This is a genomic window from Variovorax paradoxus EPS, from assembly GCF_000184745.1.
In the GTDB taxonomy this organism is placed as follows: domain Bacteria; phylum Pseudomonadota; class Gammaproteobacteria; order Burkholderiales; family Burkholderiaceae_C; genus Variovorax; species Variovorax paradoxus_C.
Window position 1 is genome coordinate 1920426 of record NC_014931.1, and the last position, 111574, is coordinate 2031999.

The window sequence follows — 111574 nt, forward strand, 5'->3', positions numbered from 1 at the left end:
CTTTTCCTCGGTGTAGTCGATGGTGGTCAGCTTGCGGCCGAGCACCTTGCAGATCTTCGCCAGGCGCTGGCAGTACGCGCCGTTGCTCGGCACCAGCACATGCCCGTTGCGCGGCACGATGGTGCCGATGGCCGCTTCCACCGAGAAGGTGCCGCTGCCCTGCAGCGGCACGCATTCGTGCGTGCCGCTGCCGTGCACGATGTTCAGCACTTCCTTGCGGATGCGCGCGGTGATCTGGTTGAAGTCGGCGTCCCATGATCCCCAGTCGCGCAGCATCGCGTTGCGTGTGCGGTCCGAGGTGGTCAGGGGGCCGGGCGTGAGCAGGATGGGGTAGGGCGTTTGACTCATGGTGTCTCCAGGCGGGGAAAGGAATGAGAGAGATGCGTTGTGTGTTCAGCCGCGGGCGAGGTTGCGCCAGGCCTGCGTGCGCGCGAGCAGCACGCGGGTCAGCAGCGAGTAGGCGATGCACACGAGCGTGGAAGTGACCACGATCAGGCTCGCGAGCGCCGATGCCGGGCCGATGTCGCCGGCGTCGTCCAGATGCATGATCGCGACCGAGGCGAGGATGGTCTCGGGCGTGTAGAGAAAGATGGCGCACGAGAGGCTGGCCATCGACACCACGAAGAAGTAGCGCCCGATATCGAGGATGGCCGGCAGGCACACCGGCACCGTCACCCGCAGGAAGGTCTTGAAGAACGGCACCTTGAGCGAGGCCGAGACGGCCTCGAACTCGTTGTCGATCTGCTTGAGCGCCGTCACCGCCGTGAGGTGGCTCGAGGTGTAGTAGTGCACCACCATCGAGATGATGAGGATCGCCATCGTCTGGTACAGAAAGTTCAGCGGGTTGGCCGGATGGTTGAAGAACATCACGTAGCCGAGACCCAGCACCAGGCCTGGCACCGCCATCGACAGCACCGCCATCAGGTGCATGCCCTTGCGCATGAGGCCGAGGTTGCGCGTCTTCTCGATGAGGTAGGCGCCCACGAAGACGATGAGCGAACCGGCCACCGCGGTGACCATGGCCACCAGCAGGCTGTTGCCATAGGCCGCGGCCATGTCGCTCTCGACCAGCACGAAGTGGTAGTGCTTGAGCGTGAACGACAGGTCGTAGGGCCAGAGCGAAATCAGCGAGGTGTAGATCGCCATGCCGATGGTGGCCAGCAAGAGGCCGCACACGACAGTGCAGAAGAGCGTGAGCAGCGTGTCGGCCACCTTGCGGCGCTTGGGGCTGTAGGGCACCGAGCGCGCGGTGAGCTGCGCCTTGAGCTTGCGCCGCACCACGTAGTCGATCACGAACGAGACGATCGAGGGCAGCAGCAGCAGCATGCCCACCACCGCGCCGATGGAGAAGTTGTGCTGCCCGACCACCTGCTTGAACACATCGACCGACAGCACGTTGAAATTGCCGCCGATCACCTTGGGCGCGCCGAAGTCGCTCACCACGTAGGTGAAGACCACGGTCGCCGCGCTGATGAGGCCGTACTTGCAGGAGGGCAGGGTGATCGTCATGAACTGGCGGAACGGCCGCGTGCGCAGCGCGGCCGCTGCTTCGTACAACCGGCCGTCGGCCAGCGACAGTGCGGTGACCAGGATCATCAGCGCATGCGGAAAGGTGTTGTAGACCTCGGCCAGGATGATCCCCGGCGCGCCGTAGATCGACATGCCGCCCAAGAGGAACTTGAGCGCGCCTTGGTTGCCGAACCACTGCACGAACGAGATGGCCGACAGCAGCGAGGGCGCGAGCAGCGGGATCAGCGCGATGAGGCGGAACACCGCCTTCAGCGGCGCCGGCATTCGGCTGCGTGTGAGCGCGTAGGCGAAGACGAAGGCGATGGGCACCGAGATCATCACCACCGCCGCCGACACCCAGACCGAGTTCCAGGCCGCGCGCAGCAGGCTCGGCGTCTGGAAGTAGGTGATGAAGTGCGCAAGGCCGACGAAGCGGCCGTCCTTGTCCTGCACCGCGTGCGCGAGGATGGTGACCAGCGGTGCGATGAGAAACACGAACAGCATCGCCATCACCACGAACAGGATGGCGCGCGCGATGGTTTCGTCTCGGCTCCAGCGCATCGTGGGCCGCGCGGCGAACGACGAAGCCTTCACGGCGGAAGGGTGGGCCAGCGTGTTCATGGCTTGGGCGTGCGTGCGGCCGAGAAAGCGCGGATGCGGTTGGCGCGCAGCGCGATGTCGATGGTGTTGCCTTCGCGGATGTCCAGGTCGTGCAGCTGGTTGAGCGAGAAGTGCAGGCCCAGCACCTGTCCGTGCAGCGCATCGGCCGTCACCTCGGCGATGCAGAGGCCGCCGAGGAATTCGACCTTGGTGACCCTGGCCTGCAGCCGGTTGGGCGTGTCGTCACCCAGGTGCTCGACCGCGCGGTCTTCGGGTCGCAGGTAGAGGTTGACGGCTTCGCCGGGATCGAAAGCGCCATCGCAGGCATCGCATTCGAGTTCCATGTCGCCCACCTGGAAGCGGTGGTTGCCCAGCGCCACCGAGCGCAGCACGTTGACCTTGCCCACGAAGTCCGCCACGAAGGGTGTGGCAGGTTGTTCGTAGACCTCCATGGGGGTGCCGACCTGCTCGATCACGCCGTGGTTCATGACCACGATGCGGTCGGCCATCGACAGCGCTTCTTCCTGGTCGTGCGTGACCATGATGGTGGTGATGCCGACCTGCTTTTGCAGCCGGCGGATCTCACCGCGCAGGCGAATGCGCTCCAGCGCGTCGAGCGCCGAGAGCGGCTCGTCGAGCAGCAGGAGGCCGGGGCGCGTGGCGAGCGCGCGGGCCAATGCAACGCGCTGCTGCTGGCCGCCGGAGAGTTGGCTCGGGTACTTGTTGCCCGAGGTCGGCAGGCCGACGAGCTTGAGCAACTCCTCGACACGCGCCTTGATCTCGCCGCGTTTGGCGCGGCTGTTGACGAGGCCATAGCCGATGTTCTCGGCAATCGAGAGGTTGGGAAAAAGCGCGTACGACTGGAACACGATGCCGTAGTCGCGCTTGTCCGGCGAGAGCCACGAGACGTCCTTGCCGTTCTGTAGGATCTGGCCGGCGGTCTGCGTCTCCAGGCCCGCGATGATGCGCAAGAGCGTGGTCTTGCCGCAGCCCGAGGGGCCGAGAAAACACAGCATCTCGCCGGGGTTCACGCGCAGGTGCACATCGCGCAATGCGCTGAAGGTCTCGAAGTCCTTGCGGACGCCAATGATCTCCAGCGCCGCGGGGGCGGCTGTGGACACGGGGCTGGTGATGAATCGGGTGTCGGTCATGTCCATTTTTCGCACTCGTCGTTGGGGCGCCGCAGGGCTCGGCGTCGCGGATTTGAAAAAGGCCGTGGACGTATCGGGTTGCTTCGTGGGACACCGCGGAACCGGCTTCGCCGGGCCGCAGGTGTCGCCCCCGGTAGGGGGTTGGAGAAGCGACACGAAGTGCGCGCAGCCTGGGGGCGAGCAAGCCTTATTTCGGTTCGGCCTTGCCTTCGTAGCGCTTGCTCCACTCGGCCAGGATGCGTTCGCGGTTCTTTGCGGCCCAGTTGATGTCGTTCTTGGCGAGCAGCTTTTCGTAGTTGTCGGGAATGCCTTCGAGCTTCGACACGACACCCGGATAGGCAACGACGGCCCACCAGCGCGCGCTGATCTGGTTGGCTTCCTTGCTGGCCATCCAGTCGGCGAAGCGCTTGCCTTGCTCCAGCTTCGTGCTGGTCTTCATGAGGCTGGTGGCCTCGATGTCCCAGCCGAGGCCCTCCTTCGGAAAGATCAGGTCGACCGGCGCGCCCGACTTCTTCACCTGGTGCGCGCGGAACTCGAAGGAGATGCCGATCGGGAACTCGCCCGCGCCCGCCTGCTTGCAAGGCTTGGAGCCCGAATGCACGTACTGCGCGATGTTCTGGTGCAGCGCATCCATGTACTTCCAGCCCTCCGCGTCACCCATGTTCTGCAGCCAGGAAGACACGTCGAGGTAGCCGGTGCCGCTGGAGGCCGGATGCGGCATCGAGATCGTGCCCTTGTAGACGGGCTTGGCCAGGTCCTTCCAGCTCTCGGGCTTGGGCAGGCCCAGCTTCTGCGCCTCGATGCGGTTGAAGCAGATGGTCGCGGCCCACACGTCCATGCCGACCCAGGCAGGTGGACGGGCGCTGTCGGAGTACGCGGGGTTCAGCTCTTTGAAGCCCTTGGGTTCGTACGGAAGGAGCATGCCTTCCTGCTGCAGCAGCGCGAGGCTGCTGGCGGCCAGGCCCGCCACCACGTCGGCCTGCGGGTTGGCTTTTTCGGCCAGCAGCTTGGCGGTGACGATGCCGGTGGAGTCGCGCACCCACTTCACTTCGATGTCGGGGTTGGCTTTCTCGAAGGCGTCCTTGTAGAGCTTCATGGCGTCGGTCTCGAGCGCCGTATAGACCAGGAGCGGGGTCTTCTGCGCCCACGCCGTGCCGGCCATGAGGCCGAGCGCCGCAACACACAGGGCGGCCGTGAGACGGCGCGTGCTTTGTTTCATCGTCATCTGTTTCTCCTGAGAGGGCTTGCTGTCACTGAGAGGGTGAGGGGCTGGCTTGACGCAAGAGGGCGAGCGCCGTCCGGTCAACGCAATGTAGATTGACGATTGATGACTGTCAATAAAAGATTGTTGACAGTTTTCAATTCTTCGGGAAAATACGCCCCATGGTCACCAGCAATCACTCCGCCGCCCTCGCGTTTCTCCAATCCAGCTCGCTGCCGATGCTGATGCAGGAAGAAATCGAGCGTTTGATCATGACCGGCGAGCTCCCCGTGGGCAGCCGCATCAACGAAAGCGAGCTCTCGCAGCGCTTCAACACCAGCCGCGGCCCGATTCGCGAGGCGCTGCGCGCGCTCGAGGAAGCCGGCCTCGTGCGCAACGAAAAGAACCGCGGCGTCTTCGTGCGCGAAATCGCTTTCGAAGAAGCCGACGAAATCTACGAACTGCGCGAGGCGCTCGAAGAAATCATCGGCCGCCGCGTAGCGCTGGCCATCGCGCCCGACGCGATCGAGCGGCTGCGCGCCATGGTCGATGCCATGCGTTCCGCGGCCCAGGCGCAGGACGTGGAGCAATACGCGCAACTCAACCTGCAGTTCCACGAGATCCTGCTTGACACCGCGGGCAGCAAGAAGCTCACCGAGACCTACAAGCGCCTCGTGAAGGAGCTGCACCTTTTCAGAATGCGCGCGCTCGACAGCGGCGGGGGCCTCCGGGTCTCGGCCGACGAACACAGTCACATCGTCGAGGCCATTGCCAGCGGCAACCCCGAGACGGCGGGGCGCGCGCTGCGCGAACACGTCGCGGGCAGCCGCTCGCGCATGCACAAGGCCTTCGGCCGCGCCGATTCCGGCACGACCGCGGCATCGAACAACCCACCCCAGAAGGAAGTCTGAAATGACACCGGAGACACTCGAAGTCAATGCCCGAAGCTATCGCTGGATGGCACGCCCCGTCGTGGTCGTGTGCGTGGACGGCAGCGAGCCGGCCTACCTCGATGCGGCCATCGCGGCCGGCGTCGCGCCGTACTTCGATCGCATGATCAAGTCCGGCGCCAACCTGCTGGGCGATTGCGTCGTGCCCTCGTTCACCAACCCCAACAACCTGTCGATCGTGACCGGCGTGCCGCCCGCGGTGCATGGCATCTGCGGCAACTACTTCTTCGACCGCGAGCTCGGCCAGGAAGTGATGATGAACGACCCCAAGTACCTGCGTGCCGGCACCGTGCTGGCCGCGTTCGCCGATGCAGGCGCCAAGGTCGCCGTGGTCACGGCCAAGGACAAGCTGCGCAAGCTCTTGGGCCACAAGATGAAGGGCATCTGCTTCTCGTCGGAGAAGTCGGACCAGGTGACGATGGAAGAAAACGGCATCGACGACGTGCTCGGCATGGTCGGCATGCCGGTGCCCTCGGTCTACAGCGCGGAGCTGTCGGAGTTCGTGTTCGCGGCGGGCGTGAAGCTGATGGAATCGCGCCGCCCGGACCTGATGTACCTCTCGACCACCGACTACGTGCAGCACAAGGCCGCGCCGGGCAGCCCCGCGGCCAATGCCTTCTACGCGATGATGGACGGCTACCTCGCGCAGCTCGATGCGCTGGGCGCCACCATCGTCGTCACTGCCGACCACGGCATGAACGACAAGCACGGCGCCGACGGCTCGCCCAACGTCATCTACCTGCAGGACGTGCTCGATGAGTGGTACGGCGCCGGCGTGGCCCGCGTGATCCTGCCGATCACCGACCCGTATGTGGTGCACCACGGCGCCCTCGGTTCGTTCGCGACCGTGTACGCACCCGACGAGGCGCGCGTGGCGGGCTGGATCGACCGCATCCAGCGCGTGCCGGGCATGGAACTCGTGCTCTCCCGCAAGGACGCCGCGCAGCGCTTCGAGCTGCCGCCCGACCGCATCGGCGACATCGTGGTGGTGAGCGAGCGCAACACCGTCATCGGCACCGCGGCGAGCCGCCACGACCTGTCGGCGCTCGAAGTGCCGCTGCGCTCGCACGGCGGCGTGTCGGAACAGCGCGTGCCGCTCATCTGCAATCGCCCCGTGACGGGCATCGCTGCCAGCCGGCGTCTGCGCAACTTCGATGCGCTCGACATTGCGCTGAACCACGCCCAGTAACCCGAACAGACACGTCCCCGGAGCACTCCATGAGCCAAGCCATCCTGAAGCCAGGCACCATCCACCGCGAAGCCCTGCGCATCGCCGGTGAACGCGTCCACCGCGACCGCACCATCGAGGTCACCTATCCCTACACCGGCGAAGTGATCGCCACCGTGCCCAAGGCCACGCTGGACGACGTGCGCAATGCGCTGCGCATCGCCCGCGACTACAAGCCCACGCTCACACGCTACGAGCGCTACAAGATCCTGATGCGCGCGGGCGAGATCATCGCCTCGCGCCTCGATGAAATGTCGCGCGTGATCACGATGGAGTCGGGCCTGTGCCGCAAGGACTCGCTGTACGAAGTGGGCCGTGCGTCCGATGTGCTGCTGTTCGCCGCCAACCAGGCATTGGTGGACGACGGCCAGGTGTTCTCGTGCGACCTCACGCACCATGGCAAGAGCCGCAAGGTCTACACGATGCGCGAGCCGCTGCTGGGCGCCATCACCGCGATCACGCCGTTCAACCATCCGCTGAACCAGGTGATCCACAAGGTGGCGCCGGCCATTGCGACGAACAACCGCATCGTGTTGAAGCCCAGCGAGAAGACGCCGCTCACGGCGTTCCTGCTGGCCGACATCCTGTACGAAGCGGGCCTGCCGCCGCAGATGCTGTCGGTGCTCACCGGCGACCCGAAGGAGATCGCCGACGAGCTGCTCACGAATGCCGATGTCGATCTCGTCACCTTCACCGGCGGCGTGCCCATCGGCAAGTACATCGCGGGCAAGGCCGTCTACAAGCGCCAGATCCTGGAGCTGGGCGGCAACGACCCGATCATCGTGATGGAAGACGCCGACGTGGAAGAAGCCGCCACGCTCGCCGCCAACGGTTCGTACAAGAACTCGGGCCAGCGCTGCACGGCAGTCAAGCGCATGCTGGTGCATGAGTCGGTGGCCGACCAGTTCGTCGAACTGCTGGTCGCCAAGACCCGCGCGCTGAAGTACGGCGACCCGATGGACCCCGACACCGACATGGGCACCGTGATCGACGAAGCCGCGGCCAAGCAGTTCGAGGCGGTGGTCAACGAAGCCATTGCCGCCGGTGCCAAGCTGCGTTACGGCAACGAGCGCCGCGGCGCGCTCTATTCGCCGACGGTGCTCGACCACGTCGACCCCGAGATGACCGTGGCCAAGCACGAAACCTTCGGGCCCGTGTCGCCGGTGATCCGCTTCAAGAACATCGACGAGGCGATCCGCATTTCCAACGGCACGGCCTACGGCCTCTCGTCGGCGGTCTGCACCAATCGCCTCGACTACATCACGCGCTTCATCCGCGAACTGAACGTGGGCAGCGTCAACGTGCGCGAAGTGCCGGGCTACCGGCTGGAGCTCACGCCCTTCGGCGGCATCAAGGACTCGGGCCTGGGCTACAAGGAAGGCGTGCTCGAGGCGATGAAGAGCTTCACCAACACCAAGACCTATTCGCTGCCCTGGTAATCGCAAGCATCATGAGCCTGAGCCTTGACGACATCGTCGGCCTCTTCGAGACGAAGGGCCATGCGCAATACGACGGCGAGCCCGTCACGCAACTGGAGCACGCCCTGCAGTCGGCCCACCTGGCCGAGCAGGAGGGCGCGGGCAGCGCGCTGATCGCGGCCTCGCTGCTGCACGACCTGGGCCACCTGCTGCACGATTTCGGCGGCACGCCGACGCAGCAGGGGCTCGACGACCTGCACCAGTACCGCTGCCTGCCGTTCCTGCGCGCGCTGTTCGGTCCGGCCACGCTGGAACCGATCAGGTTGCACGTGGACGCCAAGCGCTTCCTGTGCGCGCGCGTGCCAGGCTATCTGGAGGCGCTGTCGCCCGACTCGAAGCGAAGCCTGCAATTGCAGGGCGGCGTCTTCGACGAGGCGCAGGCGAAAGCCTTCGAGGCGCTGCCTTATGCAATGGACGCGGTGCGCCTGCGGCAATGGGACGACACGGCCAAGCTGGCCGATGCCGACATGCCCGATCTTGCGCACTTCTTGCGCCATCTCGAAATCAGCACCGCCGAGCACCGGCAGGCTCGCAACGTTTAAGGCACACGGATGCGCCCCTTCTGGATCGAACAGGCGCTCTTCAACGACGGCGACCTGGCCCCTGCATTGCAAGGCGAACAGAGCGCCGATGTCTGCATCGTCGGCGGCGGCTTCACCGGCCTCTGGACCGCGATCCAGGCCAAGCTGCAGGCGCCTGCGCTGGACATCGTCATCATCGAAAGCGACCTCTGCGGCGCCGGCGCGAGCGGCCGCAACGGCGGTTGCCTGCTCACTTGGTCGGCCAAGTTCCTGACGCTGCGGCGGCTGTTCGGCGAAGACGAAGCGGTGCGGCTGGTGAAGACGTCCGAGGCCGCGGTGCAGCACATCGCCGACTTCTGCGCCGCGCACGGCATCGATGCCGAACTGCGAAAGGACGGCACGCTCTACACCGCGACCTCGCAGGCGCAGATCGGTACGCTCGATCCGATGATGCGGGCGCTGGAGGCGCGCGGCATTCACTCCTATCGCACGCTGCCGCCCGAAGAGGTCACACGGCGCTCGGGCTCCGCGCGCAACCTGGCGGGCGTGTATTCGCCCATCGCCGCCACAGTGCACCCGGGCAAGCTGGTGCGCGGCCTGCGGCGCGTGGCGCTGGCCATGGGCATCCGCATTCACGAGCGCACGCCGATGCTCGACTTCAGCACCGACCATCCGGTCGTGGTGCGCACACCTGCGGGCAGCGTGCGTGCGAAGAAGCTGGTGCTCGCGATGAATGCATGGATGGCGAGCAAGTTCCCGCAGTTCGAGCGGACCATCGCCATCGTGTCGAGCGACATGATCATCACCGAGCGGTGCCCCGAATTGCTGCGGCAAATCGGCCTGGCCGATGGCGTGTCGGTGCTCGATTCGCGCACCTTCGTCTATTACTACCGCAGCACGGTCGACGGCCGCGTCATGCTGGGCAAGGGCGGCAACACCTTCGCCTGGGGCGGCCGCATGGCCAAGGTGTTCGACGAGCGCTCGCCGTACGAGGCCGAGCTCACAGAGGCCCTGCATTCCTTCTTTCCCGCACTGCGCGAAACGCCGATCACCGCAAGCTGGAACGGTCCGTCGGACCGGTCAGTCACAGGCTTTCCGTTCTTCGGCAAGCTCGATGGCGCGCCGCACATCTACTACGGCTTCGGCTATTCGGGCAACGGCGTCGGGCCGACCTACATGGGCGGACAGATCCTCTCGTCGCTGGTGCTCGACCAGGACAACGCGTGGACGCGCAGCCCGATCACGAACGGGCCGCTCGGCCACTTTCCGCCGGAACCGATGCGCTATGTGGGCTCGATCGTCGTGCGCAACGCGATCCGCCGGAAGGAACTTGCCGAGGACCAGGATCGCCAGCCGTGGCTGATGGACCGCATGCTCAGCAAGCTCGCCAACGCCGCGGGCAAGGCCGACAAGGCTTGAGAAGGTGTGAACGAACCCGCCGTGCCCGCTCATCCCGCGCAGGCGCGCGCCCTCGGCGTTGCAAATGCTCGCCGTAGCCCAAGCTACGGCTGCGCTTTGCGCCTTGATGGCGCGCGCCTGCGCGGGCTGCTCGGACACGGCGAATTCATTCCCACCTTCTGACCCGCAGCGACCGCATCAGCGGCTCGACGGAAACGCGAACACCGCGCCTTCGCGCACGCCGGCCGAGGGCCAGCGCTGCGTGATGGTCTTGCGCTTGGTATAGAAACGCACGGCATCCGGGCCGTAGGCGTGCAGGTCGCCGAAGAGGGAGCGCTTCCAGCCGCCGAACGAGTGGTACGCCACGGGCACCGGCAGCGGCACGTTGATGCCTACCATGCCGACCTGGATGTTGTCGCTGAACCAGCGCGCGGCCTCGCCGTCGCGCGTGAAGAGGCAGGTGCCGTTGCCGTACTCGTGCGCATCGATCATCGCCATGGCTTCGGCGAGCGTCTTCACGCGCACCACGCCCAGCACCGGGCCGAAGATTTCTTCCTGGTAGATCGTCATGCCGGGCTTCACGCCGTCGAACAGGCACGGGCCGAGGTAGTAGCCGCCGTCGTGGCCTTCGACTTTCACGCCGCGGCCGTCGACCACGAGCTTGGCGCCCGCTTCCACGCCCGCATCGACGAAGGCCTTGACCTTCTCGAAGTGCGGCTTGGTGACCAGCGGGCCCATGTCGTTGCCGTTGTCGTTGCCGGGGCCGACCTTCATCTTGGCGATCTCGGCCGAAAGGCCAGCCACCACGGCATCGCCCGTGTCGTCGCCAATGGCCACGACCAGCGGAATCGCCATGCAGCGCTCGCCGCACGAGCCGTAGGCCGCACCCATCAGCGCGCTCACGGCGTTGCCGATGTCGGCGTCGGGCATGACGACCGCGAAGTTCTTCGCACCGCCCAGGGCCTGCACGCGCTTGCCGTGCGCGCAGCCGGTGGTGTAGATGTATTCGGCGATGGCGGTGGAGCCGACGAAGCTCACGGCCTTCACGCGCGGATCGGTCAGGAGCGTGTCGACGGCTTCCTTGTCACCGTTCACCACGTTCAGCACGCCGGGCGGCAGGCCCGCTTCGAGCGCGAGCTCGGCCACCAGCAGCGTGGAGGAGGGCGTGCGCTCCGAAGGCTTCAGCACGAAGGTGTTGCCGCAGGCCACGGCCATCGGCCACATCCACAACGGCACCATCACCGGGAAGTTGAACGGCGTGATGCCGGCCGTGACGCCCATCGCCTGGAACTCGCTCCACGAGTCGATGGCGGGGCCGACGTTCTTGCTGTGCTCTCCCTTGAGGAGTTCGGGCGCGTAGCTCGCGTATTCGACGTTCTCGATGCCGCGCTGCAGCTCGCCGTGCGCGTCCGACAGCACCTTGCCGTGCTCGGCGGTGATGAGCGCGGCGATGCGGTCGGCGTTGGCTTCGAGCAGCGTCTTGAGCTTGCTCATCACGCGGGCGCGCTTCAGGGGCGGCGTGTTGCGCCATGCCGGGAAGGCCGCCTGCGCCGAGGCGATGGCCTGCTCGACGGTGAGCTTGTCGGCGAGCGCGACGCTCTTGTCCGAGAAGCCGGTAGCTGGGTCGAACACCGGCTGCACGCGGGTGCCACCATCGACGCGCTTGCCGTCGATGAAGTGGCCGATGGTGGCGGTGACGTTCTTGTCGTGTTGCATGGTTAGGGTCTTGATAGGGATGGAATTACCCACCACCCGTTCGGGCTGGAACACCACCCGTTCGGGTTGGAACACCACCCGTTCGGGCTGGAACACCACCCGTTCGGGTTGGAACACCACCCGTTCGGGCTGAGCTTGTCGAAGCCTTGCGCCCGTGTCGAACAGCCCTTCGACAAGCTCAGGGCGAACGGGGGGCAAGGGCTCAGGCGAACGGGGGCAAGGGCTCAGGCGAACGAGGGGAACGGACTCAGGGCGAACGGGAGGAAAGGACTCAGGGCTAAGGGGGTGAGGTTGATCAGTTGGTTTCTGCGAGCGCGTCGGCGAGGGCGTTGACCATGCGGTCGATCTCGGCCTTCTCAGAAATGAAGGGCGGCGCGAGCTGGATCGTGTCGCCGCCGTAGCGCACGTAGAAGCCCTTCTTCCAGCAGTTCATCGCGATCTCGTAGGGGCGGCGTGCGGGCTCGCCCGGCAGCGCGGCGATCGTGAGGCCAGCGGCGAGGCCGTAGTTGCGGATGTCGGTGATGTGCTTGCTGCCCTTGAGGCTGTGCACCGCGTTCTCGAAGTGCGGCGCCAGCGTTTGCACGCGGCCGATCATGTCTTCCTTCTGCAGCACGTCGAGCGCGGCGATGCCCGCGGCGCAGGCCACCGGGTGCGCGCCGTAGGTGTAGCCGTGCGGGAACTCGAGCATGTAGTCGGCACCGCCTGCCGCCATGAAGGTGTCGTAGATCTCCTTGCTCGCGACCACCGCACCCATCGGCTGCGCGCCGTTGGTCACCTGCTTGGCGATGTTCATGATGTCGGGCGTCACGCCGAAGGCTTCCGCGCCGGTGAGCGCGCCGCAGCGGCCGAAGCCGGTGATGACCTCGTCGAAGATCAGGAGGATGTTGTTTGCGGTGCAGATGTCGCGCAGGCGTTTCAGGTAGCCCTTGGGCGGAATCACCACGCCGGCCGAGCCCGCGAACGGCTCGACGATCACGGCCGCGATGTTCGATGCGTCGTGCAGCGCGATCAGGTCGAGCAGGCGGTCGGCCAGCTCGGCGCCGTGCTCGGCCATGCCGCGGGTGAAGGCGTTTGCGGCAATCTGCGTGTGCGGCAGGTGGTCGGCCTCGACGCCCTGGCCGAAGAGCTTGCGGTTGGCCGCGATGCCGCCGACCGAGATGCCGCCGTAGTTGACGCCGTGGTAGCCCTTCTCGCGGCCGATCAGGCGCGTCTTGCTCGCCTGGCCCTTGGTGCGCCAGTAGGCGCGCGCCATCTTGAGCGAGGTGTCGGCGGCCTCGGAGCCCGAGCCGGTGAAGAACACGTAGTCCAGGCCCGCGGGCGTCAATTCCTTGATCTTGTTGGCCAGCTCGAACGAGAGCGGATGGCCGAACTGGAAGGCCGGCGAGTAGTCGAGCTTGGCGATCTGGCGGCTCACCGCCTCGGTGATCTCTGGGCGGCCGTGGCCCAGGCCCGAGCACCACAGGCCCGAGAGGCCGTCGAAGATCTTGCGGCCGTCGTTGTCGGTGAAGTAGGCGCCCTTGGCCTCCACGATGATCCGCGGATCGGCCTTGAAGTTGCGGTTGCCGGTGTAGGGCATCCAGTGCGCGTCGAGCCAGGCGGCGTCGGTGCGCGCGGTGGGGGTCGGTTCGATGGCGGGCGTTGCGAGGGTCATGGCGCTTCCCGCACGCAGGCGGGCTCCGGGGGTGATGGGATGTGCCCGATTATTCGCAGAGCCTTCAGTGTGGAGAATGGCGCAATATCAATGTTCACTTGATGATCCATGCAAGTAAAGGTTGAAGCCCAAAACAGTGCTCAAAGCACACGAAACCGCGCCGTTCTGGGGCAGCTCAGCGACATGGACCTGCGCTTGCTCAAGGTGTTCAAGAGCGTGGTCGATTGCGGCGGCATGGCGGCGGCCGAGCTGGAACTGAACATCGGCACGTCGACCGTGAGCCGGCATGTGAAGGACCTGGAGACGCGTCTCGGCCTCGTGCTCTGCCGGCGCGGGCGGGCAGGCTTCGCGCTCACGGCCGAGGGGCAGCGGGTGTACGACGAGACACTGCGCCTGCTGGCCTCGGTTGACGCCTTCCGCGGCAGCATCGACGACATCCACAACCGCATGGGCGGGCAGTTGGAGGTGGCGCTGTTCGACAAGACCGCGACCAATCCGAAGGCGCGCATCGGCGAGGCCATCGCGCGCTTCACCGAGATCGCGCCGGAAGTGAACCTCGCGGTGCACGTGGGCTCGATCAACGCGATCGAGCAGGGCGTGCTGGAGGGCAACTTCCAGATCGGCATCATCCCGGCGCACCGCAGTTCCAAGAGCCTCGTGTATGCGGACCTGTTCGACGAGACGATGCTGCTGTATTGCGGCAAAGGGCATCCGCTGTTCGACAGCCCGCACGCGAAGCTCACATGGTCGAAGCTGGGCGAGCACCACTTCGCGGGTCTCGGCTATCACTCGCCGAACATGGAACTGAGCCACCGCGCGCGGCTATCGCGCAAGGCGACGGGCTTCGACCAGGAGGCGATCGCGACGCTGATTCTGTCGGGGCGCTTCCTGGGCTTTTTGCCCGATCACTACGCGCAGGTGTTCGAGCAGCGCGGGCTGATGAAGGCGGTGCTGCCGGCGCGCTTCAACTACGCGTGCCGGTTCGTGAGTTTGCTGCGGCGGTCGCCGAAGCCGTCACGGGCGGTGCTGGCGTTTCAGGCGTGCCTGGAGAAGGCGCACGCGCGCTAGTTAGTCAGGTGGTTAGCGCTGCCCGCTCGGCAGCAGCAGGTGCTTGGCGCCGATGTGCGCCTCCATCTCGTGCATGTGCACCTCCGCATCGACCATGTGCTCGGCCATCAGCCGGCGCACTTCCTCCGCATCTTCCTTGCGATAGGCCGCGAGCAACTGCGTGTGGTAATCGACGTTGGCCTCGCCGAAGTGGTGATGGTCCAGCGCCTTCTTGTAGACCACGAGGTCACGCAGCAGGTCGTTGAGAAAGCGGCACATGAAGGACAGCACCGGGTTGGGGCAGGCCTCGGCCAACATGATGTGGAACCCCAGTTCGGCCTCGCGCTGCTTGCGCAGTTCGTCCTCGTTGGTCGGCTCGATGGTGCAGAGGCGCACGTTGTCTTCGAGCCGTTCGAACTGCTCTGGCGTGAGCCGGCCGACCACGCTCACGGCCAGTTCGGGCTCGAGGACCTTGCGCAACTGGTAGATGTGATGCCCGTCCAGGTGATGGAAGTGCAGGAAGTTGCGCAGCGGCTCGGACGCGTGATCGACCGACACCTGCTGCAGGTACGCCCCACCGCCCGGGCCGGTGCGGATCGAGATGAGGCCGCGCACCTCCAGCGCCTTCAATGCCTCGCGAACCGTGCTCTTCGAATAGCCGAAGAGCTCGATCAGTTCCTTCTCGTTCGGCAGGCGGTCGCCGGGCTGCTTTCGCTCGGCAACGATCCATCGCTTGACGTCTTCGACGATGACGTCCGAGAGCTTTTGCCGCTTGGGGCGGTTCTCTCCGACTTTCATTGAAACGCTCCATGCGGCAGCCATGGCGCTCCGGCGTTCATTTCACGATCGGGTGGAGACGAATTCATGCGGTCAGAGCAGTGGAGAAAGTAGATGGCGGCCTGTATGCAGGTATTGGACCGTGGAACGTGCGCCGGATTTTGGCACGGTGATTGCTAGCGGGTTTTTACCAGCATATTAATCCTATTTATCCGCTTAAATTCGCCGGCATTCGCAGGCACCCGTTTCACTTACTTCACACCACGACCGGAGAAACTTCCATGCAACGCAGACACCTTCTTCAGCTGGCCGCCCTGTCGGCCGCCCCGGCTTCGCTCCTGGCGAGCCGCTCGGTCTTCGCGCAATCGGCGGAGGCCATCCGCTTCGGCTGCCCGGTCCCGATGTCGGGCGCCTTCGCGGCCAACGGCAAGTTCGCCGATCTGGGCATGAAGCTGGCGATCGAGCAGTACGGCAGCGTCCTGAAGCGCCCGCTGGCCTACACGGTGCTCGACACCGAGGGCAAGCCCGCCACCGCCGTGCGCAAGGTGCAGGAAGCCTCGCAGCAGCAAGGCGCCAAGTTCTTCGCGGGCGGCATCCTGTCGTCCGAAGCGCTCGCCATGGGCAAGGAAGCCGAGAAGGCCGGCGGCCTCTTCATCACCACCGCCGGCGCCGACGAGATCACCGGCAAGGACTGCAATCCCGCCACCTTCCGCTGGTCGGTGCCCACCTTCGGCGCCATCGAGCAGACGGTGCGCCCGTTGATCGCCTCGATGCCCAAGGCCAAGCGCTGGTACACCATCACGCCGCAGTACGTGTTCGGTGACGGCCTCTTGAGTGCGGCCAAGAACATCTTCCAGGAGAAGGGCATCGAGCACGTGGGCAACAGCTACCACTCGCTCAACGAGAAGGAGTTCAGCGGCTACCTCACCAACGCGATGGCCGCCAAGCCCGATGTGCTGCTGCTGCTGAACTTCGGCGCGCAATCGTCGGCCGCGCTGCGCCAGGCGGTGAGTTTCGGCATGCACAAGAACATGACGATCCTCATGGCGTGGGCTTCGGGCCTCGAGCAGTTCGATGAGCTTGGTGCGGACCTGTGCGACGGGGTCTACTTCGGGGCGCAGTATTGGCACACAGCAGACACCACGCTCAACAAGGACCTGGTCAAGCGCACCGCCGACAAGCTCAAGATCGTGCCCAACTACAGCCTCGCGGGCTCGTACATCTGCACCAAGATCCTGATCGACGGCATCGTGAAAGCCGGCACGGTCGACCAGAAGGCGGTCATCGCCGCGCTCGAAGGCATGAAGTACGACGGCCTCACGGGCACCGAGGAAATCCGCAAGGCCGATCACCAGGTCATCAAGGACTACTACCTGCTCAAGGGCAAGGCGAAGTCGAAGATGAAGGATGCGGCTGATTACGTGGACGTGGTGAGCTCCGGCAAGTCGTTCCTTCCCATCGACAAGACCGGCTGCAAGCTGGCCTGAACCCAAGTGCATCCCACCCCGCCTGGGCAGCCTTGGCAGTGCCCGCCCACCGTTCGGGCTGAGCTTGTCGAAGCCTTTCACGCCGCGCCCAGCCCTTCGACAGGCTCAGGGCGAACGGGGTGGGGGAGGCGCCTGCCTGCATTCCGATCCTTTGCGGTCCACGAATCCACTGAATCTCCATGACCGTCTACCTGCTTCAGACCATCAACGGAATCGGCATCGGCATGCTGTATTTCCTGCTGGCCGTTGGCTTGTCCATCGTGTTCGGCCTGCTGCGATTCGTGAATTTCGCGCACGGCGCCTTCTATCTGCTGGGCGCCTATCTGTGCTTCCAGGCGATGCAGTGGGGCCTCAACTTCTGGGCCGCGCTGGTGCTGGTGCCGCTGTTCGTGGGCGCGCTCGGCTGGCTCGCTGAAAAGCTGCTGCTGCGCCGCGTGTACGCCAAGCCGCACGAGTTCCACATCCTCGTGACGGTGGGCCTTGCGCTCGCGGTGCAGGAGATCGTCATCGTGTTCTGGGGGCCGCTGGGCAACAGCGTGGCGACGCCCGACCTGCTGCAGGGCGTGGTGATGTGGGGCGACTTCGTCTATCCCAAGTACCGGCTCTTCGTGATCGGCTTCACCGCCGTGCTCGCGGTGCTCCTCTGGTGGGTGCTCGAAGGCACGCGCCTGGGCAGTGCGGTGCGCGCGGGCAGCGAATCGACCGAAATGGTGTCGCTGCTCGGCATCAACGTGTTCCGCGTGTTCAGCCTGGTGTTCGCATTGGGTGCGGCCACGGCGGCGTTGGCCGGCGTGCTGGCCGCGCCGATCCGCGGCGCCGAACCTTTCATGGGCGTCGAGGCGCTCGGCGTCGCCTTCGTGGTAGTGGTGATCGGCGGGCTCGGCAGCTTCGGCGGCGCGCTCGTCGGCGGCGTGCTGATCGGCATCGTGCAGAGCCTCATGAGCACCATCTGGCCGCCGGGGGCGAGCCTGATGATCTACATCGCGATGGGTGCAGTGCTGCTGCTGCGCCCGCATGGCCTGCTCGGCCGCAGAGGGTGAACAACGTATGCCAAGAAAAATCACTTTCCTGCTGGCGCTGATCGTCACGCTCGCGCTGCCGCTGTTCATGCGCTCGGGTTCGCTCGCGAGCGAGGTGCTGATCTATGCGCTTGCCGCATTGGGCTGCAACCTGCTGCTGGGCTACACGGGGCTCTTGTCGTTCGGACAGGGCATCTTCTTCGGCCTCGGCAGCTACACCATCGCGATCCTGCTCACGCGGCTGCAACTGCCGATGCCGCTCGCGCTGCTCGCCGCCATCGCCATGGGCGCGCTGGGCGCGGCAGTGGTCGGCTGGGTCGCCATCCGCCAACGCGGCACCTACTTCGTGATGCTCACGCTGGCGTTTGCGCAGATGTTCTATTTCGTGGCGTACACCGCGTCGGGCCTCACGGGCGGCGACAACGGCCTCCTCGACGTGCCGCGCCCCGCGTTCATGGACACGCCCTGGAAGTACTACGCCTTCGTCGCCGTGATGTTCCTCATTGCCTTCGCACTGCTGCTGCGCGTGACCGATTCGATCTTCGGCCGCACGCTGCTCGCGATCCGCGACAACGAGGACCGCGCCGCCGCGGTGGGCTACAACCTCAAGCGCTTCAAGCTGCTGGCCTTCGTGATCTCTGGCGCCGTCACCGGCCTCGCGGGCGGGCTGCACGCGATGATGACCGGCATCGCGCCGCTGTCGAACGCCGAGTACCACACGAGCGAGATGATCCTGGTCATCACCGTGATCGGCGGCACCGGCAACCTCTTCGCCTCGGTGCTGGGCTCGGCCTTCTATGTGCTGCTGGCCGACTGGCTCTCCACGCTGTGGCCGCGATGGCTGCTGCTGCTGGGCCTGTTGCTGATCGGCGTGAGCATCGGCATGCAGCGCGGCCTCTGGGGCCTGGGCGAGAGCGTGTGGCGGCGCGTGTTCCGAAAGACGCCTTCCACCCCGGCCGCCACTGAAGCGCAGGGAGAAAAAGCATGACGCAACCCGTCCTCATCGAAGCCATCGGCGTCACCAAGCACTACGGCAAGTTCGCGGCGCTCGGCGGCGTGGACCTGAAGATCAAGCCCAACACCGTGCACTCGGTGATCGGCCCGAACGGCGCGGGCAAGACCACGCTGTTCCACATGCTCACGGGCACCGGCACCACCACGGGTGGGCGCATCCTGTTCGACGGCCACGACGTGACGCACGAGCCCGACCACAAGCGCGTGCAGCGCGGCATGGCGCGCTCGTTCCAGGTCACGAGCCTGTTCCCCAGCCTCTCGGTGCGCGAGAACCTGCGTGTCGCGGCGCAGGGCATCGCGCCGCGCCAGGCCATGAATTGCTGGCGCGCGCCGGTCGGCGAACGCGCCTGTGCCGAGACGGTGGCCGAAGTGCTTGCGCGCGTCGGGCTCGAGCGGCTGGCCGACACGCCCGCCAGCGTGCTCTCGCACGGCCAGCAGCGCCGGCTCGAAGTGGGCATGGCGCTTGCAGCGAAGCCCAAGGCGATCTTTCTCGACGAGCCGACCTCCGGCATGGGCATCGACGACCTCGACGAGATGAAGCACCTCATCCGCAGCCTGCGCGAGGCGCACACCGTCGTGCTGATCGAACACAACATGAACATCGTGATGGACATCTCCGACACCGTGACCGTGATGCAGCTGGGCCGCGTGCTGGCCGAAGGGCTGCCGGGCGACATCCGTTCCGATGCGCGCGTGCGTTCGGCTTACCTCGGCAACATGATCACCGGGGGCAAGGCATGAGCGCTGCCAACATCCTCGAAGTCGAAGGCCTGCATGCGCACTACGGCAAGAGCCATGTGCTGCAGGGCGTGTCGATGACCGTGGGCGAAGCCGAACTCGTCACGCTGCTGGGCCGCAACGGCGCGGGCAAGTCGACCACGCTCAAGAGCATTGCCGGTGCCGTCACGCCGACGAAGGGCCGCGTGCGCTTCCAGGGCGTGGACATCGCCGGACTGCCGCCGCATCGCATCGCCACGCGCGGCGTGTGCCTCGTGCCCGAGCACCGCGGCATCTTCAAGCTGCTCACGGTCGAGGAGAACCTGCTGCTCGGCCAGCGGCGCGATTCGCCCTGGCAGCTCGACGACATCTACCGCATCTTTCCGCGCCTGAAGGAGCGGCGCCGCAACGGCGGCGGCCAGCTCTCGGGCGGAGAGCAGCAGATGCTGGCCATCGGCCGCGCGCTCATGAATCACCCGCGCCTCCTGATCCTGGACGAGCCCGTCGAAGGCCTCGCGCCGGTGATCGTGGAGGAAATCGTCGCGCAGCTGAAAACCATCAAGGCCGCGGGCGTCGCCATCCTGCTCGTCGAGCAGAACCTCGAGGTGTGCGTGCAGCTCGCGGACCGCCACTACATCGTGGAGCAGGGCGTGATCGTGCATGAAGCCGGCAACGCCGCCTTCATGGCCGACCACGACGTGAAAGACCGCTACCTCGGCGTCGGCCTTGCGTGATGGGCAGTCGCGTTTGCCGGCTATCCGTTCACGCTGAGCTTGTCGAAGCGCCGCGCAAGGCTTCGACAGGCTCAGCCCGAACGGCTCTTGTCTTGCTGACCAATCACACATTTGCATGAGCGTTTCGTTCCTCAGATTTTTTTCGCAAAGCCATGAACACCACCACTGAACTTTCTTCCGCACCCGATGTGCGCGCCCTCCGCATCGACGGCCAGCGCCTCTGGGACTCGCTGATGCAACTGGCCCAGGTCGGCGCTACCGAAAAAGGCGGCGTGTGCCGCCTCGCGCTCACCGACCTCGACCGCCAGGGCCGCGACCTCTTCACGCGCTGGGCGCGCGAAGCGGGCTGCGAAGTGCGCGTGGACGCCATCGGCAACATCTTTGCGCGCCGTGCCGGCCGCAACAACGCGCTGCCGCCCGTCACCACCGGCAGCCACATCGACACACAACCGACCGGCGGCAAGTTCGACGGCAACTACGGCGTGCTCGCGGGGCTGGAAGTGATCCGCGCGCTCAACGATGCGAAGGTCGTGACCGAGGCACCGCTTGAAGTGGCGGTGTGGACCAACGAAGAAGGCTCGCGTTTCGTGCCCGTGATGATGGGCTCGGGCGTGTTCGTCGATGCCTTCACGCTGGAACACGCACTCGCGCAGCGCGACACCGAGGGCGTGAGCGTGGCGGAGGCGCTCGATGCAATCGGCTACGCAGGCAAGGTGCCCGCCTCGGCGTCAGCATCGCCCGTGGGCGCGTATTTCGAGGCGCACATCGAACAAGGCCCGGTGCTCGAAGCCAACGCGCGCGTGATCGGCGTGGTCGAAGGCGCGCTCGGCCAGCGCTGGTACGACGTGGTGGTGCTAGGCATGGAAGCGCATGCCGGTCCCACGCCGATGGAGTTGCGCAAGGATGCGCTGCTCGCCGCCGCCGAGCTCGTGATCGAGGTCAACCGCATCGCCCTCGCGCACGCACCGCATGCGCGCGGCACGGTCGGCTGGATCGACAACTACCCGAACTCGCGCAACGTGATTCCGGGCCGCGTGAAGCTCAGCGTGGACCTGCGCGCTGCCGACGACGTGGTGCTGTCCGCCATGGACGCGGCGCTGAAGGAAGCCGTGCAGCGCATCGCCGTCGCCGGCAAGGTCGAGGCGACGGTGGAGCAGGTCGTGTACTTCCCGCCCCAGCCTTTCACGCCGAAGCTCGTGTCCGCGGTGCGCGACGCCGCGGAGGCGCAGGGTCTCACCTGGATGAACGTGATCAGCGGCGCTGGCCACGATGCGGTGTACCTCGCCCGCGTGTGCCCGACCGCGATGATCTTCGTGCCCTGCCTGGACGGCATCAGCCACAACGAGATCGAAGACGCCGAGCCCGCGCACCTCGAAGCCGGCTGCAACGTGCTGCTGCAGGCGATGCTGCAGAGCGCGGGAGTCGCCGCGTGAAGGCGGCGCTTCGCCGCTTCCTGGCGATGGGCATGGTCGCGGCATCGACGGCTGCCCTGGCCGCCGGAGAGCCGATCCTGGTCGGCCAGTCCGCCGTACTCACCGGCCCGTTCACGCCGAACAGCCTTGCGTTCATGGAAGGCCAGACGCTGTTCTTCGACCAGTTGAACAAGGCGGGCGGCGTCGGCGGCCGACCCGTCAAGATGATCACCTACGACGATGCCTACATCCCCGAGAAGGCGGCCGTCAATGCCGAGAAGCTGCTTGCCACCGACCGCGTGGTCTGCCTGTTCGGAACCATGGGCACCGGCATCGGCGCGGCCATAGTGCCTGTGGCGGCGAAGTACGACAGCTTCATTTTCGGCGGGCTGACCGGCGCGGCCGTGCTGCGCGGGCCGAAGGTGCCGATCTACCACGTGCGGGAGTCGTATGCCGACGAGGTCGCGCGCGTGATGAACCACCTGACGACCGTGGGCCTGACCCGCATCGCGATCGTCTCCAGCGACGACGCGTACGGCAAGGGCATCGAGAAGGATGCATTGGCCGCGCTCGAGAAAAGCAAGCAGCCGGCGCTGCTGTCGCTGCGCTTCGACCCGAAGGAAAAGGACCATCCCGCCATCGCGCAGCAGGTGATTGCGAGCGGCGCGCAGGCGGTGTACGTCATTGCGGCGGGTACGCCGGCCATCAACATCATCCGCTCGCTGGTGGCCGCGCCCTTCCATCCGCAGATCTACACGAACTCGGTGGCGAGCTCGTTCCTTCTGTACAAGGAGCTGGGCGACAAGAGCCGCGGCATCGTGCTGTCTCAGGTGATGCCGCCGTTCTGGAAAACGCGCTTTCCCATCGTCGACGAATACCAGCGCGCACGAAAGGCCGCGGGCAGCGAAGGCGAGGGCTCCTACCTGGGGCTGGAGGGCTACGTCACGGCCAAGGCCTTTGCGGAATCGCTGCAACGCGTGAAGGGGCCGATCAGCACCGAATCGCTCCGACGCAGCATCGAGAACTCGCCGCCCATGACCCTGAATGGTTTCCAGGTCGCGTTCCGCCCCGACAACCGCAACGGCTCCAGCTTCGGCGATATCACGATGCTGGGAAGCGCCGGAAAGTTTGCCCAATGAAAGTATTGATCGCACGTCTCAACCACGAGACCAACACCTTCTCGCCCGTGCCCACGCCGCTCGCGGCCTTCGGGCCCGATGGCCCGACCTTCGGCGACGAGGCCTACAGGGACAACAAGGGCATGCGCACCGCGATGTCGGCGTTCATCGAACTGGCCGAGCAGGCGGGTGCGACGCTGGTCACGCCGGTATCGGCCTCGGCCAATCCGAGCGGGCCGGTCGATGCGGGCGCCTACACCACCCTCACGCAATGCATCGTCGATGCGGCGCCGGGCTGCGATGCCATCCTTCTCGACCTGCACGGCGCGATGGTGGCCGAGAACAGCGTCGATGGCGAAGGCGACCTGCTGGTGCGGCTGCGCGCCGCGGCGCCGGGTGTGCCCATCGGCGTGGCGCTCGACCTGCATGCGAACGTGACGCCCGCGATGGTCGGCAACGCGGACGTGATCGTCGGCTTCAAGACCTACCCGCACATCGACATGTACGAGACCGGCGAGCATGCGGGCCGCCTGCTGTTCGACCTGCTCGAAGGGCGCAGCAAGCCCGCGCTGCGCTGGCATCCGCTGCCGCTGATGGCGCACACGCTGCGCAGCGCTTCGTTCACCGGCGCGATGCAGCGGGCCATCGAGGCGGCGCGCGAGGCCGAGAAGTCGGAATCTCTCGCGGTCTCGATCTTCGCGGGCTTCTCGCTGTCGGACATCGAGGCGCCCTGCATGAGCGTGGTGGTGGTCGATGCCACGTCGCCCGAACGCGCACAGGCCACGGCCGACCGCATCGCCGCGCAGATGTGGGCCGAGCGCGAAGCCTTCATCTACCGCAGCGAGCCGCTGGCCGAATCGGTCGGGCGCGCCAAGCTCATCGCCGACGGCGCCACGCGTCCGGTGCTGCTGCTCGACCATGGCGACAACTGCATGTCGGGCGGAAGCTGCGACACGATGGATGTGCTGCAGGAAGCGCTCGCGCAAGGGCTGCACGGCATCGGCGTCGGGCCGCTGTGCGACCCCGAGGCGGTGTCCGAGTTGATCGCGGCGGGCGAGGGCGCCGAGGTGACGGTCGCGCTCGGCAACAAGGTGTCGCTCGAAGGCATCGGCCTCCAGAAAACGCCCGTGCGATTGACTGGCACCGTGCGCACCATCGGCAATGGCGAGTACGTGATCACCGGCCCCACCTACACCGGCCAGCGCAGCAGCATGGGCCGCACGGTGCTGTTCGACATCGGCGCGGCGCGCATCGTGGTGACCGAGCGCACGCAGGAACCGTGGGACATCGGCGTTTTCGAATGCGCGGGGCTCGATCCGCGCAATGAACGCTTTCTTCTTCTCAAGTCGCGCATGTACTGCCGGCCGGTGTTCGAGCCGCTCTCTGCGGCGCTGGTGGAGTGCGACAGCCCCGGTGTCACCAGTTCGGATTACAGCCTGTTCCCGTTCAGCAAGGTACGCCGGCCGGTGTTCCCGCTGGATGCGGAACTCGCTGCATAACCTCCCACGTCATCGACGCTGCGCGCGTGCGGCGCGACCGTTCATTCACCCCGCGATGTTGCGGGTCGAACCCTCGAAAGGAATGGTCATCATGAACACCGCCGCACACGACGCCACCACGATTGCCCAACGCTACATCGCCGTCTGGAACGAGACCGATGCCGGGCGCCGCGCTTCGCTGATCGAGGCCGGCTGGACTGCCGACGCGCACTACGTAGATCCCATCGCACAGGCCAGCGGCCGCGAGCAGATCAGTGCGCTGGTCGGCGCGGTGCACCAGCGCTACCCGGGCTTTCGCTTCAACCTGTTCGGCAAGGCCGAGGCGCATGGCGACAACCTGCGCTTCTCGTGGACGCTCGGCCCGAGCGGGGCGGAAGACTTGATCCAGGGCACCGATTTCGCGCAGCTCGATGCGGGGAAGCTGCGGTCGGTGACCGGTTTTCTCGACAAGGTGCCGGTCGGCGCCTGAAAGAGAGCTGAGCGCGCCGGTCGTTCAGTCCGGCGCGCCGGCCGGCCGGCCGCGCCAGAGCTTGCGATACACCGTCGCGCGGCTGATGCCCAGCGCGCGTGCGGCCTCTGCCACATTGCCGCGCGCATCGGCCACGGCCTTGCGAATCAATGCGGTTTCCACATCGCGCAGCCTTGGCCGCGCATCGGGCACTGTCCCGCCCGCGCCGCTGCCGCCGCGCTGGGGCCGCACCTGCACCCGCAGGCCCGACCACAGCGGCACCTCGAGCGCCGCATCGCCACGGCGGGCGGCATCGAACATCATGTGCAGCGGGAGCGCGAACAGGTCGTTGAAATGCAGGGCGTGCTGGCCGCGCGCCAGGGGCTGGTGCAGCATCTGCCGCGCGGCGGCGTTGGCGCCGGTGACGTTGCCGCTGGCGTCGATGCAGACCAGGCCCTCGGTGGCCTCGTTGCCCGGATGGCCCGGCCAAGCCAGGTGCAGCCGCAGCTCGCACGGGTCCTGCATGACCAGCATGTTCTCGATGCTGCGCGCCGAGAGGGTGGCCAGGTGCCGCAACTCGGGCCGCTCCACCGTCTGGACCCCGCTCAGGTCGAGCATGCCGATGCAGTCGCCCCGGGGGCCGAAGAGCGGCGCGCCGGCGCAGCTGTAGACGCTGGTGTCGTCGAAAAAGTGCTCGCCGCGGTGCAGCCACACCGATTCCTGCTCGGCCAGCGCGGTGCTGATGGCCGAAGTGCCGATCGCGCATTCCGAAAGATCGACCCCGATCCGGCCGATGTCCCGCGCGTAGCGGCTGGCGGTGTCGGTGCCGTCGGGCAGCGCGCCCACGTCGATCACGATGCCGTCGGCGTCGGTCAGGATCGCGAAATAGCGGGTGTCGGCAATGGCGCGGGAGAGGCGTTCGATCACCGGCCGGGCGGCCGTGACCAGCGCCCGGTTGCGCTCGGTTGCCTCGCGGCTGGCCGACCGGCTCACCGGATCGAAGCTCACCCGCTGCTGCGGGCGGCGTCCGGCCTCGATGCAGCGCTGCCATGAACGGGTGATCCAGGGATCGATGCGCACCGTGCTCCGGGCGTGCGGCGCATCGCCGTGGAGCAGCTCGCGCCGGGCTTGGGCAATGGCCAGGGAGCGCTCGGGGGGAGGCGAAACGATCGTGGTATTCATCGTGTGGGTTCGCGCGGGTGGCCCCGCTTTTCCTGGCTCACCGAAAGGCAAGCTGTTTCATTTTGAGAATTTCGCGGGCACTGCGCAAGTGTCGAGGGTTTTGCCTAGGATAGTGCGAAAGGTGGGCATCCAAGATGCCTTTCGCTGAACCAGCCATCACCTTTCACGGAGACAGCCACATGCAGGTAGCTTTCAAGGTCAACGGCCGCGCAGTCACGGTCGACGCACCGCCAAACACCTTCCTTGTGCACGCGATCCGCGAGCACCTTCACCTCACCGGAACCCACGTCGGCTGCGACACCGCCCAGTGCGGCGCCTGCACCGTCCACGTCAACGGCCGGGCCATCAAGTCTTGCAACGTGCTGGTCGCCCAGGCGGCCGGCGCCGACATCACCACCATCGAGGGCATCGCCGAAGCCGACGGCACCATGCACCCCATGCAGGCGGCCTTCAAGGAATGCCATGGCCTTCAGTGCGGTTTCTGCACCCCCGGCATGGTCATGAGCGCCATCGACCTCTGCACCCACCACCCCAAATCGAGCGAATCGGAAATTCGCGAGCTGCTCGACGGCAACCTGTGCCGCTGCACCGGCTATCAGAACATCGTGAAGGCCGTGAAGATGGGCGGCGAGGCGATGGCCTCGGGCACTCCGGTCAAGACCACCGCCACGGCGTGAAGGGAGCAACATCATGGGTGCTTCCGACTTCTCGAACCTGCCCCATATCGGTGAGGCCCTGCGGCGCAAGGAAGACTATCGCTTCCTGACCGGCGCCGGCAACTACACCGACGACATCACGCTGGCCAACCAGAGCCATGCGGTCTTCGTGCGCTCGCCGCACGCCCACGCGGTCATCAAGTCGATCGATATCGCCGAGGCCTCGAAGATGCCCGGCGTGGTCGGCATCTTCAGCGGCAAGGACATCGAGGGAAAGATGGGCGGCCTGCCCTGCGGCTGGCTCATCAACAACCCCGACGGCACCCCCATGAAGGAGCCGATGCACCCGATCCTCGCGATCAAGAAGGTGCGTTATGTGGGCGACCACGTGGCCATGGTGGTGGCCGAGACGGTCGAGCAGGCCAAGAACGCCGCCGAAGCCGTGGTGGTCGACTACGAGGTGCTGCCCGCGCTGGTGAGCGTGGCCGATGCCGCGAAGAAGACCGGCAGCACCACGCTGCACGACGAAGCGCCCGACAACCAGTGCTACAAGTGGGTGCTCGGCGACAAGGCGGCGGTCGACAACGTGTTCACCACGGCCGCGCACATCACCAAGCTCGACCTCGTCAACAACCGGCTCATTCCCAACCCGATCGAGCCGCGCGTTGCCATCGGCAGCTACAGCCGCGGCACCGACGACTACACGCTGTACGTGTCGAACCAGAATCCGCACGTCGAACGCCTCCTGATGACGGCCTTCGTGCTGGGCCTGCCAGAGCACAAGGTGCGCGTGATCGCGCCCGACGTGGGCGGCGGCTTCGGCTCCAAGATCTTCCTGTACGCCGAAGACGTGTGCCTCACCTGGGCCGCCAAGCAGCTCAACCGCAACATCAAGTGGACGGCCGAGCGCTCGGAGTGCTTCCTGTCCGATGCGCACGGCCGCGACCATGTGAGCCACGCCGAGATGGCGATGGACAAGGACGGCAAGTTCCTCGCGATGCGCGTGCACACCGACGCCAACCTCGGCGCATACCTCTCGACCTTTTCGACCGCGGTACCGACCATCCTCTACGCCACGCTGCTCGCGGGCCAGTACACGACGCCGCAGATCTACGTCGAGGTCGATGCGTGGTTCACCAACACCGCGCCGGTCGATGCCTACCGCGGCGCGGGGCGGCCCGAAGCCACCTACCTGCTGGAGCGACTGGTGTCGCGCTGCGCCTGGGAAATGAACCTGGGCCAGGACGAGATCCGCAAGCGCAACTTCATCACGACCTTCCCGTACCAGACGCCCGTGGCGCTGCAGTACGACACCGGCGACTTCCATGCGTGCATGGACAAGGCGCGGGTGCTGGCAGACGTCGAAGGCTATGCGCAGCGCAAGTCGGCGACCGAGGCCAAGGGCAAGCTGCGCGGCATCGGGTACTCCAGCTACATCGAGGCCTGCGGTATCGCGCCCTCGAACATCGCGGGTGCACTCGGTGCACGGGCGGGTCTCTTCGAATGCGGCGAGATCCGCGTGCACCCGACCGGCAGCGTGACGGTGTTCACCGGCTCGCACAGCCACGGCCAGGGCCACGAGACCACCTTCGCGCAGGTTGTAGCCGCGCGGCTGGGCATTCCGGTCGAGAACGTCGACGTGGTGCACGGCGACACCGGCCGCGTGCCCTTCGGCATGGGCACCTACGGTTCGCGCTCCATTTCGGTGGGCGGCGCGGCCATCATGAAGGCGCTCGACAAGATCGAGACCAAGGCCAAGAAGATCGCCGCGCACCTGATGGAGGCGAGCGATGCCGACATCGAGTTCGCCAACGGCGAGTTCACCGTCAAGGGCACCGACAAGAAGATCCCCTTCGGCCAGGTGGCGCTCACGGCCTACGTGCCGCACAACTACCCGCTCGACAAGCTGGAGCCCGGCCTGAACGAAACAGCCTTCTACGACCCGACCAACTTCACCTTCCCGGGCGGCACCTACATCTGCGAGGTCGAGATCGACAAGCAGACCGGCGAAGTGAAGGTCGACCGTTTCACCGCGGTGGACGACTTCGGCACCATCATCAATCCGATGATCGTGGAGGGCCAGGTGCACGGCGGGCTGGTGCAGGGCATAGGCCAGGCGCTGCTGGAAAACTGCGTCTACGACAACGAGACCGGCCAGCTCCTCACCGGCAGCTTCATGGACTACGCGATGCCGCGCGCTGGCGACTTTCCGCAGTTCAAGCTCGATACCGTGTGCACCCCGTGCACGCACAACCCGCTGGGCACCAAGGGCTGCGGCGAGGCGGGGGCCATCGGCTCGCCGCCCGCCGTGATCAACGCGGTGCTCGACGCACTGGCGCCGCTCGGCGTCAAGGATTTCGACATGCCTGCATCTTCCAGCCGCGTCTGGGAAGCCATGCAGAAGGGCGGCACGCCGCAGGACGCGCAAGCGCCCTCGCTCGCCGCCAGCACCCAAGGCCGTCCCGCTCCCTGAACAACAACACAGAAGGAATCACACCCCATGTACGCCTTCACACTCGAACGGCCAGCCACCGTGGCCGATGCGGCCAAACTCATTGCCGGTGGCGCCAAGCCGCTCGCCGGCGGCCAGACGCTCCTTGCCTCCATGAAGCTCAGGCTCTCCGCACCCGAGCAGCTGGTGGACCTGGGCGGTATCAAGGAACTCACCGGCATCAAGAAAGATGGCGGCACCATCACCATCGGTGCGATGTCGCGTCACCTCGACGTGGCGAACAACGCCGACGTGAAAGCCGCCTACCCGGCACTGGCCGACCTGGCCTCGCGCATCGGCGACCGGCAGGTGCGCGCGATGGGCACCATCGGCGGCTCGGTGGCCAACAACGACCCGGCCGCGTGCTATCCGAGCGCGGTGCTGGGCTCCGGCGCCACGGTCATCACCTCGAAGCGCGAAATTGCAGCCGACGATTTCTTCCAGGGCCTGTTCACCACCGCGCTGGAAGAGGACGAGCTGATCACCGCGATCCGCTTTCCTGTCCCGAAGCGCGCCGTGTACGAGAAGCTGCGCCAGAAGGCCTCGCACTTCCCGCTCGTCGGCATCTTTCTCGCGCAGTACGACAGCGGCGTGCGCGTGGCCATCACCGGCGCGGGCAACGGCGTGTTCCGCCATGCGGGGCTCGAGGATGCGCTCAACAAGAACTTCACCGCGGCAGCCGCTGCGGCCGTGAAGATCGATGCGAGCGATCTCAACAGCGACCTGCACGCTTCGGCTGCTTATCGCGCGAACCTGATCAGCGTGCTTACGCAACGCGCCGTCACCAAGGCGCTCGGCTGAAGCAGCAAGCCGATCACCGGAAGGCGCGATGCGCTCGCGTCTTCCGCTACCCTTTGCCATGATCTTCCCGACCATCGACTCCCTCTCCGAAGGCTTGATGCAGGCCGGCTATTTCGCCGACCGGCGCCTGGCGACCGCCGTGTTCCTCGCGCTCAAGCTGCAGCGTCCGCTGCTGCTCGAGGGCGAGCCCGGCGTCGGCAAGACCGAGCTGGCCAAGGCGCTGTCGAAGGCGCTCAACCGCGAGCTGCTGCGGTTGCAGTGCTACGACGGGCTGGAGCAGCGCGAGGCGCTCTACGAATGGAACTACGCGGCGCAGCTGCTGCACATGCGCGCGGCAGAAGCCACAGGTGCGGCACGTGACGTGGAAGCCGAGGTCTATCAGCCGCACTACCTGATCCGCCGTCCGCTGCTGCAGGCGCTGCAGACGCCCGCGCCCGGTGCCGTGCTGCTGATCGACGAAGTCGATCGGGCCGACGAGCCCTTCGAGGCCTTCCTCCTCGAGTACCTCGGCGAATACCAGGTGAGCATTCCCGAACTCGGCACGGTGCGCGCGGTCGTGCCGCCGGTCACCATCCTCACGAGCAACCGCACGCGCGAACTCAACGATGCAGTGAAGCGGCGCTGTCTCTATCACTGGCTCGACTACCCCGAGCGCGAGCGCGAACTGGCGATCGTGCGGGCCCAGGTGCCGCAGGCCGGCGAGAAGCTCTCGGCGCAGGTCGCCGCCTTCGTCGCACGGCTGCGCGATGCGCCGTTCATCAACGCCTTCCAGCGCGCGCCCGGCATCGCCGAGAGCGTCGAATGGGCGAGGGCGCTGATTGCGCTCGATACCGTCGAGCTCGATCCCGAGGTGGTGGTCGACACCGCCGGCATCCTCTTCAAGCAGCGCGACGACGTGGCGGCGCTCACCCGCGAGCTGGCGTCGGACCTCCTGAAACCCGAGGAGCCGGTCGCGCCCTGAGCGCGGCCGCAGACCGAGGCCGTTGCGCATGGCCGGCATCCAGCAACTCGGCGACGTCCGCAGCGGCAAGCTCGCCAGCAACATCACCGCCTTTGGCCGCGCGCTGCGCCGTGCCGGTGTGCGCACCGATGCCATGCGCATCGCGCTCGCCGCCGAAGCGGTCACCCTGGTTGGCGTGGAAGACAAGCTCGACCTGAGCGCCGCGATGGAAGCCGTGATGGTCAGCCGCGAGCAGGACCGCATGGTGTTCCGCGAACTCTTCGATGCTTGGTTCCGCGATCCCGAGTTGGCGAACAAGCTGCTTGCCCAGATGCTGCCGAGCGCCGAGGGAAAGGCCGAACCCTCCAAGCGCCGGCCGCGCGTGCGCGAGGCCCTGACGGCGCCGCGCGATCCCACGAAGCCGGCCGTGGCCGCCAAGCCCGACAAGGAAATCGAGTTCGATGCCGCCATGACATCGAGCGACCGCCAGAGTCTGCAGCATGCGGATTTCAACGCGCTCGGCGCCTCCGAATACCGTTTGGTCGAGCGGCTCGCGCGCGACGTGACGCTGCCGATTCCTTCGCTGCCTTCGCGCCGTTTGCGCGCGGCGGGCGATGCCGGCCGGCAGCATGCGCGCATGCACTGGCCCGGCGTGCTGCACGAGGCCGCGCGCACCGGCGGCGAGATCCTGCGCCTGCCGCGACTCTCTCGGCGGGAGCAACCCCTGCCGTTGCTGGTGCTGGTCGACGTGTCGGGCTCGATGGAGCGCTATGCGCGCCTGCTGCTCGCGTTTCTGCATGCGTCCACGCGAAGAGCCGGGCGGCGCGACGTGTTCGCCTTCGGCACCCGGTTGACCGACCTGACGCCTGCGTTCCGGCTCGCCGATACCGACGCCATGCTCGGTGCGGCCAGCCTCGCCATCGACGATTTCGCGGGCGGCACGCGGCTGGGCAGTTCGCTGGCCGAACTCCGGCGTGCGCATGCGCGTCGCCTCACCGGCCGCCGCACGCTCGTGCTGGTGATCAGCGACGGACTGGACACCGGCGAGCCCGCCGTGCTGGAGAACGAATTGCTGTGGCTCAAGCGCCATTCGCGCCGGCTGCTGTGGCTCAACCCGCTGTTGCGCTTCGAGGGCTACGCCCCTCTGGCGCGTGGGGCCACCGTGCTGCACCGCCACGCGGACGCGATGCTCGCGGTTCACAATCTCAGTGCCCTCGAACAACTCGCCGCCAGCCTCGCCGCGCTGATGCGGTCCGGTCGCTAGACCCCCAAATAAAACAAGGAAGAACCACCATGGAAATGCTCGGAAACCGCCGCCTCGGCGTCACCCAACAACAGGCCTGGGAAGCGCTCAACGACCCCGAGACGCTCAAGAAGTGCATTCCCGGCTGCGACAAGTTCGAGCTCACCGGCGACAACCAGTACAGCGTGGGGCTCGCACTGAAGATCGGTCCGGTGTCGGCCAAGTTCAGCGGCAAGGTGGTGCTGTCGGACATCGTGGCGCCCGATGGCTACAAGCTCACCTTCGAAGGGCAGGGCGGCGTGGCGGGGTTTGCGAAGGGCTCTTCGAGCGTGACGCTCAAGCCGGTGGCCGGTGCAGCCGAGACGCCTGTCGCCGCAGATGCCGCCCCCGCTGACAGCGCCCCTGCCGAGGCCGCCCCGGCTCCGGCCGGCTGCGAACTCGACTACACCGTGCAGGCGCAGGTCGGCGGCAAGATCGCCCAACTGGGCCAGCGCCTGATCGACGGCGCCGCCAAGTCGACCGCCGACGATTTCTTCAAGCGCTTCGAGGCCGAAATGCAAAGCCGCTACGGCCCGCCGCCGTCCGCCGCCGGGGACGCGGCCGAGGCGCCAGCCGAGAAGGCCGGCATGATGTCCGGCCTCATGAAGAAGATGGGTCTGGGCAAGAAGGATGGCGATCCCGCATCGGACGACGCGAACTGAAGGCAACGACGCCATGGAAAACCTCGACGTCATGGTCCTGCGCACGCTACGCGACTGGCGGCAGGCCGGCAAGCGCGCGCTGCTGACCACCGTGGTGCGCACCTGGGGCTCGTCGCCCCGGCCGGTCGGCTCGATCATGGCGCTGGCGGACGATGGCGCGGTGGTCGGTTCGGTCTCGGGCGGCTGCATCGAGGACGACTTGATCGCGCGCTACAGCCGCGCGCACGGCAACGGCGAGAGCGTGCCCTTGGGCACGCCGCCCGCACTCGTGAAGTACGGCATCACCGCCGACGAGGCGCACCGCTTCGGCTTGCCCTGCGGCGGCACGCTGGAGCTGCTGCTCGAATACGACCCCGATGCCGCCGCGCTCGACACGCTCGTGGCCCAGCTCGAAAAAGGCCGGCTCATGCAGCGCACCGTGACGCTCGCGACCGGCGCGGTGAAGCTCACCGAAGCCACCGCACCCGACGAGCTCAAGGTGGACGACACCGAGCTCACCAACACCTTCGGCCCCGAGTACCGCATGTTGCTCATCGGTGCCGGCCAGCTCGCCGAGTACCTCGCGACGATGGCCAAGTTCAGCGGCTTCGCGGTCACGTTGTGCGATCCGCGCGCCGAGTACCGCACCGCGTGGTCGCTGCCCGGCGTGACGATCACGACCGAGATGCCTGACGACGCGGTGCTGGCCTTCCGGCCCGACCGCCGCAGCTGCGTGGTCGCGCTCACGCACGATCCGAAGCTCGACGACCTTGCGCTGCTCGAGGCCTTGCAGAGCGATGCGTTCTACGTGGGCGCCATCGGCTCGCGCCGCAATGCCGAGGCGCGGCGCGACCGCATGATCGAGCACTTCGACCAGACCGACGAGTCGCTCGCGCGCCTTCGCGGCCCCATCGGCATCTACATCGGCAGCAAGACGCCGCCGGAGATCGCGGTGAGCGTGATGGCCGAGATTCTTGCGGTGAAGAACACGGTGCCGCTGCCGCGCGAGATGGAAGTGGCACGCGCCAAGGAGCGCTTGGCCGCTTGAGACGGCGTTGGCCGCAGGCCCGCCAGCCCTTCCTTCTTTTTCTTCTTCTACTCTTCCTCGGCCATCCGCTTGGGGATCGGCGCCTGGTCCGACTGCGCAGAAGGAGGGACGTCGCCGCTCTTTTGCCGCTCGCGGAACAGCGCCGCGCGCATCAGGAAGATGGTGGTGACCGGCGTGGTGAGCGCCACGAACAGCACGATCAGCACCGCGTGCAGGAAGATGCCGTGGCTCTGCACCGAGAAATAGACGATGGTGGCGACCGTCATCGACCACACGCCGCCGGTGGCGCCCAGCGTGGGCGCGTGGATGCGGCGAAAGAAGGTCGGCAGCCGTACCAGGCCGAAGGAGCCGATGGCCGCGAAGGCCGCGCCCAAGACCACGAACACCGCGGTGACGATTTCGGCCCAAAGCGGCAGCGGGCCCAGCACTGGATCGGTCATTCGATCACCTCCCCGCGCAGCAGGAACTTGGCCATCACCGTCGAGCCCACGAAGCCGAACAGCGCGATCAGCATGGCGGCACCGAAGTACACGTCGCTCGCGTAGACGATGCCCAGCACCAGCATCATCAGCATGCCGTTGATGTAGAGGCAGTCCAGCGCCATCACACGGTCTTGCGCGGAGGGTCCGATCAGGAGGCGGGTGAGGGCGCACAGCATCGCCACCGCCAGCAGGAACAGCGCGAACTTGAGCGACCAGAAGAGGATGGGCGTCATGATTCGAAGATCTCCATCAGCGGGCGTTCGTAGCGGGTCTTGATCTGCGCGATGAAGGCGGCTTCGTCCTCCAGGTCGAACACGTGGATCAGCAGCACGCTGCGGTCGAAGGCGACCTCGCCCCAGGCGGTGCCGGGCGTGAGGCACATGATCATCGCGAGCACCGCGAGGCCGTTGGGGTCGCGCATGTCCAGCGGGATGAGGACAAACTTCGACTGGATCTGTTCGCTGCGCCGGCTCAGCAGCGCGCGCGTGACCGCGAACACGGAATGCGACATGTCGTAGAGCACGACCAGCCAGAGCTTCAGCGCCACGCCGGGGCGGCGCATGCGCACCGTGGCGGGCCGCAGGCCCTTGGTCAGCAGCGGCACCACGATGGCCAGCAGCACGCCGGACAGCAGCGTGCTGGCCTCGACCGACTGGTTGAGCAGCAGCCAGACGATGAAGAGCGCGAACGACAGCGGCGGCGAAGGAATCAGGCGTTTCATGGCGTGGCGCCCTTCGCGTCGGCCTTCGGCGGATTCGGCACCTGTCGCGCGCTCATCACCGCCGCGCGGTAGGCGCCGGCCGTGCGCAGACCTTCGGCGGTGGCCATTGCATGGCGCATCACCGGCTCGGCCCAGACAGTGAGCGCGATGCAGGCGGCGATGAGGCCGGCCACGGGCAGCACTTCAACTGCGGGCAGCGAGGGCAGGTTCCCGTGCGGCTGGGTCCAGAAGTGGCGGATGCCGGTGCGCGTGAGCGCGATCAGCGCGAGGAAGCCGGAGGCGATCAGCAGCACGAGGAAGGTCCAGCCCGCGACGGTGATCGCCGCACTGCCGCCCATGAGCCCCGAGAGCATCGCGAACTTGCCGACGAAGCCCGACAGCGGCGGCAAGCCGGTGAGCAGCAGCGTGCAGATCATGAAGCTCAGGCCGAGGAAGGCAACGCCGGCCGGGATGGCGCGGCCGTAGAGCGCCTGCGCGTTGTCGTCGAGGTTCACGTCGTCGAGCGCGCGCAGGTCTTCCGCAAGGAACGGCGCGTTGCCCGCGGCCTCGTGCGGCGCCACGCTCATGCCGGCGTTGCGCCAGCGCTCGATCATGTCGGTGAGCAGGAAGAAGGCGCTCACTGCCAGCGTCGAGCTCAGGAGGTAGAACAGCGCGCCGGCCCACACCGCCGGTTGGCCGAGGCCCACCGCCGCGAGCAGCGTGCCGGCCGAGATCAGCACGCTGAAGCCCGCGAGGTTCGACAGGCGCTGCGTGCCGACGATGCCGATGGCGGCAACGAAGAGCGTGGCGATGCCCGCGCCGATCAGCACCACCTGGCCGAACGCCGCCGAGTCGCCGGTGTCGGGCGCGAAGAGCACGGTCCACAGGCGCAGCACGGTGTAGACCCCCAGCTTGGTGAGCAGCGCGAACACCGCGCCCACCGGCGACACCGCCGCGCTGTAGGCCGGCACCAGCCAGAAGTTGAGCGGCCACGCGCCGGCCTTGGCGAAGAAGGCGGTGAAGAGGATGGCCGCGGCCGCATGCACCAGGCCGCGGTCGGCCGGCGCGATCTGGGCGATGCGCAGCCCCAGGTCGGCCATGTTCAGCGTGCCGGTGGCGCCGTAGAGCATCGACGCGCCGATGAGGAACAGCGACGAAGCCGCGAGGTTGATCGCGATGTAGTGCAGCCCGGCCTGCACCCGCAGCCGTCCGGAGCCGTGCAGCAGCAGGCCGTAAGAGGCGGCCAGCATCACCTCGAAGAACACGAAGAGGTTGAACAGGTCGCCGGTGAGGAAGGCGCCGTTCAGGCCCATGAGCTGCAATTGCAGCAGCGGATGGAAGTGCACGCCCGCGCGGTCCCAGCGCGAGGTGGAATAGATGGATGCGGCGAAGGCGACCACGCCGGTGAGCGCCACCATCATGGTCGAGAGCCGGTCGGCCACCAGCACGATGCCGAAGGGCGCGTGCCAGTTTCCGGGCAGGTAGACGCCGATGGAGCCCGCCCCGCCGCCGGTGTCGGCCGCGTTCACCCAGCGCAGCAGCGCGAGCGCGGCCAGAAGGCCCACCAGGCCCGAGACCACGCTCAGGAACGACTTGGCGCGGCGCCGGTTCTCGCCCAGCAGCAGCATCAGCGCGGCGGTGAGCATCGGCACCAGGATCGGCACCGCCACCAGGTGCGGCATGCTGAATTCGAGCAGCTGGTCGAGAAGGCGGAAGACTTCGCTCATTCGCGCGCCTCTTCCTGTTCCTGGCGCTCTTCGCCGTCCACATGGTCGGTGCCCGTCAATCCGCGCGAAGCCAGCAGCACCACGAGGAACAGCGCGGTCATCGCGAAGCCGATGACGATGGCGGTGAGCACCAGCGCCTGCGGCATCGGGTCGGCGGTGTTGGCCAGCGTGGCCGCGAAGCCGGGGATCAGCACCGGCTCGCTGTCGACCTTGAGCCGGCCCATGCTGAAGATGAAGAGGTTGACCGCGTAAGAGATGAGCGTGAGGCCCATGATCACCTGGAAGGTGCGCGGACGCAGCAGCAGGTAGACGCCCGAGCCGGTCAGTACGCCGATGGCGATGGCGAGCACGATTTCCATCAGTGCGCTCCCTCCACAGCCTCGGACTCGGCCTGCGCTTCCTTCTCGGCCTGCTCGTCGGCCCAGCGGTGGCTGCGGATGGACTGGTGGGCCAGCGCGGTGAGGATCAGCATGGTGGCGCCGAGCACCAGCGCGAACACGCCGATGTCGAAGAAGAGGGCGCTGGGCACGTGGATGTCGCCCAGCACCGGCAGATGCAGGTGGGCGGTGTGCGTGGTGAGGAACGGATAGCCGAAGAACACCGCACCGCTGCCGGTCGCGAGCGCGAACAGGAGGCCGATGGCGATCCAGCGGCGCGGGTAGATGCGCAGGTGCTCCTCGACCCACTCGGTGCCCGAGACGATGAACTGCAGCACCAGTGCCACCGACATCACCAGCCCCGCGACGAAGCCGCCGCCCGGCGCGTTGTGGCCGCGCATGAAGAAGTAGACCGACACCAGCACCGACAGCGGCAGCAACAGGCGCACCAGCACGGCCGGCACCATGAGGTAGCCCACGGCGGTGTCCTTGGCGCGGCGCGGGTTCAGCAAATCGCTGCTGCCGTCGTCGGATTGCGCGCGCTGCTGCGGCGGCAACGCCATCGACTCGATGGCCGGGCGGAAGCGCCGCAGCAGCGCGTACACGGTGAGCGCGACCACGCCGAGCACCGTGATCTCTCCGAAGGTGTCGAAGCCGCGGAAGTCGACCAGCATCACGTTGACCACGTTGGTGCCGCCGCCCTCGGTGAGCGCGCGCTCCAGGAAGAAGGGCGAGATGCTCTGCGGGAAGGTGCGCGTCATCATGGCCCAGGCCAGCGCCGCCATGCCGCCGCCGGCCACGATGGCCACCAGCAGGTCGCGCCCGCGCCGGCCCCAGGGGCGAAGGCGGGCGCGCGCGGGTTGAATGACGTCCTTGCTGCGCATCGGCAGCCAGCGCAGGCCCAGGAGGATCAGCACCGTGGTCACCGCCTCGACCACCAGCTGCGTGAGCGCGAGGTCGGGCGCCGAGAACCAGATGTAGGTCACGCACGAGACCAGGCCCGCGGCCGCGGCCAGCATCAGCGCGGCGAGGCGGTGGAACTTGGCCTGCCAGGCAGCGGCGATCGCGCAGACGCCGCCGATCAGCCAGGTCATCGCGAACATCGGCGAGAACGGCAGCAGCTCGCGCGTGCCGGTGCCCGCGGGTGTCTGCATCAGCGCGGCGAAGGCGCCGGCCACCGCCACGACCACCAGCAGAAGGAGTTGCGTCTGCATGCGGCGCGTGCCGAAAAGGCGGCGGCTGCGCCGGCCGGCTTCGCTCATGAGCGCGAGCAGGTGCTCGAAGATGACCTGGCCGTCGAAGCGGTGCAGGAGCGGCGTGTGTTCGAGGCCGCCGCCCGCGCGGCGGCGTCGCTGCAGCAGGTAGAGCGCCGCGCCGCCCGCGAGCGCCACGAAGCTCATCACGAGCGGCAGGTTGAAGCCGTGCCACACGGCCAGGCTGTATTCGGGCAGCGTGCCGCCGACGACCGGGGTGGCGGCCGCCGCCAGCATCGGCCCGACGGACCACGCCGGCGCGACGCCCACCACGAGGCAGATCAGCACCAGCAGCTCGACCGGCACGCGCATCCAGTGCGGCGGCTCGTGCGGATGCTTGGGCACTTCGTCGCCGCACGGCGGGCCGAAAAACACGTCGAACACGAAGCGCGCGGAATACGCCACGCTGAAGATGCCGGCGATGGTCGCGATGACCGGCAGGCTGAAATCGACCCACGGCGTGGACTGGATGAACACCGTCTCGGCGAAGAACATTTCTTTCGAGAGAAAGCCGTTGAGCAGCGGCACGCCGGCCATCGAGGCGCTGGCAATGATGGCCAGCGTGCCGGTGATCGGCATCAGCCGCATGAGGCCGCTGAGCTTGCGGATGTCGCGCGTGCCGGTCTCGTGGTCGATGATGCCGGCGGCCATGAAGAGCGAGGCCTTGAAGGTCGCGTGGTTCATGACGTGGAACACTGCCGCCACGGCTGCGAGCGGGCTGTTCAGGCCCAGCAGCAGCGTAATGAGCCCGAGGTGCGAGATGGTCGAGTAGGCCAAGAGCGCCTTCAGGTCGCGCTGGAACATCGCGATGAAGCCGCCGAGCAGCAGCGTGATCGCACCCGCGCCGCCCACCAGCCAGAACCACTGCTCGGTGCCCGAGAGCACGGGCCACAGGCGCGCCATGAGGAACACGCCCAGCTTCACCATCGTGGCCGAGTGCAGGTAGGCCGACACCGGCGTGGGCGCGGCCATGGCGCGCGGCAGCCAGAAATGGAACGGGAACTGAGCGCTCTTGGTGAAGGCGCCGAGCAGCACCAGCACCAGCGCGACCGGGTAGAGCGCATGCGCGCGAATCAGGTCGCCCGAGGCCAGCACCACGTCGAGGTCGTAGCTGCCGACGATGCGCCCCAGCACCAGCACGCCCGCCAGCAGGCACAGGCCCCCCGCGCCGGTGACGGTGAGAGCCATGCGCGCGCCGCGCCGCGCATCGCGCCGGTGGTGCCAGTAGCCGATCAGCAGGAACGAGAAGAGGCTGGTGAGCTCCCAGAACAGCACCATCTGGATGAGGTTGCCCGAGAGCACCACGCCCATCATCGCGCCCATGAACGCGAGGAAGAACGAGAAGAAGCGCGGCACCGGGTCGGAGGCCGACATGTAGTAGCGCGCATAGAGCACCACCAGCGCGCCGATGCCCAGCACCAGCATGCAGAAGAGCCACGCGAAGCCGTCCATGCGGAACACGAGGTTCAGGCCCAGGGCGGGGAGCCATTCGATCTCTTGCCGCAGCACATTGCCGTGCGCGATCTGCGGAAAGAACCATGCAACCTGGAGGGCGCAGCCCAGTGCGACGAGGCCCGCGAGGGTCGACTCCCTGTTGCGCGCGTTGGACGGCATCAACGCGGCCAGCACGCTGGCGATGAAGGGGAGTGCGACGAGAAAGACCAGGGGCATTGGGGGCGATTCTATCGGCGGCCCCTATGGAAGCTCTTATCTATAACCGCAGGACATAAGGAGGTTTTGGGGGCGATCAGGCTGAGAACGCCTGCACCGTGCGGATGCCCAACCAGGTGCAAAAGAGCGAGCCGCCCAGGTGGGCCGAGGCCGTCAGCATGGCCACGCCGAGCCGGCCTTCGAGCAGCATGGTCGTGACCTCGGCCGAGAAGCTCGAGAAGGTCGTGAGGCCGCCGAGAAAACCGGTCACCAGCGCGAGCCGCCAGACCGGATCGAGGTCGGGCAGCAACTGGAACACGGCGATGGCGATGCCGATGAGATAGCCGCCGATCAGGTTGGCCGCCAGCGTGCCCCAGGGCATGAGACCACCAACGCCGAACCAGAGGGCCAGGCCCCAGCGGGCCAAAGCGCCGACCGAGGCGCCGACGCAGATCGCAAGAATCGGAAGCAGCATGGGGCTATTGTCGGCGCGAGGGGCCTGGCTTCGCTGGGTTCAGGGTGCCATCTGCTGGGGCAGCCATGTCACCAGCTGCGGCACGAAGTAGATGAGCAGCACCGCCGCCATCATGAGCACGAACATCGGCAGCGTCACGCGCGCGATGTAGAGCAGGTCCTTGCCCGTCATGCCCTGCAGCACGAAGAGGTTGAAGCCCACAGGCGGCGTGATCTGCGCCATCTCGACCACCAGCACGACGAAGATCCCGAACCACACCGGATCGATGCCCGCCGCGATGACGGTCGGCATGATCACGCCCATGGTCAGCACCACCATCGAGATGCCGTCCAGGAAGCACCCCAGCACGATGTAGAAGGCCGCCAGCATCAGGATGAGCTGGAACTTCGACAACCCGAGCGAACCGATCCATTCGGCCAGGTGCCGCGGGAGGCCGATGTAGCCCATCGCCAATGTGAGGAAGGCTGCGCCTGCGAGGATCAACGCCATCATGCAGTAGAGGCGCGTGGCGCCCAGCAGCGCTTCCTTGAAGCTGTGCCAGGTGAGCGACCCCTGTGCGCCCGAGATGACCATCGCGCCGACCACGCCCACGGCCGCCGCCTCGGTGGCCGTGGCAATGCCCGCGTAGATGGAGCCGAGCACCGACAGGATCAGCAGCGCCACGGGGATCAGCGACATCGAGGCCTTGAGCTTCTCCTTGAAAGGCAGCTTCGCGTCGGCCGCGGGCACCTTGTCGGGGTTGCGCAGCGCCCAGAACACGATGTAGCCCGAGAACAGCAGCGCGAGCAGGATGCCCGGGATGACGCCCGCGATGAACAGCCGCGCGATCGAAACGTCCGCGCTCACCCCGTAGACGATCATGATGATCGAGGGCGGGATCAGGAGCCCGAGCGTGCCGGCACCGGCCAGCGTGCCGATGACCATGTCGTCGGGGTAGCCGCGGCGCTTGAGCTCCGGCAGGCTCATCTTGCCGATGGTGGCGCAGGTGGCGGCGCTGGAGCCCGACACCGCGGCGAACACCGCGCAGCCCACCACGTTGGTGTGCAGGAGCCGGCCCGGCAGGCTCTGCATCCAGGGCGCGAGGCCCTTGAACATGTCCTGCGAAAGCCTCGTGCGGAACAGGATCTCGCCCATCCACACGAAGAGCGGCAGCGCGGTGAGCGTCCAGCTCGAGGCCGAGCCCCAGATGGTCACGGCCATGGCGTCGCCGGCAGGGCGCGACGAGAAGATCTGCATGGCGATCCATGCCACGCCCGAGAGCGTGAGGCCGATCCACACGCCGCTTCCCAGGATGAGGAAGAGCGCGGCGATCAGGAGGCCCGCGATGGCGATGTCACTCATGGCGCAGCGCCTCCGTCTCGATGGGCTTGGCCGGGCGGCCGCGCCACTCGATCACGAATTCGTCGAGCGCCGCGACGGCGAAGACGATGGTGCCGAGCGCCATCGACAGCTGCGGTATCCACAGCGGGGTGGCGTCGTTGCCGGTGGAGATGTCGTGGTAGTCGAGCGATTGCCAGACCAGCCGCACGCTGTACCAGGCAAAAAGCAGTGCAAGCAGCGCCGCGGCGCCCATGGCCCAGCGTTCGAGCCAGCGCTGCGCCGCGGGCGGCAGGTGCTGCAGCACCAGCGTCACGCGGATGTGTTCGCCGCGCTTTAGCGTGTGCGCGAGCGCGAGAAAACCGGCACCGGCCATCAGGTAGCCGGCGTAGGCGTCGATGCCCGGAATGTTGAAGTGAAGTTGCCGGCCGATGATGGACAGGAGCACCATCACCAGCAGGCCGATCATGAAAAGCGCCGCCAGTGCGGCGGCGCTCATGTAGAGAAGATCAAGCGTCTTGCGCATCGGGTGCAGTTCTAGACCCGATCACATCTTCTTGTAGGCGTCGATGACGGCCTGGCCTTCGGGGCCGGCCTTTTCGGTCCACTCCTTGATCATGGTGTCGCCCACTTTCTTCATGTCGGTCTTGAGCTGCGCCGAGGGCACATGCACCGTCATGCCGTTCTTCTTGAGAAGGTCGAGGTATTCGACGTTCTTCTTCTTCGAGAGGTCCCAGCCGCGCTTCTCGGCGTCGGCCGCGGCCTTGAGCACCGCGTCCTGCGTGGGCTTGTCGAGCGCGTCGAAGGCCTTCTTGTTCATGAGCACCGCGTTCTTCGGAAGCCACGCCTGCGTGTCGTAGAAGTTCTTGATGTACTCGTAGGTCTTGGTGTCGTAGCCGGTGGAGCCCGAGGACATGTACGACTCGATCACGCCGGTGGCCATGGCCTGCGACAACTCGGCCTGCTGCACCGTGACGGGCTGCGCGCCGACGAGTTCGCCGATGCGCGCCGTGGCGGGGCTGTAGGCGCGCCACTTCACGCCCTTCAGGTCGGCGGCCGATGCGATTTCCTTCTTCACGAAGATGCCTTGCGGCGGCCACGCCACCGTGTAGAGCAGCTGGATGCCTTGCTCGGCGAGCTTCTTCTCGAGCGCGGGCTTCTGCGCCTGGTAGAGCTTCCAGGCGGCGTCGTAGCTGTCGGCCAGGAACGGAATGCCGTCGGCACCGAACATCTGCCATTCGTTCTGGTAGTTCACCAGAAGGATCTCGCCGAGCTGCGCCTGGCCGCCTTGCACGGCGCGCTTGATCTCGGGCGCCTTGAAGAGCGACGCGTTGGCATGCACGGTGATCTTGAGCTTGCCGCCGCTGCCCTTGTCGACATCGCTTGCGAACTGGGTGATGTTCTCCGTGTGGAAGTTGCTCGCCGGGTAGGCGGTGGGCAGGTCCCACTTGGTCTGCGCAAAGGCTGCTGCGCCGAGGGTCAGGCCAGCGAGGGCAATGCCGAACTTGTGATTCATTGAGCGCTCCGGAACGTATGAAAGTGAAAACGAAAATGAGCATACGTGCAAATTCCGGGCCATCTCTGAGGCATTTCCCTGCCTTGGTGCACGCATGAAAAAGCCGCCTCGAGGGCGGCTTTTGCGGTTGCTATATATGCGGGATCAGGGCTTGGCAGCCTTGGGAGCCTTCGCTTCCTTCGATGTGGCCGGTGCCGCACCGCCGAAGGCCTGGCCATTCACCGTGAGGCCTTCGGCCGAGAGCTTCTGGGCCTTCTTCTCCTTCACGCCCTTCACACGTTGCATGAGGTCGGGCCAGTCCTTGAATTCGCCTTGCTTGCGCGCCTCGAGGATGCGCTTGGACATGGCGGGTCCGACGCCATTGAGGCCGTCGAGCTCGGCTTCGGTGCCCTTGTTGACGTCGACGGCAGCGAACGAAGCGGCCGCGATCAGCATGGCCGAGAGGGCCAGGATCTTCTTGAACATGATTGAAAAACTCCCTGATTTGTTGGTATGACTGACAGCCGACAAACACGTCGGCTGGCGTTCAACGAGACCAGGGAAAGGGGCGTTGACGAGGTCTCCGCCCCGGTGACCATTGTTCCGAAACGTGGTCGGAACCTTGCTCAGAGTTCTTCGACGCGGCGCGGCGGATAGCTGTCCCAGGCCTGGCAGCCGGGGCAGTGCCAGAAGTACTGGTGCGCCTCGAAACCGCAGGCGGCGCAGCGGTAGCGCATCAGCGGGCGGGTGGCCTGGTCGAGCGCGCGTTGCACTTGCGGATGGAACTGCTCGTGCTCGAACTTTTCGCCCGCGAGCCAGCGCGATGCGGCGACCAGCGAGGGCTGGTGCGCGAGGTGGGCGATATAGCCGTCGCGCGGAGCGGGCGGCTGTTGCTCATCGGCGGCGGCCGTCGCCGACGGCGTGCCGCCGAGTGCGATCAGCGCTTCGAGCACATCGATCGATGGCGAGTCGGCATAGCGCCGCTGCAGCAGCGCGAGCGCCTCGGCTTCGCGGTGCGCTGCCACCGCCGCCTGTTGCAGCGCCGCGGCGTACAGGGGCAGCGCGAGCGGCGCGGTGTCGCTCAGTGCCACGAGCGTGTCGAAGGCTGCGGCCGCGTTGCCGTTGCGCAGTTGCAGGTTGGCGGTGTCGATGGCCGGGCGCGGCGCTTGCGGGGCCAGCTCGACGGCCTGCGCGAGCAGCTTTGCTGCTGCGGGTAAGTCGCCGGCTGCCACGCGTTCGGTCGCTTGCTCGCAGAGGTGATGCGCGCGGCGCGTGGCGTAGCTGGCCTGGTCGGACTCGTCCAGTTTCTGCGCCACGTCGGCGGCCTGGGCCCATTCGCGCGAACGCTCGTAAATGGCGAGCAGCGAGAGGCGCGCCTCGTTCTCGTAACGCGTGCCTTCGAGCTTCTGCAGCGCGGCTTCGGCGCGGTCGAGCAGGCCGGCGCGCAGGAAGTCTTGCGCGAGTGCGTGCTGTGCGCGCTCGCGGTCGGTGCGGCTCAGGTCGCCGCGGCCGAGCAGGTGCTCGTGCACGCGCACGGCGCGCTGGTATTCGCCGCGGCGGCGGAACAGGTTGCCGAGCGCGAAGTGCAGCTCTTGCGTGTCGGGATCGTTCTGCACGGCCTCGATGAAGGCGTCGATGGCCTGGTCCTGCTGCTCGTTGAGCAGGAAGTTCAGGCCGCGAAAGTAGGCCTTGGGCGCCTGCCGGTTCTCGAGCTTGAGCTGGCGGATGTCGAAGCGCGATGCGAGCCACCCGAGCACGAAGGCGACGGGCAGGCCGATCAGCAGCCAGCTGGGATCAAAGTCCATGTTGACGTACGGCGGGAAGGTCGGTGGCGGAGATGGACGGTGCCGCGGCCGGGGCGGGCACGGCCGTCGATGCCGTTGTTGTGGAGAGGGCTTCGGTCGCCGAGGGTGCTTGTGCTGCCGCGGCGGCGCGGTGTTTCCACCAGCCCGGCAGCATGCCCAGGGCGCCCACCACGAGCCCGCCGGCAAAGGCGGCGAGCACGACGAGCACCAGCGGTGCGCGCCAGTGGGTGCCGAAGAAGAAGTAGACGGTCGCGTCGTGCTGGTTGTTCAGCGCGAAGGCGAAGAGCGTAAAAAAAATGGCTGCCTTGAGCAGCCACAGGAGGTATTTCATTGCCATTCCCGTTGCCGGAGGCATTCTACGTTTGCAACATCCACGCGGATCAGGCCTTGCGGCCCTTGGCTTCCTTGGCGTCGAGCTCGGCGGTCTTCGCATCGACAGCCTCGCGCAAGGCCTTGCCTGGCTTGAAATGCGGCACCCGTTTTTCCGGGATCTGCACGCTCTCGCCCGAACGCGGATTGCGTCCGATGCGCGGCGGACGCCGGTTGACCGAGAAGCTGCCGAACCCGCGGATCTCGATGCGATGCCCGCGCACCAATGCGTCGCTCATCGCGTCCAGGATGGTCTTGACGGCGTATTCGGCATCGCGGTGCGTGAGCTGCGCAAAGCGCGCTGCGAGTTCTTCGACGAGGTCAGAGCGGGTCATAAGGCCAGTGCAGAGAAAACGTGGACGAAAAAAAAGACAGAGTGGCCAAGCTGAGCGCCTGGCCTGCTCTGTCTTCGGACTCAGCTTACTTGCTGTCGTTGTTGTCGAGCTTGGCGCGCAGCAGGGCGCCCAGGCTCGTCGTGCCCGCGTTTTCGCGTGCCGACTGCTGGCTCAGGTTGGCCATGGCGCCTTGTTCGTCGACCATGTCCTTCTGCTTGATGGACAGCTGGATGTTGCGGGTCTTGCGATCCACGTTCACGACGATGGCGGTGACTTCGTCGCCTTCCTTCAGCACGTTGCGGGCATCTTCGACGCGGTCGCGCGAGATTTCCGAAGCACGCAGGTAGCCGAGGATGTCTTCGCCCAGGTCGATTTCAGCGCCGCGGGCATCAACCGTCTTGACCTTGCCGGTCACGATCTGGCCCTTGTCGTTCACGGTGGTGAACGTGGTGAACGGGTCGCTGTCGAGCTGCTTGATGCCCAGCGAGATGCGCTCGCGGTCGACGTCGACTGCCAGCACGATCGCTTCGACTTCCTGGCCCTTCTTGTAGTTGCGAACGGCGGTTTCGCCGGCTTCGTTCCACGAGAGATCCGAGAGGTGAACCAGGCCGTCGATGCCGGCAGCCAGACCCACGAACACGCCGAAGTCGGTGATCGACTTGATCGGGCCCTTGACGCGGTCGCCACGCTTGGTGTTTTGCGCGAACTCTTGCCACGGGTTGGCCTTGCACTGCTTCATGCCCAGGCTGATGCGGCGCTTGTCTTCGTCGATTTCCAGGACCATGACTTCGACTTCGTCGCCCAGCGAGACGATCTTGTTCGGAGCGATGTTCTTGTTGGTCCAGTCCATTTCGGAGACGTGCACCAGGCCTTCGATGCCGGGCTCGAGCTCGACGAACGCGCCGTAGTCGGCAATGTTCGTGACCTTGCCGAACAGGCGGGTCGATTGCGGGTAGCGGCGCGAAACGCCCATCCACGGGTCGTCGCCCATTTGCTTCAGACCCAGCGAGACACGGTTCTTTTCGGTGTCGAACTTGAGGATCTTGGCGGTGATTTCCTGGCCGGCCTGAACGACTTCGCTCGGGTGGCGGACACGGCGCCATGCCATGTCGGTGATGTGCAGCAGGCCGTCGATGCCGCCGAGGTCCACGAACGCGCCGTATTCGGTGATGTTCTTGACCACGCCGCGGACAACAGCGCCTTCCTTCAGGGTTTCCATCAGCTTGGCGCGTTCTTCGCCCATGCTGGCTTCGACCACGGCACGGCGCGACAGCACGACGTTGTTGCGCTTGCGGTCGAGCTTGATGACCTTGAATTCGAGGGTCTTGTTTTCGTACGGGGTCAGATCCTTGATCGGACGCGTGTCGATCAGCGAACCCGGCAGGAACGCGCGGATGCCGTTGACCAGGACGGTCAGACCGCCCTTGACCTTGCCGCTGGTGGTGCCGGTGACGAAGTCGCCCGATTCCAGGGCCTTCTCGAGGGCGAGCCACGAAGCGAGGCGCTTGGCGGTGTCGCGCGAGAGGATGGTGTCGCCGTAGCCGTTTTCAACGCTGCCGATGGCAACGGAAACGAAATCGCCGGCCTGGACTTCGAGTTCGCCCTTGTCGTTCTTGAACTCCTCGATCGGCACATACGCTTCGGACTTCAGACCGGCGTTGACGACGACGTGGTTGTGTTCGACACGCACGACTTCGGCCGTGATGACCTCGCCGGTGCGCATTTCGGAACGCTTCAGGGACTCTTCGAATAGGTCGGCAAAAGATTCAGACATTTATGGTTCCTTCCGTCAGGCAGGGTTGGCAGGCGCTCTTGCGAAATTGCGTGCGGCTGCTGTGGATCTGGAGACGGCGGTTTTGTGGGCTGGTGCCCGGGTTGGTTGAACAACCAGAAGGCCGGTGCGCTGTCGCGCGAAAAGAGCCTGCTGGAGCGGTAGGCGCCACCCGGAAAACCCGGTTGGCGCGGGCCCTTCAAGCGGACTTGAAAGGCTGCACTTGCTGCCACCAGTCCAACACCGTGTCGATCGATTTTTCGATGGACAGCTGGGAGTTGTCGAGGTGGCGGGCATCCTGCGCCGGCTTCAGAGGAGCGACGCTGCGGGAGGAGTCCCGGGCGTCGCGTGCTTCCAAGTCGGAGCGAAGACTGTCGAGTGTAGCCGAAATACCCTTTGAAATCAACTGCTTATGACGCCGTTCCGCCCTCTGGGCGGCGCTCGCCGTGAGGAAGACCTTGAGCGTGGCGTCCGGGAAGATCACGGTGCCCATGTCGCGGCCGTCGGCTACCAGGCCGGGGAGCTGCCGAAAGCGCTGTTGCAGCGCCAGGAGCGCCTCGCGGACCGCGGGCAGCGTCGAGACGCGCGAGGCGTCCATGCCGGCAGCTTCGGTGCGGATCTCGTCGCTCACATCCTCACCGTCCAGCATCACCTTGCCCTCGGTGAACTGGAGAGGGAGGGCTGCTGCCAGCGCGGCGATCTGCGCCTCGTGCTGCGCATCGGCGCTGAGGCCGGCGCGGCGCATGGCAAGGCCCGTCACGCGGTAGAGCGAGCCCGAATCCAGGTAGTGGTAGCCCAGGAGGCGCGCCACTTCGGCCGCGAGCGTGCCCTTGCCCGAGGCCGTCGGGCCGTCGATGCAGATCACCGGCACCTCGGCGGCCTCGGCGACCGAGAACAGGGTTTCGAAGTAGTCGGGGAAGGTCTTGGCGACGCAGTGCGGCTCGAGGATGCGCACCGGCACGCCCGCCGGGTTGAACGCCGCGAGCGAGAAGCACATCGCCACGCGATGGTCGTCGTACGTGCGGATGCTCGCCGCCTGCCAGCCGGCCTGCGCGAGCGGATGCACCCGGATGAAATCGGGGCCGGCTTCGACCGTGGCGCCGAGCTTCTGGAGCTCGTTGGCCATGGCGTCGATGCGGTCGGTTTCCTTCACCCGCCAGCTGGCGATGTTGCGCAGCGTGCTCGGGCCATCGGCGTAGAGCGCCATGACGGCGAGCGTCATCGCCGCATCGGGGATGTGGTTCGCGTCGAGGTCGATGGCCTTGAGGGGCCAAGCGCCGCGGCGCACTTCGAGCCAGTTCGGACCGCTGTCGACCTCGGCGCCCATCTGGCGGGCCGCGTCGATGAAGCGGATGTCGCCCTGGATCGAATCGGCGCCCACGCCTTCGATCCGGATGCCGGTCTTGCCGGAAACACCCGTGGCGATAGCGCCCAGTGCTATGAAATAACTAGCAGAAGAGGCGTCGGCCTCGACGTGGATGTCGCCCGGCGAGCTGTAGCTGCTGCCGGCGGGAATGGTGAACCGCTCCCAGCCGTCGCGCCGCACCGTAATGCCGAAACGCGCCAGGAGGTTCAGCGTGATCTCGATGTAGGGCTTGGAGATCAGCTCGCCGACCACCTCGATCACGATGTCGTTGCGGGCTGCGATGGGCAGCGCCAGCAGCAGGGCCGTGAGGAACTGGCTGGAGACGTCCCCGCGCACGCGGATCGGCGCGTCGAGCGCCAGGTCGTCATGGTCGACCGGGTGGATGCGCAGCGGCGGGTAACCGGGGTTGCCGAGGTAGTCGATGTTGCAGCCGAGCTGGGTGAGCGCGTCGACCAGGTCGCCGATCGGCCGCTCGTGCATGCGCGGCACGCCGCTCAGTTCGAAATCGCCGCCCAGCAGCGAGAGCGCGGCCGTCAGCGGGCGCATCGCGGTCCCGGCGTTGCCGAGGAACAGCGGCAGCAGCGCCCCGCTGGACTTCAATTGGCCGCCAAGGCCGGTGATCTGCAGCGTGCTCCCCGAAGGCTGGATGCCGCAGCCGAGCGCGCGCAGGGCGTCGAGCATCACGCGCGTGTCGTCGGAGTCGAGCAGGTCGTGGATCGTGGTGGTGCCGCTCGCGAGCGCGGCCAGCAGCAACACGCGATTCGAGATGCTCTTGGAGCCCGGCAGCCGGACCGTGCCGGCGGCACCCACGAGGGGCGGAAGGTCGAGGAATGCGGTCGAGAACATGAGGGTCAGCTGTCCTGCTGCGCCGAGGCGTCGGAGCTCGAATTCGGCTTCCATCGCGCGCGCGCCTTGCTGGCGGAGGCGATGGATTGCTCCAGCCCCTGAAGGTCGCCGGCGGTCATCAGCGCTTCGAGATCATCGAGCGCCTGGCGGACGGCCCGCGACTGTTGGAGCACTTGCTCGCGATTGGCCAGCAGCACATCGCGCCACATGACCGGATCACTGGCGGCGATGCGCGAGAAGTCGCGAAAGCCCGGCCCGGCGAGGTCCAGGAAGCGGTCGCCATCGGGCTGCGCGGTCAGCGCGTTGATGTACGCGAAGGCCAGAAGGTGTGGCAGATGGCTCACGGCGGCGAAGGCGGCGTCGTGCGCTTCATGCGTCATCGTGACGACGTTGGCACCGATGCCGCTCCAGACCTGCGAGGCGCGCTGCACGTTCGAGCGCAGCGTCGTTTTCACTGGCGTCAGCACGACCTGGCGGCCAGTAAAGAGCGAAGCTTCGGCATGCTCGATGCCTGAGACTTCCTTGCCGGCGATCGGATGCGCCGGAACGAAGTTCGCGAACTGCTTCTGCAGGCCGTTGCGGGCGGCTTCGATCACGTCGCCTTTGGTGGAGCCGACGTCCATCACCAGCGTCTCGTTCGAGATGCCATGGCGAATCGCCTTGAACATTGCTTCCGAGGCGGCCACCGGCACGGCCAGCAGGACGAGATCGGCGCCCGACACCGCCAAGAGCGCGGAGGGCGCCGCCACATCGATCACGCCGAGTTGGCGTGCCCGTTCGGTGGTGGAGGGCGACTTGCTGTAGCCGACCACGCGTTTCACCAGCTTCGCGCGCTTGAGCGCGAGCGCAAAGGAGCCGCCCATGAGGCCGCAGCCGATCAATCCAAGTTGCTCGAACATCGTGTCTGTCCGGCTCAGGCTTTGACGGGGTAGGCGCCAAGCACCTTGTAGAACGCGCAGAGTCCGCGCAGCTCGGCCAGCGCCGCGGCCACGTTGGGCTGCGAGGGATGGCCGTCCAGGTCGATGTAGAAGTAGTACTCCCACTGGCCGGTGCGCGCGGGACGCGACTCGAAGCGCGTCATCGACACGTTGTTGGCCTTGAGCGGCACCAGCAGGTCGTGCACCGCGCCGGGCTGGTTCGGCACCGAGACGATCAGGCTCGTGCAGTCCTTGCCCGATGCCGGTGGCATGGCCAGCGTCTGCGGCAGGCAAATCACCGAGAAGCGGGTGCGGTTGTACGAATCGTCCTGGATGGCATGCGCCACGATGTGCAGGCCGAAGCGCGTGGCGGCGCGTTCGCCGGCGAGCCCGGCCCAAGCCGGATTGGAAGCCGCGAGGCGTGCGCCTTCGGCATTGCTCGAGACGGCGCGGCGTTCGGCATTGGGCAGGTGCTTGGACAGCCAGGTCTGGCATTGAGCAAGCGCCTGGGGATGGGCCAGCACGGCCTCGATGCCTTCGAGCGAGTTCTCGCTGCGCAGCAGATGGTGGCGCACCAGCAGGCTGACTTCGCCGACCACATGGGTGGGCGAATGCAGGAACAGGTCGAGCGAGCGGGTGACCACGCCTTCGGTCGAGTTCTCGACGCCGACCACACCGTATTGGGCGCTGCCCGCGGCGGTGGCGTGGAACACCTCGTCGAAGCTGGCGCAATAGATCAGGTCGGCGGCGCCGCCGAAGTATTCGATGGCGGCCTGTTCGCAGAAGGTGCCTTCAGGTCCCAGCACGGCCACGCGCTGCGGCGATTCGAGCGCCAGGCAGGCCGACATGATTTCGCGCCAGATGGCGGCCACATGGAGGTCCTTGAGCGGGCCGCCATTGCTTTTCTGCATCTTGTCGATGACGGCGGCGACGCGGTCGGGGCGAAAGAACGGCGTGCCTTCGCGTTTCTTGACCTCACCGACCAGTTCGGCCACGTGGGCCCGCTCGTTGAGCAGGCTCAGCAGGCGTTGATCGAGCGAGTCGATCTGCACGCGCAGATCGGCAAGGCTTTCGGAGTTGTAGTTGGAGGAGGGCGGTGTGGGTGCGGAGGCGGTCATCGGTGCGAGCAGCTAGGGCATGCGCCTAGGCATGCGATCGCGCGAATTCTCGCATGTAGCCCACGAGGGCCTGCACCCCTGCCAGCGGCATGGCGTTGTAGATGCTGGCGCGCATGCCGCCGACCGACTTGTGGCCCTTGAGCTGCAACAGCCCGGCTTCGCGAGCGCCGGCCAGAAAGGCTTCGTTCCGGCTTTCGTCGGCCAGGAAGAACGGCACGTTCATGCGCGAGCGGCAGCTTGCATCGATGCGGTTGGCGTAGAAGTCGGAATCGTCGATGAAGTCGTACAGCAGCCTCGCCTTCTCGATGTTGCGCTGCTCCATCGCGGCCACGCCGGTGAGCGAACCTTCGGTCTGCTGCAGCAGCCACTGGAACGTGAGCCCCGCCATGTAGATGCCCCAGGTCGGCGGGGTGTTGTACATGGAGTTGTTGTCGGCCACGGTCTTGTAGTTGAAGGCGCTCGGGCAGATCTCGAGGGCGTGACCCAGGAGGTCGTCGCGCACGATGACGATCGTGAGGCCCGCCGGGCCCAGGTTCTTCTGCGCGCCGCCGAAGGCGAGGCCCACACGGCTCCAGTCGACGCTGCGCGAAGCCACGTGCGACGAAAAATCGATGATGAGAGGCGCATCGCTGCCGAGTGCGGCGAGGTCAGGCAACTGCTGGAATTCGATGCCATTGATCGTCTCGTTGGTGCACAGGTGCACGTACGAGGCATCCTTGGCGAGCTGCCAGGTCGAGGGATCGGGCAGCTTCGTGTGCTGGTCGTCGGCGTTGCTTGCAGCCACGCGCGCCGTGCAATAGCGCTGCGCTTCCTTGTGCGACTTGATGCTCCAGCTGCCGGTGATGACGAAATCGGCGGTTTTGCCGCGCGACAGGTTCATCGGCACTATGGCGTTTTCGCCAAGGCCGCCACCCTGCATGAACAGGATGTGGAAGTGGGAGGGAATAGCCAGCAGCGTGCGGATGTCGGCTTCGGCCTGCGTGCAGATCGCGCCGAATTCCTTGCCGCGATGGCTCATTTCCATCACGCTCATGCCGCTGCCGTTCCAGTCGAGCATTTCGGCGGCGGCGCGCTGCAGCACCGCCTCCGGCATGGCAGCCGGACCGGCCGAGAAGTTGTAGGGGCGCTTGCCGGCCGGCGTCTGCTGCTGAGTCACGTTGATTTACTTCTTGGTGGAGGCCTTGGCTGGTGCCTTGGCGGGTGCGGAACCCTGGGCCGGGGCATCGGTCGGAGCGCCGAGTGCCTTGGCAACGTTGGTGTCGAGCGCGCGCATCTTGGGTTCGATCGAGGCGCGGGTTTCGGCCACCAGCTTTTCCGTCAATGCGGTCTGCATCTTCGGATTCAGGTCCTGATACTTCTTGCTGAGCGGGGAGTTGATCCAGGCCAGCAGTTGCTTGAGCTCGTCTTCGCTGAAGTTCTGCTCGAGCAGCGGGGTCAGGGCGCCCGGTGCCAGTTGCACGGCCTTGTCGCGCACGAGGGGGTAGGCGTCGTCGAAGTACTTCTTCAGCTCGGCGTCGGCAGCCTTGGCGGCCGATTCGCGCTTGGCCTCAGGCACTTGCGTCTGCAGGTATTGCGAACCGGCTTGCGCGATCGGGGCACTCGACTGCTCGACCAGGCCGCGCGCCAGCGACTCGATGCCGGGGCGCTGGATGTCGATGAACTGCTTGATCAGCGTGGCCTTGTCCTGGGCCATGGCGGCCATCGAGCTGCTGGCCAAAGCTACCGTCAGAAGTGCGAGTTTGATTTTTTTCACTGAGGATTCTCCGTTGAAGATGAGGAAGTATCGTCCGCGTCCGGCTCGCTTTCGCCGTTCGCGTCGTTCTCGACGATACGTTGTAGCCCGCTGAGTTTGGCGCCTTCGTCAAGCCCGATCAGCGTGACGCCTTGCGTCGCGCGACCCAGTTCACGAATTTCGGCAACCCGGGTGCGCACAAGCACGCCCTTGTCGGTGATGAGCATGATCTCATCGTCCGCATGCACGAGGGTGGCGGCAACGACCTTGCCGTTGCGCTCACTCTGTTGAATCGCGATCATGCCTTTGGTTCCGCGGCCGTGACGCGTGTATTCCGTAATGCTTGTTCGCTTTCCGTAACCATTTTCCGTGGCGGTGAGCACGCTCTGCTGCTCGTCTTCGGCCACCAGCATGGCGATCACACCCTGGCCCGGGTCGAGCGACATGCCGCGCACGCCGCGCGCATTGCGGCCCAGCGGGCGGACGTCGTCTTCGGCGAAGCGCACGGCCTTGCCGCCGTCGCTGAAGAGCATCACGTCATGCTTGCCGTCGGTGAGGGCGGCGCCGATCAGATAGTCGCCGTCGTCCAGGTTCACGGCAATGATGCCGCCCTTGCGCGGGTTGTTGAACTCGTCGAGCGCGGTCTTCTTGACGGTGCCCATCGAGGTCGACATGAACACGTACTGGTCAGCCGGGAAGTTGCGCTTCTCGCCGGTCAGGGCGAGCGCGACGTTGATCTTCTCGCCCTCTTGCAGCGGGAACATGTTGACGATCGGCCGGCCGCGCGAGCCGCGCGAACCCGCCGGCACTTCCCACACCTTGAGCCAGTAGAGCCGGCCGCGGTTGGAGAAGCACAGGATGTAGTCGTGCGTGTTGGCAATGAAGAGCTGGTCGATCCAGTCGTCTTCCTTCGTGGCGGTGGCCTGCTTGCCGCGGCCGCCGCGCTTCTGCGCACGGTATTCGCCCAGCGGCTGGCTCTTGATGTAGCCGCTGTGCGAGAGCGTGACCACCATGTCGGTCGGGGTGATCAGGTCTTCGGTCGAGAGGTCGAACGCGCTGTGCTCGACCAGGCTGCGGCGTGCGCCGAGCTTGCTCTGGCCGAACTCCTGCTTGATGGTGCCCAGCTCGTCGCCGATGATGACCGACACGCGCTCGGGCTTGGCAAGGATGTCGAGCAGGTCGTCGATCTCTGCCATCACATCCTTGTACTCGGCGACGATCTTGTCTTGCTCGAGGCCGGTCAGGCGTTGCAGGCGCATCTGCAGGATTTCTTGCGCTTGCGTTTCCGAGAGGCGGTAGAGGCCATCCGAGCCCATGCCGAATTCGCGCTCGAGGCCTTCGGGGCGGTAGTCGTCGGCGTTGATCACGCCACCATCGGCGCGCGAACGCGTGAGCATTTCGCGCACCAGCTTGCTGTCCCAACTGCGGGTCATCAGCTCTGCCTTGGCGACGGGCGGCGTCGGCGATTCGCGGATGATGCGAATGAACTCGTCGATGTTGGCCAGCGCCACCGCCAGGCCTTCGAGCACATGGCCGCGTTCGCGGGCCTTGCGCAGCGTGAAGACGGTGCGGCGCGTGACCACTTCGCGACGGTGCTGCAGGAAGACCTCGATCAGGTCCTTCAGGTTGCACAGCTTGGGCTGGCCGTTGACCAGCGCCACCATGTTGATGCCGAAGGTGTCCTGCAGCTGCGTCTGCTTGTAGAGGTTGTTGAGCACGACCTCGGGCACTTCGCCGCGCTTGAGCTCGATCACCAGGCGCATGCCCGACTTGTCGGACTCGTCCTGGATGTGGCTGATGCCTTCGATCTTCTTCTCGTGCACCAGCTCGGCCATGCGCTCCTGCAGCGTCTTCTTGTTGACCTGGTAGGGGAGCTCATCGACGATGATCGCCTGGCGCTGGCCGCGGTCGATGTCCTCGAAGTGGCACTTGGCGCGCATCACGACCTTGCCGCGACCGGTGCGGTAGCCGTCCTTCACACCATTGATGCCGTAGATGATGCCGGCGGTGGGGAAGTCGGGCGCAGGCACGATTTCCATCAGCTCGTCGATGGTCGCTTGCGGATTGCGCAGCAGGTGGAGGCAGGCGTCCACCACTTCATTCAGATTGTGCGGCGGGATATTGGTGGCCATGCCGACCGCAATACCGCCGGAGCCATTGACCAGTAAATTCGGCAACTGGCTCGGCAAAACTTTCGGCTCTTTTTCGGAGCCGTCGTAATTGTCCTGAAAGTCGACGGTTTCCTTGTCGATATCGGCCAGCATTTCATGCGCAATTTTGGCCAGCCGGATTTCCGTATAACGCATTGCGGCTGCGTTGTCTCCATCGACCGACCCGAAGTTGCCCTGGCCATCGACCAGCATGTGGCGCATCGAGAAGTCCTGCGCCAATCGCACGATGGTGTCGTAGACCGATTGATCGCCGTGCGGATGGTATTTACCGATCACGTCACCGACGATACGGGCCGACTTTTTGTACGGCCTGTTCCAGTCGTTGTTGAGCTCATGCATGGCGAAGAGCACGCGCCGGTGCACGGGCTTGAGGCCGTCGCGTGCATCGGGGAGCGCCCGGCCCACGATCACGCTCATTGCGTAATCGAGATAGCTGCTGCGCATTTCCTCTTCGAGACTGATGGGCAGGGTTTCTTTGGCGAAGGATGTCATTGAGCGAGAGGCTGGCGGCAGGAAGGCGAAATTTTACGCTGTGAGGGGTGTCGCTCCGCCGCAACACAAGCCGGCTATTCCGCCTCCGTCCTACGCTTCGGGGGCGTCCGGCGGCCTGTTTGCCAAAGACCCTATGGCACAATCGTCTCAACGTTTTGGGTGGTGGTCACTTAAAGCGTCCTTGATTCGCAGCGCGGCTGCGGCTTTTTCCCCAAGAGGAGAACCATGAAGAAACTGAATAAAGTGGCGATGATGTTTGCAGTCGCTGCGCTCGCCACTGCCGCCGGCGCGCAGACCCGTGTCACCGCTGCGAACGGCGGTCCTACGATCGACAACTGGCAAAACGGCACCGGCGAGCTGGTCTGGAAGAACGGCACGAACGAACTGTGCTGGCGTGATGCCAACTGGACGCCGGCTACCGCCGCCGCCGGTTGCGACGGCGCTTTGGTTCCCGCAGTCGCTGCGCCTGCAGCACCTGGCGCAGCTCCCGTTGCTCCTGGCGCACCGCCGGCCGTCGCTGCTTCGAAGGTGACCTTCGCTGCCGACGCATTCTTCGACTTCGACAAGTCGGTTCTGAAGCCTGAAGGTCGCGCCAAGCTGACCGACCTGGTCGAGAAGATCCGTGGCGTCAACCTCGAAGTGATCATCGCTGTGGGCCACACCGACTCGATCGGTACGGACGCCTACAACCAGCGTCTGTCGGTGCGTCGCGCCGAAGCCGTCAAGGCCTTCCTGGTCTCGAAGGGCATCGAACGCAACCGCGTCTACACCGAAGGCAAGGGCGAGAAGCAGCCAGTGGCTGACAACCGCACCAAGGAAGGCCGCGCCAAGAACCGTCGCGTGGAAATCGAAGTGGTCGGCACCCGCGCCAACTAATCAATCGATTCCATCGATGATGAAAACCCCGCCTCGGCGGGGTTTTTTTATGCCTGTCGAATTCCGTTGGCAAGCATTCGACAAGATCGCCCGATACAGGTCATCCATTGCCCGCTTCATAATTGCCATATGACAGAAAACGTGAATGCCGATCCGGCAGAACTCGCCAAGTTTTCAGAACTTGCGCATCGATGGTGGGATTTGGAGAGCGAATTCCGCCCGCTGCATGAAATCAATCCGTTGCGCCTGGAATGGATTGACGGTATTGCGCCAATTTCTCAGCGCCGCGTTGTCGATATCGGTTGCGGTGGCGGAATCCTCGCCGATTCGATGGCCCGAAAGGGCGCCGAGGTGCTGGGCATCGATCTGGCGGGCAAAGCGCTCAAGGTCGCTCAGCTGCACGCGCTCGAAGCCGGTACGCGCGGCGTCAAGTACCGCGAGATCAGCGCCGAAGCACTCGCTGCTGAGCAGCCCGGCAGCTTCGATGTCGTCACCTGCATGGAAATGCTGGAGCACGTGCCGAAGCCCGCCTCGGTGATCCAGGCCTGTGCCACGCTGGTCAAGCCCGGTGGGTGGGTCTTCTTCTCGACCATCAACCGCAATTTAAAGTCCTTCGCGCTGGCGATCGTTGGCGCGGAATACATCCTTGGCATGCTGCCGCGCGGCACCCATGAATATGCGAAGCTGATTCGCCCCAGCGAGCTTGCGTCCTACTGTCGCGCGGCGGGCCTCGATCTGCGGCACGCCCGCGGCATGGAGCACAACCCGCTGACCCGCCGGTACTGGCTCAGTGCCGATACCAGCGTCAATTACATGTTTGCTACGCAGAGGCCTCCGCTGCCGGGCGCGCAGCGATGAAGGGGGCACTCACGCAAGCCGTGCTGTTCGACCTCGATGGCACGCTGATCGATAGCGCGCCTGACCTGGGTGCTGCCGCCGACAAGATGCGAACGGATCGTGGCCTCGAATCCTATCCTCTCGAACGCTATCGCCCGCATGCGGGTTCAGGTGCGCGCGGCATGCTCGGCGTGGCATTCGGCATCACGCCTGATGCTCCCGAATTCCCCGAGCTGCGGGAAGAATTCTTTGTCGCCTATGAGCGTCGCATGTTGCTCAACACGCAGGTGTTCGATGGCATCCAGGCGCTGATCGACGCCATCCAGGCGCGCGGCCTGCTCTGGGGTGTGGTCACCAACAAGTCGATGCGATTCACGGACCCGTTGACTCGGGCAATGCCGCTCTTCGCCAGCGCTGGCGCCATCGTGAGCGGCGACACCACGCCGTATGCCAAGCCGCATCCCGAACCGCTGCACGAAGCGGCGCGCCGATTGGGTGTTCCCTCCGAAGCATGCATCTACGTGGGCGACGACGAGCGCGACATCATCGCGGGCCGTGCGGCCGGCATGCGGACCGTGGCCGCCACCTATGGCTACATGGGTTCGCGGGCCGATGCCACGCTCTGGGAGGCCGACGTCTCAATCTCTTTGCCCATGGAGCTCTTGCATTTGCTCGATAGCGCCTAAAATAGGGCGCTTGGGGCTGCACTGGTTTCGACGTGGGTTCGGAGTCGCAGCGGGGCATGTCGAGCTGAATGCGCTCGTAAAACAGATTCAAACAAACTAACTGCAAACGACGAACGTTTCGCACTCGCTGCTTAATTGCCAGTGAGCTTTGCAACAGCAGGCCGATGGGCTGGGCAAGGGGGTGACAGAGCAATCTGAATCCTCCCGGCTGCAAAGATAATTACATCGGCTGGCTCCGATCCGGGTACCTTGGGTCGGGGCGAGAAAATAGGGTGCTGGCGTCCGGTTTAGCGTGTGACTGCGCGACTCCGGAAGCGAGACTCAAATCAGATCACTAAACATGTAGAACTGCGCGATGAAGGCTTGCGGACGGGGGTTCAAATCCCCCCAGCTCCACCACTCAACAGAACGGCAGTCGTTGTCACCAACGACTGCCGTTTTTTCTTGCTTCAGCCTCTGAAGTTCAGTAGCACTGAAACAGCACGCCGGATTCCGCCGGTGCCCTGCCGATCCACTTGGGCGTCAGGCTCTTCGCACTGCAGTAGTCCGCCGCCAGCGTGTAGCTGGGCGCACGCAGCACGCCTTCGCGAAACGGCACGATCTCGTTCGGGGCCGTGCAACCGGTGATGACGGTGGTGATCAAGGCAAGCGGAAGGAGAGGAGTGCGCCAATTCATCGGGGCATTCTAAGACGCGAGGTTCGAGCCCGTACCGGACGTGCGTCCAGGATAGAGGTACGTGCAATACGCACCGGACTTGCCGAAAAGTTGCTGTGCGAGCATCACCGGGTCCTCGCCCTTGTGCTTCTCGTAGAGCACCGGTCCCCAGATGATGAAGCCGTCGATGCTGAGAGTCCTGGGGGCGGGTTCGATGGCCTTCCAAGCGTGCGCGAACTTCGAGATCCAGGCCAAGGCCTCGGTCAATGCGTGATTGGGAGCGGGAGCCATATCTTCGGTCGTAGACATTGCGACATCCTTGATGAAATGACTGTACAAATATACAGTAAAATCCTCTCATGGAAAATATCCCGGCCACCCTTTGGATTGCCGCCTGCGCGCATCGATTGCGGCAGCGCTGGCACTCGGTCGACGTCTTCGAACTGGAAGACATGGCGCGCACGCTTCGACGCGATGCGCGGCTGAGGGCCATGCCGCCCGAGGATGCGGCCGACGATTGGCTTCGTCCTCTCACGGGAACCTCGACGCAAGGGCCGGCCGCTCCACCCAACCGGTTGCCTTCAGGGCCACTTCCGATTTCTCCTTGACGGGTCAGCCGTCCCCCGCCAGCCACCTGTGCGGGGTCCTTGATGCCATGCCAGCAGAAAGGCTTGAGCCCAGCGTCACCGCTGGGTTTTTTTTGCCCGATCGCGAGGCTATAGTCGGCCAGCGCCGTCACAGCGCAACCCCCAGACCTTCGCAGATCCTCAAAGGACGTTCGTGCCGGATTCACTGACTTCCACGCTGACCAGCTACTACGACACGGTGCCCTACGACTCGCACCCGTTCCCACAGTCCGCGATGGAGCACCTGGAGGCGCTGGCCTTCTTGTTCGGCCTTGATGCGCCTGCTCCCGCCACGGCCCGCGTGCTCGAATTAGGTTGCGCGGCCGGCGGCAACCTGATTCCCTTCGCGGCACGCCATCCCGAGGCGAGCGCCCTCGGCGTCGACCTGTCGCCTGTGCAGGTGTCGCAAGGCGTCGCAGCTATCGCCCATGCGAGCCTGTCGAACGTGGAGTTGAGGGCATTCAACATCGCCGACATCGACGCCTCGTTCGGCCAGTTCGACTACATCGTTTGCCACGGCGTCTACAGCTGGGTGCCAGGGCCGGTGCAGGACGCGATCCTGCGCATCTGCTCCGAGAACCTCGCGCCGAACGGCGTGGCCTACGTGAGCTACAACGTGTACCCGGGCTGGAAGGCGCGCGAGATCGTCCGCGACGCGATGATTCTCCGCGGCGGCCCTCGCGACACGCCCGACGAAAAGCTGGCCTATGCGCGCGGCATGCTCGAGTTCCTCGAGCAGTCGGCGCGCCCCGACAGCGTGCTCAAGAAAACGCTCGAAGAGACGATGCCGATCGTGCGTGGCGCCAATAGCTCCTACCTGCTGCACGAATTCCTCGAGCCCTGCAACGAGCCGTGCTACTTCAAGGAGTTCGCCGCGCGTGCCGACGCCCGCGGCCTGGCTTACCTGTGCGATGCGGAGCCCTCGACCATGTTCGTGCAGAACTACGGCGAGAAGGTGCGCGATCCGCTGCTGCGCGAATGCGGCGGCAGCCAGATCATGATGGAGCAGTACCTCGATTTCCTGGTCAACCGCACCTTCCGCCAGACCCTCCTGGTCAAGCAGGAGTGCGCCCGGGACATCCGCTACCGCCTCGATCCGGCGCGCATCCGTGCCCTCGAATTCGCCGGCGTGTTCACCACAGAGGACGGTGGCGCGCTGACGCTCGATGCGCGCGAGCAGCCCTGCCATGCGATGCGCAATCTCAAGGTCACGCTGCGCCTGCCCGCGCACAAGGCCGTGGCGCAGGTGCTGGAGGCGCGCTATCCCGCGTCCGTGTCGGCAGAAGCTCTGATCGATGCCGCGGCAAAGCTCAACGGCGAGCCGCGCGATGCGGTCGAACGCGTCGTGCTGGCCATGCTCGAGGAACTGGTGATCCTCGGCGCCTTGCGGTTCCGGCGCACGCCGGTGTCTGCGGCGACCGAGGTGTCCGGCCTTCCGCAGGCCCTGTCCACCGTGCGGGGCGCGCTCGGCCTTGCGCTCACGGCCGGCGCCAATGCCCAGGCCTGCAACCAGTGGCACGAGCCCGTCGGCCTCACGTTGCTGGAGCGCAGCCTGCTGCCGCTGCTCGACGGCGCACATTCGCACGAAGCGCTTGCCGAGCACCTGGCCAGTGAAGTGCGGGCTGATCGCCTGCGCTTCATCAAGGACGAGAAGCCGCTGACCGAGCCCGAGGCGCTGAAGGAATTCGCGCAGCAGCAGGTCGCGCTGGCCCTGAAGGACCTGCGGCGCAAGGCGCTGCTCACGGCCTGACCGTTCCCGTTTTCATTCCCTCGTTCTTCATCCAACTCAAAGAGGAGACTTCCCATGCAGCAATTCCAATGGACGCCGACATTGCGCGCCGCCGTCGCAGCCGCGCTCGCGCTGACTGCCGCGGGCGCGTCGCAGGCGGCCTCGCAGGCGCCGGTCGCGGCCGAGCACGGCATGGTCGTGAGCGCGCAGCACCTGGCCAGCAAGGTCGGCGTCGATGTGCTCAAGCGCGGCGGCAACGCGGTCGATGCGGCGGTTGCCGTGGGCTATGCGCTGGCGGTGGTGTACCCGGCAGCGGGTAACCTCGGCGGCGGCGGTTTCATGACCGTGCAACTGGCCGACGGCCGCAAGACCTTCCTAGACTTCCGCGAGAAGGCGCCGCTGGCCGCTACGGCCAACATGTACCTGGACAAGGACGGCAACGTCATCAAGGGCCTGAGCACCAACGGCCACCTCGCCGTCGGCGTGCCGGGCTCGGTGTCGGGCATGGAATACGCGCGCGAGAAGTACGGCACGATGAAGCGCGCCGACCTCATCGCTCCCTCGATCCAGTTGGCCGACAAGGGCTTCGCGCTGGAGCAGGGCGACATCGACATGCTGTGGACCTCCACCGCCGATTTCCAGAAAGACCCGGTCTCCGGCGCGATCTTCCTGAACAAGGGGCAGCCTTTCCAGGTCGGCCAGAAGCTCGTGCAGAAGGACCTCGCCAAGACGCTGAAGGAAATCAGTTCCAAGGGCACCGACGGCTTCTACAAGGGCTGGGTCGGCAAGGCGATCGTGGCATCGAGCCAGGCCGGCAAGGGCATCATCACGCAGGCCGACCTCGACCAGTACAAGACGCGCGAACTCGCCCCGGTCGAGTGCGACTACCGCGGCTACCGCGTGGTGTCGGCACCGCCCCCGAGCTCGGGCGGCGTGATCATCTGCGAGATGCTCAACATCCTGGAGGGCTACCCGCTCAAGGACCTGGGCTTCCGCTCGGCGCAATCGGTGCACTACCAGATCGAAGCCATGCGCCACGCCTACGTGGACCGCAACAGCTATCTGGGCGACCCCGACTTCGTGAAGAACCCGCTCGATCGCCTGCTCGACAAGGGCTACGCGGAGAAGATCCGCGCGGCCATCGATCCAAAGAAGGCGGGCGTCTCCAAGGACATCAAGCCCGGCGTCGCGCCGCACGAAGGCAGCAACACCACCCACTACTCGATCACCGACCAGTGGGGCAATGCGGTCTCGGTCACCTACACGCTGAACGACTGGTTCGGCGCCAAGGTCACGGCCGACAAGACCGGCGTGCTGCTGAACAACGAGATGGACGACTTCACCTCCAAGATCGGCGTGCCCAACATGTACGGCCTGGTGCAGGGCGAGGCCAACGCCATCGCCCCGGGCAAGCGCCCGCTGAGCTCGATGAGCCCGACCATCGTTTCCAAGGACGGCAAGCCGGTGTTCGTGGTCGGCACGCCCGGCGGCAGCCGCATCATCACGGCGGTGCTGCACACGATCCTGAACGTGGTCGACTACGGCATGAACGTGCAGGAAGCCGTCGATGCGCCGCGCTTCCACCAGCAGTGGCTGCCCGACGTCACCAACGTCGAGACCTTCGCCATCAGCCCCGACACCCGCAAGATCCTGAGCGACATGGGCCACAACCTGGGCGTGCCGCAGCCGGCGAACCACCTCGCGGCGATCATCGTCGGCGCGCCGTCGCTGGGCGGCAAGCCGGTCGGCGCCAACCGCTTCTACGGCGCGAACGACCCCCGCCGCAACACCGGTCTGGCGGCCGGGTACTGATCCTGCAAACTCAGGGCGGTCGTGCCACGCTGGCGCGGCCGCCTTTTTCATTTCCCATGCATCTGCAAGACATCCTCTACACCCAGGGCTTCGGCACGCGACGCGTTTGCGCGGGGCTGGTCCAGCAAGGCCACGTGACCATCGACGGCAAGGCCGTGACGGACCCCTTCGCCGACGTCGACCCCGAAGGCCTTCTCTACACCGTGCAGGGCACGCCGTGGGCCTATCACGAGAAGGCCTACCTGATGCTGCACAAGCCGGCCGGCACCGAGTGCTCGCAGAAGCCTTCGACCTACCCGAGCATCTACACGCTGCTGCCGTCGCCGCTGCGCCTGCGGCCCAACAAGGGCGCGGTACAGGGCGTGCAGGCCATCGGCCGGCTCGACCAGGACACCACCGGTCTCCTGCTGATGACCGACGACGGCCAGTTCATCCACAAGATGGGCTCGCCCAAGCACCACGTGCCCAAGGTCTACGAGGTGACGGCGAAGCACCCGGTGGACGAGGCGCAGATCGCGAAGCTGCTGGCCGGCGTGGTGCTCGACGACGACCCGAAGCCGGTGCGCGCGGCGGCCTGCGAATCCGACAGCCCGCTGCACCTGCGGCTCACGCTCACCGAGGGCAAATACCACCAGGTCAAGCGCATGCTGGCCGCGGTGGGCAACCGGGTCGAGGGCCTGCACCGTTCGCGCATCGGCGAGCTGTCGCTGCCCGCGGACCTGGCGCCGGGGCAGTGGCGCTGGCTGACGGCCGAAGAAGTGGCAGCGCTGCGTGCGCCGACGAAACCTGCCAAGCCGCCACAGTAGGGGCAGAAGGGGAGAGAAAGAGCGCCGGAACGGTCAGCCAGCCTTCAGGGCCGGCCGTTAAGATCCTCAGCTCTTTCCCGGAACCTTCCCCTTGCGACTCCCTGCCCGCCCGAACGGCCGCGTTGCGGCCTTCCTGTTTTCCTGCCTGACCGTCCTGGTGGCCCACGCCGCCACCGCCGCGCCGGCCGAACCTCCTCCCATCTTCGTGCTCAACTCGCTGGACGCCAACGTCAGCGTGATCAACCCGGTCGACTGGACCGAGAAGCTGCGCATTCCCACGGGCAAGGAGCCGCACCACATCTACATGACGCCTGACGAAAAGTCGGTCATCGTGGCGAATTCGGCGGGCGATTCGCTCACGTTCCTCAATCCGAAGACGGCGGAGGTGCAGCGGGTGGTCTACGGGATCATCGATCCGTACCAGCTGCAGTTCTCGCGCGACATGAAGTGGTTCGTCACCGCGGGCAACCGGCTCAACCACGTGGACGTGTACCGCTGGGACGGCAAGGACCTGAAGCTCGCCAAGCGGATCGCCTCGGGCAAGACGCCCAGCCACATCTGGATCGACAACACCAGCACCATTGCCTACGTGACGATGCAGGACAGCGACGAGATGATCGCCATCGACCTGCCCACGCAGACCATCCGCTGGCGCGTGGCCACCGGCGCGATGCCGGCCGACATTTACGGCATTCACAACGACAAGACCCTGCTGGTGGGCCTGACCGGCAGCGACGGCGTGCAGGTGTTCGACGTGGCCGGCACCGAGCCCAAGCTGGTCGGCAAGATCCCCACCGGCAAGGGCGCGCACGCCTTCCGCTCGGCCGGCGACGGCAAGAGCGTGTTCGTGAGCAACCGGGTGGCCAACACGATCAGCCGCATCGACATCGCGACGCTGAAGGTCAGCGCGACCTACGCGGTGCCGGGCGGCCCCGACTGCATGGACGTGTCGGCCGATGGCAAGACGCTGTACGTCACCTCGCGCTGGGCCAAGAAGCTCAGCGTGATCGACCTGGCCACGCAGAAGGTGGTGCGGCAAGTCAACGTCGGCCGTTCGCCACACGGCGTCTGGACCCTCGACCATGCCAAGCGCATCTAGCCGCGCCCGCCGGGCCATCGCGCTGGCGATGGCCGTCGCTGTCGTCCCCGCCGCCTGGGCGCAGGGCGGCACCTGCGAAAAGCCGGTCTACCTGACCTTCGACACCGGCCACATGGGCATCGCCCCGCTGGTGGCCGAGGTGCTCAAGCGGCAGGACGTTCGCGTCACCTTCTTCGCCGCCGCCGAGCGCACGACGACCGATGGTGACAGCCTCGACAACCACTGGGCGCCCTGGTGGAAGGCGAGGGCGGCCGAGGGCAACGAGTTCGCCTCGCACACCTACGACCACACCTACTGGCGCGCCGACCTGAAGGGCACCACGCCGACCTTCCGGGTGAAGCCCTCGGCGGGCGCTTTCGCCGGCCGCGAGTTCACCTGGACCGCCGCCGAGTACTGCGCCAACATCAGCAAGGCCTCCGATCGGCTGGCGCTCATCACCGGCAAGAAGCCGCTGCCGCTGTACCGCGCGCCGGGCGGCAAGACTTCGCCCAAGCTGCTGGCGGCCGCCAAGGCCTGCGGTTATGAGCACGTGGGCTGGGCGCCCGCCGGCTTCCTCGGCGACGAACTCCCGAGCGAGAAGTTCAGCAACGAGAAACTGCTGACGCAGGCGCTGGACACCATCCGCCCCGGCGACATCCTGCTCGCGCACCTGGGCATCTGGTCGCGCAAGGACCCGTGGGCGCCGGCCAACCTGGAGCCGCTGATCGTCGGCCTGAAGGCCAAGGGCTTCTGCTTCCAGACCCTGCGCCAGCATCCGGACTACCGCGCCTGGATCGCATCCCACCCCTGAGGTTGCCGCCGTGATCGACTGGTTGACGGACCTTTTCTCCGCCCTGCAGGGCTGGTTCTTCGAGGCGGCGGTGCAGCCGCTGGTGTACGCGGTCGGCCTGGGCGGCTGGACCGAGGACGCCTTCGACGCCACCGGCTGGCTGCTGGTCGGCTTCATCCAGATCGTCGTGCTGCTCGCGGTGATCGGGCCGCTGCAGCGCTGGCGCTCGGTGGAACCGGTGGTCGACCGCCACGCGATCCGCATCGACGTGCTCTACACGCTGATCCACAAGCTTGGGCTTTTCCGCCTTGCGCTCTTCTTCACGCTGCAGCCTTTCTTCGACGATGCGCTGGGGAGCCTGCGTACGGCCGGGTGGGGCACCTTCCACCTGGACGAAGTCTGGCCCGGCGTGACCGACGTGCCGGTGGTGGCCTTTGCCATCTACCTCGTGGTGCTCGACTTCGTCGGCTACTGGATCCACCGCGGCCAGCACCAGTTCAACTGGTGGTGGGGCCTGCATTCGCTGCACCACTCGCAGCGCCAGATGACGATGTGGAGCGACGACCGCAACCACCTGGTCGACGACATCGTCCACGACGCGATCATCGTCATCGTGGCGCAACTGATCGGCGTGGCGCCGGGGCAGTTCATTGCCTTCGTCGCCTTCACGCAGCTCAGCGAAAGCCTGCAGCACGCGAACCTGAGGCTGAGCTTCGGCGCGATCGGCGAGCGGCTCTGGGTCAGCCCGCGCTTCCACCGGCTGCATCACAGCATCGGCCTCGGCCATGAGTCGCGCGGCAAGAGCACGCTGGGCGGCCACAACTTCGGCGTGCTGCTGCCCTGGTGGGACATGCTGTTCCGCACCGCGAACTTCGAGGACCGCTACGACCCGACCGGTATCCGCGACCAGGTCGAGCCAGACGCCAGCGGCCGCACGCGCGACTACGGCCGGGGCTTCTGGGCGCAGCAGTGGCTGGGCCTCAAGCGCATGGTCGGCCGCGGCTGAATCGCCCCGGGCCGGATCCCAGGCGTTATCCTCGCTGCCTCATGCGCCTGCTCCTCGACTCCTTCTGGCGCGCGGTCGCCTATTGCATGCTGCCGCGCGTGATCGTGCTGTCGCTGCTGCCGCTGGGCCTGATGGTGCTGCTGGCCGCGGGGCTCGGCTATTTCTATTGGGACTCGGCCGTCACCTGGACTCGCAGCGCGCTCGACGCCTGGCCGCTGCTCGCGAGCTTCTGGGCCTGGATCGGACGGCTTTTCTCGGGCGACGTGACCTTCGTGCTGGCCTCGCTGGTGGTGGTGTTCGCCGCCACGCCGCTGATCGTGGTGGTGTCGCTGCTGATCGTGGCGGGGCTGATGTCCCCCGCGCTCACCAAGCTCGTGGGCGAACGCCGTTTTCCGTCGTTGGAGCAGAAGAAGGGCGCTTCCTTCCTCGGCAGCGTGGCGCGTTCGCTGGGCGTGACCCTCCTCGCGTTGCTGGCGCTGGTGGTCTCGATGCCGCTCTGGCTCATTCCGCCGCTGGTGTTGATTCTTCCCCCGCTCATCTGGGGCTGGCTCACCTACCGGGTCATGAGCTTCGACGCCCTGGCCGAGCACGCGAGCCCCGAGGAGCGCGCCACCTTGCTGCGCACCCACCGGTTGCCGCTCCTGTGCATCGGCGTGCTGTGCGGTTACCTCGGCGCCGCACCGAGCATCGTCTGGGCTTCTGGGTTGCTGTTCGCCGCCGCCTTCTTCGTGCTGGTGCCGATCGCGATCTGGATCTACACACTGGTCTTCGCCTTCTCGGCACTCTGGTTCGCGCACTATTGCCTCGATGCCCTGGCCCAGCTGCGCACGCAGCGCGCCGCGGCGCTGGCCTCGGCCGAAGGCGGCACGCCCGCCCTCGAGGCGGCCGAAGCCAACCAGGCCGCTCTTTCTCAATGGGGTTCACCATGACACGCGCATTCGGTCTCATCGTCGTCGGCGACGAGATCCTCTCCGGCAAGCGCGCCGACAAGCACATGCCCAAGGTCATCGAGCTGCTCGCCGCGCGCGGCCTGCAGCTGGGCTGGGCGGAGTACGTGGGCGACGAGCCGACGCGCATCACCGCCGCGCTCATGCGCGCCTTCGCCTCGGGCGACATTGTGTTCTCGACCGGCGGCATCGGCGCCACGCCCGACGACCACACCCGCCAGTGCGCCGCCAAGGCCTTGCGCGTGCCGCTCGCGCTGCACCCCGAAGCCGAGGTGCTGATCCGCGAACGCATGCAGGACACGGCCAAGGAGCAGGGCACCGTCTACGAGCCCGACCGGCCCGACAACATCCACCGCCTGAACATGGGCGTGTTCCCGCAGGGCGCGACGATCATCCGCAATCCCTACAACAAGATCCCGGGCTTCAGCGTCGAGCATGTGCATTTCGTGCCGGGCTTCCCGGTCATGGCCTGGCCGATGATCGAATCGGTGCTCGACACCCGCTATGCCGATCTCTTCACCCGCAACGCCATCGCCGAGAAGTCGGTGATCGTTTTCGGTGCGATGGAGGCCACCCTCACGCCCCTGATGCAGGCCATCGAGGAGACCCACGCGGGCATCAAGGTGTTCAGCTTGCCGAGCGTCGATCACCCCCAATACGGCCGTCACATCGAGTTGGGCGTCAAAGGCGACCCCGGCCGGCTCGATGCGGCCTATACCCAGCTGATCGAAGGGTTGCACACTTTCGATGCCAAGCTTGGCCCAGAATTGGTGCGTTAAAAGTCAATGCACCAAACTGGTGACGCCTCGCACGTATTTAAGCGGTGCATCTGTTCATAAAGCCTCATTCCGTGAGGCGACAATGGCACAGAAACTGCATCCTTCGTTCCCGTATTCCTAACCACCATCCAACTCAGGAGAAACTGATGGCAAAGACCGTCGCCGATGTACTCAAGCTCGTCAAGGAAAACGAGGTCAAGTTCATCGACTTCCGCTTCACCGACACCCGTGGCAAAGAGCAGCACGTCACCGTGCCGGTCTCGGCTTTCGATGAAGACAAATTCACGTCGGGGCACGCGTTCGACGGCTCGTCCATCGCTGGCTGGAAGGGGATCGAAGCTTCGGACATGCAGCTCATGCCCGACCCCAACACCGCCAACATCGACCCCTTCTTCGAAGAAACGACGCTGATCCTGACCTGCGACGTGATCGACCCGGCAGACGGCAAGGCCTACGAGCGCGACCCGCGTTCGCTCGCCAAGCGCGCCGAGGCGTACATGAAGGCATCGGGCCTGGGCGACACCGCCTTCTTCGGTCCGGAACCCGAATTCTTCGTGTTCGACGGTGTTCGCTGGAAGAACGACATGTCGGGCTGCTTCGTGAAGATCGATTCCGAAGAAGCCTCGTGGAACACCGACAAGGAATACGAGCACGGCAACACCGGCCACCGTCCCGCAGTCAAGGGTGGCTACTTCCCGGTTCCCCCAGTCGACAGCTTCCAGGACATGCGCTCGGAAATGTGCCTGGTGCTCGAATCGCTCGGCATCCCGGTCGAAGTGCATCACCATGAAGTGGCCAACGCCGGCCAGATGGAACTCGGTACCAAGTTCAGCACGCTGGTCCAGCGCGCCGACTGGGTCCAGCTGCAGAAGTACGTGATCCACAACGTGGCCCACGCCTACGGCAAGACCGCCACCTTCATGCCCAAGCCCATCGTCGGCGACAACGGCTCCGGCATGCACGTGCACCAGTCGGTCTGGAAGGACGGAAAGAATCTGTTCGCCGGCGACGGCTACGCAGGCCTGTCCGACTTCGCGCTGCACTACATCGGCGGCATCATCAAGCACGCCCGTGCCCTGAACGCCATCACGAACCCCGGCACCAACAGCTACAAGCGCCTGGTGCCCGGCTTCGAAGCCCCGGTGAAGCTGGCCTATTCGGCCAAGAACCGCTCGGCCTCGATCCGCATCCCGTTCGTGGCCAACCCGAAGGGCCGCCGCGTCGAAGCGCGCTTCCCCGATCCGCTGATGAACCCGTACCTCGGTTTCGCCGCGCTGTTGATGGCCGGTCTCGACGGCGTGGAAAACAAGATCCATCCGGGCGAAGCTGCCAGCAAGGACCTGTACCACCTGCCGCCGGAAGAAGACGCGCTGATCCCGACCGTGTGCCACAGCCTCGACCAGGCCCTGGAATACCTCGACAAGGACCGTGCGTTCCTGACCAAGGGTGGCGTGTTCACCGATTCGTACATCGATGCGTACATCGAGCTGAAGATGCAGGAAGTCACCCGCTTCCGCATGGCGACCCATCCGGTCGAGTTCGACATGTACTACTCGCTGTAAAGCGAGCCCCTCGCGGGGAAGTAAGACAAAAGGACGGCCTCGGCCGTCCTTTTTCCTTGACGCGGAACATCTTGTCACCAGTGGCGCGGAATTGCATGAAAATGCGCCTTTGTCGCGCCACCCACCGATTCACATGAAGACTGCTTCTCTCATTTTCCTGGCCGGTTCATTGTTGGCCGCCCTGCCGGCGTCCTCGCAAGAGCGCGTGTGGCGCTGCGGCAATGAATACACCAACAACGCCACCATCGCCCAGCAGAAGGGCTGCAAGGTCATGGAGGGCGGCAACGTCACCGTCGTCCAGGGTGGCGGTGGTACGACGAAGTCCTCGTCGAGCGGCTCGTCGGGCGCTTCCGCCGCGCGTGCGCCGGCCGGCAGCCCGCGCGTCGAAGGCGTCGACCAGCGCGCCCGGGACGGCGAAGCCCGTTCGGTGCTCGAGTCCGAACTCAAGAAGGCCGAGGCGCGCCAGGCCGAGCTGCAGAAGGACTACAACAACGGCGAGCCCGAAAAGCAGGGCAGCGAAGGCCGCAACTACCAGAAGTACCTCGACCGCGTGGCCGAAATGAAGGCCGAACTCGCGCGCAACGAGAGCGACATCGCAGGCATCCGCCGGGAAATCGGCCGGTTGCCGACCAACAAACCCCAGTAATCGCATGGCATTCGGGAAGAAGGCGGTTGGCGCCAACACGCGCTTTCAGACCTTCGACCTGCTGTCCACGCTGATTGCCGTGGTCAACAGCGACGGCTCCGTGCTGTTCGCCAACGCAGGCCTCGAAGACGCACTGGGCACCTCGCGGCGAACGCTCGAAGGCTCGCAATTTGGCGCCTGTTTTCATGAGCCGCAGGTGCTGCGCACCGCGCTCGACGGCGCCAGCAGCAACGACTTCGCCACGCTGCGCTACGAAGCCTTTCTGCGGCGCGTCAATCACGAGCTGATGCCGGTGCAGGTCACGCTCGCGCACGGCGACAAGAAGGGCGAACTCATCATCGAGATGTCGCCGCTCGAGCACCAGGTGCGGCAAGACCGCGAAGAGCGGCTCATCGACCAGGCGCAGGCGAACAAGGAACTCATCCGCAACCTCGCGCACGAGATCAAGAATCCGCTCGGCGGCATTCGCGGTGCGGCGCAGCTGCTGCAGATGGAGGTCGAGTCGCGCGACCTCATCGAATACACCCAGGTCATCATCCACGAGGCCGACCGGCTCCAGACGCTGGTCGACCGCCTGCTGGCGCCGCACCGCCGGCCGCACGTGGTGGGCGACGTGAACATCCACGAAGTCTGCGAACGCGTGCGCTCGGTGATCCTTGCGGAGTTTCCGCGCGACCTGCACATCGAGCGCGATTTCGACGTGTCCATCCCCGAGTTCCGCGGCGACCGCGAGCAGCTCATCCAGGCCACCCTCAACATCGTGCACAACGCCGCGCAGGCCCTGACGGAGCGTCGCGCGGCAGGCGATGCGCAGATCACTTTCAGGACCCGCATCGCCCGGCAAGTGATATTCAACAAGCAGTGGTATCGATTGGCATTGGAATTGCATGTCATCGACAATGGACCGGGTGTGCCGGACACGATCAAGGACCGCATCTTCTATCCGCTCGTATCGGGCAGGGAGGGCGGAACAGGCCTCGGGCTGACCCTTGCACAAACCTTTGTGCAACAGCATCACGGCGTGATCGAGTGCGACAGCGTCCCGGGCCGAACCGATTTCAAGATACTGATACCGCTGCCCTAGCGCAGCACGGCAACAAGGAGATGCATGAAGCCGATCTGGATAGTTGATGACGACCAATCGATCCGCTTCGTGCTCGAGAAGGCCTTGCTGCGCGAAGACTTGCCCACCCGCAGTTTCACGAATACCCGGGAGGTGCTCGCAGCCCTGGAGCAGGCCGACGACGACGAGCAGCAGGGCCCCCAGGTCCTGGTGAGCGACATCCGCATGCCCGGCGGCTCCGGGCTCGATCTGCTCGACAAGATCAAGGCCAAGCACCCCGGCCTGCCGGTCATCATCATGACGGCGTTCTCCGACCTCGACAGCGCCGTCTCGGCCTTCCAGGGCGGCGCCTTCGAATACCTGCCCAAGCCCTTCGACCTGCCGCGCGCGGTCGAGCTCATCCGCCGCGCTGTCGACGAAAGCCAGCGCGAGGAAGTCTCCGAAGAGCGCATGGTCGCCGCGCCCGAAATGCTCGGCCAGGCGCCCGCGATGCAGGACGTGTTCCGCGCCATCGGCCGGCTCTCGCAGAGCAATGTCACGGTGCTGATCACCGGCGAATCGGGTTCGGGCAAGGAACTGGTGGCGCGTGCGCTGCACAAGCACTCGCCGCGCGCCAACGGTCCCTTCGTGGCCATCAACACCGCGGCTATCCCGAAGGACCTGCTCGAGAGCGAACTCTTCGGCCACGAGCGCGGCGCCTTCACCGGCGCGCAGACCATGCGGCGCGGCCGCTTCGAGCAGGCCGAAGGCGGCACGCTCTTCCTCGACGAAATCGGCGACATGCCGTTCGACCTGCAGACGCGCCTCCTGCGCGTGCTGAGCGACGGTCACTTCTACCGCGTAGGCGGCCACAACTCGGTCAAGGCCAACGTGCGCGTGATCGCGGCGACCCACCAGGACCTGGAGCAGCGCGTCAAGCTCGGCGGCTTCCGCGAAGACTTGTTCCACCGCCTCAACGTGATCCGCCTGCGTCTACCGGCGCTGCGCGAACGCGGCGAGGACGTGCCCGCGCTCACGCGCCACTTCCTGCAGCAAAGCGCAAGGCAGCTCGGCGTCGAGCCCAAGCGCATCTCCGATGCAGCGCTCGCCAAGCTCGCCACCTTCGGTTTCCCGGGCAACGTCCGGCAGCTCGAAAACATCTGCCACTGGCTGACCGTGATGGCGCCCGCGCAGCTGATCGAAACCAAGGACCTGCCGCCCGAGGTGATGGCCGTCGGCCTGGACACGCATGCGGCCGAGGTCGCCGCACCGGTGGCCGCGGCTGTACAACCGTCGGCTGTGCCACAGCCGAGCCCGCCGGGCCTGCCGGTCCCGGGCGTCGAGCGCGAATCGGTGTCGGCCTCCGCCGTTCCCGAAGCCGTGGAAGCGCCTGTTGGCGTGAGCAGCTGGGAAAGCGGCCTGGAACTCGAAGCCCAGGCCTTGCTGGCCGCCGGCCGCACCGACGTCTGGGATGTGCTTTCGCGCCGCTTCGAATCGCGCCTGATCCTCACAGCCCTGGGCAGCACCCGCGGCCGCCGCATCGAAGCCGCTCAAAAGCTGGGCATCGGGCGCAACACCATCACCCGGAAGATCCAGGAACTCGGCATCGAGTAAGCGCGAGTAAGCGCGAGCCCGAGGCATCGTGCCTCGGGGGCTATCGGCTCCGCTGGCCCAGCGTCAGCGAGTCGAGCTGGAACTTTCCGCTCTTGTCCCAGAGCCAGGTATCGACATACGTGTGGCCGCCCAGCTTGCCCGGCGACGGCAGCGGCGACGTCGCCTTGATGAGCTCGGCAATCATCGGCGGCACTTCCGGCGCATGGCTCGGCACGCGGCTGAAGCTCACGTTGGTCACCTTGCCGTCCGCGTCGATGTCCGTTTCGACCACCACCACCGCGTAGACCAGCGGCGGAATCTTTCCCTTGTAGATCCGGTTGGCGTACGCCTTGTAGATGTGGCGCGCGCCGGTCTTGCGGTAGGCACGCACGGCAGGCGTTTGCGCGGTGATCAGGCGCACCGTCGGCACGTCGCTCTTGCCGGGCGGCGCCGCTTCGTCCGTGGGCGCCGTGGCGCTCTTGCCGTCTTCCGTCTTCTCGGTGGGCTTGAGGATGGAGCAGGCGCCCAGCGTCAGCGCGATGGCGAAGATCCCAAGGGTGCGGCAGGTTCGCAGAAGCAGGTGCTCGGTCATGGCGTGCTGGGGCTCAGGCGCCCGGGGCCAGGTCGAGCACCACGGGGGCGTGATCGCTCGGCTTCTCCCACTTGCGCGGCACGCGGTCGATGATGCAGCCCTTCACGCGCGGCAGCAGCGTCTCGCTCACCAGGATGTGGTCGATGCGCAGGCCCCGGTTCTTCTGGTAGCCGAGCATGCGGTAGTCCCACCACGAATAGCTCTTCTCGGGCTGCTCGAACATGCGGAAGCTGTCGGTGAGGCCCAGGCCGAGCAGCGCCTTGAAATGCTCGCGCTCCTCGGTCGTGTGATGGATGGTTTCCTTCAGCCCCACCGGGTCGAAACTGTCGCGGTCTTCCGGCGTGATGTTGAAGTCCCCCAGCAGCACGAGGTTCGGGTGCGCGACGAGTTCCTGGCGCAGCCAGTCGCGCAGAGCATCCAGCCACTTCAGCTTGTATTCGAACTTGTCGCTGCCCGGCGCCTGGCCGTTCACGAAGTAGCCGTTGACCACACGCAGCGGGCCCGTGGGCGTCTCGACGGTGGCGGCGATCACGCGCGACTGCTCGTCCGTGAAGCCGCCGATGTTCTTCACCACGTCGCGCATCGGCGCGAGGCTCAGGATGGCAACGCCGTTGTAGGTCTTCTGGCCGAACACCGCGGCCTCGTAGCCGGCCGACTTGAGCACCTCGAGCGGGAACTTGTCGTCGGTCATCTTGAGCTCCTGCAGGCAGAGCACGTCGACCGGGTTGGCAATCAGCCAGTCGAGCACGTGCTGCAGGCGGGCGGTGAGGGAGTTGACGTTCCAGGTGGCAATTTTCATGGATCGCTGTCGAGTTGTTGGTTTCGATGATGTTCGCGTAACGATACGCCGGATCCGCGTAAAGACGCTTGTCCAGCGGAACCGCGGGGCGCTGTCCCGAACCAGAAATGTACGTTGCCGCGGGGACCGCGCCGTGTCGGACCACGGCCCAACCCCCAATGCAAGCGCTGCTCCCCGGTCGTTATTACGATAGGTAACCCGATACACGTTTCGCACTGCTCAACCCATGCCAAAAGGTGTTCCGAATTCGGCCGACATGTACGGCATCTACAGCCGGCCTTGGGGCTTCGAGGTGTCGATCGTCAGGGCCGGCGTGCGGTATCGCGAGGGGTTCGGCCAGGCCAGCTACGGCGGCGCTTCGCAGGCGCTGCTGCACGCGCAGCGGTGGCGCGATGCGCTGGTGAAAAGCCTGCCGCCGCCTACGCGCCGCTCCCGGGCCGAGAAGCTCCGGCCCAACAACAAGACCGGGGTGCCCGGCGTGTTCCGCCTGCTGTCGGCCCACGGAAAGATGCTGGGCTGGCTCGCCAAGACCTACATCGCCCACGACCAGATCCTGCGGGCGCTGTTTCTCGCGGGCGACCAAGGCAGTGCGGCGCGGTCGATGGCGATCCGGGAACGCGAGCGGCAGCTCGCGCAGATGTCCGGGCTGGCGAAGGTGCATCCGGCCGAAGAGGCGATCCGCAATGCGCCTTCGCAACCGATCGAGGGGCTTTCGCCGAAACGCCCGCCGTCCGAGATCGTGCGAAAGAACAACCGCAGCGGCATTTCCGGCGTCACCTTCAAAGCGCCCCGGCCCCGGCACCCGGGCTACTGGATGGCCATCACCTACATCGCGGGAAGGGGCACGGTGAGCAAGGCGTTCTCGGTGGCCGCGCATGGCCACGACAAGGCCAGGGCGCTGGCCGTGGCGGAGCGCCGGCGCCAGCTGGAGCAGAAGCGCCGCGAGCGTCTGGCTGCTTGATGCGAATGCGTCCGTGGCCGAGGATCGGGGCTTTGCCATGAAAACAATGCAGATCGCAATCTCCGTCGCATCCGGTGTCGATGTCTCGGCCCTGGCGGTGTCGCCGGCGGATGCCCAGGCCTGCCTTGTCCTGGCGCACGGTGCGGGCGCGGGCATGGCGCATCCGTTCATGAACGCCGTCGCCGCGGGGCTTGCAGAGCGGCGCATCGCGACGCTGCGCTATCAGTTCCCGTACATGGAAAAAGGCCTGAAGCGCGTGGACTCGCCAGTGCTCGCCCACGCCACCGTGCGAGCGGCCGTCCGATGCGCTTCGCAGCACTTCGATGGCGTTCGCCTGTTCGCCGGCGGCAAGTCGTTCGGTGGCCGCATGACCTCGCAGGCCCAGGCGCTCGATGCGATGCCGGGCGTCGAGGGGCTGGTCTTTCTCGGCTTCCCGCTTCACCCCTCGGGCGCGCCGTCCGTCGATCGCGCCGCCCATCTGTACGAGGTCGAGGTGCCGATGCTGTTCGTGCATGGCACGCGCGACAAGCTCGCGGAGCCCGGGCAGATGCGGCCCGTGCTTCGCGGCCTGGGAATGCTGGCGACGTCGATGGAGATCGAGGGCGCCGACCACTCGTTCAGCGTGCCCAAGCGCAGCGGACGCTCGAACGAGGACGCGCTGGACGAAGCGCTCGATGGCCTGGCCCTGTGGACACAGGCCTGGCGCATCGGCTGAAAACTACTGCGCGAGCGCCTGCATCTCGGCGATCAGATCGGACTTCCCCTCGAAGCCGATGCCCGGCAGCGGCGGCAGCGTGACGTAGCCGTCCTGCACCTTCACGCCATCGGGGAACCCGCCGTAGGGCTGGAACAGGTCGGGGTAGCTCTCGTTGCCGCCGAGGCCGAGTCCCGCGGCGATGGCCAGCGACATCTGGTGGCCGCCGTGCGGAATGCAGCGCGAGGGCGACCAGCCGTGTTCCTTCAGCATGTCGAGCGTGCGCAGGTACTCGACCAAGCCATAGCTCAGCGCGCAGTCGAATTGCAACCAGTCGCGGTCGGGCCGCATGCCGCCGTGGCGGATGAGGTTGCGCGCATCCTGCATCGAGAACAGGTTCTCGCCCGTGGCCATCGGGCCGGCGTACACCTCGCCGAGCTTGGCCTGCAACTCGTAGTCGAGCGGATCGCCGGCTTCCTCGTACCAGAAGAGCGGGTACTGCGAGAGCGCGCGGCCGTAGTCGATGGCGGTGGGCAGGTCGAAGCGGCCGTTGGCGTCCACTGCCAACTGTTGGCCGGGGCCGAGGATTTTCAGCACCGACTCGATGCGCTCGCAGTCTTCCGCGAGCGTGGCGCCGCCGATCTTCATCTTCACGACCGAGTAGCCGCGCTCGAGATAGCTGGTCATCTCGCGCTGCAGGCCTTCGACGCCCTTGCCGGGGTAGTAGTAGCCGCCCGCGGCATAGACGAACACGCGCGGGTCGGGCGTGCCGCTGCCGTAGCGTTCCGCGAGCAACTGGTAGAGCGGCTTGCCGGCGATCTTGGCGACGGCGTCCCACACGGCCATGTCGATCGTGCCCACGGCCACCGAGCGCTCGCCGTGGCCGCCGGGCTTCTCGTTGATCATCATGCGGGCCCAGATCTTTTGGGGATCGAGGTTCTCGCCGGTCTCGTCGAGCAGCGATGCGGGTTCGGCCTCCAGCAGCCGAGGCAGGAAGCGCTCGCGGATCAGGCCGCCCTGGCCGTAGCGGCCGTTCGAGTTGAAGCCGTAGCCCACCACGGGCTTGCCGTCGCGGATCACGTCGGTGACCACGGCCACCAGGCTCAGGGTCATTTTCGAGAAGTCGATGTAGGCGTTGCGGATGTCAGACTTGATCGGACGCGTGGACTCGAGGATGTTGACGATTTTCATGGTCGATTGGGTGAGGAAAAAAGAGAGCGGATGAATTCAGCGGTGCAGCGACGCGCCGCCGCAGATGGCGAGGTCCTGGCCGATGATGGCCGCGGCCTCTGCCGACAACAGGAAGGCGACCAGCGCGGCGATTTCTTCCGGCTGGATCAGGCGGCCGATGGGCGGCAGGCGCGGCGCGCTGGCGGCGCGCGCCGGGTCCTGCAGCATCGAGGTTTGCGTCGCGCCCGGCGAGACCACGTTGACGGTGACGCCCTGGGCCGCGACCTCCGCCGCCCAACTGCGCGCGAGCGCGATCAGCGCCGCCTTGGTCGCCGCGTACTGACCGCGCCCGGGCAGGCCCTGCGCCACGCGGCTGCCGACGAACACCACGCGGCCCCGGCCGCGTGCGGCCATCGCGGGCACGAGCGCATCGGCCAGCCGCGTGGCGGCATCGACGTGCAGGCGCCACATCAGTTCGCCGCCGGCATGGTCGAGCGCGCCGAGCGGCCCGACGCGCAACACGCCGGCCGCATGCACCAGCGCATCGGCGTCCTCCAGCGCGCCCGTCGCGTGCGCGATGGCATCGGCATTGCACAGGTCGACCGCCACATGCGCAAAGTGCGCATGCGCCAGCGTCGGCGCCGCGAGGTCGAGGCCGCTCACGCGCCAGCCTTGGTCGAGCAGGTGCGACGCGATCGCGCGGCCGATGCCGCCGCTGCTGCCGGTGACCACGGCATGCGGCGCATGCGCTGGATGCGCTGGATGAGCGTCTGTCTCATTCGACATGGATGTTGCCCTCCACGATGATCTTCTTGGAGCGCGCCATGTCGTCGGCCTGGAACTTCACGAACTCCTCCACACTGCCCGGCGTGAGCAGCAGGCCTTGCGCCTGGAGCGTCTCGCGCATGTCGGTGCCCAGCGCCTTGTTGACCTCGGCATTGAGCCGCTGCGTGACGGCCGCCGGAAGCTTCGCCGGACCCCACAAGCCATACCAGCTGTAGAACTCGTAGCCGGGAATGCTTTCGCCCACGGTAGGCACGTTCGGCAGGCTGGTGGCACGCGTGGCCGAGGTCACGGCAATCACCTTCACCATGCCGCTCTTGTGGTACTGCAGCGAACCCAGGATGGGATCGATGAAGCCGTCGATCTGCCCGCCGATCAAGTCCTGGAAGGCAGGCGCCGTGCCCTTGTACGGCACGATCAGGTAGTCGAGCCCGCCACCCGCGCGCTTGAGCAACTCGGTCGACAGGTGCCCCGCCGAACCGATGGAGCCCACCGCGAAAGTCATCTTGCCCGGGTGCGCCTTGGCATAGGCGATGAGCGACTTCACGTCGGTCACCGGCAGGTTCTTGTTGATGGCCACCGACAGTGGCGCCTTGGCGACCAGCGCGACCGGCGCGAAGTCTTTCACCACGTCGTAGGGCACCGCCTTCATGGTCATCGGCGCGGTCGTGAAGGTCGAGGCATTGAATAGCAGCGTGTAGCCGTCCGCCGGCGCCTTGGACACCAGGTCGGCACCGATGATCCCGTTGCCGCCGGCGCGGTTCTCCACGATGAAGGACTGGCCGGTCTGCTCGCCGAGCTTCTGCGCGAGCAGGCGGCCGATGGTGTCCAGCGTGCCGCCCGGCGGGAACGGGATCACCATGCGCACCGGCCGGCTCGGCCAGGTCTGCGCGAAGCCGGCGGTGGATGCTGCCGCCAGCGCGAGGGCGGCGAGCGCGGCCCGCAGGAAATGGTTGCGTTGCATGTCTCTTGTCTCCTTGGTTTTTTTCATCGGGGCACCTGGGCCCCACAGGCTCAGCGCTTGGACAGGCCCGCCTGCTCGACGGCGGCGCGCAGCGCGTCCATCTCGCGTGCGTTCGGCGCCTCGGTCGGCGGGCGCACGGTGGCGTTGTCGAGCACGCCGGCCAGGTACATGCCGCCCTTCATGCGCGCATGCGCTTCGCCGGTCGGCTCGCCGCCGCCGTAGACCGCATCCTTGAGCGGCGTGATGAGCGCCTGCACCGCCATCGCCTTCTTCAGGTCGCCGGCCTTCACCGCATCCCACAGGTCGATGATCAATTGCGGAATGAAGGTCGCGAAGCCGACCAGCGCGCCGTCCACGCCCTGCACCATCGAGGCGAGCAGGTATTCGTCGTGGCAGGTGAGGATGGCCTTGGACGCATCGGCCTCGCGGATCGCCTGGATGTCGCGTGCGTACTTGTTCATGTCGCGCTGCCCGACCTTGAAGGCCTGCAGGTAGGGCAGGCGCGCCAGTTCGGCCAGCAGCTGCGACGAATAGGAGGCGCGCGTCCAGGCCGGGTACACGTGGCAGACCAGGTCCAGCTCGGGCGCCGCGCGGTGGATGGCTTCGAAGTACTGCAGCGCATGCCCGGGCGTGAAGCCGAAGCGCAGCCAGTGGTGCGGGGGCATCACGTCCAGCGCGACCGCGCCCGCGGCCTGCGCGGCCCGCGCATGCTCGGCCGCCTCGGCGAGGCCTTCGCACACGATGGACGAGATCACCGGCATGCGGCCGCGCAGTTCGTCCGCGACGATGCGGGTCACCTCGGCGCGTTCGGCGGGTGTGAGGGAAAACACCTCGCCGGTGTGGCCGTTGGTCATGACTGCCACCACGCCGTCATGGCCCGCGAGCCACGATGCGAGCTTGCGCAGGGCCGGCTCGTCGATGCGGTGGTCGGCGGTGAAGGGGCAGGAAATGGCGGGAATGATCCCGCGATAATTCGCGATGGAAGGCATGCTGTGTCTCCGTTTTGGGGTCAAGGTGCAGAACTGGGTGCATCTTTCCCGGCGGGGCGCGGACCGTCCAATACTCCAATTGCATAGAACTATCCAAACGCACCGCGCATGGGCCCCGGCAACCGACCGCTCGACATGGAATGGCTGGAAGATTTCCTGGCCCTGGCCGAGACCGGCAACTTCTCTCGCGCAGCAGAGGCGCGCTCCATTGCCCAGCCCGCCTTCAGCCGGCACATCCGCGCGCTGGAGGAATGGGTGGGCGTCGACCTGTTCGACCGCAGTGCGCATCCGGCTGCGCTGACGCCCGCGGGCAGGCGCTTCCAGCCGCTGCTGCAGGAGGTGCTCGCTGGCCTCGAGGCAGCCCGCATCAAGACGCGGGCCGCGCACGACCTGGCCGCGGCAAGCCTGAGCTTCGCCGCCACGCATGTGCTGTCGCTCACCTTTTTCCCGCGCTGGCTTGCGAGCGTGGAGGCGGGCCTGAGCATGGGGCCGATCCAGACCATCTCCGACAGCTCTCGCGCCTGCGAAGATTTGATGCTGCAGCGCCGCGTGCAGTTCGTGCTGTGCCACGGGCACGCCGGTGCACCGGGCCGGCTCGACGACGCGCAGTACCCGGTGCAGCGCCTCAGCGATGACGTGCTGGTGCCGGTCGCGGCCCCCGATGCAGACGGCGCGCCCCGGCATGCACTCGGCATGCAGCAGTCGCCTTCGGTGCTGGCCTACAGCGAGGCCTCGGGACTCGGGCGGATCATGCGGTCGATCCAGGACAGCGAATTCGGCAAGGACTTCGCGCCGTCCCTCTCGGTAGTCTTCACGGCGCACCATGCCGCGCTGCTCAGGACCATGGCGCTCGAAGGCCGCGGCCTCGCGTGGCTGCCGATGAGCCTGGTGGCGGATGACCTGCGCAGCGGCGCGCTGGTTGACGCCGGCGCGGGTGGCTGGCGGGTGCCGGTGGAAATCCGGCTGTACCGGCAACTCGCCGTCATGACGCCGGTGGCCGAGGCGCTGTGGCAACTGGTCGGCGGCGCCAGCGCGCCTTAGCCAGCCTCCTTCGCGAGGCCCCGCACTCGGGGCGATGTCCTGCATTCCCCGTCGTCGCCGGCTGGCGAGCCGGGCGCCGCGCCTCCGGACACTCGGGTGTTCCACAGGAGATTTCCCATGAGTTCCAGAACCAAAGCCCCCACCCACGAGGAGCCCGAGGTCACGCAAGAGGAGTCCGTGCCCAGCGACGGGCGAGACACCGAAGGCGAGGAGATGATGAAGAAGGTGGTCAACCGCAAGCTCGAGGACCCGGGCCCGGCGGAAGACAAGACGCCGCAAAAGGCGGAGAAGTCGCGCGAGAGCAAGTCCTGACGCCGCGGTCCAGGGTCGCGCCCATGAACGGCAACGCAGCCACCGCCAGCGCCAGCACCAGCACTGAACCTTCCCGCGAATCCGCCACATCGGCATCGCTCTGGCAGCGCAGCCGCCGCTGGGTGTTGCCGCTGGTCGGCATCGCCATCCTCGGGCTCTTGCTGTCGCATGCGCACAAGGTCGACTGGGCCGGCGCATGGCATGCGCTGCAACGCTATTCCCCCTGGCTGCTGCTCGGCGTGCTGGGGCTCGCCACCGCGAGCCATGCGCTGTATGGCTGCTTCGACCTGATCGGACGGCGGCACACACGCCACGCGCTGCCGCGCTGGCGCACCTGGGCGATCGCGGTCACCAGCTATGCGTTCAACCTGAACCTCGGCTCGCTCGTCGGCGGTGTCGCGATGCGCGCGCGTCTCTATGCGCGCGCGGGCCTGGACGAAACCACCGTGGCGCAGATCGTCGGGATCAGCCTTGCGACCAACTGGCTCGGCTACGGGCTGCTGGCGGGCGGCCTGTTCGCAGCCGGCGCCATTGCGCCGCCGAGCCGGGCGCCGATCGGTCCTGGCGCGCTGCGCGTCATCGGTGTTGTGATGATCCTGCTGGCCGTTGCGTATGTCGTGGCCTGCGCGGTCCTTCGTGGCCGCGAATGGCGCGTGCGGCACCGGCGGCTGAAGCTGCCTTCCGCGCGGCTCGCATTGGTGCAGCTCGCGCTGTCGGCTTCGAACTGGGCGTTGATGGGTTCTGCGATGTACCTGCTGCTCGGTCAGCAGGTGCCTTACACGACCACGCTGGGCGTGCTGCTGGCGGCATCGATCGTGGGGGTGATCACGCCGATTCCCGCGGGGCTCGGCGTGCTCGAAGCGGTGTACCTCGCGCTGCTTTCGGGTTCGGTGAAGCAGGGTGCGCTGATGGGCGCCGTGCTCGCGTATCGCGCGCTTTACTACCTGTTGCCGCTGGCCGGCGGGATCGTGCTCTATCTGTTTCTGGAGCGCTATTCGGCCAGCCATCCGCTGGCGGATGCGCAGCCCTGAAAGGCTGCTGAGTTCACAACTCGATGAATGCGGATGTGGCCTTGTTCAGTGCCAGCTTGCCCTTCGCGGTGATCGATTCGACCTGGGCCAGTTGCCGTATCGCACGCTGATCCGGCGCACGCTCGGAAGGCGGTATGAAGGCAGTGACCAGATCGGCCGCACGCAGCACACGCAGCCTGTCGATGTCTGCGGGCGTGTGGATCACATAGGGCAATCTCTGCTCGGAGATCACCCGAAGAAACTCCATGGACATGAGCCGTCTCCTTGTCTTGATGGCGGTCCGGACATTGTGCGCACAAACAATTAGCCGTGGCTAATCCCTGCGGTGGGCATGCCTTTTTGAAGCGCTTACGGAAGTTTTCACTTTGTGCGCGCAGTACAAGCGCAACCGTTTGCCGCTGCAGTGCAGCAGGTTTTTATCTGCTGGCTTGAAGCGGCCAGGCGGTGGTGTCCGGCATGAGGATGTGCCAGAGCACCGCGTCGATGCCTTCGAAGGTCGCGCGGTAGCGATCGGAGAGGCGGCCTTCGTCGGTCACGTCGCGGATCACGATGCTGTCGATGCGCTGCGGATGCGCGCGGTACACCTGCGCGTAGATCTCTGGATCGGCCTCGCCCGAATCGCCCACGAGCACGAAGCGGCGCTGCGGAAATTCGGTGAGCAGCCGGTCGATCACGCCGAGCTTGTGTGCGCGCGAATCCTCGGCGCCGGGGATCAGCGTGCGCCATGTCGTGCTCTCGCGCAGATGCATGCTGCCGGCCGGGAAGTCGTTGTCGCGAACGAAGTCCGCGAGCGCCGGATAGAGCTGGATCGGGCTCGCCGAGAGGTAGTGAAAACGCGTGTCCGGCACCTGCGCCAGCGCGCGGTAGTACGCGGCCATGCGCGGTGCCGCCTCGAAGCGCCGCGCGAAGGTGTTCAGCAGCATCTCGCGGCGGTCGCGCACCTGCGTGCGCTTGATGGTGTCGTCGATGTCCGAGATCACGGACACGCCTTCCGGCGGCACCACGAGCGCCTGGCCCCTGAAGCGGTGCAGCAGTTCGCCCGGCCCCGTCACGCCGTGGAACTGCAGCCACTGCACCGGCGCGGCGGTGCGCGGCGCGTCGACCACCACGCGCAGGTTGGTGCGGCCGTCCGCCGTCGAAGGCGGCATCTTCACGCGGGTCTGCGTGCCGTCGAAGACGACGTCGATCAACTTGCCTTCCTCGGACTCCGTGTGGAACAGCGCGGTGCGCTGGTTGAAGCGCAGCCGTGCGGCGGGCGAGAGCGTCTTGAGGCTCAGCCCGAGGTAGCGCGCGAGCGCTGCGTTGAGGCCCCAGCGCCGTTCGCGCTCGAAGATCCAGGCGTGGATGTCGACCTCGATCCGGCCGTCGGCAGTGGGGCGAGCCGTGCCGGGCATGAAGAGCGCTTCTTCGTCGGGTTCGAGCGGTTCGGCGGCCTGCAGCGCTTGCAGCGGCGCGAGGCCTGCGAGCAAGGCCGCACCCATCACCACGGACCGGCGCTTCAATTGCGGCGCGGGCGGAAGGGCGGGGCGCTCGTCGCTCATGCGTGCGTGGGCGCGATGCGTTCGTAAGTCACGAAGCTGAAGCCCAGGCCGTCCTTGGCCGAGACGTGCGATTCGCGCTGCGTCTCGCGCCACGCCGCGCCGTCGAGCACGGGTGCATGCGCATCGCCTTCGTAGTCGCGCGCGATTTCGGTCACGACCGCGCGCTGCGCCAGCGGCTCGGCCTCGGCGTAGATCTGTGCGCCGCCGATCACCCACACCTCGGGCGATGCCGCCTCCGCGCAGAGCGAGAGCGCATCGCGCAGGTTGCCCACCGGCAGCGCACCCTCTGCGCGCCAGTCGGCCTGCCGCGTGACCACGATGTTCTGCCGTCCCGGCAGCGGGCGAAAGCGCGGCGGCAGCGAGTCCCAGGTCTTGCGGCCCATGATCACCGGCGCGCCGGCGGTCTTCTGCTTGAAGTGCGCCATGTCCTCGGGCAGGTGCCAGGGGATCGTGCCGTTGACGCCGATGACGCCGTTGGCGGCGCGGGCGTAGATGAGGTTGATGCGGGGCTCGGTCATGTGGCTTGGGTCGCTCAGGTCGCTCAGACTGCGACGGGCGCCTTGATCGGATCGCCGTGCTTGTAGTCGAGCACCTCGAAGTCTTCGTACTGGTAGTCGAAGATCGAATCGGGCTTGCGCTTGATGTTGAGCGTGGGGTACGGATACGGATCGCGGCTCAGCTGCAGCTTCACCTGCTCGGCGTGGTTGCTGTAGATATGGCAGTCGCCGCCGGTCCAGATGAAGTCGCCCACGTCGAGGTCGCACTGCTGCGCGACCATGTGCGTGAGGAGAGCGTAGCTCGCGATGTTGAAGGGCACGCCGAGGAAGATGTCGGCGCTGCGCTGGTAGAGCTGGCAACTGAGCTTGCCGCGCTCGCCTTCGGCCTGCGGCGGCGCCACGTAGAACTGGAAGAACGCGTGACACGGCATCAGCGCCATCTTCGAGAGCTCGGCCACGTTCCAGGCGCTCACGATGATGCGGCGTGAATCGGGGTTGGTCTTCAGGGTCTTGATGACGTCGGAAATCTGATCGATGTGCCCGCCGTCGGGCGTGGGCCAGCTGCGCCACTGCACGCCGTACACCGGGCCCAGGTCACCGTCTTCGCGAGCCCATTCGTCCCAGATGGTGACGCCGCGTTCCTTGAGCCAGTTGTTGTTGCTCGAGCCGGTCAGGAACCACAGCAGTTCCTGGATGATGGATTTGAGGTGCACCTTCTTCGTGGTCACCAGCGGAAAGCCTTCGTTCAGGTCGAAGCGCATCTGGTGGCCGAACACGCTCTTGGTGCCGGTGCCGGTGCGGTCGCTCTTGAACACCCCGTGGGTGTCGACGTGGCGCATGAAATCTTCGTACTGGGAGCGAACGGGGCGGGTGGGCGTGGAGGTCATGGCAAGAGGGGCTCTCAGAGGCGGGTTTTCGAATTTTAAGTGCCCGGGCTTAGCATGGCGGCCATGAGCCAAGACCACCCCACGAGCGGCCAGGAGCATGGCCACGAACACGGCCACGATCATGCCCACGACCACAGCGAACTCGGCGAGATGGACCTGCGGGTCCGCGCCCTGGAAAGCGTGCTCACGCAGAAGGGCTACATCGACCCCGCCGCGCTCGATGCGCTGATCGACACCTACCAGACCCGCATCGGCCCGCGCAACGGCGCACGGGTGGTGGCGCGGGCCTGGGTCGATCAAGCCTTCCACGATTGGCTGATGGCCGATGCCACGGCCGCCATCGCCTCGCTCGGCTACACCGGCCGGCAGGGCGAGCACATGGTGGCGGTGGAGAACACGAGCGACCAGCACCACATGGTCGTCTGCACCCTCTGCAGTTGCTACCCCTGGCCCGTGCTCGGCTTGCCGCCCACCTGGTACAAGAGCGCGCCCTACCGATCGCGCGCCGTGAAGGACCCGCGCGGCGTGCTTGCCGATTTCGGCACCACGCTGCCCGAGACCACGCGCATCCGCGTCTGGGATTCGACCGCCGAGGTGCGCTATCTCGTGATTCCGCAGCGGCCCGCCGGCACAGAAGGCTGGAGCGAAGAGGAACTCGCCGATCTGGTCTCGCGCGATTCGATGATTGGCACGCGGCTGGTGGAAGCACCTTCTGCGGGGGACGCCGCATGAGCTACGTCACGCATGCCGACCTCGGCGGCCAGCCGGGCTTCGGGCCGGTCACGCCGGAGCCCGAGGGCGAGCTGTTCCACGCCGATTGGGAGCCGCGCGCGCTGGCCCTCACGCTGGCGATGGGCGCGACCGGCTCCTGGAACATCGATGCGAGCCGCGCCGTGCGCGAAACGCTGCCCAACTACCGCGACCTGAGCTACTACCAGATCTGGCTCGGCGCGCTGGAGCAATTGATGCTGCAGCGCGCGCAGGTGTTCCCCGACGAGATCGCGTCCGGCGAGATGAAGCATCCGCCCGCGCCGGTCGCCCGCGTGCTGCAGGCCGCGAACGTGCCCGCGGTGCTCGCCAAGGGCTCGCCGACCGAACGCCCTGAGCCGGGTCCGGCGCGCTTCGCCGTCGGGCAGGCGGTGCGCATGCATTTGGGCAAGGTCGACCATCACACGCGGCTGCCGGGCTATGTGCAGGGCAAGCGCGGCACGATCGAGCACATCCACGGCGCGCATGTGTTCGCCGATGCGCACGCGCAAGGGCTGGGCGAACAGCCGCAGTGGCTGTACACGGTGGTCTTCGACGAAGCCGAACTCTGGGGCGAGCAAGCGACGCCACAGAACCTCTCGGTGTCGGTCGATGCGTGGGAAAGCTATCTGGAAGCGGTCGCATGACCGGGGACATGCCGCTCGCGCCGGGCATGCCGCGCGACGCCGACGGCCCGGTGTTCAAGGAGCCTTGGGAAGCACAGGCCTTCGCGATGACGCTCGCGCTGCATGAGCGTGGCCTCTTCACCTGGGTCGAGTGGGCCGAGGCGCTCGCCGCGGAGATCGCCACCGCGCAAGCCGCTGGCGACCCCGACACCGGCGACACCTACTACCGCCACTGGCTCGCCGCGCTCGAAGGCCTCGTGGCCCGCAAAGGCGCGAGCTCAGGCGCCGAACTCGCGCGCTACCGCCACGCCTGGGACCACGCGGCCGACCGCACGCCGCACGGGCAACCGATCGAGCTGCGCGGCGAAGACTTTCCGGGCTAGACGCGGATCACGCGTCCGGGGTTGAGCGTGTTCTTCGGATCGAGCCCGCGCTTGATCGCCCGCATCATTTCCAACGCCACCGGCGACTTGTGCTTCTCGAGCTTGTCGACCTTCAGCGAGCCCACGCCATGCTCGGCAGAGAACGAGCCGCCGAACTTCTCGACCGCGTCGTACACCAGCGTGTTGATGCGGTCTTCCTCATTCTTCAGGAAGGCCTTGGTGTCGATGTTCTCCGGCGCCTGCACGTTGTAGTGCAGGTTGCCGTCGCCCAGGTGCCCGAAGTTCACGAGCCGTACGCCGGCGATCTCGCGCTGCAGCAGTGCATCGGTCTCGGCCACGAAGGCCGGAATGCGCGACACCGGGATCGAGATGTCGTGCTTGATGTTCAGGCCTTCCTCGGCCTGCGCGAGCGGAATGCTCTCGCGGATGTGCCAGAGCTGGTGCGCCTGCGTGAGGTTCTCGGCGACCACCGCATCGGTCACGCAGCCGTCTTCGAAGGCGGTTTCGAGCAGCGCCTCGAAGCGGGCGCGCGCATGGTCTTCGGATTCGCTGTCGGAGTTCTCCAGCAGCACGCAGTAGGGCACCGCTTCGTCGCCGATGAAGGGCACGCGCAGTTGCGGCATGTGCTTGTCGACCAGGCTCAGTGCGAACTTGCCCATCACCTCGAAGCCGGTGAGCCCCGAACCCAGGTGCTTGTGCGCGAGGCCCAGTAGCGTGACCGCGTGGTCCAGCGACGGCACCGCGGCCCAGGCCGTGAGCTGCGCGGCCGGCAGCGGGTAGAGCTTCATGGTCGCGGCGGTGATGATGCCCAGCGTGCCTTCGCTGCCGACGATGAGGTCGCGAAGGTCGTAGCCGGTGTTGTCCTTGCGAAGGCCGCTGGTGCCTTCCCAGATCTCGCCCTGCGGCGTGACCACTTCCAGGCCCAGGCACAGCTCGCGCGTGTTGCCATAGCGCACGACCTGCGTGCCGCCCGCGTTGGTCGCGAGGTTGCCGCCGATGGTGCAGCTGCCTTCGGCCGCGAGGCTCAGCGGGAAGAGGTAGCCCTCTTTCTCCGCGGCCTCCTGCAGCGTCTGAAGGATGCAGCCGGCCTCGACGGTCATCGTGAGGTTGGCGGTATCGAAGGTGCGGATCGCATTCAGCCGCTGGAGACTCAGCACCACCTGCGTGCCGCTGTCGTCGGGAATCGAGCCGACCGCCAGACCCGTGTTGCCGCCCTGCGGCACGATGGCCGTGCCCGCTGCGGCGCAGGCCTTGACCACGTCGGCCACCTGCTGCGCATTGGCCGGGCGCACCACCGCGAGCGACTTGCCGCGCGAGCGCTTGCGCCAGTCCTGTTCGTAGGCGGTGAGGTCGCCCTCGTTGAGCACATGCGAGGCGCCGACGATGGCGCGCAGTTGGTCGATCAATGCGGTGGCGGAAGAAGAAGTCATTGGGCGGAAGCCTCCAGTTGACGGGCAGCAGCGGCAGCCTTGGCATGGCGCAAGCGAAGGCGCACATGCCACGCGCAGGCCGCGAAGAGCACCAGGCACAGCAGCACCTCGACCAGCGCGAGCAGCTGCCCTACGCCGTTGGTGTCGCTCCAGGCGCGCACCACGCCCTCGGTGAAATAGAGCCAGATCATCAGGCTGACCCAGCGGTAGGTGTACATGCGGTTCTTGTAGAGCCCCGCGAGCGGAACGACCAGCGGCAGCACCTTCAGCGCGAGCAGCGAGCCGCCGGGCCGCAGCGGCGCGAGCCACAGCTCCCAGGCCAGGCCCAGCACGATCAGGCCGACGAGGCTGCCCACGGCAAGCCATCGGGTGGCGCGGACGGAAGAGGGCGGGAGCGGGGTGGCGGTCACGGTGCGACGAAGGAGAGGGCGCCCGGTGGAAGGCGGCGCATTGAAGAGCGGATGGCATGATACCGGCCATGAATCGTCGGCAGCTTTGGAGGGATCTTTCGCGTTTTCCGTGGCGCAACACCGCTGCGGTATTGGGCGAGCGATTTCGCGAAGACCGGCTCGGTTTGACCGCCAGCAGCCTGACCTTCACCACGACCATCGCGATGGTCCCGTTCTTCACGGTGGCGCTCGCGCTCTTCACCGTGTTCCCGATGTTCGCCAAGATGCAGGGCCGCCTGCAGCGCTGGCTCATCGAGAGCCTGATCCCCGAGAACATCGCGCGCCAGGTGCTCGGCTACCTGAACCAGTTCGCGAGCAAGGCCAGCGGCCTGGGCATCGCAGGTTTGATCGTGCTGCTGATCACCGCCATTGCGCTGATCCTCACGATCGACAAGACGCTCAACAACATCTGGCGCGTGCGCACGCCGCGGCCGTTTGCGCAGCGGGTGCTGATCTACTGGGCCGCCATCACGCTCGGGCCGCTCATCCTCGCGGTGAGCCTGTCGACCACCTCGTACGTGGTCTCGGCCACGAGCGACGTGGTGGGGCGCGGCATGGTCAAGCTGTTCTTCGACACCTTCGAATTCGCGCTGCTGGCGGTCGGCATGGCCTCGCTCTACCACTACGTGCCCAACACCAACGTGCGCTGGTCGCATGCCTGGGCCGGCGGCATCTTCGTGGCGGCGGCCATCGAGATCGCCAAGCGCGTGCTGGCCTATTACCTGAGCCTGGTGCCGACCTATTCGGTGCTGTACGGAGCGTTCGCCACCTTCCCGATCCTGCTGGTGTGGATCTACGTGGCGTGGGTGATCGTGCTTCTGGGGGCGGTGATTGCCGCGTACCTCCCGAGTTTGCTGACGGGGGTGGCGCGCCGTGGCGGTGCTGCCGGCTGGCCGCTGCAACTCGCCATGGAAACATTGCAGCACCTGGCGCGCGCACAGGCCACGCCGGCCAAGGGCATGGGTGCGACCGAACTGGTGACGCGCATGCGGGTCGACACCCTGCAGTTGCTCCCCGTGCTTGAGACACTGGTGGCGCTCGACTGGATCGCCCCGCTGGCCGAGGAGCCCGCCAACGAGGACCCGCGCTACGTGCTGCTGGCCGACCCGTCGACGCCCATCGAGCCGCTGCTCAAGGAACTGCTGATGCCGCAGGCCGAGCCGCTCGAAGACCTCTGGCAGAAGGGGCCGCTGAGGTCGCTTCGCCTCGGTGACGTGCTGCTGATCTAGCAGCGCGACTCAAATCTTGACCTTGCCCAGCCAGATGTCCCGGTACATCGCCCAGTCGCCCATGAAGGAATAGAGCGGGCGCTTGAAGGAAGCCGGCTTGTTCTTCTCGAAGCCGAAGTGCCCGACCCAGGCGAAGGCGTAGCCGACCAGCACGCCGGCCAGCAGCCACCACGGGTTGAGCGTGACCACCAGCGCCACGAGGCACAGCAGCGAGAGCGTCGAGCCCGCGAAGTGCAGGCGGCGGCAGGTGCGGTTGGCGTGTTCGGTCAGGTAGAACGGGTAGAACTCCGCGAAGCTCTTGAAACGGCGCGGATCGACGGCAGATTCCGGGGCAGTCGTGGTGGTCATCGTGCGGGTCTCCTTGGCGCCGGAGCGCCTTTTGTGCGGGCTTTGTCCATAATAGCCACGACCCCCTGGCCGCACCACCCCGGCTCTCCTTCACACCACTGACGCATCAGCCTTGAGCGCCCTGCCCACAGCCACCGATTCCACCGACCCGGCCAGCGACGCGCTGTGGGTCGTCTGCCTGTGCGCCGAATGGTGCGGCACCTGCCGCGAGTACCGGCCGCTGTTCGAGCAGGTGGCGCGCGCGCATCCGCAGTTGCGCTTCGGCTGGGTCGACATCGAGGACCACGCCGACATCGCCGACGGCTTCGACGTGGAGACCTTCCCCACGATGCTGGTCGCCGGTGCCGACGGCACGCGTTTCCTGGGCCCGCTGCTGCCGCATGCCGAAACGCTGTCGCGCATGCTCGGCGCCTTGCAGCCTCCGCAGCCATCGAGCCTCGATATCGATCTGCTGCTCGCCGTGCTGAACAAGAAGCCGGCGACCTTTTCGGTTTAACCGGCCCCTTCCTTCCATGAACATCCTGATCTTCGGCGCCACCGGCATGGTGGGGCAGGGCGTGCTGCGCGAGTGCCTGCTGGCGCCTGACGTGGAGCGCGTCGTCGCGGTCGGGCGCAGTGCGACCGGGCAGCAGCATCCCAAGCTGCAGGACGTGGTTGTGAAGGACATGTACGACTATTCGGCCATCGAGCCGCAGTTGCAGGGCTTCGACGCCTGCTTCTTCTGCCTGGGCGTGTCGTCGGTCGGCATGAAGGAAGACGACTACCGCCGCGTCACCTACGACCTCACGATGGCCGCGGCCACCGTGCTCGCCCGGCTCAGCCCGGGCATGACCTTCACCTACGTGACGGGCGCCGGCACCGACAGCAGCGAGCGCGGCAGCAGCATGTGGGCACGGGTGAAGGGCGCGACCGAGAACGCCCTGCTGCGCCTGCCGTTCAAGGCGGCGTACATGTTCCGCCCCGGCGTGATCCAGCCGCTGCACGGCGCGCGCTCCAAGACGCCGCTGTACCACGGCATCTACGTGGTGATCGCGCCGCTCCTGAGCCTCGCCTACCGGCGCTGGCCGGACAAGGTGACGACCACCGAGCAGATCGGCCTCGCCATGCTGGCCCTGGCCCGCAGCGGCGCGCCGAAGGTGGTGCTCGACCCGGCGGACATCAACGCGCTGCGTTGACCGACTGACCCTCGCGACTGGCCGCGGACCCGCGTTCTTCCGTGCCCATGTCCGCCCCCGCCTTGAGAGAGACTGCCTCCGGCATCTCGCGCCGGCTGCTTCTTTGCGGAGCCTCGAGCGCAGCGCTGGTGGCGCATTCAGCGGTGGCAGCCGCAGCTACAGCGGTAGCGCAGAACACCTGGCCGCAGAAGCCGATCCGCCTCGTCGTTCCCTTCGCGGCGGGCGGCGGCACGGACATCGTGGCACGGATGATCGGCCGCACCCTGTCGCAGCAGTTGGGCGAGCCCGTCGTGATCGACAACAAGCCCGGCGCCTCCACGCTCATCGGCACCGAGATGGCGGCCCGCGCAAGGCCCGACGGCTACACGCTGCTGCTGGCGGCCTCCACCAGCTACAGCGTGAATCCGGCACTGCGCGCCGCCCGCGCCTACAACCCGTCGCGCGACCTGGCGCCCATTGCCATCGTCGCGCGGGTACCGCTGGTGCTGTTCGCAGGCGGAACCGCGCCGTGGCACTCGCTTTCCGAGCTGGTGGGCGCGGCCAAGGCGCGCCCCGGGCAGATCCGCTATGCCACCTTCGGCAATGCCTCGGGCTCGCACCTCACCGGCGAACTGTTCGCGCTGGCCGCGGGCATCCGGCTACAGGACATCCCGTACCGGGGCAGCAGCCAGGCGATGGTGGCGGTGATCGGCGGGGAGGTCGACCTTGGCATCGACACCGTGGCCTCGGTCGCGCCGCACGCGCGTTCCGGCAAGGTGCGCGCGCTGGGCATCGTGGGCGCCGCGCGATCCGGTCTTTTGCCCGGCGTGCGCACGCTGGCGGAGCAGGGCTTGCCCGAGGCCAGCTTCGACGCCTGGTACGGCGTTGCCGCGCCCGCTCACACACCAGCGCCCGTGCTCGCGAGGCTCACGCGCGCCATGTCCGACACGCTGGCCAGCCCCGCATTGCAGGCGCAACTGCGCGCGCAAGGCATCGAGCCGACGATGATCGGCCCGGCCGCCTTCCGGCAGCAGGTCGAAAGAGAGATTCCGCGCTACCGCGCGCTGGCGCACCGCGCGGGCATCGCGGTGGAGTAAAGACGCTCAGGCGGCAGTGGCCGCCGTTGCGCTCACGAAGTCGCGCAGCGCGAACAGCGTCTCGTCCGGCGCCTCGCTCATCAGCGCATGGCCGGCACGCACCGTCACCACCTTGGCGTTGCGCGCCTTGCCCACCAGCGCCTTGGTGGCGCGCGGCGGCGTCATCTGGTCGGCATCGCCAAGCAGGAACAGCACCGGGCACTGCACCGCTTGCATCGCGGCTTCGCCGTTCGCGTAGTCGTTGCAGGCCTTGAAGCCGATGTGAAACACGTTGTGGTTGCGGTTGCTCGCCAGCACGCGGCGCATCAGCGCGCGCGAGCTGCCGTAGAGCCAGGTGCCGGGGCCGAGCGACGAGGGCGGCGGCGCGAGCAGCGAATGCGAGAAGGTGTTGACCATCGCGATGGCGCGCTGCGGATCGTTCAGCGCACCGTCGAGCAGCGCGGGCGATACCACCATCGGATACGCCGTGCCGACCAGCGCCAAGTGCGTCACGCGATCAGGCGCGCGCAAGGCCGCTTCGAGCGCGATCAGCGAGCCGAAGCTGTGGCCGACCAGCGCGGCCTTCTGCACGCCGGCCGCGTCGAGCAGCGCGATGACGAACTGCGCCGCTTCTTCCACGCTCGCGGGCGGCGGGCCTTCGCTCTTGCAATGGCCCGGCAGGTCGACCGCGAGCACGTTCCATCCGTGGTTGGCGAACCAGCGGCTCTGCAGAATCCACACGCTGTGGTCGTTGAGCACGCCGTGGATGAACACGACCGTGGGCTTCGCCGCATCGAAGGGCTTGCCGCCGGTGTAGCAGTAGGTGGCGTGGCCGTTGACGGTGTAGTGCATGTCAGGCACTTGCCTTTTCCGCGGCCTTGAGGGCGCGCTTCAGGTCGTCGATCAGGTCGGCCGGGTCTTCCAGGCCGATCGACAGGCGGATCGTCCCCTGCGAAATGCCGGCGCCCGCGAGTGCTTCATCGGTCATGCGGAAGTGCGTGGTGCTCGCCGGATGGATCACCAGGCTGCGGCAGTCGCCCACGTTGGCCAGGTGGCTGAAGAGCTTGAGCGTCTCGATGAAGGCCTTGCCCTGCGTGCGGCTGCCCTTGATGTCGAAGCTGAACACTGCACCCGCGCCGCGCGCGCCGTGGCGCAGCAGCTTTTGCGCGAGCGCATGGCTCGGGTGCGATTCGATCAGCGGATGCCCCACGCGCGAGACGAAGGGGTGCGTCGCGAGGAACTCGACCACCTTCTGCGTGTTGTCGATGTGCCGCTCCATGCGCAGCGGCAGTGTCTCGATGCCCTGCAGGATGAGCCATGCGGTGTGCGGGCTCATCGAGGCGCCGAAGTCGCGCAGGCCCTCGCGGCGGGCGCGCAGCAGGAAGGCGCCGACGGTGCTCTCCTCGCTGAAGACCATGTTGTGGAAGCCGTCGTAGGCCTGCGTGAGTTCGGCGAACTTGCCCGACTTCTCCCAGTCGAAACTGCCGCCATCGACCACGATCCCGCCGATCACAGTGCCGTGGCCCGAGAGGAACTTGGTCGCCGAGTGATAGACCAGGTCGGCGCCCCAGTCGAAGGGCTTGATGAGGTAGGGCGAGGTGAGGGTGGAATCGACCAGCAGCGGCACGCCGGCTTCGTGGGCGATGTCGCTCACGGCCGGAATATCGAGCACGTCCAGGCCCGGGTTTCCCACGGTCTCGCCGAAGAAGAGCTTGGTCTCGGGGCGCACCGCGGCGCGCCAGCCATCGAGGTCGCCGGGCTTCACGAAGGTGGTTTCGATGCCGAAGCGGCGCATCGTGTAGTGCAGCAGGTTCTGCGAGCCGCCGTAGAGCGCGGTGCTCGCGACGATGTGCGAGCCCGCGCCCATCAGCGTGGCGATCGACAGGTGCAGTGCCGCCTGGCCGCTCGCGGTGGCGATGGCGCCGATGCCGCCTTCCAGCGCCGACACCCGCTGCTCCAGCACCGCGTTGGTCGGGTTGCTGATGCGCGAATACACATGGCCCGCGCGCTCCAGGTTGAAGAGCGCGGCCGCGTGGTCGCTGGACTCGAAGACGAAGGAGGTGGTCAGGTGGATCGGCACCGCCCGCGCGCCGGTAGCGGGGTCGGGCGAGGCGCCGGCGTGCAGCGCGAGGGTGTCGAAACCGGGGTCGGAATAACCGGGCATGAGGGCCTTTCTGTTGTCTCTCGCAAAGCCCCGTTACGTCTGCAAAGCATGCGTGGGCGACAGGGGCGTTCAGGTCGGCGTCGATTGTGGGCTATATTCAAATCGGCACCCCGCCCAGCAAGAGAGTTCGAGAGTCCGAGAGGAGCACACGATGAAAGTCAGCGACATCCTTCGCGTCAAGGGCAACACGCTCTTCACCATCACGCCAGACGACCTGCTGGCAGAAGCCGCCACCACCATGGCGGAAAAGGACATCGGCTCCCTGGTGGTCATGGAACACGGTGACCTGGTCGGCATGCTCACCTTCCGCGAGGTGATCGTGGCCATCGTCAACAACGGCGGCCAGGTCGGGACCACGCTGGTGCGCAAGGCGATGGACGATGCCCCCGTCACCTGCACCCTGGAAACCGACCTCGACGAAATCCGCCGCATCATGCTGGAGCGCCACGCGCGCTACATGCCCGTGATGGACAAGCGCATGCTGATGGGCGTGATCAGCTTCTACGACGTGGCCAAGGCCGTGGTGGACAGCCAGAATTTCGAGAACAAGATGCTCAAGGCCTACATCCGCGACTGGCCTGCGGAAGACGAGAGCAAGACCGGCTGATCTGCCGACCTGCAGCAGGCGGCATCACTCTTTGATGTTGGCGGTCTGCACGATCTTCTGATTGCGGGCGTATTCAGCCTGCACGAACTTCCCGAACGATTCCGGCGTGCCGCTCCCCGGCAGCGCGCCTTGCTCCATCAGCTTGGAGCGCACCCCTTCCTCCTGCAGCACCGCATTGAGTTCCTGGTTGATCTGCGCAACCACGGCAGGCGGCGTCTTGGCGGGCGCGAAGATGCCCGTCCAGCTCACCATGTCGAAGCCCTTGAGGCCCGGCATTTCGTCGAAGGTGGGCACGCCGGGCAGCGCGGCCAGGCGCTTGTTGCTGGTGATGCCCAGCGCCTTCAGGCGCTTGCCGTTCACATGCGGAATGGCGCTGGTGCTCACCAGCATCGCAAGGTCGACCTGGTTGCCGATCACGTCGGTGGCGATCTGCGCGCCGCCGCGATACGGCACGTGCGTGACGAAGATGCCGCTGCGTTCCTTGAGCAGTTCCGTCGCCAGCTGCAGCACGGTGCCCACGCCCGAGGTCGCGTAGTTGTACTGGCCGGGCTTGGCCTTGGCGAGCTTCACGAAGTCGGCGAAGGTCTGCGCCTCGAGGCCGGGCCGCGCGACCAGCACCATCGGCGCGGTGTTGAGCAGGCCCACTGGCGCCAAGTCCTTCAGCGGGTCGAAGCGGAACGCCGTCGGATTCACCAGCTTGCCGATGGCGATCGCGCTGTCGGGCCCGACCACCAGCGTGTAGCCATCGGACGCCGCATTCACCGCCTTGGCCACGCCGATGGCGCCGCCCGCACCGCTCACGTTGTCGATCACGACCGATTGCTTGAGCCGCTCGCCAAGACGCTGCGCGACGAGGCGCGCGTTGACGTCCACGCTGCCGCCGGCCGTGTACGGAACGATCAGCGTGATGGGCTTGGCGGTCGGCCATGCCTGCGCGAGCGCGGCGGTGGGCAATGCAGCGCAGAGCGCGGCGGCAAGCAGAAGTCGGCGGGGCGTGTTCATGGCGTGGTTCATTCGAAGGTGGAGGGCGTCGGTTCGGTGTCGAGGCGGGCGCGCAGCGTGTCGAACGCCTCGCTCCACTGCGTGCGCCATGCGCGGCGTTGGGCGTCGTCGATCCATGCGCCATCGAGGCCGTTGTGCATGAAGCCGCGCAGGTTGTCCAGGCCGAAGCCGAAGTCGCGCACCATCATCAGCCAGGCCCCGGTGGGCGTGACCTTGTGCAGCGTCGGATCGTCGGTGTTGGGGTGGATGCGCAGGCCGAGGCCGGGCATGCGGCGGATCGGATGGTCGATGGCCCAGCGCTCGGGCGGCAGGGTGCGCAGGTAGTACGAGTTGGTCGGCACCACGGTGAAGAGCACGCCGCGCTCGGCGCATTCGCGCGCGAAATCCGGCTGGTCGACCACCGTGTAGCCGTGGTCGATGCGGTCGACCTGCAGCACATCGAGCGCGGTGCGCACGTTGGTCCAGGGCATGCCGAATTCGCCGGCATGCGCGGTGGTCTTGAGGCCCGCCTTCTTCGCCGCGGCATAGGCCTGCGTGAACAGTTCCGGCGGCCGGTCGACCTCGCGGTAGTCAATGCCGATGCCGATTACTTCGTCGCAGCGGTGCGCCACGATCCACTCGACCATCTCCACCGCTGCCTCGGGGCTGGCCTCGCGGTCGATGGCGGCGATGAGCCGGCCGGTGATGCCGAACTCCTGCTGCGCATCCTGTATGGCGCGCACGATCGCGGCCTGCGCCATCGCATACGGAATGCCCGAGCCGTGCACCGTGCCGGTCGGGTTCCAGAAGAATTCGGCGTAGCGCACGTTGTGCGAGGCGGCGTCCTGCAGGTATTCGAGCGTGAGCTGGTAGAGGTCGCCCGGGCTGCGCACCAGCTGCGCATCGAGCGCGCGCAGCACGCGCAATACGCCGACCGGTTTTTCGCCGCGCGTGTAGAAGCCCTCGATCTCGTCGGCCGCCAGCGGCGCCCCGGCGCGCAGGTTCAGTTGCTTGAAGGTCTCGTGTCGCACCGTGCCGAACAGATGGCAGTGCAGCTCGACCTTGGGAATCGCGCGGAGGAACGATTCCAGGGTGAACGCAGGCGGGATGGGGCTGGTCATGCTGACCAGTCTAGGGAGCGGAGGCTTATAGGGAAAATTTTGAATTTCTATAATTTGATTCACTGAATCAATAACCATCGGTGATTGGAGATGCCATGGCCGCCTTGCCCCTGCGCGCACTCACGCTGCGCCAGCTGCAGTTCTTCTCGGTGCTGGTGGAAGAGGGCCAATTCGGCCGCGCGGCGCGGCGACTGGCCATCACGCAACCCGCGCTCAGCAATGCCATCAAGCAGATGGAAAAGCTGCTCGGCGCCGAACTGCTCACCCGCTCCACCCACCGCCTCGAACTCACGCCCGTGGGCGCCGAGGTGTTGGCGCGCACGGACTTTCTCGTCAACACCTTCGAGGTGGCGCTGCGCGACATCGAGAGCACCGTGCAGCGCGGCCGCGCCTTCGTGCGCGTTGGCGTGATTCCCTCGGCCAGCGCGCGCGTTGCCGCGGCGGTCAGCGAATTCCTCCAGCAGGATGGGCAGCGCGAGGTCGAACTGGCCTGGCGCGACGCACCCTCGACCACCTTGCTGGCCGAGCTGCGCAGCGGCCAGCTCGACATGGCGGTGGCCGCCATCACCGAGCCGCCGAACGGCCTGACCTGCATCGACCTGTTCCGCGATCCGCTGGTGCTGGTGGTGCGGCGCGACCATCCGCTGGCCGCGGCCGGCGACGCGAACTGGGAGGCCATCGGCAAGGAGCGCCTCGTGCTGTTCGAAAGCGGCAGCATGCCGGCGCTGGGCAACCCAGCGCGCGCGCAGTTCGCGCAGGGCGCCGAGCCCTATCGCGTGAGCTATTCCGAGACGCTCTACGCGCTGGTGCGCAGCGGCCAGGCGCTGGGGCTGATGCCGCGGCTGTACACCGCGTCGCTGCGCGACCCCGAGCTCGCGGTGGTGCCGCTGCTGAAGCCGCGCATCGAGCGTCGCGTGGTGCTGGCCTACCTGCCGGGGCCGATGCGCAACGTTGTGGCGCAGGAGCTCATCGCATTACTGCGTAACCGATTGCCCCAGGCGGAGGAGCCCAGATCGCGCCGCGTAACGCGTGGACACCCGCTCGACGCCATCCGCAGGCGTCGCTAAGATGCGCCGGTCATGCCACGCTCGCTCGTCGCCGCCGTCTTCGCGGTCCTCCTTTGCTGCCACGGCCTCGTCGTGTTCGCGCAGGGGCTGGTCGACGCGGCGAACCAGCGCGACGAGGTGGCGCACGTGCTCTTTGCCGACGCAACCGCGGCGGCCGATTCGGCGGGCACGGCCGGTGCCACCCAGCCCGCGGACGACGCGGACCTGGACATCGGCCACAGCATCGAAGCGCCCTTCGTCGAGCACCTGTTCGGCTTCACGCCGCTGCCGGCATCGCAGCCGGAATTCGCGCCGGCGTTCTTCTCGCTGACCTTCCTCGAGCGGCCGACGCGGCCGCCCCAGCCGCTCTCTTCCTGCGCGTAGGTCCGGGCCTTCGGCCTGTCGACCGCCGCGCTTGTGCGCGCGGCCTTGCCTCATCGTCTATGCAAGCGCCTGCGCGATCCGCGCCATCCGTTCGCGATGGCACCCAAAAAGAGGAACGAGGAGAAGACATGAAGCACTCAAGAGATGTCATGTTCGCGAGGCTGGCCAATTTCCGAATCGATGCCGATGCGCTGCGGCGACATTTCCTGGACCACGTCCGCCAGTTGCCGTCGATGCCCTATCGCGACAACCGCGTCGACTACATCGGCTGGGCCGTGACCAGCCGCGACGGCACGCTGACCGACGGCATCCGCCGCATTCCCGGCAAGCAGCCTTTCGTGCCCGGCACTGCCCCGACCGACGCTTGCTCCGGCTACCTTGCCACGGTGATGGATGCCTTGCACGACGCCGGCCTCCAGCCTTTTCGCGCACGCATCATGCAGCTGGAAAGCGAAGGCGCGGAGATGCCGCTGCACACCGACGCACTCAAGGAGACCTGGCGCCTGCACATTCCGATCATCACAAATCCGAACTGCTTCTTCGAATGGCAGCGCGCGGACGGCAGCATCGAGAGCGTGCACCTGCCCGCCGACGGTTCGGCCTGGCTGGTGCGGGTGGATGTGAACCATCGCGCCGTAAACCGCAGCAACGAGCCTGCCAGCCGCGCGCATCTGCTGATGGGCCTGAACCCGGGACCTGAATTCCGGATGCTTGCCGAGCCCTGGCTGCCGGTGTTCCGGAACGAGGGCGCCCTTGCCGTGGCGGGCTGACCCGATGCCGAACGGTGAACCCGACGGTTTCGGCGCCTGGAAGTCCGCGGCGGACATCGACGCCGAATTGCAGGCCTTCAGCAAGTCGGACCAGCTGGAGCTCAGCCTGTACCGCTTGCGCAGCGCATTGAAGCAGGACCCCGCATTCAGGAAAGAGATCCTTCCGAGATACCAGGACGCGCTGCTTCTGTCCGGCAACGTCAATGCCGCGCTGGAGCTCCGGGGCAGCGCCCCCTGGAAGGAAGAGTTTCAGAAAGATGCCAAGGGCATGGATGTCGCGTTCACCCAGTTGATCGCGGGGCAGATCGGCCAACTGGCGCGCAGGCTGGAGCAGGTGATCGATGCCTCTCCCTTCGAATTCGCCGCCTATCTGGCCGGCTTGAAAAGGCACCACCTCGCCACCTACGGAAGCCTTGCCGGCATCGTCAGGCCGCTGGTCGAGGAACGGTCGTTTCCGGAGCCGCAGGACAAGGTCGCGATGACGCTCGCGATCGAGGGATTCAGCGGCTATGGCGAAGACATCCACAAGGAAACGCTGATCGACTTCTTCGAGAAGAACAACCACGAAGTGCTGTGCAAGTTCTTCCAGACGGTGCTTCCCGCCAATGGAAAGATATTCAGGGACTTCGTCGCCGACATCCTGCAGGCCGACAACGGCGTGCGCTCTCTGAACGAGGCCGGCGTCTGCCGCTTGCTGATCCTTGGATATGCATTGCTGGACGACGCCACCCATGACCGCATGGTCCGCCAGGTGCACGACACCTGCGGCGCCCCGGGCACCGAGGCCAGCAGGCAGGCGCGTTCCAACGCAAGAATTGCCCGCGCCTTCTGCACCGATGTCCGGCGGCCGGCGGCCGGTGCAAGAAAGGACCTGAGCATCGCCGTGTGCGTCTCGGGGCAGATGCGCGGATACGTCGAGGCGTTCCAGACCTGGAAGCATCTTCATCTCGACGGGCACCGGGTCAGGTACTTCGTTCACACTTGGGAAGACACGGGCTGGCGGTTTCCCGATCCGATCTCGGGCAACGGCGTGGACCGCATCTTCAAGCACGCGCCGTTCGCGCAGGCCTACAGGCAGGCTGGATTCCAGTACGGCACCGACGTCCTGAAAAAAGCCTATCCGCATTTCTTCGCCTCGCTCACCGTGTCCTCGACGATCGGCGAGGCGGACATCAAGGCTCTGTACGGCAGCGATGCGGCGGTTGTCATCGAAGACCACCGCACGCCCCAGTTCGAGAACGACGCCAACAACCAGCGCAAGATGTTCTACAAGATCCAGGAGGCGCACCGCCTGATGGCGGAGGACGGCGAAGCCTTCGACCTCGTGCTGAGAATCCGGCCGGACCGCACCTTCCGCGCCGGTCCCGCGAAGCCCGACTGGGCAAAGATGGCCAAGGAATGCCGCAGCCAGCGCGTGATCTATTTCAATAACCTCATGCTCACCAAGACGCTCTATGCGGGGGATCAATTCGCCATTGGATCGCCCGAGGCGATCAGCTGCTATGCCAACACGCTGAAGCTGCAGACGCAGGCAATCGAGGAGAAATGGTTCGGCTTCCCCGGGCGACTGCGTTCCCATTGCTCGCTCGCGCATTCCCTGCTGTTCCAGGGCGTTCGGCGCCGACCGCTGGAGGACATTTATCCGACCGAAGCGATGCCGGCCGCGACATACGGCAAGGAAGAGCTGAAGAAATTGCTGTCCGCCGATTTGCCTTCGGGCCCTGTGAGCGAGATCGATAAATTGCTCTGGAACTCCCTGAATTGAAGATAGCCGCCATTCCTTGAACGCCTGGCTCCGACTCCGAGAAATCGTCATGCGAATGTCCGCAAGCGGCGCGGTGGCGCCGGCCATCCAGTTGCCATGGAAGCAGTTGTTCGCGGGCGGCACCCTCGCATGCGCCGCCTGTGTTCCGTCGGTGTCCGCACAGGAACTGAAGGACATTCCGGAGTGCAGGACTTCGAGGAATCAGCACCGCCTGAAGCTCGAGCAAAAGTATGAGTTCAACGGCATCCGCGTTTTCTACACGCAGGCGGGGCCCCATGCGCTGTACACCGGCGCCGATCTCAATCGCAACGGCGTGCCCGACATGGTGGAGGACGCGGCGCTTCACCTGGACACGGTGCGCCAGATCTTCAACCGCAACGGATTCCGCGATCCGCTCGACAGCCCGCGATTCCGCCATGCCGAATCCATCGACATCGATTTCCTGAACTTCGATGTCTACAGCCCCGAGATCACCGACAAGCGGGGCCTGTCGTTCTCGGGGGTCATCCGCTATCCGGGAAGCCGCATCAGGGCCGACAAATGCTCGATTTCGATGGCCATCAATTCATCGCTGAAGGGTAATCACGAGCGGGTGAAGGACTACCTGATTCCGCATGAGCTGTTCCACCTGTACCAGTACGGCTACACCATGTTCCGTGCGAGTTGGTTCCTGGAGGGCATGGCGAAATGGGCGGAATGGGTCACGCTGGCGGAGAACGATCGCAATCCGAAGCTGTGGAGCACGCCCTTGCCCGCATCGGCGCAGGAATTGAATGAGCGTGTGTTCCTCAATCCCAATCCATACGACGTCAGGCATTTCTGGAACCGGCTGGCGGAGCTCGCGAAGAAAAAGGAGTTTCCGATGATCGTGCCGCCGGATGTGCGAGACCGGAGATTCGCCGATGGAACCCCTGTGATCAGGGACAACATCTGGCGCGGCCGCGCGCTCATGCTGAAGATCCTGGAAGGGCTGGATGCGGAAGACGATGCCGCCGCCCACGAAAACAAGTCACAGCCCTACGCTTGGGCCAATGAAGAGCAAAGAAATACGGCGCACAACCCGCGGCTCATGAAGGTGGTGCAGCGCGCGCTGGCCTCCTACGGAATCGCCGGTGCCGAGGTCAGGCAGTTCCTCGCCATCGATCCGGCGGCGTCGAACTGAGAGAAGGAGAAAACAGCTTGATTCCATCGATTCCCGGCCGAGGACATGGCCTGTGATCATCATCACGTCCGCCGCCTATGTCGACTCCGAATTGCAATCCGAATTCGGCAGATTGCCTCCGGCTTTTCTTCCCGTCGGCAACCGCCGCCTGTTCCTGCGGCAGTTCGCGGTGCTGCATGCGCGCCTTCCGGGCGAGAGCATCTACCTCTCGCTGCCCGAGAGTTATGCGATCCCTCACCGTGACGTTCGCGCGCTCGAAACCGAAGCGGTGCAGGTGCTGCGGGTGCCGGACGGGCTCTCGCTGGCCGATTCGGTGCTGTTCTCGATCAACACCATCGGCCGGTACGACGAGGGGCTGCGCATCCTCCACGGCGACACGCTCATCCTCGACCTCCCGGCCGCCTGGGACTGCCTCTCTGTCGCGGAGTCGGCCGACGACTACAACTGGCACGCCGACCCGAGCCCCGACGCCGCGGCGCGCGTGTGGTGCGGCTATTTCGCCTTCCAATCGGCGGGCCGGCTCGCCAAGTGCCTGGTCGCCGCGCGCGGGTCGTTCGAAAAAGCCGTGAGTGCCTACGACCAGGCCTGCTATCTGGAGCGCGTCGAGACCGAAAACTGGTCGGACTTCGGTCACGTCAACACCTTCTACCGGTCGCGCGCCCGCATCACCACGCAGCGTGCGTTCAACGACCTCGCCATTGGCGACCGGCGCGTGCGCAAGACCGGCCGGCCCGCCGAAAAGATCAAGGCCGAAGCCGGTTGGTTCGAGGCGCTGCCTTCGCGGCTTCGCGTGTACGCCCCGCAACTGCTGGCGTACGGCGCCGTCGAGCCGGATGGCTACAGCTACGAGTTGGAGTACATGTGCATGGCGCCGCTCAACGAGTTGTATGTGCACGGCCGGAACTCGGCGGCGTTCTGGTCCCGCGTCTTCAGGCACCTGGCCGGCTGGTTCGCGGCCTGCCAGTCGGCCGTGCCCATGGGCGAGAGCGAACGACGAATGGCCGCCGACGACAGCCACGGCATGCTGGCCGAAAAAACCCGCATCCGCATGGGCGCCCATGCGTCGGCCAATGGGCTGAGCCTGTCGGCGCCGACACGCCTGAACGGGCGGCCGCTGCCGTCGCTTGCCGCCATCCTGGAGCGCTGCATCGATGCCGCCGCGCGCGTGCCGCTGGTGCCCGGCGTGATGCACGGCGACCTGTGCTTCAGCAACATCCTGTTCGACACGCGTTCGGACTGCATCAAGGTGATCGACCCGCGCGGCCTCAACTTCGAGGGCGAGCCCCGGTTGCTGGGCGACCTGCGCTACGACCTGGCGAAGGTCTCGCATTCGGTGCTGGGGCTGTACGACTACATCGTTGCCGATGCCTTCGACATCGATGAGGGCACCGGGCTGGACTTTCACCTGCGCATCCACGCCGACGAAGACGCGGCCGCCATCCAGAAGCTGTTTGCCGGCCTGCCGCTGCTGAGCGGCATGACCGCGCGCCATGTCGCGCCGATCACCGTCATGCTGTTCCTGTCGATGCTGCCGCTGCACCAGGACACGCCGCGCCGCCAGCGCGCGATGCTCGCCAATGCATTGCGCCTTTTCGAGCAAATGGAGCACTGAAAAAATGTTTGTCATTCCAATGGTCGGCAAGAGCCGCCGATTCACCGAGGCCGGCTATGCGCTGCCCAAGTACCGCCTGCCGCTGCACGGCGAAACTGTTTTCTTCCATGTCGTGAAGTCGTTCGAGCACTACTTCGAGGACGACCTGTTCCTGTTCGTGGTGCGACGCGATCACGACGTCGCGGGTTACTTGAAGCAGGAGTTGAAGAACCTGGGCGTCAAGGAGTTCCGTATCGTCGAACTCGACGGCGACACGCTCGGCCAGGCCGACACCGTCCACCAGGGGCTGCGGCAGGTCGACGCCGGCGATGCGCTCTACATCTTCAACATCGACACCATCCGGCCCGGCTTCAGGAAGTCGGCGCTGGCGGCCGGTGCACAGGGGTACCTGGAGGTCTTCGAGGGCGAGGGCGAGCATTGGTCCTTCGTCGAGCCCGGTCCCGACCGCACGGTGCGAAGGACCACGGAAAAAGAGCGCATCTCCAACCTCTGCAGCGACGGCCTCTATCACTTCGCCGATGCGCGGGTCTTCGACGAGGCCTTCGAGCACCAGCGCGCGGGCAAGCTCATGAACCGGGGCGAGTTCTACATCGCGCCTTGCTACAACGCGCTGATCGCCAAGGGCGCGCGCGTGGTCTACGAACTGATCGACCGGAGCGAGGTGGTGTTCTGCGGCAATCCGCAGGAGTACGAGGAGGCAGGGGCAAGGAAATGGGCATGAACATCGCGATCGGAAGTGGACGGGGAAACGCGCAATGAGCCTGGGCGAACTGCTGGCATCGGCCAAGCCGGCTCTTGCGGCGACATGGGACGAATGCGTGGCCGCGCCGGCCCCGGGCGTGCTCTTCATGTCGGTGTGCAACGGCAAGGAGCGCGCACACGTGGTGACGGTCCGCGGCAAGAATTTCGAAGAGGTCTGGCGCCGCGGCGCGCAGTTGCTGCAGGCCTGGTTGCGCAAGCAGGGCGGCGCGCCACTCTGGCTGCGCGTGGACGTGGTGCACACGGTGGACACCATGACCTGGCAGGCGCTCAAGCAGGCGCTCGCGACAACCAAGCGCAACTACTTTCGCCACGGCATCGCCTTCGACGCCGAACTGTCGGTGGCCATGCTCGAGGAGGACATCGGCGCGAACGCCGTGCTGTACGACGGCAAGTTCGAGGAGGCGACGCCCAATGCCGCCAACCTGAAGCTTTTCGGCCAGCATCGCTACGGGCGCGAACTGCAATGGCCCAATGAGGCGCAGCAGCCGGTGTGGGTGTTCGACACGCGGGCGGTGTTCACCGACGGCAGCGAGTGCCATGCCATCGAGCACCAAGGGCGCAACCGCGGCCACCGGCGCCTGGCCACGTGGGATGCAGGCCGGGTCCACGGCATCGTCTCCACCGGCACGGCGTATCTCGCGCGGCAGGTGAAGTCATCGGGCGCCTATCACTACGGCTGGTTTCCGTGCTTCGACCGTGCCATCCCCACCTACAACGCGCTGCGCCATGCGAGTTCGACCTACGCGCTCATCGAAGGCTGGGAACTCACCCGCAGGCCCGAACACAAGGCGGCCATCGACCTGGCGCTGGGCTACCTGACCGGCACGCTGATCCAGCGTGCGGTGCTGCCCGGCGGCGAGGGCGCGGCCTTTCTTGTCGACACCGGCGACGAAATAAAGCTGGGCGGCAATGCCGTGTGCCTGCTGGCACTGGTCAAGTACACCGAACTCACCGGCGACACGCAATACCTGGCGCTGCTGGAGCAGCTGGCGCTCGGCATCCTCCACATGCAGGATGCGAAGAGCGGGCGTTTCGTCCATGTGCTCAACCATCCCGACCTGAGCGTCAAGGAAGAGAGCCGCATCATCTATTACGACGGCGAAGCCGCCTTCGGCCTCATGCGCCTGTACGGGCTGACGCGGGATGCGCGCTGGCTGCAGGCGGTCGAGAAGGCATTCGAGCACTTCATCGCGGCCCGCCACTGGGAGGCGCACGATCACTGGCTGAGCTACTGCGTCAACGAGCTCACGATCTACAAGCCGGATGCGCGCTATCTGCGCTTCGGCCTGGACAACGTGCGCGGCCACCTGGACTTCGTGCTCGACCGCATCACCACCTTTCCGACGCTGCTGGAGCTGATGATGGCGGCTCAGAAAATGATCGTGCGGCTGCAGGCAGAGCCCGAACACGCGCACCTGCTCGAAGGTTTCGACGTCGACAAGTTCTACCGCGCCCTCGAACAGCGCGCGCGCTACCTGCTGACAGGCCACTTCTGGCCCGAGCTCGCGATGTTCTTCAGGAATCCGGCGCACGTCGTGGGTAGCTTCTTCATCCGGCACCACAGCTTTCGCGTGCGCATCGACGATGTGGAGCATTACCTTTCAGGCTTCGTGGCGTACCGCAAGTACCTGGAGGCGGGCGGGCGGCCCGCAGTAGTGGTGCAGGCGCCGGCTCAATGCAGTTCGGCCGCTGCGTGAATCGTCTCGCGCACCCGTGGATAGATCTGCGCGTTCCACTTGCTGCCGCTGAACACCCCGTAGTGCCCTACGCCAGCCTGCAGGTGATGCGTCTTGAGATACGGCCGGATGTTGCTGCAGAGGTCTTGCGCGGCGACGGTCTGGCCGACCGCGCAGATGTCGTCGCGCTCTCCTTCCACCGTGAGCAGCGCGGTGCGGCGGATGGCCGCGGGGTTCACCGTGCGGTCGCCCACCGTGAGCACGCCGCGCGGCAGGTCGTAGGTCTGGAACACGCGCTCCACCGTCTCCAGGTAGAACTCGGCCGGCAGATCGTTCACCGCAAGGTACTCGTCATAGAAGGTGCCGATGGTGCGGGCCTTCTCGACGTCGCCTTCCACGAGGTGCTGGAACATGTCCTGGAACTGCTTCTTGTGGCGCTCCGGGTTCATGCTCATGAAGGCCGAGAGCTGCAGGAAGCCGGGGTACACGCGCCGCATCGCGCCCGCATGCGGCCACGGCACGTGGCTGATGAGGTTGCGGCGGAACCACTCGATGGGCTTGCTGGTGGCCAGCACGTTCACGCCCGTGGGGTTGATGCGGCAATCGACCGGCCCGGCCATCAACGTGAGGCTGCGCGGCGTGGCGGGGTTGTCGTCTTCGGCCATGAGCGCGGTGGCGGCCAGCGCGGCCACGCAGGGCTGGCAGACCGCGACCATGTGCGCGCCCGGGCCCATGGTCTCGAGGAACTGGATGAGCTGCAGCGTGTAGTCGTCCAGGCTGAAGCCGCCATGCCACAGCGGCACATCGCGCGCGTTGTGCCAGTCGGTCAGGTACACGTCGTGGTCGCGCAGCAGGGTGCGCACGGTTTCGCGCAGCAGCGTCGCGAAGTGGCCCGAAAGTGGTGCGACCAGCAGTACGGGAGGATGCACGGCCTGGATGTCCTTGCGGAAGTGCAACAGCGTTCCGAAAGGCGAGACCAGCGTTTTCTCTTCGTGGACAAGGACTTGCGTGCCATCGACCATCACCGAATCGATGCCGTAGGCGGGCCGCGAATGGGTCAGCCGCATGCGCGAGAACACCTCGAACTGGGCGGCCAGGCGCCGCACCATGGTGCGGTCCGTGTCGTCTTTCCAGAGGGCCTTGCCCCAGTACTGCGCCGCGAGCCGCAAGGGCGAGAGAAGGTCGGCTTGGTTCTGGTAGGCCCGGTAAAGCATGCAAGGGGTGCAGGCAAGTTGCGGGCCAGCACGCTGCGTACGACGTGGCATGGCGCTTGCACGCGAGGTAGGCAATGTCAAGGAGCTTCCCGATGGCCAAACCCGTTCTCACCATCAGCAGCAAGAACTACGGCGCGTGGTCGCTGCGCGGCTGGCTGATGTGCAGGCTGGCGGGGCTCGACTTCAGCGAGAAGATCATTCCGCCCGACGACCCGGCCATGAAGGCCGAGATGCTGCTGCTCTCGTCGTCGATGCTCGTGCCCTCGCTGCAGCACGGCGGCGTGAAGGTGTGGGACACGCTGGCCATTGGCGAATATCTCAACGAGATCAAGCCCAAGGCCGGGCTGCTGCCGGCCGATGCGGCGGCCCGCGCGCACTGCCGCGCGATCTGCGGCGAGATGCATTCGGGCTTTGCGTCGATGCGCGGCGCGCTGCCGATGAACATCAAGGCCCACTTCACCAACTTCAAGGTGTGGTCGCGCGCACAGGCCGACATCGACCGGATCGTCGCCATCTGGCGCGAGTGCCTCAAGGCCTACGGCGGGCCGTTCCTGTTCGGCAAGCAGCCGGGCATCGCCGATGCGATGTATGCGCCGGTGGTCACGCGGTTCCTCAGCTACGACGTGGCGCTCGACAGCACATGCGCGGCCTATTGCAAGCGGGTGATGGAGCTGCCGGCGATGAAGGAATGGGTGACTGCGGCGAAGCAGGAGCCTGAAGAGATCGACGAGCTCGACGCGGAGTTCTAGTCAGCGAGCGGCCGGGCAGCCTGAAAGCGCCTTCCGCGCTGCCGGGGCGGATGCTGGATGTCGTCATGGCGAATGCGTTGGCCGAGGTCGCCGGCGAACCATCGAAACACGTTGGCCTGGCTTCTCCAGCCGTCGCTGAATCGCACGAAAAGAAAGCCCCGCTCTGCATTGCCGAGTGCATCGACCGGGATGCCCGCGGCGCGCAAGGCGGTGATCTCCTTGTCGGATTCCATGCCGAAGGGCAGTTTCAAGGTGATCGTCGAGCTGTGGATGGGATGCCTTGGCATTGCTTCGCCTCCTTCTGCTTCTTGGCAGGCCAGTTGATCCGAAGGAGGCGGTCGTGGCATCCCTCGTTCATAGGAGGCACGTCGGGGGTTTGCCCTGTTGTCGTCAAAAGGCAACCGGAGTGGGTTCGCTGAAGAAATCAATCCTCTAAGGGTCATAAAAATACGTTTTCCGTGAGAAAGTAGCACTTCGTCACAATTTAAGTGCGTGCTGCGTCTTGAGCTTTCCCGAGAGCGGGGCTTGCGCCGGGCCACGTTTCCGAGGACATCGCTTGCTCTACCCCTGCACAAGTCGACCCCGCGCGGTCGGGATATCCACCGGCGCGTCAAAGGACGCTTCGCAGCACCTGGTGCCGTTGCTCGCAGTGGCGCTGGTTGTCGCAGCCATGGGATGCCCCGCTGACGCTCTTGCTGCCACGACCTACGAAGGAACGCTCACCGGCGTGCAGGCCAACGACCGGGCGGGTGGAACCGGCAACTATTCGCCGGCCTACGTCATCACGCCCTCGCAGGGCACGCTGCACTACGCCTTTGGAGCGGACGACAGCATCGACGTGCGAGGGGGCAGCGGCGATGTGTATGGCGTTCTGTTGACAGCGGCTTCCGGCTCGTCGCCCGTGGTGCTCGATTCCGCCAGCGGCAAGTTGAATATCTCCTCGGCCAATAGCGCGCCGGGTTCGGCCTCGCCCTCGGTCCTGGCACTGTCGAGGGGCATCAGCGTCGATGGCGGCAGCCTCGTGGTCAACGGCAATGCGTCCGTGTATGCGCAGGCTGACAGCAAGGAAAGTATTGCCATCGGTGTGAACGTATCTAGGGGTACGGCGATCTTCAATGGCGATACCTTGATACGCACCAGCACGCCGGGCTATTCGCGCGGCCTTTGGGTCTATCAGGGGCAGGTCACGTTCAATGGAGACACCACGATCGTCGTGAGCGGGAAGCGATCGGACAACAACGGGGTCTACAACTCCGGCGGCGGCGTAAGCAGCATCACCTTCAACGGCAACCTGAACATTTCATCCACAGGCCAGTACCCCAGCGACAACGTGCATGGCATCTACAACGACAACGTCAACAGCCGGCTGCATGTGACGGGGAACCTGAAGCTCACCGCCGCCGCCAACGGCTCGACGGTGTTCGGTATCCGCAACCAGGGCGTGCTCAATATCGACGGAGACGCCAGCTTCACGGCCACCGGAAGCCGCTCCGCGCTCGGCATTGCCAACACGCACCGGACGGCCCGGATGACTTTCGGGGGCAACGTGGACATCGCGGTCACCAGCACTACCGGTTACGCCCCTTTCGGAAATCCGACGGGCATCGAAAACAGATACCCGGGCACGTCCTCCATCAACTTCGGCAAAGCCGTCACGGTCAAGGTGTCCGCCGCGGCGGAAGCCTATGCCGTCAACAACGCCAGCACGCTGAATTTCAACTCGGCAACGGACAACGTGGCGTTGCAGGTCGCCTCGTCATGCAGCGGCTGCAATGTCTACGGCATCCGCAATTACGGCGGAACGCTGAAGGCCGCAGGCGGGTTGAGCATTGCGACTTCGCCCAGCGGAACGGGCAAGGGCTACGCCATATGGAACGTGGCCGCGGACGTGCGCGATGCGACGGTCACGGTCAACGCCGCGGGCGGGCAGCCGGTGAAGCTGCAGGGCGACCTGGTGACCGGCAGCGTGACGAACGCTGGCGGCACCAAGTACACCGGCGCATTGAACGTGAACCTGGACACCCCGGACTCGTACCTGCGCGGATCGGTCGGCGGCTTCGTGGACCCGAACACATCGGATACCACGGTCTTTACCGCCGGCTCGCCCAATCTGTCGTTTTCCAAGGGCGCCTCGTGGATTCCCACCGGTACGGGGACCGTGGCCGCCGACCTGGGCTCGGGCACCCTGGCCCTGGCCAGCGGCGGTGCGATCGACATGGCCGCGAGCTGGGGGAACTTCAGTCCGGCGAGCACGCCGGCCCACTCGCTGCGCGT

The 111574-nt window shown here is 66.3% G+C and carries 111 protein-coding genes and 1 other RNA gene (2 of these 112 only partly in view); 62 read left to right on the forward strand and 50 right to left on the reverse strand.

Annotated elements, in window-relative coordinates; genetic code table 11:
* The 4 genes from VARPA_RS08695 to VARPA_RS08710 form a co-directional block, all read right to left on the reverse strand.
* A protein-coding gene (locus tag VARPA_RS08695; protein ID WP_013540181.1) for a 2-aminoethylphosphonate--pyruvate transaminase crosses the window boundary here: on the reverse strand, positions 1 to 348 show its start. 786 nt of this gene lie to the left of the window's left edge; the window shows 348 of its 1134 coding nt (coding positions 1-348); its start codon is at positions 346 to 348; its stop codon lies off the left edge, out of view.
* Positions 349 to 393: 45 nt separating this feature from the next.
* Positions 394 to 2130: a putative 2-aminoethylphosphonate ABC transporter permease subunit gene (locus VARPA_RS08700; RefSeq protein WP_013540182.1), complete on the reverse strand. Its 1737-nt coding sequence runs from the start codon at positions 2128 to 2130 to the stop codon at positions 394 to 396.
* Positions 2127 to 3266 (reverse strand): putative 2-aminoethylphosphonate ABC transporter ATP-binding protein, encoded by a 1140-nt coding sequence (locus VARPA_RS08705; protein WP_013540183.1) that lies wholly within the window; start codon positions 3264 to 3266, stop codon positions 2127 to 2129. Before VARPA_RS08705 ends, VARPA_RS08700 begins: the two co-directional genes overlap by 4 nt.
* A gap of 181 nt (positions 3267 to 3447) precedes the next feature.
* Positions 3448 to 4485 carry a putative 2-aminoethylphosphonate ABC transporter substrate-binding protein gene (locus VARPA_RS08710; RefSeq protein ID WP_013540184.1) on the reverse strand — a complete coding sequence of 346 codons (1038 nt, stop codon included), beginning with the start codon at positions 4483 to 4485 and terminating at the stop codon, positions 3448 to 3450.
* A 158-nt stretch (positions 4486 to 4643) separates the two neighbouring features.
* Here VARPA_RS08710 and VARPA_RS08715 point away from each other — a divergent pair, with 158 nt between their 5' ends.
* From VARPA_RS08715 to VARPA_RS08735, 5 genes are read left to right on the forward strand one after another with little or no spacing between them, the layout of a single operon-like run.
* Positions 4644 to 5372 (forward strand): phosphonate utilization associated transcriptional regulator, encoded by a 729-nt coding sequence (locus VARPA_RS08715; protein ID WP_013540185.1) that lies wholly within the window; start codon positions 4644 to 4646, stop codon positions 5370 to 5372.
* 1 nt (position 5373) lies between these two features.
* Positions 5374 to 6600 (forward strand): phosphonoacetate hydrolase, encoded by a 1227-nt coding sequence (phnA, locus tag VARPA_RS08720; protein WP_013540186.1) that lies wholly within the window; start codon positions 5374 to 5376, stop codon positions 6598 to 6600.
* A 29-nt stretch (positions 6601 to 6629) separates the two neighbouring features.
* Positions 6630 to 8078, forward strand: a complete 1449-nt coding sequence (phnY, locus tag VARPA_RS08725) for a phosphonoacetaldehyde dehydrogenase (protein WP_013540187.1) — start codon at positions 6630 to 6632, stop codon at positions 8076 to 8078.
* Between the two features lie 11 nt (positions 8079 to 8089).
* On the forward strand, positions 8090 to 8659 hold the full coding sequence (locus tag VARPA_RS08730; protein ID WP_013540188.1) for a phosphonate degradation HD-domain oxygenase: 570 nt from the start codon (positions 8090 to 8092) through the stop codon (positions 8657 to 8659).
* Between the two features lie 9 nt (positions 8660 to 8668).
* A complete protein-coding gene (locus VARPA_RS08735) occupies positions 8669 to 10057 on the forward strand; it encodes an FAD-dependent oxidoreductase (protein WP_013540189.1) in 1389 nt (462 codons plus the stop codon).
* 177 nt (positions 10058 to 10234) lie between these two features.
* Here VARPA_RS08735 and VARPA_RS08740 read toward each other — a convergent pair whose 3' ends face one another.
* Together VARPA_RS08740 and VARPA_RS08745 are read right to left on the reverse strand one after the other, a co-directional pair.
* Positions 10235 to 11752, reverse strand: coding sequence for a CoA-acylating methylmalonate-semialdehyde dehydrogenase (locus VARPA_RS08740; RefSeq protein ID WP_041942825.1), 1518 nt, complete (start codon positions 11750 to 11752; stop codon positions 10235 to 10237).
* Positions 11753 to 12047: 295 nt separating this feature from the next.
* On the reverse strand, positions 12048 to 13403 hold the full coding sequence (locus tag VARPA_RS08745; RefSeq protein WP_013540191.1) for an aspartate aminotransferase family protein: 1356 nt from the start codon (positions 13401 to 13403) through the stop codon (positions 12048 to 12050).
* A gap of 108 nt (positions 13404 to 13511) precedes the next feature.
* On the opposite strand from VARPA_RS08745, the gene VARPA_RS08750 reads away from it, so the two are divergent.
* Positions 13512 to 14471 carry a LysR family transcriptional regulator gene (locus tag VARPA_RS08750; protein ID WP_013540192.1) on the forward strand — a complete coding sequence of 320 codons (960 nt, stop codon included), beginning with the start codon at positions 13512 to 13514 and terminating at the stop codon, positions 14469 to 14471.
* A gap of 12 nt (positions 14472 to 14483) precedes the next feature.
* On the opposite strand, the gene VARPA_RS08755 is transcribed toward VARPA_RS08750, so the two are convergent.
* Positions 14484 to 15248, reverse strand: a complete 765-nt coding sequence (locus tag VARPA_RS08755) for a FadR/GntR family transcriptional regulator (RefSeq protein WP_013540193.1) — start codon at positions 15246 to 15248, stop codon at positions 14484 to 14486.
* A 260-nt stretch (positions 15249 to 15508) separates the two neighbouring features.
* Between VARPA_RS08755 and VARPA_RS08760 the strand changes: the two genes are divergently transcribed.
* The 9 genes from VARPA_RS08760 (at position 15509) to VARPA_RS08800 (ending at position 24696) form a co-directional block, all read left to right on the forward strand.
* Complete coding sequence (locus VARPA_RS08760) at positions 15509 to 16714, forward strand: ABC transporter substrate-binding protein (RefSeq protein ID WP_013540194.1); 1206 nt, start codon at positions 15509 to 15511, stop codon at positions 16712 to 16714.
* A 179-nt stretch (positions 16715 to 16893) separates the two neighbouring features.
* Positions 16894 to 17754, forward strand: coding sequence for a branched-chain amino acid ABC transporter permease (locus tag VARPA_RS08765; protein ID WP_013540195.1), 861 nt, complete (start codon positions 16894 to 16896; stop codon positions 17752 to 17754).
* Positions 17755 to 17761: 7 nt separating this feature from the next.
* Positions 17762 to 18721, forward strand: coding sequence for a branched-chain amino acid ABC transporter permease (locus VARPA_RS08770; protein WP_013540196.1), 960 nt, complete (start codon positions 17762 to 17764; stop codon positions 18719 to 18721).
* Positions 18718 to 19488 carry an ABC transporter ATP-binding protein gene (locus VARPA_RS08775; protein ID WP_013540197.1) on the forward strand — a complete coding sequence of 257 codons (771 nt, stop codon included), beginning with the start codon at positions 18718 to 18720 and terminating at the stop codon, positions 19486 to 19488. The genes VARPA_RS08770 and VARPA_RS08775 overlap by 4 nt, the downstream gene beginning before the upstream one ends.
* Positions 19485 to 20198 carry an ABC transporter ATP-binding protein gene (locus VARPA_RS08780; RefSeq protein ID WP_013540198.1) on the forward strand — a complete coding sequence of 238 codons (714 nt, stop codon included), beginning with the start codon at positions 19485 to 19487 and terminating at the stop codon, positions 20196 to 20198. Before VARPA_RS08775 ends, VARPA_RS08780 begins: the two co-directional genes overlap by 4 nt.
* Before the next feature lie 152 nt (positions 20199 to 20350).
* A complete protein-coding gene (locus tag VARPA_RS08785; protein ID WP_013540199.1) occupies positions 20351 to 21631 on the forward strand; it encodes a Zn-dependent hydrolase in 1281 nt (426 codons plus the stop codon).
* On the forward strand, positions 21628 to 22749 hold the full coding sequence (locus VARPA_RS08790; RefSeq protein ID WP_013540200.1) for an ABC transporter substrate-binding protein: 1122 nt from the start codon (positions 21628 to 21630) through the stop codon (positions 22747 to 22749). Before VARPA_RS08785 ends, VARPA_RS08790 begins: the two co-directional genes overlap by 4 nt.
* Positions 22746 to 24227 carry a M81 family metallopeptidase gene (locus tag VARPA_RS08795; RefSeq protein WP_013540201.1) on the forward strand — a complete coding sequence of 494 codons (1482 nt, stop codon included), beginning with the start codon at positions 22746 to 22748 and terminating at the stop codon, positions 24225 to 24227. Before VARPA_RS08790 ends, VARPA_RS08795 begins: the two co-directional genes overlap by 4 nt.
* A 91-nt stretch (positions 24228 to 24318) precedes the next feature.
* Positions 24319 to 24696 (forward strand): nuclear transport factor 2 family protein, encoded by a 378-nt coding sequence (locus VARPA_RS08800; RefSeq protein ID WP_013540202.1) that lies wholly within the window; start codon positions 24319 to 24321, stop codon positions 24694 to 24696.
* A 24-nt stretch (positions 24697 to 24720) separates the two neighbouring features.
* Here VARPA_RS08800 and VARPA_RS08805 read toward each other — a convergent pair whose 3' ends face one another.
* Complete coding sequence (locus VARPA_RS08805; protein ID WP_013540203.1) at positions 24721 to 25857, reverse strand: helix-turn-helix domain-containing protein; 1137 nt, start codon at positions 25855 to 25857, stop codon at positions 24721 to 24723.
* Positions 25858 to 26036: 179 nt separating this feature from the next.
* Between VARPA_RS08805 and VARPA_RS08810 the strand changes: the two genes are divergently transcribed.
* The 7 genes from VARPA_RS08810 to VARPA_RS08840 are packed head-to-tail and all read left to right on the forward strand — an operon-like array spanning position 26037 to position 33716.
* Entirely contained in the window at positions 26037 to 26534 is a 498-nt protein-coding gene (locus VARPA_RS08810) for a (2Fe-2S)-binding protein (RefSeq protein WP_013540204.1), read from the forward strand.
* Positions 26535 to 26547: 13 nt separating this feature from the next.
* The gene (locus VARPA_RS08815; protein ID WP_013540205.1) at positions 26548 to 28986 is read left to right on the forward strand and encodes a xanthine dehydrogenase family protein molybdopterin-binding subunit; all 2439 of its coding nucleotides are present in this window, start codon (positions 26548 to 26550) and stop codon (positions 28984 to 28986) included.
* A gap of 27 nt (positions 28987 to 29013) precedes the next feature.
* Entirely contained in the window at positions 29014 to 29805 is a 792-nt protein-coding gene (locus VARPA_RS08820; protein ID WP_013540206.1) for an FAD binding domain-containing protein, read from the forward strand.
* Between the two features lie 58 nt (positions 29806 to 29863).
* On the forward strand, positions 29864 to 30766 hold the full coding sequence (locus VARPA_RS08825; RefSeq protein ID WP_041942826.1) for an AAA family ATPase: 903 nt from the start codon (positions 29864 to 29866) through the stop codon (positions 30764 to 30766).
* A gap of 28 nt (positions 30767 to 30794) precedes the next feature.
* Positions 30795 to 32009, forward strand: coding sequence for a vWA domain-containing protein (locus VARPA_RS08830; protein ID WP_013540208.1), 1215 nt, complete (start codon positions 30795 to 30797; stop codon positions 32007 to 32009).
* Between the two features lie 29 nt (positions 32010 to 32038).
* Positions 32039 to 32689, forward strand: a complete 651-nt coding sequence (locus VARPA_RS08835) for a CoxG family protein (RefSeq protein WP_013540209.1) — start codon at positions 32039 to 32041, stop codon at positions 32687 to 32689.
* Positions 32690 to 32702: 13 nt separating this feature from the next.
* Positions 32703 to 33716: an XdhC family protein gene (locus tag VARPA_RS08840; RefSeq protein WP_013540210.1), complete on the forward strand. Its 1014-nt coding sequence runs from the start codon at positions 32703 to 32705 to the stop codon at positions 33714 to 33716.
* Positions 33717 to 33763: 47 nt separating this feature from the next.
* Here VARPA_RS08840 and mnhG read toward each other — a convergent pair whose 3' ends face one another.
* The 21 genes from mnhG to gyrA form a co-directional block, all read right to left on the reverse strand.
* A complete protein-coding gene (gene mnhG, locus VARPA_RS08845) occupies positions 33764 to 34156 on the reverse strand; it encodes a monovalent cation/H(+) antiporter subunit G (RefSeq protein ID WP_013540211.1) in 393 nt (130 codons plus the stop codon).
* The gene (locus tag VARPA_RS08850; RefSeq protein ID WP_013540212.1) at positions 34153 to 34431 is read right to left on the reverse strand and encodes a K+/H+ antiporter subunit F; all 279 of its coding nucleotides are present in this window, start codon (positions 34429 to 34431) and stop codon (positions 34153 to 34155) included. The genes mnhG and VARPA_RS08850 overlap by 4 nt, the downstream gene beginning before the upstream one ends.
* Positions 34428 to 34919: a Na+/H+ antiporter subunit E gene (locus VARPA_RS08855; RefSeq protein ID WP_013540213.1), complete on the reverse strand. Its 492-nt coding sequence runs from the start codon at positions 34917 to 34919 to the stop codon at positions 34428 to 34430. Before VARPA_RS08855 ends, VARPA_RS08850 begins: the two co-directional genes overlap by 4 nt.
* The gene (locus tag VARPA_RS08860; protein ID WP_013540214.1) at positions 34916 to 36625 is read right to left on the reverse strand and encodes a monovalent cation/H+ antiporter subunit D; all 1710 of its coding nucleotides are present in this window, start codon (positions 36623 to 36625) and stop codon (positions 34916 to 34918) included. Before VARPA_RS08860 ends, VARPA_RS08855 begins: the two co-directional genes overlap by 4 nt.
* A complete protein-coding gene (locus tag VARPA_RS08865; RefSeq protein WP_013540215.1) occupies positions 36622 to 36984 on the reverse strand; it encodes a Na+/H+ antiporter subunit C in 363 nt (120 codons plus the stop codon). Before VARPA_RS08865 ends, VARPA_RS08860 begins: the two co-directional genes overlap by 4 nt.
* Positions 36984 to 39926 (reverse strand): monovalent cation/H+ antiporter subunit A, encoded by a 2943-nt coding sequence (locus VARPA_RS08870; RefSeq protein ID WP_013540216.1) that lies wholly within the window; start codon positions 39924 to 39926, stop codon positions 36984 to 36986. Before VARPA_RS08870 ends, VARPA_RS08865 begins: the two co-directional genes overlap by 1 nt.
* A 76-nt stretch (positions 39927 to 40002) precedes the next feature.
* Complete coding sequence (gene crcB, locus VARPA_RS08875) at positions 40003 to 40380, reverse strand: fluoride efflux transporter CrcB (RefSeq protein ID WP_013540217.1); 378 nt, start codon at positions 40378 to 40380, stop codon at positions 40003 to 40005.
* Between the two features lie 39 nt (positions 40381 to 40419).
* Positions 40420 to 41721: a TRAP transporter large permease gene (locus tag VARPA_RS08880; protein ID WP_013540218.1), complete on the reverse strand. Its 1302-nt coding sequence runs from the start codon at positions 41719 to 41721 to the stop codon at positions 40420 to 40422.
* A complete protein-coding gene (locus VARPA_RS08885) occupies positions 41714 to 42223 on the reverse strand; it encodes a TRAP transporter small permease (protein ID WP_013540219.1) in 510 nt (169 codons plus the stop codon). The genes VARPA_RS08880 and VARPA_RS08885 overlap by 8 nt, the downstream gene beginning before the upstream one ends.
* 21 nt (positions 42224 to 42244) lie before the next feature.
* On the reverse strand, positions 42245 to 43213 hold the full coding sequence (locus tag VARPA_RS08890; RefSeq protein ID WP_013540220.1) for a TRAP transporter substrate-binding protein: 969 nt from the start codon (positions 43211 to 43213) through the stop codon (positions 42245 to 42247).
* Positions 43214 to 43357: 144 nt separating this feature from the next.
* On the reverse strand, positions 43358 to 43678 hold the full coding sequence (locus tag VARPA_RS08895) for a ComEA family DNA-binding protein (RefSeq protein ID WP_013540221.1): 321 nt from the start codon (positions 43676 to 43678) through the stop codon (positions 43358 to 43360).
* A gap of 140 nt (positions 43679 to 43818) precedes the next feature.
* Complete coding sequence (lapB, locus tag VARPA_RS08900; protein WP_013540222.1) at positions 43819 to 44997, reverse strand: lipopolysaccharide assembly protein LapB; 1179 nt, start codon at positions 44995 to 44997, stop codon at positions 43819 to 43821.
* The gene (locus tag VARPA_RS08905) at positions 44987 to 45328 is read right to left on the reverse strand and encodes a LapA family protein (protein WP_013540223.1); all 342 of its coding nucleotides are present in this window, start codon (positions 45326 to 45328) and stop codon (positions 44987 to 44989) included. Before VARPA_RS08905 ends, lapB begins: the two co-directional genes overlap by 11 nt.
* A 49-nt stretch (positions 45329 to 45377) precedes the next feature.
* Positions 45378 to 45785, reverse strand: a complete 408-nt coding sequence (locus VARPA_RS08910; protein WP_373425346.1) for an integration host factor subunit beta — start codon at positions 45783 to 45785, stop codon at positions 45378 to 45380.
* 1 nt (position 45786) lies between these two features.
* Positions 45787 to 47475 carry a 30S ribosomal protein S1 gene (gene rpsA, locus VARPA_RS08915; protein ID WP_013540225.1) on the reverse strand — a complete coding sequence of 563 codons (1689 nt, stop codon included), beginning with the start codon at positions 47473 to 47475 and terminating at the stop codon, positions 45787 to 45789.
* 196 nt (positions 47476 to 47671) lie between these two features.
* Complete coding sequence (locus VARPA_RS08920; RefSeq protein WP_041943438.1) at positions 47672 to 49684, reverse strand: bifunctional 3-phosphoshikimate 1-carboxyvinyltransferase/cytidylate kinase; 2013 nt, start codon at positions 49682 to 49684, stop codon at positions 47672 to 47674.
* A gap of 5 nt (positions 49685 to 49689) precedes the next feature.
* Positions 49690 to 50583: a prephenate dehydrogenase gene (locus tag VARPA_RS08925; protein WP_013540227.1), complete on the reverse strand. Its 894-nt coding sequence runs from the start codon at positions 50581 to 50583 to the stop codon at positions 49690 to 49692.
* 14 nt (positions 50584 to 50597) lie between these two features.
* Entirely contained in the window at positions 50598 to 51719 is a 1122-nt protein-coding gene (gene pheA / locus VARPA_RS08930) for a prephenate dehydratase (RefSeq protein ID WP_013540228.1), read from the reverse strand.
* A 25-nt stretch (positions 51720 to 51744) separates the two neighbouring features.
* On the reverse strand, positions 51745 to 52812 hold the full coding sequence (gene serC, locus VARPA_RS08935; protein WP_234975051.1) for a 3-phosphoserine/phosphohydroxythreonine transaminase: 1068 nt from the start codon (positions 52810 to 52812) through the stop codon (positions 51745 to 51747).
* A gap of 69 nt (positions 52813 to 52881) precedes the next feature.
* Complete coding sequence (locus VARPA_RS08940) at positions 52882 to 53472, reverse strand: DUF2059 domain-containing protein (RefSeq protein WP_041942827.1); 591 nt, start codon at positions 53470 to 53472, stop codon at positions 52882 to 52884.
* Positions 53469 to 56114 carry a DNA gyrase subunit A gene (gene gyrA, locus VARPA_RS08945; RefSeq protein WP_013540231.1) on the reverse strand — a complete coding sequence of 882 codons (2646 nt, stop codon included), beginning with the start codon at positions 56112 to 56114 and terminating at the stop codon, positions 53469 to 53471. Before gyrA ends, VARPA_RS08940 begins: the two co-directional genes overlap by 4 nt.
* 225 nt (positions 56115 to 56339) lie before the next feature.
* On the opposite strand from gyrA, the gene ompA reads away from it, so the two are divergent.
* From ompA to ssrA, 4 genes are all read left to right on the forward strand, one after another.
* Entirely contained in the window at positions 56340 to 56990 is a 651-nt protein-coding gene (gene ompA / locus VARPA_RS08950; RefSeq protein WP_013540232.1) for an outer membrane protein OmpA, read from the forward strand.
* A 129-nt stretch (positions 56991 to 57119) separates the two neighbouring features.
* Entirely contained in the window at positions 57120 to 57848 is a 729-nt protein-coding gene (ubiG, locus tag VARPA_RS08955; protein WP_013540233.1) for a bifunctional 2-polyprenyl-6-hydroxyphenol methylase/3-demethylubiquinol 3-O-methyltransferase UbiG, read from the forward strand.
* Positions 57845 to 58513 carry an HAD-IA family hydrolase gene (locus tag VARPA_RS08960; protein WP_013540234.1) on the forward strand — a complete coding sequence of 223 codons (669 nt, stop codon included), beginning with the start codon at positions 57845 to 57847 and terminating at the stop codon, positions 58511 to 58513. The genes ubiG and VARPA_RS08960 overlap by 4 nt, the downstream gene beginning before the upstream one ends.
* A 12-nt stretch (positions 58514 to 58525) precedes the next feature.
* Positions 58526 to 58912, forward strand: a transfer-messenger RNA (tmRNA) gene (ssrA, locus tag VARPA_RS30515).
* A gap of 64 nt (positions 58913 to 58976) precedes the next feature.
* On the opposite strand, the gene VARPA_RS08965 is transcribed toward ssrA, so the two are convergent.
* Both VARPA_RS08965 and VARPA_RS08970 read right to left on the reverse strand, forming a co-directional pair.
* The gene (locus VARPA_RS08965; RefSeq protein ID WP_234974978.1) at positions 58977 to 59156 is read right to left on the reverse strand and encodes a hypothetical protein; all 180 of its coding nucleotides are present in this window, start codon (positions 59154 to 59156) and stop codon (positions 58977 to 58979) included.
* Positions 59157 to 59198: 42 nt separating this feature from the next.
* Positions 59199 to 59477 (reverse strand): hypothetical protein, encoded by a 279-nt coding sequence (locus VARPA_RS08970; protein WP_013540236.1) that lies wholly within the window; start codon positions 59475 to 59477, stop codon positions 59199 to 59201.
* A gap of 50 nt (positions 59478 to 59527) precedes the next feature.
* Between VARPA_RS08970 and VARPA_RS30520 the strand changes: the two genes are divergently transcribed.
* The 13 genes from VARPA_RS30520 (at position 59528) to ntrC (ending at position 73605) form a co-directional block, all read left to right on the forward strand.
* Positions 59528 to 59776, forward strand: coding sequence for a hypothetical protein (locus VARPA_RS30520; protein ID WP_080559367.1), 249 nt, complete (start codon positions 59528 to 59530; stop codon positions 59774 to 59776).
* Positions 59777 to 59948: 172 nt separating this feature from the next.
* Complete coding sequence (locus tag VARPA_RS08975) at positions 59949 to 61544, forward strand: methyltransferase regulatory domain-containing protein (protein WP_013540237.1); 1596 nt, start codon at positions 59949 to 59951, stop codon at positions 61542 to 61544.
* A gap of 54 nt (positions 61545 to 61598) precedes the next feature.
* Complete coding sequence (gene ggt, locus VARPA_RS08980) at positions 61599 to 63335, forward strand: gamma-glutamyltransferase (RefSeq protein ID WP_013540238.1); 1737 nt, start codon at positions 61599 to 61601, stop codon at positions 63333 to 63335.
* A 56-nt stretch (positions 63336 to 63391) separates the two neighbouring features.
* Complete coding sequence (locus VARPA_RS08985; RefSeq protein ID WP_013540239.1) at positions 63392 to 64141, forward strand: pseudouridine synthase; 750 nt, start codon at positions 63392 to 63394, stop codon at positions 64139 to 64141.
* A gap of 91 nt (positions 64142 to 64232) precedes the next feature.
* Positions 64233 to 65240 (forward strand): YncE family protein, encoded by a 1008-nt coding sequence (locus VARPA_RS08990; protein ID WP_013540240.1) that lies wholly within the window; start codon positions 64233 to 64235, stop codon positions 65238 to 65240.
* The gene (locus VARPA_RS08995; RefSeq protein WP_013540241.1) at positions 65224 to 66030 is read left to right on the forward strand and encodes a polysaccharide deacetylase family protein; all 807 of its coding nucleotides are present in this window, start codon (positions 65224 to 65226) and stop codon (positions 66028 to 66030) included. Before VARPA_RS08990 ends, VARPA_RS08995 begins: the two co-directional genes overlap by 17 nt.
* Before the next feature lie 10 nt (positions 66031 to 66040).
* Entirely contained in the window at positions 66041 to 67015 is a 975-nt protein-coding gene (locus tag VARPA_RS09000; RefSeq protein WP_013540242.1) for a sterol desaturase family protein, read from the forward strand.
* A 41-nt stretch (positions 67016 to 67056) separates the two neighbouring features.
* The gene (locus VARPA_RS09005; protein WP_013540243.1) at positions 67057 to 67944 is read left to right on the forward strand and encodes an EI24 domain-containing protein; all 888 of its coding nucleotides are present in this window, start codon (positions 67057 to 67059) and stop codon (positions 67942 to 67944) included.
* Entirely contained in the window at positions 67941 to 68741 is an 801-nt protein-coding gene (locus VARPA_RS09010) for a competence/damage-inducible protein A (protein ID WP_200861452.1), read from the forward strand. Before VARPA_RS09005 ends, VARPA_RS09010 begins: the two co-directional genes overlap by 4 nt.
* A 146-nt stretch (positions 68742 to 68887) precedes the next feature.
* Complete coding sequence (gene glnA / locus VARPA_RS09015; protein WP_013540245.1) at positions 68888 to 70303, forward strand: type I glutamate--ammonia ligase; 1416 nt, start codon at positions 68888 to 68890, stop codon at positions 70301 to 70303.
* A 133-nt stretch (positions 70304 to 70436) separates the two neighbouring features.
* A complete protein-coding gene (locus tag VARPA_RS09020; protein WP_013540246.1) occupies positions 70437 to 70949 on the forward strand; it encodes a hypothetical protein in 513 nt (170 codons plus the stop codon).
* Positions 70950 to 70953: 4 nt separating this feature from the next.
* Entirely contained in the window at positions 70954 to 72033 is a 1080-nt protein-coding gene (gene glnL, locus VARPA_RS09025) for a nitrogen regulation protein NR(II) (protein ID WP_013540247.1), read from the forward strand.
* A 24-nt stretch (positions 72034 to 72057) separates the two neighbouring features.
* The gene (ntrC, locus tag VARPA_RS09030) at positions 72058 to 73605 is read left to right on the forward strand and encodes a nitrogen regulation protein NR(I) (RefSeq protein ID WP_013540248.1); all 1548 of its coding nucleotides are present in this window, start codon (positions 72058 to 72060) and stop codon (positions 73603 to 73605) included.
* A 40-nt stretch (positions 73606 to 73645) separates the two neighbouring features.
* Here the strand turns inward: ntrC and VARPA_RS09035 are convergent, their stop codons facing one another.
* Positions 73646 to 74176: a hypothetical protein gene (locus VARPA_RS09035; protein ID WP_013540249.1), complete on the reverse strand. Its 531-nt coding sequence runs from the start codon at positions 74174 to 74176 to the stop codon at positions 73646 to 73648.
* Between the two features lie 13 nt (positions 74177 to 74189).
* Positions 74190 to 74975, reverse strand: coding sequence for an exodeoxyribonuclease III (gene xth / locus VARPA_RS09040; RefSeq protein WP_013540250.1), 786 nt, complete (start codon positions 74973 to 74975; stop codon positions 74190 to 74192).
* A gap of 226 nt (positions 74976 to 75201) precedes the next feature.
* Between xth and VARPA_RS09045 the strand changes: the two genes are divergently transcribed.
* Positions 75202 to 75936: an AP2 domain-containing protein gene (locus tag VARPA_RS09045; RefSeq protein WP_144298955.1), complete on the forward strand. Its 735-nt coding sequence runs from the start codon at positions 75202 to 75204 to the stop codon at positions 75934 to 75936.
* 37 nt (positions 75937 to 75973) lie between these two features.
* A complete protein-coding gene (locus tag VARPA_RS09050) occupies positions 75974 to 76651 on the forward strand; it encodes an alpha/beta family hydrolase (RefSeq protein WP_013540252.1) in 678 nt (225 codons plus the stop codon).
* A gap of 3 nt (positions 76652 to 76654) precedes the next feature.
* Here VARPA_RS09050 and VARPA_RS09055 read toward each other — a convergent pair whose 3' ends face one another.
* From VARPA_RS09055 to VARPA_RS09070, 4 genes are read right to left on the reverse strand one after another with little or no spacing between them, the layout of a single operon-like run.
* Entirely contained in the window at positions 76655 to 77821 is a 1167-nt protein-coding gene (locus VARPA_RS09055) for a mandelate racemase/muconate lactonizing enzyme family protein (RefSeq protein ID WP_013540253.1), read from the reverse strand.
* A gap of 36 nt (positions 77822 to 77857) precedes the next feature.
* Positions 77858 to 78586 carry an SDR family NAD(P)-dependent oxidoreductase gene (locus VARPA_RS09060; protein ID WP_013540254.1) on the reverse strand — a complete coding sequence of 243 codons (729 nt, stop codon included), beginning with the start codon at positions 78584 to 78586 and terminating at the stop codon, positions 77858 to 77860.
* Positions 78576 to 79547, reverse strand: coding sequence for a Bug family tripartite tricarboxylate transporter substrate binding protein (locus VARPA_RS09065; protein ID WP_013540255.1), 972 nt, complete (start codon positions 79545 to 79547; stop codon positions 78576 to 78578). The genes VARPA_RS09060 and VARPA_RS09065 overlap by 11 nt, the downstream gene beginning before the upstream one ends.
* 50 nt (positions 79548 to 79597) lie before the next feature.
* Positions 79598 to 80536, reverse strand: a complete 939-nt coding sequence (locus VARPA_RS09070; protein WP_013540256.1) for a dihydrodipicolinate synthase family protein — start codon at positions 80534 to 80536, stop codon at positions 79598 to 79600.
* A 108-nt stretch (positions 80537 to 80644) separates the two neighbouring features.
* Between VARPA_RS09070 and VARPA_RS09075 the strand changes: the two genes are divergently transcribed.
* From VARPA_RS09075 to VARPA_RS09085, 3 genes are all read left to right on the forward strand, one after another.
* Positions 80645 to 81577: a LysR family transcriptional regulator gene (locus VARPA_RS09075; RefSeq protein ID WP_013540257.1), complete on the forward strand. Its 933-nt coding sequence runs from the start codon at positions 80645 to 80647 to the stop codon at positions 81575 to 81577.
* A 117-nt stretch (positions 81578 to 81694) separates the two neighbouring features.
* Entirely contained in the window at positions 81695 to 81889 is a 195-nt protein-coding gene (locus VARPA_RS09080; protein ID WP_013540258.1) for a hypothetical protein, read from the forward strand.
* 23 nt (positions 81890 to 81912) lie between these two features.
* The gene (locus VARPA_RS09085) at positions 81913 to 82920 is read left to right on the forward strand and encodes a lysylphosphatidylglycerol synthase domain-containing protein (protein ID WP_013540259.1); all 1008 of its coding nucleotides are present in this window, start codon (positions 81913 to 81915) and stop codon (positions 82918 to 82920) included.
* A 13-nt stretch (positions 82921 to 82933) separates the two neighbouring features.
* Here the strand turns inward: VARPA_RS09085 and VARPA_RS09090 are convergent, their stop codons facing one another.
* The 4 genes from VARPA_RS09090 to VARPA_RS09105 form a co-directional block, all read right to left on the reverse strand.
* Positions 82934 to 83173, reverse strand: a complete 240-nt coding sequence (locus VARPA_RS09090; protein ID WP_013540260.1) for a hypothetical protein — start codon at positions 83171 to 83173, stop codon at positions 82934 to 82936.
* 163 nt (positions 83174 to 83336) lie between these two features.
* On the reverse strand, positions 83337 to 84461 hold the full coding sequence (locus VARPA_RS09095) for a phosphatidate phosphatase App1 family protein (protein WP_013540261.1): 1125 nt from the start codon (positions 84459 to 84461) through the stop codon (positions 83337 to 83339).
* Entirely contained in the window at positions 84458 to 84979 is a 522-nt protein-coding gene (locus VARPA_RS09100; RefSeq protein ID WP_013540262.1) for a dihydrofolate reductase, read from the reverse strand. The genes VARPA_RS09095 and VARPA_RS09100 overlap by 4 nt, the downstream gene beginning before the upstream one ends.
* A gap of 23 nt (positions 84980 to 85002) precedes the next feature.
* Entirely contained in the window at positions 85003 to 85845 is an 843-nt protein-coding gene (locus VARPA_RS09105; RefSeq protein WP_013540263.1) for a thymidylate synthase, read from the reverse strand.
* 63 nt (positions 85846 to 85908) lie between these two features.
* On the opposite strand from VARPA_RS09105, the gene nthA reads away from it, so the two are divergent.
* The 3 genes from nthA to VARPA_RS09120 are packed head-to-tail and all read left to right on the forward strand — an operon-like array spanning position 85909 to position 87601.
* Complete coding sequence (gene nthA / locus VARPA_RS09110; RefSeq protein ID WP_041943442.1) at positions 85909 to 86577, forward strand: nitrile hydratase subunit alpha; 669 nt, start codon at positions 85909 to 85911, stop codon at positions 86575 to 86577.
* Positions 86574 to 87239, forward strand: coding sequence for a nitrile hydratase subunit beta (nthB, locus tag VARPA_RS09115; RefSeq protein WP_013540265.1), 666 nt, complete (start codon positions 86574 to 86576; stop codon positions 87237 to 87239). The genes nthA and nthB overlap by 4 nt, the downstream gene beginning before the upstream one ends.
* On the forward strand, positions 87236 to 87601 hold the full coding sequence (locus VARPA_RS09120; protein ID WP_013540266.1) for a nitrile hydratase accessory protein: 366 nt from the start codon (positions 87236 to 87238) through the stop codon (positions 87599 to 87601). The genes nthB and VARPA_RS09120 overlap by 4 nt, the downstream gene beginning before the upstream one ends.
* On the opposite strand, the gene VARPA_RS09125 is transcribed toward VARPA_RS09120, so the two are convergent.
* Together VARPA_RS09125 and VARPA_RS09130 are read right to left on the reverse strand one after the other, a co-directional pair.
* A complete protein-coding gene (locus VARPA_RS09125; protein WP_013540267.1) occupies positions 87598 to 89031 on the reverse strand; it encodes an FAD-binding oxidoreductase in 1434 nt (477 codons plus the stop codon). The genes VARPA_RS09120 and VARPA_RS09125 overlap by 4 nt on opposite strands.
* Positions 89028 to 89441 (reverse strand): DUF2069 domain-containing protein, encoded by a 414-nt coding sequence (locus tag VARPA_RS09130; RefSeq protein ID WP_041942829.1) that lies wholly within the window; start codon positions 89439 to 89441, stop codon positions 89028 to 89030. Before VARPA_RS09130 ends, VARPA_RS09125 begins: the two co-directional genes overlap by 4 nt.
* A gap of 56 nt (positions 89442 to 89497) precedes the next feature.
* On the opposite strand from VARPA_RS09130, the gene VARPA_RS09135 reads away from it, so the two are divergent.
* Positions 89498 to 90709, forward strand: a complete 1212-nt coding sequence (locus VARPA_RS09135) for a YihY family inner membrane protein (RefSeq protein WP_013540269.1) — start codon at positions 89498 to 89500, stop codon at positions 90707 to 90709.
* A gap of 9 nt (positions 90710 to 90718) precedes the next feature.
* Here the strand turns inward: VARPA_RS09135 and VARPA_RS09140 are convergent, their stop codons facing one another.
* Positions 90719 to 91057 carry an Mpo1-like protein gene (locus VARPA_RS09140; protein ID WP_013540270.1) on the reverse strand — a complete coding sequence of 113 codons (339 nt, stop codon included), beginning with the start codon at positions 91055 to 91057 and terminating at the stop codon, positions 90719 to 90721.
* A gap of 112 nt (positions 91058 to 91169) precedes the next feature.
* On the opposite strand from VARPA_RS09140, the gene VARPA_RS09145 reads away from it, so the two are divergent.
* From VARPA_RS09145 to VARPA_RS09155, 3 genes are read left to right on the forward strand one after another with little or no spacing between them, the layout of a single operon-like run.
* Positions 91170 to 91553 (forward strand): thioredoxin family protein, encoded by a 384-nt coding sequence (locus VARPA_RS09145; protein ID WP_013540271.1) that lies wholly within the window; start codon positions 91170 to 91172, stop codon positions 91551 to 91553.
* Positions 91554 to 91569: 16 nt separating this feature from the next.
* Positions 91570 to 92232, forward strand: coding sequence for an NAD-dependent epimerase/dehydratase family protein (locus VARPA_RS09150; protein WP_013540272.1), 663 nt, complete (start codon positions 91570 to 91572; stop codon positions 92230 to 92232).
* 47 nt (positions 92233 to 92279) lie between these two features.
* The gene (locus VARPA_RS09155; protein WP_013540273.1) at positions 92280 to 93308 is read left to right on the forward strand and encodes a tripartite tricarboxylate transporter substrate binding protein; all 1029 of its coding nucleotides are present in this window, start codon (positions 92280 to 92282) and stop codon (positions 93306 to 93308) included.
* A 6-nt stretch (positions 93309 to 93314) separates the two neighbouring features.
* Here VARPA_RS09155 and VARPA_RS09160 read toward each other — a convergent pair whose 3' ends face one another.
* Positions 93315 to 94139: an alpha/beta fold hydrolase gene (locus VARPA_RS09160; protein ID WP_013540274.1), complete on the reverse strand. Its 825-nt coding sequence runs from the start codon at positions 94137 to 94139 to the stop codon at positions 93315 to 93317.
* Between the two features lies 1 nt (position 94140).
* Positions 94141 to 95451 (reverse strand): O-acetylhomoserine aminocarboxypropyltransferase, encoded by a 1311-nt coding sequence (locus tag VARPA_RS09165; RefSeq protein WP_013540275.1) that lies wholly within the window; start codon positions 95449 to 95451, stop codon positions 94141 to 94143.
* A gap of 151 nt (positions 95452 to 95602) precedes the next feature.
* Here VARPA_RS09165 and VARPA_RS09170 point away from each other — a divergent pair, with 151 nt between their 5' ends.
* A complete protein-coding gene (locus VARPA_RS09170; protein WP_013540276.1) occupies positions 95603 to 96058 on the forward strand; it encodes a CBS domain-containing protein in 456 nt (151 codons plus the stop codon).
* 24 nt (positions 96059 to 96082) lie between these two features.
* Here VARPA_RS09170 and VARPA_RS09175 read toward each other — a convergent pair whose 3' ends face one another.
* Complete coding sequence (locus VARPA_RS09175; protein ID WP_041942830.1) at positions 96083 to 97060, reverse strand: Bug family tripartite tricarboxylate transporter substrate binding protein; 978 nt, start codon at positions 97058 to 97060, stop codon at positions 96083 to 96085.
* 8 nt (positions 97061 to 97068) lie between these two features.
* A complete protein-coding gene (locus VARPA_RS09180; protein ID WP_013540278.1) occupies positions 97069 to 98160 on the reverse strand; it encodes an adenosine deaminase family protein in 1092 nt (363 codons plus the stop codon).
* A gap of 95 nt (positions 98161 to 98255) precedes the next feature.
* On the opposite strand from VARPA_RS09180, the gene VARPA_RS09185 reads away from it, so the two are divergent.
* The 8 genes from VARPA_RS09185 to VARPA_RS09220 all read left to right on the forward strand — a co-directional run bounded on the left by VARPA_RS09185 (position 98256) and on the right by VARPA_RS09220 (position 107358).
* Positions 98256 to 99227, forward strand: a complete 972-nt coding sequence (locus tag VARPA_RS09185; protein WP_013540279.1) for a LysR family transcriptional regulator — start codon at positions 98256 to 98258, stop codon at positions 99225 to 99227.
* A 12-nt stretch (positions 99228 to 99239) separates the two neighbouring features.
* The gene (locus VARPA_RS09190) at positions 99240 to 99590 is read left to right on the forward strand and encodes a hypothetical protein (protein ID WP_013540280.1); all 351 of its coding nucleotides are present in this window, start codon (positions 99240 to 99242) and stop codon (positions 99588 to 99590) included.
* Between the two features lie 128 nt (positions 99591 to 99718).
* Positions 99719 to 100360 (forward strand): aspartyl/asparaginyl beta-hydroxylase domain-containing protein, encoded by a 642-nt coding sequence (locus VARPA_RS09195; protein ID WP_013540281.1) that lies wholly within the window; start codon positions 99719 to 99721, stop codon positions 100358 to 100360.
* Positions 100361 to 100364: 4 nt separating this feature from the next.
* Positions 100365 to 102125 carry a hypothetical protein gene (locus VARPA_RS09200; protein WP_013540282.1) on the forward strand — a complete coding sequence of 587 codons (1761 nt, stop codon included), beginning with the start codon at positions 100365 to 100367 and terminating at the stop codon, positions 102123 to 102125.
* A 16-nt stretch (positions 102126 to 102141) separates the two neighbouring features.
* Entirely contained in the window at positions 102142 to 103287 is a 1146-nt protein-coding gene (locus VARPA_RS09205) for a hypothetical protein (RefSeq protein ID WP_144298956.1), read from the forward strand.
* A 52-nt stretch (positions 103288 to 103339) separates the two neighbouring features.
* A complete protein-coding gene (locus tag VARPA_RS09210; protein WP_013540284.1) occupies positions 103340 to 104899 on the forward strand; it encodes a phosphotransferase in 1560 nt (519 codons plus the stop codon).
* Between the two features lie 4 nt (positions 104900 to 104903).
* Complete coding sequence (locus VARPA_RS09215) at positions 104904 to 105620, forward strand: glycosyltransferase family 2 protein (protein WP_013540285.1); 717 nt, start codon at positions 104904 to 104906, stop codon at positions 105618 to 105620.
* A gap of 34 nt (positions 105621 to 105654) precedes the next feature.
* The gene (locus VARPA_RS09220; RefSeq protein WP_013540286.1) at positions 105655 to 107358 is read left to right on the forward strand and encodes a hypothetical protein; all 1704 of its coding nucleotides are present in this window, start codon (positions 105655 to 105657) and stop codon (positions 107356 to 107358) included.
* Here VARPA_RS09220 and VARPA_RS09225 read toward each other — a convergent pair.
* Positions 107334 to 108551 carry a polyhydroxyalkanoate depolymerase gene (locus VARPA_RS09225; protein ID WP_013540287.1) on the reverse strand — a complete coding sequence of 406 codons (1218 nt, stop codon included), beginning with the start codon at positions 108549 to 108551 and terminating at the stop codon, positions 107334 to 107336. The genes VARPA_RS09220 and VARPA_RS09225 overlap by 25 nt on opposite strands.
* Positions 108552 to 108643: 92 nt before the next feature.
* Between VARPA_RS09225 and VARPA_RS09230 the strand changes: the two genes are divergently transcribed.
* Positions 108644 to 109300 (forward strand): glutathione S-transferase family protein, encoded by a 657-nt coding sequence (locus VARPA_RS09230; RefSeq protein ID WP_013540288.1) that lies wholly within the window; start codon positions 108644 to 108646, stop codon positions 109298 to 109300.
* Here the strand turns inward: VARPA_RS09230 and VARPA_RS09235 are convergent.
* Positions 109297 to 109587 carry a hypothetical protein gene (locus tag VARPA_RS09235; protein ID WP_013540289.1) on the reverse strand — a complete coding sequence of 97 codons (291 nt, stop codon included), beginning with the start codon at positions 109585 to 109587 and terminating at the stop codon, positions 109297 to 109299. The genes VARPA_RS09230 and VARPA_RS09235 overlap by 4 nt on opposite strands.
* Before the next feature lie 347 nt (positions 109588 to 109934).
* Between VARPA_RS09235 and VARPA_RS09240 the strand changes: the two genes are divergently transcribed.
* Positions 109935 to 111574, forward strand: partial view of an autotransporter outer membrane beta-barrel domain-containing protein gene (locus VARPA_RS09240; protein WP_144298958.1) — the 5' portion only. 1468 nt of this gene lie beyond the right edge of the window; only the first 1640 of its 3108 coding nucleotides appear in the window; its start codon is at positions 109935 to 109937; the stop codon falls past the right edge of the window.

Bases quoted from the DNA above. Each gene is read 5' to 3' on its own strand.
- VARPA_RS09155 (WP_013540273.1), top strand. From the start codon at position 92,280: ATGTCCGCCCCCGCCTTGAGAGAGACTGCCTCCGGCATCTCGCGCCGG.
- VARPA_RS08850 (WP_013540212.1), bottom strand. From the start codon at position 34,431: ATGACGCCCATCCTCTTCTGGTCGCTCAAGTTCGCGCTGTTCCTGCTG.
- VARPA_RS09060 (WP_013540254.1), bottom strand. From the start codon at position 78,586: ATGTCGAATGAGACAGACGCTCATCCAGCGCATCCAGCGCATGCGCCG.
- VARPA_RS09195 (WP_013540281.1), top strand. From the start codon at position 99,719: ATGAAGCACTCAAGAGATGTCATGTTCGCGAGGCTGGCCAATTTCCGA.
- VARPA_RS08705 (WP_013540183.1), bottom strand. From the start codon at position 3,266: ATGGACATGACCGACACCCGATTCATCACCAGCCCCGTGTCCACAGCC.
- VARPA_RS09170 (WP_013540276.1), top strand. From the start codon at position 95,603: ATGAAAGTCAGCGACATCCTTCGCGTCAAGGGCAACACGCTCTTCACC.
- VARPA_RS09220 (WP_013540286.1), top strand. From the start codon at position 105,655: ATGAGCCTGGGCGAACTGCTGGCATCGGCCAAGCCGGCTCTTGCGGCG.
- xth (WP_013540250.1), bottom strand. From the start codon at position 74,975: ATGAAAATTGCCACCTGGAACGTCAACTCCCTCACCGCCCGCCTGCAG.
- VARPA_RS08895 (WP_013540221.1), bottom strand. From the start codon at position 43,678: ATGTTCAAGAAGATCCTGGCCCTCTCGGCCATGCTGATCGCGGCCGCT.
- gyrA (WP_013540231.1), bottom strand. From the start codon at position 56,114: ATGACATCCTTCGCCAAAGAAACCCTGCCCATCAGTCTCGAAGAGGAA.
- VARPA_RS09070 (WP_013540256.1), bottom strand. From the start codon at position 80,536: ATGCCTTCCATCGCGAATTATCGCGGGATCATTCCCGCCATTTCCTGC.
- phnA (WP_013540186.1), top strand. From the start codon at position 5,374: ATGACACCGGAGACACTCGAAGTCAATGCCCGAAGCTATCGCTGGATG.
- VARPA_RS09020 (WP_013540246.1), top strand. From the start codon at position 70,437: ATGAAGACTGCTTCTCTCATTTTCCTGGCCGGTTCATTGTTGGCCGCC.
- ubiG (WP_013540233.1), top strand. From the start codon at position 57,120: ATGACAGAAAACGTGAATGCCGATCCGGCAGAACTCGCCAAGTTTTCA.
- ggt (WP_013540238.1), top strand. From the start codon at position 61,599: ATGCAGCAATTCCAATGGACGCCGACATTGCGCGCCGCCGTCGCAGCC.
- VARPA_RS08740 (WP_041942825.1), bottom strand. From the start codon at position 11,752: ATGCAACACGACAAGAACGTCACCGCCACCATCGGCCACTTCATCGAC.
- VARPA_RS08840 (WP_013540210.1), top strand. From the start codon at position 32,703: ATGGAAAACCTCGACGTCATGGTCCTGCGCACGCTACGCGACTGGCGG.
- VARPA_RS08860 (WP_013540214.1), bottom strand. From the start codon at position 36,625: ATGAGCGAAGTCTTCCGCCTTCTCGACCAGCTGCTCGAATTCAGCATG.
- VARPA_RS09175 (WP_041942830.1), bottom strand. From the start codon at position 97,060: ATGAACACGCCCCGCCGACTTCTGCTTGCCGCCGCGCTCTGCGCTGCA.
- VARPA_RS09105 (WP_013540263.1), bottom strand. From the start codon at position 85,845: ATGACCTCCACGCCCACCCGCCCCGTTCGCTCCCAGTACGAAGATTTC.
- VARPA_RS08970 (WP_013540236.1), bottom strand. From the start codon at position 59,477: ATGTCTACGACCGAAGATATGGCTCCCGCTCCCAATCACGCATTGACC.
- VARPA_RS09075 (WP_013540257.1), top strand. From the start codon at position 80,645: ATGGGCCCCGGCAACCGACCGCTCGACATGGAATGGCTGGAAGATTTC.
- nthB (WP_013540265.1), top strand. From the start codon at position 86,574: ATGAGCTACGTCACGCATGCCGACCTCGGCGGCCAGCCGGGCTTCGGG.
- VARPA_RS09050 (WP_013540252.1), top strand. From the start codon at position 75,974: ATGAAAACAATGCAGATCGCAATCTCCGTCGCATCCGGTGTCGATGTC.
- crcB (WP_013540217.1), bottom strand. From the start codon at position 40,380: ATGCTGCTTCCGATTCTTGCGATCTGCGTCGGCGCCTCGGTCGGCGCT.
- VARPA_RS08795 (WP_013540201.1), top strand. From the start codon at position 22,746: ATGAAAGTATTGATCGCACGTCTCAACCACGAGACCAACACCTTCTCG.
- VARPA_RS08985 (WP_013540239.1), top strand. From the start codon at position 63,392: ATGCATCTGCAAGACATCCTCTACACCCAGGGCTTCGGCACGCGACGC.
- VARPA_RS09095 (WP_013540261.1), bottom strand. From the start codon at position 84,461: ATGAGCGACGAGCGCCCCGCCCTTCCGCCCGCGCCGCAATTGAAGCGC.
- VARPA_RS09225 (WP_013540287.1), bottom strand. From the start codon at position 108,551: ATGCTTTACCGGGCCTACCAGAACCAAGCCGACCTTCTCTCGCCCTTG.
- VARPA_RS08830 (WP_013540208.1), top strand. From the start codon at position 30,795: ATGGCCGGCATCCAGCAACTCGGCGACGTCCGCAGCGGCAAGCTCGCC.
- VARPA_RS08745 (WP_013540191.1), bottom strand. From the start codon at position 13,403: ATGACCCTCGCAACGCCCGCCATCGAACCGACCCCCACCGCGCGCACC.
- VARPA_RS08730 (WP_013540188.1), top strand. From the start codon at position 8,090: ATGAGCCTGAGCCTTGACGACATCGTCGGCCTCTTCGAGACGAAGGGC.
- VARPA_RS09120 (WP_013540266.1), top strand. From the start codon at position 87,236: ATGACCGGGGACATGCCGCTCGCGCCGGGCATGCCGCGCGACGCCGAC.
- VARPA_RS09085 (WP_013540259.1), top strand. From the start codon at position 81,913: ATGAACGGCAACGCAGCCACCGCCAGCGCCAGCACCAGCACTGAACCT.
- VARPA_RS09200 (WP_013540282.1), top strand. From the start codon at position 100,365: ATGCCGAACGGTGAACCCGACGGTTTCGGCGCCTGGAAGTCCGCGGCG.
- VARPA_RS09230 (WP_013540288.1), top strand. From the start codon at position 108,644: ATGGCCAAACCCGTTCTCACCATCAGCAGCAAGAACTACGGCGCGTGG.
- VARPA_RS08820 (WP_013540206.1), top strand. From the start codon at position 29,014: ATGTACGCCTTCACACTCGAACGGCCAGCCACCGTGGCCGATGCGGCC.
- nthA (WP_041943442.1), top strand. From the start codon at position 85,909: ATGAGCCAAGACCACCCCACGAGCGGCCAGGAGCATGGCCACGAACAC.
- VARPA_RS08870 (WP_013540216.1), bottom strand. From the start codon at position 39,926: ATGCCCCTGGTCTTTCTCGTCGCACTCCCCTTCATCGCCAGCGTGCTG.
- VARPA_RS08960 (WP_013540234.1), top strand. From the start codon at position 57,845: ATGAAGGGGGCACTCACGCAAGCCGTGCTGTTCGACCTCGATGGCACG.
- VARPA_RS09100 (WP_013540262.1), bottom strand. From the start codon at position 84,979: ATGACCGAGCCCCGCATCAACCTCATCTACGCCCGCGCCGCCAACGGC.
- VARPA_RS09125 (WP_013540267.1), bottom strand. From the start codon at position 89,031: ATGACTTCTTCTTCCGCCACCGCATTGATCGACCAACTGCGCGCCATC.
- VARPA_RS09010 (WP_200861452.1), top strand. From the start codon at position 67,941: ATGACACGCGCATTCGGTCTCATCGTCGTCGGCGACGAGATCCTCTCC.
- VARPA_RS09140 (WP_013540270.1), bottom strand. From the start codon at position 91,057: ATGACCACCACGACTGCCCCGGAATCTGCCGTCGATCCGCGCCGTTTC.
- VARPA_RS08710 (WP_013540184.1), bottom strand. From the start codon at position 4,485: ATGACGATGAAACAAAGCACGCGCCGTCTCACGGCCGCCCTGTGTGTT.
- VARPA_RS08835 (WP_013540209.1), top strand. From the start codon at position 32,039: ATGGAAATGCTCGGAAACCGCCGCCTCGGCGTCACCCAACAACAGGCC.
- VARPA_RS09235 (WP_013540289.1), bottom strand. From the start codon at position 109,587: ATGCCAAGGCATCCCATCCACAGCTCGACGATCACCTTGAAACTGCCC.
- VARPA_RS08785 (WP_013540199.1), top strand. From the start codon at position 20,351: ATGAACACCACCACTGAACTTTCTTCCGCACCCGATGTGCGCGCCCTC.
- VARPA_RS08700 (WP_013540182.1), bottom strand. From the start codon at position 2,130: ATGAACACGCTGGCCCACCCTTCCGCCGTGAAGGCTTCGTCGTTCGCC.
- VARPA_RS09005 (WP_013540243.1), top strand. From the start codon at position 67,057: ATGCGCCTGCTCCTCGACTCCTTCTGGCGCGCGGTCGCCTATTGCATG.
- VARPA_RS08890 (WP_013540220.1), bottom strand. From the start codon at position 43,213: ATGAATCACAAGTTCGGCATTGCCCTCGCTGGCCTGACCCTCGGCGCA.
- pheA (WP_013540228.1), bottom strand. From the start codon at position 51,719: ATGACCGCCTCCGCACCCACACCGCCCTCCTCCAACTACAACTCCGAA.
- VARPA_RS08715 (WP_013540185.1), top strand. From the start codon at position 4,644: ATGGTCACCAGCAATCACTCCGCCGCCCTCGCGTTTCTCCAATCCAGC.
- VARPA_RS08760 (WP_013540194.1), top strand. From the start codon at position 15,509: ATGCAACGCAGACACCTTCTTCAGCTGGCCGCCCTGTCGGCCGCCCCG.
- VARPA_RS09215 (WP_013540285.1), top strand. From the start codon at position 104,904: ATGTTTGTCATTCCAATGGTCGGCAAGAGCCGCCGATTCACCGAGGCC.
- VARPA_RS09080 (WP_013540258.1), top strand. From the start codon at position 81,695: ATGAGTTCCAGAACCAAAGCCCCCACCCACGAGGAGCCCGAGGTCACG.
- VARPA_RS08905 (WP_013540223.1), bottom strand. From the start codon at position 45,328: ATGAAATACCTCCTGTGGCTGCTCAAGGCAGCCATTTTTTTTACGCTC.
- VARPA_RS08735 (WP_013540189.1), top strand. From the start codon at position 8,669: ATGCGCCCCTTCTGGATCGAACAGGCGCTCTTCAACGACGGCGACCTG.
- glnA (WP_013540245.1), top strand. From the start codon at position 68,888: ATGGCAAAGACCGTCGCCGATGTACTCAAGCTCGTCAAGGAAAACGAG.
- VARPA_RS09090 (WP_013540260.1), bottom strand. From the start codon at position 83,173: ATGTCCATGGAGTTTCTTCGGGTGATCTCCGAGCAGAGATTGCCCTAT.
- VARPA_RS08825 (WP_041942826.1), top strand. From the start codon at position 29,864: ATGATCTTCCCGACCATCGACTCCCTCTCCGAAGGCTTGATGCAGGCC.
- VARPA_RS09150 (WP_013540272.1), top strand. From the start codon at position 91,570: ATGAACATCCTGATCTTCGGCGCCACCGGCATGGTGGGGCAGGGCGTG.
- VARPA_RS08765 (WP_013540195.1), top strand. From the start codon at position 16,894: ATGACCGTCTACCTGCTTCAGACCATCAACGGAATCGGCATCGGCATG.
- lapB (WP_013540222.1), bottom strand. From the start codon at position 44,997: ATGGACTTTGATCCCAGCTGGCTGCTGATCGGCCTGCCCGTCGCCTTC.
- VARPA_RS08750 (WP_013540192.1), top strand. From the start codon at position 13,512: ATGCAAGTAAAGGTTGAAGCCCAAAACAGTGCTCAAAGCACACGAAAC.
- phnY (WP_013540187.1), top strand. From the start codon at position 6,630: ATGAGCCAAGCCATCCTGAAGCCAGGCACCATCCACCGCGAAGCCCTG.
- VARPA_RS08925 (WP_013540227.1), bottom strand. From the start codon at position 50,583: ATGTTCGAGCAACTTGGATTGATCGGCTGCGGCCTCATGGGCGGCTCC.
- ntrC (WP_013540248.1), top strand. From the start codon at position 72,058: ATGAAGCCGATCTGGATAGTTGATGACGACCAATCGATCCGCTTCGTG.
- rpsA (WP_013540225.1), bottom strand. From the start codon at position 47,475: ATGTCTGAATCTTTTGCCGACCTATTCGAAGAGTCCCTGAAGCGTTCC.
- VARPA_RS08810 (WP_013540204.1), top strand. From the start codon at position 26,037: ATGCAGGTAGCTTTCAAGGTCAACGGCCGCGCAGTCACGGTCGACGCA.
- VARPA_RS08805 (WP_013540203.1), bottom strand. From the start codon at position 25,857: ATGAATACCACGATCGTTTCGCCTCCCCCCGAGCGCTCCCTGGCCATT.
- VARPA_RS09180 (WP_013540278.1), bottom strand. From the start codon at position 98,160: ATGACCAGCCCCATCCCGCCTGCGTTCACCCTGGAATCGTTCCTCCGC.
- VARPA_RS08780 (WP_013540198.1), top strand. From the start codon at position 19,485: ATGAGCGCTGCCAACATCCTCGAAGTCGAAGGCCTGCATGCGCACTAC.
- VARPA_RS08865 (WP_013540215.1), bottom strand. From the start codon at position 36,984: ATGGAAATCGTGCTCGCCATCGCCATCGGCGTACTGACCGGCTCGGGC.
- ompA (WP_013540232.1), top strand. From the start codon at position 56,340: ATGAAGAAACTGAATAAAGTGGCGATGATGTTTGCAGTCGCTGCGCTC.
- VARPA_RS09065 (WP_013540255.1), bottom strand. From the start codon at position 79,547: ATGCAACGCAACCATTTCCTGCGGGCCGCGCTCGCCGCCCTCGCGCTG.
- VARPA_RS09135 (WP_013540269.1), top strand. From the start codon at position 89,498: ATGATACCGGCCATGAATCGTCGGCAGCTTTGGAGGGATCTTTCGCGT.
- mnhG (WP_013540211.1), bottom strand. From the start codon at position 34,156: ATGACCGATCCAGTGCTGGGCCCGCTGCCGCTTTGGGCCGAAATCGTC.
- VARPA_RS08880 (WP_013540218.1), bottom strand. From the start codon at position 41,721: ATGAGTGACATCGCCATCGCGGGCCTCCTGATCGCCGCGCTCTTCCTC.
- VARPA_RS08885 (WP_013540219.1), bottom strand. From the start codon at position 42,223: ATGCGCAAGACGCTTGATCTTCTCTACATGAGCGCCGCCGCACTGGCG.
- VARPA_RS09185 (WP_013540279.1), top strand. From the start codon at position 98,256: ATGGCCGCCTTGCCCCTGCGCGCACTCACGCTGCGCCAGCTGCAGTTC.
- VARPA_RS08775 (WP_013540197.1), top strand. From the start codon at position 18,718: ATGACGCAACCCGTCCTCATCGAAGCCATCGGCGTCACCAAGCACTAC.
- VARPA_RS08920 (WP_041943438.1), bottom strand. From the start codon at position 49,684: ATGTTCTCGACCGCATTCCTCGACCTTCCGCCCCTCGTGGGTGCCGCC.
- VARPA_RS08995 (WP_013540241.1), top strand. From the start codon at position 65,224: ATGCCAAGCGCATCTAGCCGCGCCCGCCGGGCCATCGCGCTGGCGATG.
- VARPA_RS09045 (WP_144298955.1), top strand. From the start codon at position 75,202: ATGCCAAAAGGTGTTCCGAATTCGGCCGACATGTACGGCATCTACAGC.
- VARPA_RS08855 (WP_013540213.1), bottom strand. From the start codon at position 34,919: ATGAAACGCCTGATTCCTTCGCCGCCGCTGTCGTTCGCGCTCTTCATC.
- VARPA_RS09160 (WP_013540274.1), bottom strand. From the start codon at position 94,139: ATGCACTACACCGTCAACGGCCACGCCACCTACTGCTACACCGGCGGC.
- VARPA_RS09055 (WP_013540253.1), bottom strand. From the start codon at position 77,821: ATGAAAATCGTCAACATCCTCGAGTCCACGCGTCCGATCAAGTCTGAC.
- serC (WP_234975051.1), bottom strand. From the start codon at position 52,812: ATGCCGGAGGCGGTGCTGCAGCGCGCCGCCGCCGAAATGCTCGACTGG.
- VARPA_RS08770 (WP_013540196.1), top strand. From the start codon at position 17,762: ATGCCAAGAAAAATCACTTTCCTGCTGGCGCTGATCGTCACGCTCGCG.
- VARPA_RS09165 (WP_013540275.1), bottom strand. From the start codon at position 95,451: ATGCCCGGTTATTCCGACCCCGGTTTCGACACCCTCGCGCTGCACGCC.
- VARPA_RS08815 (WP_013540205.1), top strand. From the start codon at position 26,548: ATGGGTGCTTCCGACTTCTCGAACCTGCCCCATATCGGTGAGGCCCTG.
- VARPA_RS08755 (WP_013540193.1), bottom strand. From the start codon at position 15,248: ATGAAAGTCGGAGAGAACCGCCCCAAGCGGCAAAAGCTCTCGGACGTC.
- glnL (WP_013540247.1), top strand. From the start codon at position 70,954: ATGGCATTCGGGAAGAAGGCGGTTGGCGCCAACACGCGCTTTCAGACC.
- VARPA_RS09190 (WP_013540280.1), top strand. From the start codon at position 99,240: ATGCCACGCTCGCTCGTCGCCGCCGTCTTCGCGGTCCTCCTTTGCTGC.
- VARPA_RS30520 (WP_080559367.1), top strand. From the start codon at position 59,528: ATGGAAAATATCCCGGCCACCCTTTGGATTGCCGCCTGCGCGCATCGA.
- VARPA_RS08800 (WP_013540202.1), top strand. From the start codon at position 24,319: ATGAACACCGCCGCACACGACGCCACCACGATTGCCCAACGCTACATC.
- VARPA_RS09035 (WP_013540249.1), bottom strand. From the start codon at position 74,176: ATGACCGAGCACCTGCTTCTGCGAACCTGCCGCACCCTTGGGATCTTC.